103 protein-coding genes, 2 pseudogenes and 1 riboswitch (2 of these 106 cut by a window edge) are annotated in these 113,373 nt (G+C 66.5%); of the genes and pseudogenes, 65 read left to right on the forward strand and 40 right to left on the reverse strand.

Annotated elements, in window-relative coordinates:
- Positions 1-705 carry the 5' portion of an ABC transporter ATP-binding protein gene (locus tag ACTU6V_RS03370; protein ID WP_443474925.1) on the reverse strand. Its footprint begins 534 nt before the window's first position, so the window shows 705 of its 1,239 coding nt (coding positions 1-705); the start codon lies at positions 703-705; the stop codon falls past the left edge of the window.
- A gap of 108 nt (positions 706-813) precedes the next feature.
- On the opposite strand from ACTU6V_RS03370, the gene ACTU6V_RS03375 reads away from it, so the two are divergent.
- From ACTU6V_RS03375 to ACTU6V_RS03385, 3 genes are all read left to right on the forward strand, one after another.
- On the forward strand, positions 814-1,881 hold the full coding sequence (locus tag ACTU6V_RS03375; RefSeq protein WP_443474926.1) for an enoyl-CoA hydratase/isomerase family protein: 1,068 nt from the start codon (positions 814-816) through the stop codon (positions 1,879-1,881).
- A gap of 145 nt (positions 1,882-2,026) precedes the next feature.
- On the forward strand, positions 2,027-3,754 hold the full coding sequence (locus ACTU6V_RS03380; protein WP_443468560.1) for an ABC transporter ATP-binding protein: 1,728 nt from the start codon (positions 2,027-2,029) through the stop codon (positions 3,752-3,754).
- A gap of 8 nt (positions 3,755-3,762) precedes the next feature.
- Positions 3,763-5,901 carry an ABC transporter ATP-binding protein gene (locus ACTU6V_RS03385; protein WP_443468561.1) on the forward strand — a complete coding sequence of 713 codons (2,139 nt, stop codon included), beginning with the start codon at positions 3,763-3,765 and terminating at the stop codon, positions 5,899-5,901.
- A gap of 65 nt (positions 5,902-5,966) precedes the next feature.
- Here ACTU6V_RS03385 and ACTU6V_RS03390 read toward each other — a convergent pair whose 3' ends face one another.
- On the reverse strand, positions 5,967-7,550 hold the full coding sequence (locus tag ACTU6V_RS03390; protein ID WP_443474927.1) for a D-alanyl-D-alanine carboxypeptidase family protein: 1,584 nt from the start codon (positions 7,548-7,550) through the stop codon (positions 5,967-5,969).
- A gap of 70 nt (positions 7,551-7,620) precedes the next feature.
- Positions 7,621-7,731: riboswitch (TPP riboswitch) on the forward strand.
- On the opposite strand from ACTU6V_RS03390, the gene ACTU6V_RS03395 reads away from it, so the two are divergent.
- From ACTU6V_RS03395 to ACTU6V_RS03405, 3 genes are all read left to right on the forward strand, one after another.
- Positions 7,723-8,361: an ECF transporter S component gene (locus tag ACTU6V_RS03395; protein ID WP_443474928.1), complete on the forward strand. Its 639-nt coding sequence runs from the start codon at positions 7,723-7,725 to the stop codon at positions 8,359-8,361. It overlaps the preceding riboswitch by 9 nt.
- Before the next feature lies 1 nt (position 8,362).
- The gene (locus tag ACTU6V_RS03400; RefSeq protein WP_443468564.1) at positions 8,363-9,808 is read left to right on the forward strand and encodes an ABC transporter ATP-binding protein; all 1,446 of its coding nucleotides are present in this window, start codon (positions 8,363-8,365) and stop codon (positions 9,806-9,808) included.
- The gene (locus ACTU6V_RS03405; protein WP_443468565.1) at positions 9,805-10,593 is read left to right on the forward strand and encodes an energy-coupling factor transporter transmembrane component T family protein; all 789 of its coding nucleotides are present in this window, start codon (positions 9,805-9,807) and stop codon (positions 10,591-10,593) included. The genes ACTU6V_RS03400 and ACTU6V_RS03405 overlap by 4 nt, the downstream gene beginning before the upstream one ends.
- Before the next feature lie 8 nt (positions 10,594-10,601).
- Here the strand turns inward: ACTU6V_RS03405 and ACTU6V_RS03410 are convergent, their stop codons facing one another.
- Positions 10,602-10,982 carry an MmcQ/YjbR family DNA-binding protein gene (locus ACTU6V_RS03410; RefSeq protein ID WP_443474929.1) on the reverse strand — a complete coding sequence of 127 codons (381 nt, stop codon included), beginning with the start codon at positions 10,980-10,982 and terminating at the stop codon, positions 10,602-10,604.
- 50 nt (positions 10,983-11,032) lie between these two features.
- Positions 11,033-11,392, reverse strand: coding sequence for a DUF488 domain-containing protein (locus ACTU6V_RS03415; RefSeq protein ID WP_443468567.1), 360 nt, complete (start codon positions 11,390-11,392; stop codon positions 11,033-11,035).
- 97 nt (positions 11,393-11,489) lie between these two features.
- On the opposite strand from ACTU6V_RS03415, the gene ACTU6V_RS03420 reads away from it, so the two are divergent.
- Both ACTU6V_RS03420 and ACTU6V_RS03425 read left to right on the forward strand, forming a co-directional pair.
- Positions 11,490-12,251 carry an SDR family NAD(P)-dependent oxidoreductase gene (locus ACTU6V_RS03420; RefSeq protein ID WP_443474930.1) on the forward strand — a complete coding sequence of 254 codons (762 nt, stop codon included), beginning with the start codon at positions 11,490-11,492 and terminating at the stop codon, positions 12,249-12,251.
- A gap of 105 nt (positions 12,252-12,356) precedes the next feature.
- Positions 12,357-13,190, forward strand: a complete 834-nt coding sequence (locus tag ACTU6V_RS03425) for an SDR family oxidoreductase (protein ID WP_443474931.1) — start codon at positions 12,357-12,359, stop codon at positions 13,188-13,190.
- A gap of 23 nt (positions 13,191-13,213) precedes the next feature.
- On the opposite strand, the gene ACTU6V_RS03430 is transcribed toward ACTU6V_RS03425, so the two are convergent.
- Positions 13,214-13,960, reverse strand: coding sequence for a sulfite exporter TauE/SafE family protein (locus ACTU6V_RS03430; protein ID WP_443468570.1), 747 nt, complete (start codon positions 13,958-13,960; stop codon positions 13,214-13,216).
- 173 nt (positions 13,961-14,133) lie between these two features.
- On the opposite strand from ACTU6V_RS03430, the gene rlmN reads away from it, so the two are divergent.
- The 3 genes from rlmN to ACTU6V_RS03445 all read left to right on the forward strand — a co-directional run bounded on the left by rlmN (position 14,134) and on the right by ACTU6V_RS03445 (position 18,003).
- Positions 14,134-15,378: a dual-specificity RNA methyltransferase RlmN gene (rlmN, locus tag ACTU6V_RS03435; protein ID WP_443468571.1), complete on the forward strand. Its 1,245-nt coding sequence runs from the start codon at positions 14,134-14,136 to the stop codon at positions 15,376-15,378.
- A 72-nt stretch (positions 15,379-15,450) separates the two neighbouring features.
- Positions 15,451-16,965, forward strand: a complete 1,515-nt coding sequence (locus ACTU6V_RS03440) for a DUF4407 domain-containing protein (RefSeq protein WP_443468572.1) — start codon at positions 15,451-15,453, stop codon at positions 16,963-16,965.
- A 24-nt stretch (positions 16,966-16,989) separates the two neighbouring features.
- A complete protein-coding gene (locus tag ACTU6V_RS03445) occupies positions 16,990-18,003 on the forward strand; it encodes an aldo/keto reductase family protein (RefSeq protein ID WP_443468573.1) in 1,014 nt (337 codons plus the stop codon).
- Positions 18,004-18,106: 103 nt separating this feature from the next.
- On the opposite strand, the gene ACTU6V_RS03450 is transcribed toward ACTU6V_RS03445, so the two are convergent.
- The 3 genes from ACTU6V_RS03450 to ACTU6V_RS03460 are packed head-to-tail and all read right to left on the reverse strand — an operon-like array spanning position 18,107 to position 19,946.
- On the reverse strand, positions 18,107-18,613 hold the full coding sequence (locus ACTU6V_RS03450) for a glycine cleavage system transcriptional repressor (protein ID WP_443468574.1): 507 nt from the start codon (positions 18,611-18,613) through the stop codon (positions 18,107-18,109).
- Positions 18,614-18,642: 29 nt separating this feature from the next.
- The gene (gene cds1, locus ACTU6V_RS03455; RefSeq protein ID WP_443468575.1) at positions 18,643-19,698 is read right to left on the reverse strand and encodes an L-cysteine desulfhydrase Cds1; all 1,056 of its coding nucleotides are present in this window, start codon (positions 19,696-19,698) and stop codon (positions 18,643-18,645) included.
- On the reverse strand, positions 19,695-19,946 hold the full coding sequence (locus ACTU6V_RS03460; protein ID WP_443468576.1) for a hypothetical protein: 252 nt from the start codon (positions 19,944-19,946) through the stop codon (positions 19,695-19,697). The genes cds1 and ACTU6V_RS03460 overlap by 4 nt, the downstream gene beginning before the upstream one ends.
- 100 nt (positions 19,947-20,046) lie before the next feature.
- Between ACTU6V_RS03460 and ACTU6V_RS03465 the strand changes: the two genes are divergently transcribed.
- Positions 20,047-21,024, forward strand: a complete 978-nt coding sequence (locus ACTU6V_RS03465; RefSeq protein WP_443474932.1) for an EamA family transporter — start codon at positions 20,047-20,049, stop codon at positions 21,022-21,024.
- Between the two features lie 81 nt (positions 21,025-21,105).
- Here ACTU6V_RS03465 and ACTU6V_RS03470 read toward each other — a convergent pair whose 3' ends face one another.
- The gene (locus ACTU6V_RS03470) at positions 21,106-21,975 is read right to left on the reverse strand and encodes a spermidine synthase (RefSeq protein WP_443468578.1); all 870 of its coding nucleotides are present in this window, start codon (positions 21,973-21,975) and stop codon (positions 21,106-21,108) included.
- Between the two features lie 136 nt (positions 21,976-22,111).
- On the opposite strand from ACTU6V_RS03470, the gene ACTU6V_RS03475 reads away from it, so the two are divergent.
- From ACTU6V_RS03475 to ACTU6V_RS03570, 20 genes are all read left to right on the forward strand, one after another.
- Positions 22,112-23,485 carry an RDD family protein gene (locus ACTU6V_RS03475; RefSeq protein WP_443468579.1) on the forward strand — a complete coding sequence of 458 codons (1,374 nt, stop codon included), beginning with the start codon at positions 22,112-22,114 and terminating at the stop codon, positions 23,483-23,485.
- 33 nt (positions 23,486-23,518) lie between these two features.
- Positions 23,519-28,210: a type VII secretion EssC family protein gene (locus tag ACTU6V_RS03480; protein WP_443468580.1), complete on the forward strand. Its 4,692-nt coding sequence runs from the start codon at positions 23,519-23,521 to the stop codon at positions 28,208-28,210.
- Positions 28,211-28,330: 120 nt separating this feature from the next.
- The gene (locus ACTU6V_RS03485) at positions 28,331-28,651 is read left to right on the forward strand and encodes a hypothetical protein (protein WP_443468581.1); all 321 of its coding nucleotides are present in this window, start codon (positions 28,331-28,333) and stop codon (positions 28,649-28,651) included.
- A gap of 23 nt (positions 28,652-28,674) precedes the next feature.
- Positions 28,675-29,859, forward strand: a complete 1,185-nt coding sequence (locus ACTU6V_RS03490) for a hypothetical protein (RefSeq protein WP_443474933.1) — start codon at positions 28,675-28,677, stop codon at positions 29,857-29,859.
- The gene (locus ACTU6V_RS03495; protein ID WP_443468583.1) at positions 29,856-30,482 is read left to right on the forward strand and encodes a hypothetical protein; all 627 of its coding nucleotides are present in this window, start codon (positions 29,856-29,858) and stop codon (positions 30,480-30,482) included. Before ACTU6V_RS03490 ends, ACTU6V_RS03495 begins: the two co-directional genes overlap by 4 nt.
- A gap of 7 nt (positions 30,483-30,489) precedes the next feature.
- Positions 30,490-31,113: a hypothetical protein gene (locus tag ACTU6V_RS03500; RefSeq protein WP_443474934.1), complete on the forward strand. Its 624-nt coding sequence runs from the start codon at positions 30,490-30,492 to the stop codon at positions 31,111-31,113.
- A 2-nt stretch (positions 31,114-31,115) separates the two neighbouring features.
- Complete coding sequence (locus ACTU6V_RS03505) at positions 31,116-32,162, forward strand: hypothetical protein (protein ID WP_443474935.1); 1,047 nt, start codon at positions 31,116-31,118, stop codon at positions 32,160-32,162.
- 116 nt (positions 32,163-32,278) lie between these two features.
- Entirely contained in the window at positions 32,279-32,566 is a 288-nt protein-coding gene (locus ACTU6V_RS03510) for a WXG100 family type VII secretion target (protein ID WP_443468586.1), read from the forward strand.
- Between the two features lie 213 nt (positions 32,567-32,779).
- On the forward strand, positions 32,780-33,067 hold the full coding sequence (locus tag ACTU6V_RS03515; RefSeq protein ID WP_443468586.1) for a WXG100 family type VII secretion target: 288 nt from the start codon (positions 32,780-32,782) through the stop codon (positions 33,065-33,067).
- Between the two features lie 92 nt (positions 33,068-33,159).
- Positions 33,160-33,459 (forward strand): hypothetical protein, encoded by a 300-nt coding sequence (locus ACTU6V_RS03520; protein WP_417509060.1) that lies wholly within the window; start codon positions 33,160-33,162, stop codon positions 33,457-33,459.
- A gap of 9 nt (positions 33,460-33,468) precedes the next feature.
- Positions 33,469-34,662, forward strand: a complete 1,194-nt coding sequence (locus tag ACTU6V_RS03525) for a hypothetical protein (RefSeq protein ID WP_443468587.1) — start codon at positions 33,469-33,471, stop codon at positions 34,660-34,662.
- On the forward strand, positions 34,659-35,306 hold the full coding sequence (locus ACTU6V_RS03530; protein WP_443468588.1) for a hypothetical protein: 648 nt from the start codon (positions 34,659-34,661) through the stop codon (positions 35,304-35,306). Before ACTU6V_RS03525 ends, ACTU6V_RS03530 begins: the two co-directional genes overlap by 4 nt.
- Positions 35,293-36,021: a hypothetical protein gene (locus ACTU6V_RS03535; protein ID WP_443468589.1), complete on the forward strand. Its 729-nt coding sequence runs from the start codon at positions 35,293-35,295 to the stop codon at positions 36,019-36,021. The genes ACTU6V_RS03530 and ACTU6V_RS03535 overlap by 14 nt, the downstream gene beginning before the upstream one ends.
- Positions 36,018-36,647, forward strand: coding sequence for a hypothetical protein (locus ACTU6V_RS03540; RefSeq protein ID WP_443468590.1), 630 nt, complete (start codon positions 36,018-36,020; stop codon positions 36,645-36,647). Before ACTU6V_RS03535 ends, ACTU6V_RS03540 begins: the two co-directional genes overlap by 4 nt.
- Positions 36,644-38,470, forward strand: a complete 1,827-nt coding sequence (locus ACTU6V_RS03545) for a periplasmic substrate-binding domain-containing protein (protein ID WP_443474936.1) — start codon at positions 36,644-36,646, stop codon at positions 38,468-38,470. Before ACTU6V_RS03540 ends, ACTU6V_RS03545 begins: the two co-directional genes overlap by 4 nt.
- 88 nt (positions 38,471-38,558) lie before the next feature.
- Entirely contained in the window at positions 38,559-39,281 is a 723-nt protein-coding gene (locus ACTU6V_RS03550; RefSeq protein ID WP_443468592.1) for a GntR family transcriptional regulator, read from the forward strand.
- On the forward strand, positions 39,278-40,810 hold the full coding sequence (locus ACTU6V_RS03555; protein WP_443468593.1) for an MmgE/PrpD family protein: 1,533 nt from the start codon (positions 39,278-39,280) through the stop codon (positions 40,808-40,810). Before ACTU6V_RS03550 ends, ACTU6V_RS03555 begins: the two co-directional genes overlap by 4 nt.
- On the forward strand, positions 40,810-41,712 hold the full coding sequence (gene prpB, locus ACTU6V_RS03560) for a methylisocitrate lyase (RefSeq protein ID WP_443468594.1): 903 nt from the start codon (positions 40,810-40,812) through the stop codon (positions 41,710-41,712). The genes ACTU6V_RS03555 and prpB overlap by 1 nt, the downstream gene beginning before the upstream one ends.
- A 3-nt stretch (positions 41,713-41,715) precedes the next feature.
- Positions 41,716-42,906, forward strand: a complete 1,191-nt coding sequence (locus ACTU6V_RS03565; RefSeq protein WP_443468595.1) for a bifunctional 2-methylcitrate synthase/citrate synthase — start codon at positions 41,716-41,718, stop codon at positions 42,904-42,906.
- Positions 42,906-44,090, forward strand: a complete 1,185-nt coding sequence (locus ACTU6V_RS03570; RefSeq protein ID WP_443468596.1) for a thiolase family protein — start codon at positions 42,906-42,908, stop codon at positions 44,088-44,090. Before ACTU6V_RS03565 ends, ACTU6V_RS03570 begins: the two co-directional genes overlap by 1 nt.
- 43 nt (positions 44,091-44,133) lie before the next feature.
- On the opposite strand, the gene ACTU6V_RS03575 is transcribed toward ACTU6V_RS03570, so the two are convergent.
- Complete coding sequence (locus ACTU6V_RS03575; protein WP_443468628.1) at positions 44,134-44,544, reverse strand: RidA family protein; 411 nt, start codon at positions 44,542-44,544, stop codon at positions 44,134-44,136.
- Between the two features lie 82 nt (positions 44,545-44,626).
- Between ACTU6V_RS03575 and ACTU6V_RS03580 the strand changes: the two genes are divergently transcribed.
- Together ACTU6V_RS03580 and ACTU6V_RS03585 are read left to right on the forward strand one after the other, a co-directional pair.
- Positions 44,627-45,004, forward strand: a complete 378-nt coding sequence (locus tag ACTU6V_RS03580) for a winged helix-turn-helix transcriptional regulator (RefSeq protein WP_443468629.1) — start codon at positions 44,627-44,629, stop codon at positions 45,002-45,004.
- A gap of 81 nt (positions 45,005-45,085) precedes the next feature.
- Positions 45,086-46,339: a D-arabinono-1,4-lactone oxidase gene (locus ACTU6V_RS03585; protein WP_443468630.1), complete on the forward strand. Its 1,254-nt coding sequence runs from the start codon at positions 45,086-45,088 to the stop codon at positions 46,337-46,339.
- Between the two features lie 6 nt (positions 46,340-46,345).
- Here ACTU6V_RS03585 and ACTU6V_RS03590 read toward each other — a convergent pair.
- From ACTU6V_RS03590 to ACTU6V_RS03615, 6 genes and pseudogenes are all read right to left on the reverse strand, one after another.
- Positions 46,346-46,565: pseudogene (locus ACTU6V_RS03590) on the reverse strand (NAD(P)-dependent oxidoreductase); the annotation flags it as partial.
- Positions 46,566-46,611: 46 nt separating this feature from the next.
- Positions 46,612-48,135, reverse strand: coding sequence for an arabinosylfuranosidase ArfA (gene arfA / locus ACTU6V_RS03595; RefSeq protein WP_443474937.1), 1,524 nt, complete (start codon positions 48,133-48,135; stop codon positions 46,612-46,614).
- A 37-nt stretch (positions 48,136-48,172) separates the two neighbouring features.
- Positions 48,173-49,084 carry a carbohydrate ABC transporter permease gene (locus tag ACTU6V_RS03600; RefSeq protein ID WP_443474938.1) on the reverse strand — a complete coding sequence of 304 codons (912 nt, stop codon included), beginning with the start codon at positions 49,082-49,084 and terminating at the stop codon, positions 48,173-48,175.
- A pseudogene (locus ACTU6V_RS03605) lies at positions 49,084-50,053 on the reverse strand (carbohydrate ABC transporter permease). The gene ACTU6V_RS03600 and the pseudogene ACTU6V_RS03605 overlap by 1 nt, the downstream one beginning before the upstream one ends.
- Positions 50,050-51,387 (reverse strand): extracellular solute-binding protein, encoded by a 1,338-nt coding sequence (locus tag ACTU6V_RS03610; RefSeq protein ID WP_443474939.1) that lies wholly within the window; start codon positions 51,385-51,387, stop codon positions 50,050-50,052. The pseudogene ACTU6V_RS03605 and the gene ACTU6V_RS03610 overlap by 4 nt, the downstream one beginning before the upstream one ends.
- Positions 51,388-51,481: 94 nt before the next feature.
- The gene (locus ACTU6V_RS03615) at positions 51,482-52,528 is read right to left on the reverse strand and encodes a LacI family DNA-binding transcriptional regulator (RefSeq protein WP_443474940.1); all 1,047 of its coding nucleotides are present in this window, start codon (positions 52,526-52,528) and stop codon (positions 51,482-51,484) included.
- A 122-nt stretch (positions 52,529-52,650) separates the two neighbouring features.
- Between ACTU6V_RS03615 and ACTU6V_RS03620 the strand changes: the two genes are divergently transcribed.
- The 5 genes from ACTU6V_RS03620 to ACTU6V_RS03640 all read left to right on the forward strand — a co-directional run bounded on the left by ACTU6V_RS03620 (position 52,651) and on the right by ACTU6V_RS03640 (position 58,598).
- On the forward strand, positions 52,651-53,676 hold the full coding sequence (locus tag ACTU6V_RS03620; RefSeq protein WP_443475001.1) for a LacI family DNA-binding transcriptional regulator: 1,026 nt from the start codon (positions 52,651-52,653) through the stop codon (positions 53,674-53,676).
- Positions 53,677-53,716: 40 nt separating this feature from the next.
- Complete coding sequence (locus tag ACTU6V_RS03625) at positions 53,717-54,424, forward strand: L-ribulose-5-phosphate 4-epimerase (RefSeq protein ID WP_443468632.1); 708 nt, start codon at positions 53,717-53,719, stop codon at positions 54,422-54,424.
- Positions 54,421-56,046: a xylulokinase gene (locus tag ACTU6V_RS03630; protein ID WP_443474941.1), complete on the forward strand. Its 1,626-nt coding sequence runs from the start codon at positions 54,421-54,423 to the stop codon at positions 56,044-56,046. The genes ACTU6V_RS03625 and ACTU6V_RS03630 overlap by 4 nt, the downstream gene beginning before the upstream one ends.
- A gap of 81 nt (positions 56,047-56,127) precedes the next feature.
- Positions 56,128-57,651, forward strand: coding sequence for an L-arabinose isomerase (araA, locus tag ACTU6V_RS03635; protein WP_443474942.1), 1,524 nt, complete (start codon positions 56,128-56,130; stop codon positions 57,649-57,651).
- A 23-nt stretch (positions 57,652-57,674) separates the two neighbouring features.
- Positions 57,675-58,598: an aldose 1-epimerase family protein gene (locus ACTU6V_RS03640; RefSeq protein ID WP_443474943.1), complete on the forward strand. Its 924-nt coding sequence runs from the start codon at positions 57,675-57,677 to the stop codon at positions 58,596-58,598.
- Positions 58,599-58,649: 51 nt separating this feature from the next.
- Here ACTU6V_RS03640 and ACTU6V_RS03645 read toward each other — a convergent pair whose 3' ends face one another.
- The 9 genes from ACTU6V_RS03645 to ACTU6V_RS03685 form a co-directional block, all read right to left on the reverse strand.
- A complete protein-coding gene (locus ACTU6V_RS03645) occupies positions 58,650-59,228 on the reverse strand; it encodes an antibiotic biosynthesis monooxygenase (RefSeq protein ID WP_443468636.1) in 579 nt (192 codons plus the stop codon).
- Positions 59,229-59,318: 90 nt separating this feature from the next.
- Positions 59,319-59,579, reverse strand: coding sequence for a hypothetical protein (locus ACTU6V_RS03650; protein WP_443474944.1), 261 nt, complete (start codon positions 59,577-59,579; stop codon positions 59,319-59,321).
- Positions 59,580-59,664: 85 nt separating this feature from the next.
- Complete coding sequence (locus ACTU6V_RS03655; RefSeq protein WP_443468638.1) at positions 59,665-60,717, reverse strand: branched-chain amino acid ABC transporter permease; 1,053 nt, start codon at positions 60,715-60,717, stop codon at positions 59,665-59,667.
- Complete coding sequence (locus ACTU6V_RS03660) at positions 60,714-61,592, reverse strand: branched-chain amino acid ABC transporter permease (RefSeq protein WP_443474945.1); 879 nt, start codon at positions 61,590-61,592, stop codon at positions 60,714-60,716. Before ACTU6V_RS03660 ends, ACTU6V_RS03655 begins: the two co-directional genes overlap by 4 nt.
- Position 61,593: 1 nt before the next feature.
- Positions 61,594-62,301, reverse strand: a complete 708-nt coding sequence (locus ACTU6V_RS03665; RefSeq protein ID WP_443468640.1) for an ABC transporter ATP-binding protein — start codon at positions 62,299-62,301, stop codon at positions 61,594-61,596.
- Entirely contained in the window at positions 62,298-63,065 is a 768-nt protein-coding gene (locus tag ACTU6V_RS03670; RefSeq protein ID WP_443468641.1) for an ABC transporter ATP-binding protein, read from the reverse strand. Before ACTU6V_RS03670 ends, ACTU6V_RS03665 begins: the two co-directional genes overlap by 4 nt.
- 58 nt (positions 63,066-63,123) lie before the next feature.
- Complete coding sequence (locus tag ACTU6V_RS03675) at positions 63,124-64,419, reverse strand: ABC transporter substrate-binding protein (protein ID WP_443474946.1); 1,296 nt, start codon at positions 64,417-64,419, stop codon at positions 63,124-63,126.
- A gap of 29 nt (positions 64,420-64,448) precedes the next feature.
- Positions 64,449-66,038, reverse strand: a complete 1,590-nt coding sequence (locus ACTU6V_RS03680; RefSeq protein WP_443474947.1) for an alcohol dehydrogenase catalytic domain-containing protein — start codon at positions 66,036-66,038, stop codon at positions 64,449-64,451.
- Positions 66,039-66,041: 3 nt separating this feature from the next.
- Positions 66,042-67,634 carry a long-chain-fatty-acid--CoA ligase gene (locus ACTU6V_RS03685; protein ID WP_443474948.1) on the reverse strand — a complete coding sequence of 531 codons (1,593 nt, stop codon included), beginning with the start codon at positions 67,632-67,634 and terminating at the stop codon, positions 66,042-66,044.
- 186 nt (positions 67,635-67,820) lie between these two features.
- On the opposite strand from ACTU6V_RS03685, the gene ACTU6V_RS03690 reads away from it, so the two are divergent.
- On the forward strand, positions 67,821-69,032 hold the full coding sequence (locus ACTU6V_RS03690; RefSeq protein WP_443468645.1) for a TetR/AcrR family transcriptional regulator: 1,212 nt from the start codon (positions 67,821-67,823) through the stop codon (positions 69,030-69,032).
- Positions 69,033-69,147: 115 nt separating this feature from the next.
- On the opposite strand, the gene ACTU6V_RS03695 is transcribed toward ACTU6V_RS03690, so the two are convergent.
- Entirely contained in the window at positions 69,148-70,638 is a 1,491-nt protein-coding gene (locus tag ACTU6V_RS03695) for an aldehyde dehydrogenase family protein (RefSeq protein WP_443474949.1), read from the reverse strand.
- Between the two features lie 115 nt (positions 70,639-70,753).
- Here ACTU6V_RS03695 and ACTU6V_RS03700 point away from each other — a divergent pair, with 115 nt between their 5' ends.
- Positions 70,754-71,359: a TetR/AcrR family transcriptional regulator gene (locus ACTU6V_RS03700; RefSeq protein ID WP_443468647.1), complete on the forward strand. Its 606-nt coding sequence runs from the start codon at positions 70,754-70,756 to the stop codon at positions 71,357-71,359.
- A 48-nt stretch (positions 71,360-71,407) separates the two neighbouring features.
- Here ACTU6V_RS03700 and ACTU6V_RS03705 read toward each other — a convergent pair whose 3' ends face one another.
- Genes ACTU6V_RS03705 through ACTU6V_RS03720 form a run of 4 tightly spaced genes read right to left on the reverse strand, consistent with a single transcriptional unit; the run spans position 71,408 to position 77,041 of the window.
- Positions 71,408-72,400, reverse strand: a complete 993-nt coding sequence (locus ACTU6V_RS03705) for an NAD(P)H-dependent flavin oxidoreductase (protein ID WP_443474950.1) — start codon at positions 72,398-72,400, stop codon at positions 71,408-71,410.
- Positions 72,397-74,628 carry a 3-hydroxyacyl-CoA dehydrogenase NAD-binding domain-containing protein gene (locus tag ACTU6V_RS03710; RefSeq protein ID WP_443474951.1) on the reverse strand — a complete coding sequence of 744 codons (2,232 nt, stop codon included), beginning with the start codon at positions 74,626-74,628 and terminating at the stop codon, positions 72,397-72,399. Before ACTU6V_RS03710 ends, ACTU6V_RS03705 begins: the two co-directional genes overlap by 4 nt.
- Before the next feature lie 22 nt (positions 74,629-74,650).
- On the reverse strand, positions 74,651-75,859 hold the full coding sequence (locus ACTU6V_RS03715) for an acetyl-CoA C-acetyltransferase (protein WP_443468650.1): 1,209 nt from the start codon (positions 75,857-75,859) through the stop codon (positions 74,651-74,653).
- A 30-nt stretch (positions 75,860-75,889) separates the two neighbouring features.
- Positions 75,890-77,041, reverse strand: coding sequence for an acyl-CoA dehydrogenase family protein (locus ACTU6V_RS03720; protein ID WP_443468651.1), 1,152 nt, complete (start codon positions 77,039-77,041; stop codon positions 75,890-75,892).
- 156 nt (positions 77,042-77,197) lie between these two features.
- On the opposite strand from ACTU6V_RS03720, the gene ACTU6V_RS03725 reads away from it, so the two are divergent.
- The 8 genes from ACTU6V_RS03725 (at position 77,198) to ACTU6V_RS03760 (ending at position 85,499) form a co-directional block, all read left to right on the forward strand.
- On the forward strand, positions 77,198-77,965 hold the full coding sequence (locus tag ACTU6V_RS03725; protein ID WP_443474952.1) for an SDR family oxidoreductase: 768 nt from the start codon (positions 77,198-77,200) through the stop codon (positions 77,963-77,965).
- On the forward strand, positions 77,962-79,161 hold the full coding sequence (locus tag ACTU6V_RS03730; protein ID WP_443474953.1) for an acyl-CoA dehydrogenase family protein: 1,200 nt from the start codon (positions 77,962-77,964) through the stop codon (positions 79,159-79,161). Before ACTU6V_RS03725 ends, ACTU6V_RS03730 begins: the two co-directional genes overlap by 4 nt.
- A complete protein-coding gene (locus ACTU6V_RS03735; RefSeq protein ID WP_443474954.1) occupies positions 79,158-80,246 on the forward strand; it encodes a phosphotransferase family protein in 1,089 nt (362 codons plus the stop codon). The genes ACTU6V_RS03730 and ACTU6V_RS03735 overlap by 4 nt, the downstream gene beginning before the upstream one ends.
- A 301-nt stretch (positions 80,247-80,547) precedes the next feature.
- Positions 80,548-80,994: a hypothetical protein gene (locus ACTU6V_RS03740; RefSeq protein WP_443468655.1), complete on the forward strand. Its 447-nt coding sequence runs from the start codon at positions 80,548-80,550 to the stop codon at positions 80,992-80,994.
- A 94-nt stretch (positions 80,995-81,088) separates the two neighbouring features.
- On the forward strand, positions 81,089-82,591 hold the full coding sequence (locus ACTU6V_RS03745; RefSeq protein ID WP_443468656.1) for a CoA-acylating methylmalonate-semialdehyde dehydrogenase: 1,503 nt from the start codon (positions 81,089-81,091) through the stop codon (positions 82,589-82,591).
- Positions 82,592-82,600: 9 nt separating this feature from the next.
- Positions 82,601-83,788 (forward strand): acyl-CoA dehydrogenase family protein, encoded by a 1,188-nt coding sequence (locus ACTU6V_RS03750; RefSeq protein WP_443468657.1) that lies wholly within the window; start codon positions 82,601-82,603, stop codon positions 83,786-83,788.
- The gene (gene mmsB, locus ACTU6V_RS03755; protein ID WP_443468658.1) at positions 83,785-84,672 is read left to right on the forward strand and encodes a 3-hydroxyisobutyrate dehydrogenase; all 888 of its coding nucleotides are present in this window, start codon (positions 83,785-83,787) and stop codon (positions 84,670-84,672) included. Before ACTU6V_RS03750 ends, mmsB begins: the two co-directional genes overlap by 4 nt.
- Before the next feature lie 50 nt (positions 84,673-84,722).
- Positions 84,723-85,499, forward strand: coding sequence for an enoyl-CoA hydratase-related protein (locus ACTU6V_RS03760; RefSeq protein WP_443474955.1), 777 nt, complete (start codon positions 84,723-84,725; stop codon positions 85,497-85,499).
- Between the two features lie 44 nt (positions 85,500-85,543).
- Here the strand turns inward: ACTU6V_RS03760 and ACTU6V_RS03765 are convergent, their stop codons facing one another.
- Both ACTU6V_RS03765 and ACTU6V_RS03770 read right to left on the reverse strand, forming a co-directional pair.
- Complete coding sequence (locus ACTU6V_RS03765; protein WP_443474956.1) at positions 85,544-85,993, reverse strand: SRPBCC family protein; 450 nt, start codon at positions 85,991-85,993, stop codon at positions 85,544-85,546.
- 13 nt (positions 85,994-86,006) lie between these two features.
- Positions 86,007-86,543, reverse strand: a complete 537-nt coding sequence (locus ACTU6V_RS03770) for a MarR family winged helix-turn-helix transcriptional regulator (protein WP_443468661.1) — start codon at positions 86,541-86,543, stop codon at positions 86,007-86,009.
- 176 nt (positions 86,544-86,719) lie between these two features.
- Between ACTU6V_RS03770 and ACTU6V_RS03775 the strand changes: the two genes are divergently transcribed.
- From ACTU6V_RS03775 to ACTU6V_RS03785, 3 genes are read left to right on the forward strand one after another with little or no spacing between them, the layout of a single operon-like run.
- A complete protein-coding gene (locus ACTU6V_RS03775; RefSeq protein WP_443468662.1) occupies positions 86,720-87,496 on the forward strand; it encodes an electron transfer flavoprotein subunit beta/FixA family protein in 777 nt (258 codons plus the stop codon).
- A gap of 2 nt (positions 87,497-87,498) precedes the next feature.
- Positions 87,499-88,470, forward strand: a complete 972-nt coding sequence (locus ACTU6V_RS03780; protein ID WP_443468663.1) for an electron transfer flavoprotein subunit alpha/FixB family protein — start codon at positions 87,499-87,501, stop codon at positions 88,468-88,470.
- Positions 88,471-88,472: 2 nt separating this feature from the next.
- Complete coding sequence (locus ACTU6V_RS03785; RefSeq protein WP_443474957.1) at positions 88,473-90,059, forward strand: cytochrome b/b6 domain-containing protein; 1,587 nt, start codon at positions 88,473-88,475, stop codon at positions 90,057-90,059.
- 67 nt (positions 90,060-90,126) lie between these two features.
- Here ACTU6V_RS03785 and ACTU6V_RS03790 read toward each other — a convergent pair whose 3' ends face one another.
- On the reverse strand, positions 90,127-90,636 hold the full coding sequence (locus ACTU6V_RS03790; RefSeq protein WP_443468665.1) for a GNAT family N-acetyltransferase: 510 nt from the start codon (positions 90,634-90,636) through the stop codon (positions 90,127-90,129).
- Between the two features lie 130 nt (positions 90,637-90,766).
- Between ACTU6V_RS03790 and ACTU6V_RS03795 the strand changes: the two genes are divergently transcribed.
- The 6 genes from ACTU6V_RS03795 to rocD all read left to right on the forward strand — a co-directional run bounded on the left by ACTU6V_RS03795 (position 90,767) and on the right by rocD (position 100,300).
- Entirely contained in the window at positions 90,767-91,327 is a 561-nt protein-coding gene (locus tag ACTU6V_RS03795; protein WP_443474958.1) for an acyl-CoA thioesterase, read from the forward strand.
- 94 nt (positions 91,328-91,421) lie between these two features.
- On the forward strand, positions 91,422-92,549 hold the full coding sequence (locus tag ACTU6V_RS03800; RefSeq protein WP_443468667.1) for a DUF4190 domain-containing protein: 1,128 nt from the start codon (positions 91,422-91,424) through the stop codon (positions 92,547-92,549).
- Positions 92,550-92,607: 58 nt separating this feature from the next.
- Positions 92,608-96,261, forward strand: a complete 3,654-nt coding sequence (locus tag ACTU6V_RS03805; protein WP_443474959.1) for a proline dehydrogenase family protein — start codon at positions 92,608-92,610, stop codon at positions 96,259-96,261.
- Positions 96,262-96,316: 55 nt separating this feature from the next.
- Positions 96,317-98,065: an alkaline phosphatase family protein gene (locus ACTU6V_RS03810; protein ID WP_443468669.1), complete on the forward strand. Its 1,749-nt coding sequence runs from the start codon at positions 96,317-96,319 to the stop codon at positions 98,063-98,065.
- Between the two features lie 166 nt (positions 98,066-98,231).
- Entirely contained in the window at positions 98,232-99,110 is an 879-nt protein-coding gene (ddaH, locus tag ACTU6V_RS03815) for a dimethylargininase (RefSeq protein WP_443474960.1), read from the forward strand.
- A complete protein-coding gene (gene rocD, locus ACTU6V_RS03820; protein WP_443474961.1) occupies positions 99,107-100,300 on the forward strand; it encodes an ornithine--oxo-acid transaminase in 1,194 nt (397 codons plus the stop codon). Before ddaH ends, rocD begins: the two co-directional genes overlap by 4 nt.
- 139 nt (positions 100,301-100,439) lie before the next feature.
- On the opposite strand, the gene ACTU6V_RS03825 is transcribed toward rocD, so the two are convergent.
- Both ACTU6V_RS03825 and ACTU6V_RS03830 read right to left on the reverse strand, forming a co-directional pair.
- On the reverse strand, positions 100,440-101,765 hold the full coding sequence (locus ACTU6V_RS03825; RefSeq protein ID WP_443475002.1) for an MFS transporter: 1,326 nt from the start codon (positions 101,763-101,765) through the stop codon (positions 100,440-100,442).
- Between the two features lie 5 nt (positions 101,766-101,770).
- Positions 101,771-102,208: a MarR family winged helix-turn-helix transcriptional regulator gene (locus tag ACTU6V_RS03830; protein WP_443468672.1), complete on the reverse strand. Its 438-nt coding sequence runs from the start codon at positions 102,206-102,208 to the stop codon at positions 101,771-101,773.
- Positions 102,209-102,262: 54 nt separating this feature from the next.
- On the opposite strand from ACTU6V_RS03830, the gene ACTU6V_RS03835 reads away from it, so the two are divergent.
- The 5 genes from ACTU6V_RS03835 to ACTU6V_RS03855 all read left to right on the forward strand — a co-directional run bounded on the left by ACTU6V_RS03835 (position 102,263) and on the right by ACTU6V_RS03855 (position 106,487).
- On the forward strand, positions 102,263-103,018 hold the full coding sequence (locus tag ACTU6V_RS03835) for a copper homeostasis protein CutC (protein WP_443468673.1): 756 nt from the start codon (positions 102,263-102,265) through the stop codon (positions 103,016-103,018).
- Positions 103,019-103,027: 9 nt separating this feature from the next.
- Positions 103,028-103,882, forward strand: a complete 855-nt coding sequence (locus ACTU6V_RS03840) for an alpha/beta fold hydrolase (protein WP_443474962.1) — start codon at positions 103,028-103,030, stop codon at positions 103,880-103,882.
- Between the two features lie 24 nt (positions 103,883-103,906).
- On the forward strand, positions 103,907-104,956 hold the full coding sequence (lplAB, locus tag ACTU6V_RS03845; protein WP_443474963.1) for a lipoate-protein ligase LplAB: 1,050 nt from the start codon (positions 103,907-103,909) through the stop codon (positions 104,954-104,956).
- Complete coding sequence (locus ACTU6V_RS03850; RefSeq protein ID WP_443474964.1) at positions 104,935-105,972, forward strand: DNA-methyltransferase; 1,038 nt, start codon at positions 104,935-104,937, stop codon at positions 105,970-105,972. The genes lplAB and ACTU6V_RS03850 overlap by 22 nt, the downstream gene beginning before the upstream one ends.
- Positions 105,973-106,055: 83 nt before the next feature.
- Positions 106,056-106,487, forward strand: coding sequence for a hypothetical protein (locus ACTU6V_RS03855; RefSeq protein ID WP_443474965.1), 432 nt, complete (start codon positions 106,056-106,058; stop codon positions 106,485-106,487).
- A gap of 80 nt (positions 106,488-106,567) precedes the next feature.
- Here the strand turns inward: ACTU6V_RS03855 and ACTU6V_RS03860 are convergent, their stop codons facing one another.
- From ACTU6V_RS03860 to galT, 5 genes are all read right to left on the reverse strand, one after another.
- The gene (locus tag ACTU6V_RS03860) at positions 106,568-108,034 is read right to left on the reverse strand and encodes a carboxylesterase/lipase family protein (RefSeq protein ID WP_443474966.1); all 1,467 of its coding nucleotides are present in this window, start codon (positions 108,032-108,034) and stop codon (positions 106,568-106,570) included.
- Between the two features lie 47 nt (positions 108,035-108,081).
- Positions 108,082-108,594 (reverse strand): GNAT family N-acetyltransferase, encoded by a 513-nt coding sequence (locus ACTU6V_RS03865; protein WP_443468679.1) that lies wholly within the window; start codon positions 108,592-108,594, stop codon positions 108,082-108,084.
- Between the two features lie 3 nt (positions 108,595-108,597).
- The gene (gene galE, locus ACTU6V_RS03870) at positions 108,598-109,575 is read right to left on the reverse strand and encodes a UDP-glucose 4-epimerase GalE (RefSeq protein WP_443474967.1); all 978 of its coding nucleotides are present in this window, start codon (positions 109,573-109,575) and stop codon (positions 108,598-108,600) included.
- Positions 109,576-109,678: 103 nt separating this feature from the next.
- Positions 109,679-110,854 carry a galactokinase gene (galK, locus tag ACTU6V_RS03875; RefSeq protein ID WP_443474968.1) on the reverse strand — a complete coding sequence of 392 codons (1,176 nt, stop codon included), beginning with the start codon at positions 110,852-110,854 and terminating at the stop codon, positions 109,679-109,681.
- Positions 110,851-112,032, reverse strand: coding sequence for a galactose-1-phosphate uridylyltransferase (gene galT / locus ACTU6V_RS03880; RefSeq protein WP_443475003.1), 1,182 nt, complete (start codon positions 112,030-112,032; stop codon positions 110,851-110,853). The genes galK and galT overlap by 4 nt, the downstream gene beginning before the upstream one ends.
- Positions 112,033-112,185: 153 nt before the next feature.
- Here galT and ACTU6V_RS03885 point away from each other — a divergent pair, with 153 nt between their 5' ends.
- Positions 112,186-113,148 carry a LacI family DNA-binding transcriptional regulator gene (locus ACTU6V_RS03885; protein WP_443468861.1) on the forward strand — a complete coding sequence of 321 codons (963 nt, stop codon included), beginning with the start codon at positions 112,186-112,188 and terminating at the stop codon, positions 113,146-113,148.
- A 4-nt stretch (positions 113,149-113,152) separates the two neighbouring features.
- Positions 113,153-113,373 carry the beginning of a sugar phosphate isomerase/epimerase family protein gene (locus tag ACTU6V_RS03890; RefSeq protein WP_443474969.1) on the forward strand. It continues 550 nt past the right edge of the window, so only the first 221 of its 771 coding nucleotides appear in the window; it begins with the start codon at positions 113,153-113,155; its stop codon lies beyond the right edge, outside the window.

Here is a 113,373-nt window from a genome sequence, read left to right on the forward strand (position 1 = left end):
TTCGCGGTCTGCGGCATCCACCACGACCGGCCCGGTGCGCGGGTCGGCGAGGTCTTCCATGGTGCCTGCGAACTTCAGTTCGCCGCGCGAGATCACGAGGATCTCATCGGCGATCTGCTCGACCTCGCTCAGCACGTGCGACGAGACCAGAACAGTGCGCCCTTCGTCGGCGAGGCCGCGGATGAGTGTGCGCATCCAGCGGATGCCTTCGGGGTCGAGCCCGTTCGCCGGCTCGTCGAGGACGAGCACGCCCGGGTCGCCGATCAGAGCGGTTGCGGCGCTGAGGCGCTGGCGCATGCCGAGCGACAGCGCAGCAATGCGCGTGTCGACGTCGTCGCCGAGGCCGACGAAAGCGATGAGTTCACCCACGCGGGAGAGTGGGATGTCATTCGCCTTTGCCGCCTGGATGAGGTGGCGCTCGACCGTGCGGCGCTGGCGGAAGCCAGGGTCCTCGAGCATGGCGCCGATGACACGTGCGGGGCTGCGCAGTTCCGCGTAGCGGGTTCCGCCGATCGTGGCGGTTCCGCTGGTGGGGCGCTCGAGCCCGAGCAGCATGCGAAGCGTGGTCGTCTTTCCCGCGCCGTTGGGCCCGAGGAAGCCGGTCACCACTCCCGGGCGGACGCGCGCCGATAGATCCGACACTGCCGCGACAGCGCCGAAGCGCTTGGTCGCGTGGTCGAATTCGATCAGCTGTCCGTCTGGCATCTGCTGCCTTTCCTGCATAGGTCCGCCTCTATCCTGCCGGAAAATGCGCAGAATCCCGCATCGGGCGTGCGGATAAAGGCCAGAACAGGCCCATGTAACGTGGCTTCCGTGACTGACTTCGACATCGCCGCAACGGTTCTGGTTCGCACTGAGGGCTCGCTCGGGCGTCTCAGCCTCAACCGACCGAAGGCGATCAATGCCCTCGACATCGACATGATCGGTCAGATCACCGCCGCGCTGGACGCCTGGCGTGACGACACCGACATCGACATCGTCCTCATCGATGGAGAGGGCGAGCGAGGGCTCTGCGCGGGCGGTGATGTGCGCGCGCTGTACGACCAGATCACTGCAGGTCATCCTGAGCGTGCCGCGGAGTTCTTCCGCGCCGAGTACGCCCTCAACCTGATGATCGCTGAATACCCGAAGACGGTCGTCGCGATCGCCGACGGCATCACGATGGGCGGGGGCATCGGGCTGGCCGGCCACGCCCACATCCGCATCGTCACCGAACGCAGCCGGCTGGCGATGCCGGAGACCAGGATCGGCTTCACTCCCGACGTCGGGGGCACCTACCTTCTCGGCCGCGCGCCAGGGCGCCTGGGGGAGTACCTCGGTCTCACCGGCAGCACGATGTCGGCATCGGATGCTGTGTACGCAGGGTTTGCGGATCACTATGTACCTTCGCAGCGCATCGACGAACTTCGCGAGGCGCTGGGCAAGCGCGCCGACCCATCGAGCCCCTCGGAGCTGGTGCTGCTGTTCGATGAGACTCCGGAGCCCGCCGCTCTTGCGAACGAGCGCGCGTGGATCGACGAGGTCTTCTCCGCCGACACCGTGGGCGAGATCGCACAGCGCCTCGCCACTCGATCAGAGGTCTCAGCATCCGCCACTGCCGTGCTGCTATCAGAGCTCGCCCCGACCGGCCTCGCCGTCACGCTGGATGCGGTGCGCGAGGCGCGCGAAGGAAACCTGCGCGATGCGCTGATCGGGGAGTATCGCCGCGTGATGTGGTTCGCCGGTCACCACCCCGATCTCGCAGAGGGCATTCGCGCGCAACTCGTCGATAAGGATCGCTCGCCTCGTTGGCAGCCGGCGACCATCGCCGAGCTGAAACCGGATGCTGGTGCGGGAGCCCGTGCGTTCGTTCCAGAGCGGCCGCTCTTCGACCGAGGGTGATTTCTGCACCGGGGTGAAAAATCTGATCTCATCTGCGGATCGTTCGCCGTGAGCGGATTAGTCCATTCGGGGGATGTGCAATGTCGGTGGGGCGTGGCACGCTATCTGGTGGCCCACTTCGGCCCGCTCCCCAAAAGGACTCCTCATGCTTGGCAAGCTTCTCTTCCGCTATCTGTCCAGATACTGGCCGTTGCTGGTGGGCGTGCTCGTCTTCCAGTTCGCCAGTGCGCTGGCTACGCTCTACCTTCCTCGGCTGAACGCCGACATCATCAACCAGGGCGTCGCGACGGCCGACACCGGCTACATCTGGCGCACCGGCGCCTGGATGCTGGTCGTCTCGCTCGGCCAGATTGTCTGCGCGATCATCGCGACGTATTTCGCCGCGAAGGCGGCGATGAGCATCGGTCGCGATATCCGCAATGACGTATTCGCACGGGTCAGCGCCTTCTCCGAGCGCGAGGTCTCGCAGTTCGGCGCAGGCTCGCTGATCACCCGCAACACCAACGATGTGCAGCAGGTGCAGATGCTGGCGATGATGGGCGCGACGATGTTCGTCACCGCTCCGCTGCTCGCCATCGGCGGCATCATCATGGCCGTGCAGCAGGACGTCGGCCTCAGCTGGCTGATCGCCATCTCTGTTCCGATTCTGCTCATCGCCGCGGCGATCATCATCGGCCAGATGGTGCCGCTGTTCCGCCGCAACCAGGGCAAGCTCGATGCAATCAACCGCGTCATGCGAGAGCAGCTCACCGGCGTGCGCGTCGTCCGTGCGTTCGTGCGCGAGCGCGTCGAAGAAGAACGATTTCGTGAGACCAACACCGACCTCATGATTCTCGGCCGCAAGATCGGTTCGCTGTTCGTGCTGCTGTTCCCGCTGTTCATGCTGATCCTCAACGTCACCGTGGTCGGCGTGATCTGGTTCGGCGGTCTCGAAGTGCAGAACGGCAATGTCGAGGTCGGCACGCTGTTCGCGTTCATGCAGTACATCGGTCAGATCATGATGGGCGTCATCATGTCGAGCTTCATGGCGATGATGATTCCGCGTGCCGCGGTCTCCGCAGAGCGCGTCGGCGAGGTCCTCGATGCCGAATCGAGCCTGGAGCGGCCGGTCGACGGCGCGACGGACTTCCCGCTTCCCGGCACCGTGATGTTCGAGAACGTCGAGTTCACCTACCCGGGTGCGGAGTCGCCCGTGCTGCGGAACATCTCGTTCGGAGCCGAGCGCGGCGAGACGGTGGCGATCGTCGGATCGACGGGAGCCGGAAAGACGACGCTGATCTCGCTCATTCCGCGCCTGTTCGACGTGACAGGTGGCGCAGCACGCGTCGGCGGCGTCGACGTGCGCGAAGCCGACATGGATGCACTGTGGAAGACCATCGGGCTCGTGCCGCAGCGTCCGTTCCTGTTCACCGGCACGATCGCGTCGAACCTCCGATACGGTCGGTCGGACGCCACAGACGAAGAGCTCTGGCACGCCCTCGAGATCGCGCAGGGCAGAGACTTCGTCGAGGCTATGCCAGAGGGACTCGAAACCCGCATCGCGCAGGGCGGAACGAACGTCTCCGGCGGTCAGCGTCAGCGACTCGCAATTGCGCGAGCCCTGGTGCATCAGCCCGAGATCCTCATCTTCGATGACTCGTTCTCGGCACTCGACCTGACGACAGACGCGCGACTGCGGCAGGCACTCTGGCGAGAGCTGCCTGACGTGACGAAGATCGTCGTCGCTCAGCGCGTGTCCACAATCACCGATGCTGATCGCATCGTGGTCCTCGAAGGAGGAGAGATGGTCGGCGTCGGAACACATGACGAACTTCTCGCGAGCAATGAGACCTACCGAGAGATCGTCGAATCGCAGCTGGGGGTGGACGCATGAGCTCCTCGATGCCTGAACCATCGTCGTCGATCCCCGAGTCTGTCGGTGGGGCCGAGGTCGGGCCCACCGCAACGCTGACGGTCGATGAGCAGTACGAAGCCGAGCTCGCAGAGGCGGCACGCCTCGAGGGCGGCGGCTGGGATGGCCCTGCCGCCGGCAAGGCCGACAACTTCGGCAAGAGCTTCGCTCGAATGATCGGTCTGCTCAAGCCTTCGGCGCTCTGGTTCGTGCTGGTGTCGTTCTTCGGCGCGATCGGAGTCGTGCTGACCGTCGCTGCGCCGAAGGTGCTCGGCGAGGCCACCAACCTCATCTACGAGGGCTTCATCTCGAAGCAGCTCGGTGACAACGGCGTTCCTGCCGGAACCTCGCAGGAGCAGGTCGTCGAGATGCTGCGCTCGCAGGGTCAAGACGACTTCGCCAATATGGTCGCTGCCTTCGACCACTTCCAGGTCGGTGCGGGCATCGACTTCGATCGGCTGCGCTGGGTCATCATCTCGGTGCTGGTGATCTACGTGGGTGCTGCGCTCCTCAGTTGGCTGCAGGGTTACGTCATCAACGTCATCATGGTGCGCACCATGTGGCGGCTGCGTGAATCCGTCGAGGCGAAGATCAACCGCCTGCCGCTGTCGTACTTCGACAAGGTGCAGCGCGGCGAGCTCATCTCGCGCGTCACGAACGACATCGACAACATCACGCAGGCGATGCAGCAGTCGCTCTCCGGCGCGCTGACCTCTGTGCTGACCGTGATCGGCGTGCTGGTCATGATGTTCTCCATCTCCTGGCAGCTCGCTCTGGTGGCTCTGGTCGCACTGCCGCTGATGGGCATCATCTTCGGCGTGATCGGTCCGCGCTCGCAGAAGGCGTTCGGAACGCAGTGGCGCAAGGTCGGGCGCCTCAATGCACGTGTCGAGGAATCCTTCTCCGGTCACGCGCTGGTGAAGGTCTTCGGTCGTGAGCAGGAGGCCCTCGAGAGCTTCAAAGACGAGAACGAGGAGCTGTACCAGGCGAGCTTCAAGGCCCAGTTCCTGTCGGGCGTCATCATGCCCGCCATGACGTTCATCGGCAGCCTGACCTTCGTCGGGATCGCTGTGCTCGGCGGGCTCATGGTCGCCGGCGGCCAACTGCGTCTCGGCGACGTGCAGGCATTCATCCAGTACTCGCAGCAGTTCACGCAGCCGCTGTCTGAGCTCGGCGGCATGGCGGCGGTCGTGCAGTCTGGAACCGCCTCGGCTGAGCGGGTGTTCGACTTCCTCGATGCCGACGAGCAGGACGCCGACGCAGAGGACGCGCCTCCGCTGCCAGACGCTGATGCCGCCGGTCGCGGTGTCATCGAGTTCCAGGATGTGTCGTTCGCGTACACACCGGATCATCCGCTGATCAAGGACCTGTCGTTCAAGGTGCAGCCGGGGCAGACGGTCGCGATCGTCGGTCCGACGGGTGCGGGCAAGACCACCCTGGTCAACCTGGTCATGCGCTTCTACGAGCTGAGCTCTGGCCGCATCCTCATCGACGGTCAGGACATCGCCGAAGTCACCCGGGCAGAATTGCGTTCCCGCACGGGAATGGTGCTGCAGGACCCGTGGCTGTTCGCAGGCTCCATCCTCGAGAACATCCGCTACGGCCGAGCCACCGCCACCGATGAAGAGGTCATCGACGCGGCGACCGCAACCTACGTCGACAGATTCGTGCGCTCGCTGCCAGAAGGCTACGAGACCGTCCTCGACGAAGACGCCTCGAACGTGTCGGCCGGTGAACGCCAGCTCATCACGATCGCCAGGGCGTTCGTGTCGAAACCGTCGATCCTGATCCTCGATGAGGCGACGAGCGCGGTCGACACGCGTACCGAGCTGCTGCTGCAGCACGCCATGGCGGCGCTCCGACAGGGACGCACCTCGTTCGTGATCGCGCATCGGCTCTCGACGATCCGTGACGCAGACCTCATCCTCGTGATGGAGCACGGTGACATCGTCGAGAAGGGCACGCACGATGAGCTCATCGCCGCACAGGGGGCGTACTGGCGGCTGTACCAGTCCCAGTTCGAGCAGGCGGCGACCGACATCGACGCAGAAGAAGCGATGACCGACGCGGTTCCGGTGGTCGCCTCCGGTGCACCCGAGGCTGCCGACGACGCGCCGGTCGAAGGCTGACGAACTCACGGCTGACACAGGAACGGGCGGGTGGCGTTGGCCGCCCGCCCGTTCCTGTGCAGGGCTTACTTCTCGTTGATGCCGAGAAGATCCATCGGGTGAGTCAGTCGCCACCACGGGCTGGGGGCACCGATGTCGTCGGCCAGCGAGACACTTCCGGTCGCTGTGTTGATCGGGCCGTCGACGGTGAGTGTGCCCACTGTGTCGCCCTCGGCGCGCTCATCGCCCAGGTCGAGCACGACAGCGGCGTCGGCGGTTGCGCCGTTCCACAGTACGACCGCGGCATCCTCATCAGTGACGACGTCGATCTTCGTGCCCCAGAGCGTGCTCACCTCGCCCACCACGGTCCCGGCCGATACGGCCGGTGTGATGTCGGCGAGCGCGGTCTCGACCTGGGAGAACAGGGAGCGGGTGACCGCAAGACGCTCATCGTTGTCAGTCTGGTTCAGGACCGAGGCGTACAGGTGCACCGTGGTGTCGCCGATGGTGACGTCCTTGGCAGTCAGAAGACACCAACCGACCAATGTTCCGGTCTTGATGCCGACCACTCCCGGGTCGGCCAGCATTCCGTTGGTGTTCGTGACGTAACCGGCACCGGGGATCTCGGCCCCGGGCGATCCGACGATCTCCGCGAAGACGGGGTTCTGCATAGCGCGCTCGCCGAGGCGAAGGAGCGCCGCCGGCGTGGCGACATTGCCCTCATCGAATCCGGACGGGGTGACGATCGTGATGTCAGAGAGCCCGCGCTCTGCCAGCCAGACTGCCGCCGCTTCGGCGAACTGAGCGTCTGAGCCCCAGATGTCACGGGCGAGGCGGTCGATGTAGTTGTTGGCGGAGCCCAGCAGCGTTCCCTGCAGCAGCTGATACTCGGTGAGCACTCCGTCGACCGGAACATCGAGAGCCGACTGATTCGCGCGGCGGTAATCCCAGTAGTCGACGCTGTCACGGTAGGTGAAGGAGAACTCCGGCCCCTGCTCGCCGACCTGCAACGGCATGCGGTCAAGCACCATCAGAGTGCTGACGACCTTCGTGATGCTCGCGATCGATGCGGCATCCGCGGTCGATGAGCTTGCGGAGACGCCGGCGATGCTCACGCCGGCGCTGCCAGCGACCGGCCACGCGATCTCGACGGCCGGCGCGGAAACGGTCGTGAACTCGACCGCCTCCACTGTGGGAGGCACTGCGTGCAGCGGCCAGAGCAGCGTCGTCGCGCTGTAGGCGATGGCCAGCGCCGAGAGCGTTCCCAGCGGGGCCAGCCACCGTCCGCTCAGCAGCGCGGGGCGCAGTTTCGCGTCGGCGAAGATGTCGGGGCCAGGGTCGGCCATCGTTATGGCATTGAGATCCGCAGGGAGTGTGGACTCCTCCACATCGGCGGTTTCCAGCCAGGCGAGGGCCGTGGCAGGGCGCTCCTCGTCAGCCCATTCCCTGAGCGACTCGTCCACGTCGAGGTCGTCTTCGAACACGATCTCGTCAGCATCCTGGTCTGTCTCCGGCGCGTCCGAAAGGTCGAGGACGCCTGTCTGAGCAGCATCCGCGGCGTCACTGAACGGCAAGGTCGGCGTGCGCGACGAATCTGTCACACCGCCGTGCGCGCGCAGTGCGCGTCGAGTCGTCCCGCCGGTCAACGGGGCCTGGTCTTCAGAGGTCACCTGATCACGCTACCCAATAGAGCGTCCAGAGCGAGAGCGGACACAGCGGTCCTGGTGCGGGTAGGATCGTCTGCACAACCACGGGAGTCCGGGCATGCCGGGCTGAGAGGGAGCGAAAAGCGCTTCGACCGTCGAACCTGATCTGGGTCATGCCAGCGCAGGGAGGAGCAATATGAACACGTCTACACGCACGCCCGCAATCACGCGCACCGGCCTGCGACGTCCTGAGATCTGGCGTTGGCGCATCGTCGATATCGTCGTCGCCAGCGTTCTCGGAGTCGCCTGCGGTTTTCTGTTCCTTGCCTGGAACGTCGGCTACCTCGGGCCGAAGGCCCTGCTCGAGCCGCTGTTGCCGGGGATGCAGGGGCTCCTTGACGGGCCCTGGCTGATCGCCGGTGTGCTGGGCGGTTTGATCATCCGCAAGGCGGGGGTGGCGATCTACGTCGAGACCATCGCCGCCGTCGTCTCGGCGCTCGCCGGAGCGCAATGGGGCGGGTTCCTCACGATCGAGGCGGGACTCGTGCAGGGCCTCGGCGCCGAACTGATCTTCCTGCTGTTCGCGTACCGCGTCTGGAAGTTGCCTGTCGCAATGCTCGCCGGTGCGGGCTCCGCCCTCCTCGGCGGCATCAACAACCTGATTCTGTGGTTTGCTGGGGCCGACATCACCTTCACCGCCATCTACCTGATCAGCACGGTCGTCTCCGGCGCGGTGCTGGCCGGAGCTCTCGGCTGGGCGCTGGCGCGCGGTATCGCGGCGACGGGGGCCCTGGATCGTTTCGGATCCGGGCGAGAGGTACGGGCGCGCGTCTGACATGACAGACAAGAACGGTCCCGCGGCGGTCGAGGCGCGCGGCTGGGGCTGGCGGCATGCCAGCCGCGTTGCGTGGGCGCTCCGCGACGTCACGTTCCGGATCGAGCCCGGAGAGCGCGTGCTCGTCCTGGGAGCATCCGGGGCCGGCAAGTCGACCCTGCTGCACGGTCTCGCGGGGGTGCTCGGCGGAGATGAGGAGGGCGAGAGCGCGGGAGGGCTGCTCGTCGACTCGGAGCCCGCCGCCGCCACCCGCGGGCGGTCAGGGCTAGTGCTGCAGGATCCGGACTCGCAGGTCATCCTCGCTCGCGTCGGTGATGACGTTGCGTTCGGCTGCGAGAACCTCGGCATCCCACGCGAACAGATCTGGTCGCGGGCGCGAGCCGCGCTCGACGCAGTCGGGCTCGACGTGCCACTGGATCGGTCGACCAAGGCGCTGTCGGGAGGACAGAAGCAGCGGCTGGCGCTCGCCGGCATCCTCGCGATGCGGCCGGGGCTCGTGCTGCTGGATGAGCCGACAGCCAACCTTGACCCGGAGGGCGTCGTGGAGGTCCGCGATGCTGTCCGGCGGATGCTGGAGGCCCGACCGGCGACGCTTATCGTCGTCGAGCATCGACTCGATGTTTGGCTGCCGCTGATCACGCGAGTGATCGTCGTCGGAGACGGAGGAGTGGTTGCCGATGGGACACCGGATGCCGTGCTGGGCAGCCGCGGTGCGGAGCTGGCCGCCGCGGGGGTCTGGGTTCCCGGGCATCCGCCTGCCCTGCCATCTGCGCCTCGCGCCGTCGGCGAGACCTTGATGACCACAGATGATCTGGCCGTGGCCCGCGTGAAGGATCGGCCGGTGACAGCCGGCATCTCATTGCAGGTGCGCGCCGGAGCGGCCCTGGCCGTCACCGGGCCGAACGGAGCGGGAAAGTCGACGTTGGCGCTCACGCTGGCCGGTCTCCTGCCCCCGGCCGCGGGGAGTGTCGTCGCCGAGCCCGCTCTGGCGGATGGCGCAGGGCCGACGCCGATCGCCTGGTCGTCCCGCCGACTGCTGACCAGGATCGGGATGGTGTTCCAGGAGCCGGAGCATCAGCTGCTCTCGAAGACCGTGCGTGACGAGCTCGCCGTCGGTCCGCGCGCGCTCGGCCTGGGTGAGGCGGAGATAGAAGGGCGCATCGAAGAGCTCCTTTTCCGTCTGCGCCTCGATCGTCTCGCGCGCGCGAATCCATACACGCTGTCGGGTGGCGAGAAGCGGCGACTGACCGTCGCGGCGGCGCTGGCCACGAAACCTCGGATGCTCGTTCTCGACGAGCCGACCTTCGGGCAGGACGCTCGCACATGGGCCGAGCTCATGGCCATGCTGGCGGCGTTGCGTGACGATGGCACGGCAATCGTGACCGTGACCCATGACCCCGGCGTCGTCGAGGCGCTGCATGCCGAACGATTCGAGATCGGCCGATGACCCTTCTGGATAGCCCTGCGCGCAACGGAGTGGTTGCCAAGATCAACCCTGTCGCGAAACTCGGCGTCAGCGCGCTGATCGCGATCCCGCTGATCCTGACGCTGGACGTCGTCTCGGCGGCGGTGGCTCTGGGGTTGGAGTGCGTGCTCTTCCTGTTCGCCGGCGTCGGCTGGCGGGAGTTCTGGCGTCGCACCTGGCCGGTGTGGATCGCGGCACCGCTGACCGGCGTCACGATCGCGCTGTACGGAGAAGCGAGCGGTGCGATCTACTTCGAGTGGTTCGTCGTGAGAGTGAGCGAGGGGTCTCTGACGCTGGCGCTGGCGACGATGTTCCGCGTGCTCGCGATCGCGCTTCCTTCAGTCGTTCTGTTCATCACGGTCGATCCCACCGATCTTGCCGACGGACTCGCGCAGATCGTGAAGCTGCCGGCCCGGTTCGTTCTCGGCGCGCTCGCGGGACTGCGCATGGTGGGGCTGTTCATCGATGACTGGCGCGCGCTCGAGCTCGCACGACGCGCGCGCGGGGTCGCCGATCGCGGGCGCGTGCGCCGTTTCGCGGGAATGGTGTTCGCGCTGCTCGTTCTGTCGATCCGCCGAGGTGCGAAGCTCGCGACCGCGATGGAAGCCCGTGGCTTCGGAGCGCCGGTCTCGCGCACGTGGGCGCGCGAATCGAAGTTCGGCAGCAGGGAGTGGGCTCTCCTGCTCGTCGGCGCGCTGATCTCGGCGGTCGCGGTGACCTCTGCCGTGATGACCGGCTCGTGGAACTTCATCCTCGGACCGGAATAACAACCCGATCAGCCCCCGTCCAGTTCCTGCACGAGCCGGCGCGGTGCCGTCACGCGGTAGGAGGCATCGATGAGCTCGGCGATCTCCTGCCAGTCGGTATCACCGTCGAGGTCGATGCCGAGCCAACCGGAGGGGCCGAGATAAGCGGGGACCCAGAACCGGGGGTCTTGACGCAGGGCGGGTTCATCCGCAGGGTCAGGGCGCACCGTCATCGCCGCGTCGTGGGCGATCCACTCGCCGTCCCGCCGCATCGAGCCGCCGAAGTGGCAGAACACCTTCTGCGTGAAGAACGTCGGGCGTCCGTGGCTGATCTTCTCCGCGGCCTCGGGCAGCGCGAGAGCGATGGTGCGAACCCGCGCGAGTAGCGGGTCATCGTCTCTGAACATCATCGGGTGGGCCATGTGATGCTCCGTTCAGAGTTGTGCAGTGGGGGGCGAGGTCACAGCAACTCGCGGAGGGCCTCTTCGAGCACGATCGCGTGCGTGTGCTCCTCGTCATGCAAGGCGTAGATGAGCGTGACGACCGGATGCTCCTTCGCCTCTGCCGCGAGCTCTTCGAGTGCCGCGACGGATTCGCCAGCGAGTTCGGCTCGATAGCGACTGACGCAGACGTCCCATTCGTCGCCGGATGCTGCGTGCCAGGCCTTGCGCAACTCGGGGCTCGGCGCGACGCCCTTCGCCCACAGATCGATCTGGGCGCGATCCTTCGAGACGCCTCGGGGCCACAGTCGGTCGACTAGAACGCGGAAACCATCGTCGGGTTCAGCGGTGTCGTAGGCTCGCTTGCGACGCAGTTCCATAGCTCCAGCCAACACCTCGTGATCCATCTGCACCAGTGGTGGAACTGAAGCCCGCGTATGCTGAGACTGAGTTGCAGAACCGTTCGAAGGAGAACTTATGCAGATCCAAGGATCCGGCGCTCTGATCACCGGTGGCGCCTCTGGCCTCGGCCTGGCCACTGCCCGTGCACTCGCCGCGGCTGGCGCACACATCACTCTGCTCGACCTTCCGTCGTCTGCGGGCGCTGCGATGGCCGCTGAACTCGGTGGCACGTTCGCCCAGGGCGACGTCACCAGCCCCGAGGATGCTGCGGCCGCTGTCGCCGCCGCGAACGAGAGAGTGCCGCTGCGCATCGTCGTCAACTGCGCTGGCATCGCCCCGCCCGCCAAGGTCCTCGACCGCGACGGCAACCCGGCAGTGCTCGCGGACTTCGAACGCATCGTCCGCATCAACCTCGTCGGCACGTTCAACGTCATCTCCCAGGCATCCGCCATCATCGCGAAGAATGCGCAGACTGAAAGTGGCGACCGCGGTGTGATCATCAACACGGCATCCGTTGCGGCGTTCGACGGACAGATCGGGCAACCCGCGTACTCCGCGTCGAAGGGCGGCGTGCACGCCATGACCCTGCCGATCGCGCGAGAGCTTGCGCGTTACGGCATCCGGGTGTGCACGATCGCTCCAGGAATCATGGAGACCCCGATGCTCACCGGCCTCCCGGAGGCTGCGCAGGCCTCTCTCGGTCAGCAGGTGCCGTACCCCGCGCGTCTCGGCAGGCCCACCGAGTACGCCGCGCTGGTTCAGAGCATCGTCGAGAACGGCTACCTGAACGGCGAGACGATCCGCCTCGACGGCGCCATCCGCATGGCGCCGAAGTAACGGCGCGCACCGACCCGTCGTTCAGGTCGCAATCTGTGCCGCTCTGAGCGTGCAAAAGCGGCACAAATCGCGACCCGAACGCACACCACAACGCAAGGAGCACGAATGACCAACCTCGCCGGAAAGACCATCCTGATGTCGGGCGGCAGCCGCGGCATCGGCCTCGCGATCGCGCTGCGGGCCGCAGCGGACGGCGCGAACATCGCGATGCTCGCGAAGACTGACACCCCGCACCCGAAGCTCGAGGGTACGATCCACACGGCCGCGGAGCAGATCCGTGCAGCCGGTGGCCAGGCGCTGCCCATCGTCGGCGACGTGCGCGACGATGACGACATCACCGGTGCCGTCATGAAGACGCAGGGCGAGTTCGGCGGCATCGACATCGTCATCAACAACGCCAGTGTCATCGACCTGTCGCGCTCGCTCGACCTCAGCGCCAAGAAGTACGACCTCATGCAGGACGTCAACGTCCGCGGTACGTTCATGCTCTCGCGGGCGGCGATCCCGCAGCTGCGCGAGGCGGCGAACCCGCACATCCTCTCGCTCTCGCCGCCGCTGAACCCCACCCCGAAGTGGCTCGGCGCGCACACCGGATACTCGCTTGCGAAGTTCGGCATGACCATGGCCACTCTCGGCCTCGCCGCCGAGTTCGCCGCCGACGGCATCGCCGCGAACACCCTGTGGCCGCGCACGACGATCGCAACGGCTGCGGTGCAGAACCTCCTCGGCGGAGACCAGGTCATGGCAGCCAGCCGCACGCCGGATATCTACGCGGATGCTGCATACGCCGTGCTCACGAAGCAGGCGAGCGGCTACACCGGACAGACGCTCATCGTCGAGGAAGTCCTCGAGGCCGACGGCGTCACGGACTTTTCGAAGTACGCGGCAGTCCCCGGCACCCCGGATGACCGCCTGTTCCCCGACATCTTCCTCGATTAGGCCCAGGCTCGTGAAGAGTCTGGTCAGAACAGCAGGTAGATCGCACCGATGATCGTCAGCACGATCACGATGCGGTCGAACACCTGCTGCTTCATGCGTCGCGCGAGCCAGAGCCCTGCGAAGGCGCCGACGATGACGAGCGGAACGAACACGGCATCCATCAGCAGGGTCTGGGTGTCGAAGAGTCCGATTCCGGCGAGGAACGGCACCTTGGCGACGTTGACGATCGCGAAGAACCACGCGGACGTCCCGAGGAACACCTGCACCGGCGTGCGCTTGGCGAGGAAATACATCGACATGACCGGCCCCGCCGCATTGGCGACCATGGTCGTGAACCCGGCGAGAGAGCCATAGGTGGATGCCGCGATGATTCCGTGTTCTGCGGACGCGGCATCCGCTCTTCCCCGCCTCGATCTGCGCCACAGCGTCACCGCGATCATGGCCAGCAGGATGACGCCGATCGCGCGGCGCACGACCTGATCATCGCCGAGCGCGAGGAACGCGAAGCCGATGAGAAGCCCCGCCACCACCGCGGGCGCGAGTCGCAGGAGCGTCGGCCAGTGCGCGTGGCGTCGATAGGCGATTAGCGCGAAGGCATCGCCGACGATCAGCAGCAGTAGAAGCGCCGCTGTCGAGGTGCGCGCGGGCAGAACAGCGGCGAAGATCGCGACAGGCAGGATGCCACCGCCGGGGATCGCGGTCTTGGCGAGCCCGACGAACAGCGCCGCGAGGCCGAGCAGCAGCCACGCCCACGGCGCAAGATCGATCATGGATCAATCATGCCGTTGCCGCCGGCTCCATTCGTCGTGAGAGGTCAGCGGGACAAGAGGGGGACGCTCGGCCGTGGTGGTGAGGGCGATGCGCTGGTGGTGTGCGGGTCGACGGCGCCAGCGGCAGGGGGCGACCCAGCCTCTTCTCACCCGTAGACCCGTACCCTGGAAGCATGACCGAGACTTCTCCTGCGCGCCCTGCGAACACGGGTGTGCGCCAGACGCGCCCGCGCACCGAGGGCTGGACGCAGAAGAAGGATGCCGAAGGGCGCCCGCTGCTGCAGTTCGCGAGCCCGAAGCGCGGCAAGCCTCCCGTGCACCTCGCCGACATGACGCCGGCCGAGCGCATCGAGAAGGTCAAGGAGCTCGGCCTGCCCGGTTTCCGCGCGAAGCAACTGGCCACCCACTATTTCACGCACTACACGTCCGACCCCGCCGAGATGACCGACCTCCCCGCAGCTCAGCGCGACGAGCTCGTCGCCGGGATGCTCCCGCCGCTGCTCACCGAGGTGCGCAGGCTCGAGACCGACAAGGGCGACACGATCAAGTTCCTGTGGCGCCTGCACGACGGCGCGCTGGTCGAGTCGGTGCTCATGCGCTACCCGGGGCGCATCACGCTGTGCGTGTCGAGCCAGGCTGGATGCGGCATGAACTGCCCATTCTGCGCGACCGGCCAGGCGGGGCTCACCCGCAACATGTCGACGGCTGAGATCATCGAGCAGATCGTGCGTGCCAACCGGCTCATCGCCGAGGGGGGTCTCGGCGGCAAGAAGGCCGACGACCACTCGATGGAGCGCGTGAGCAACATCGTCTTCATGGGCATGGGCGAGCCGCTCGCCAACTACAAGCGCGTGATGGATGCCGTGCGCATCATGGTCGCACAGCAGCCCGATGGCCTCGGCATGAGCGCCCGCGGGATCACCGTCTCGACCGTTGGTCTGGTGCCTGCGATCCGCAAGCTCGCCGAAGAGAACATCCCGGTCACCTTCGCCCTGTCACTACACGCGCCGGATGACACCCTGCGCGACGAGCTCATTCCGGTGAACTCGCGCTGGAAGGTCGACGAGGCACTCGATGCCGCCTACAACTACTACGAGAAGACCGGCCGCCGCGTCTCGATCGAGTACGCGCTCATCAAGGACATGAACGACCACGCCTGGCGCGCCGACCTGCTGGCGGAGAAGCTCAACCAGCGCGGTCGCGGCTGGGTGCACGTGAACCCGATCCCGCTGAACCCGACGCCGGAATCGGTGTGGACGGCATCCACTCGCGAGGTCACCAACGAGTTCGTGCGTCGCTTGAACGATGCCGGTATCCCGACGACCCTGCGCGATACCCGTGGCAAGGAGATCGACGGCGCCTGCGGTCAGCTCGTGGCCACCACCGAAGACGAAGCGGCAGCCGAAGCCTTCGCCTGAGCGGACGTTCCTGTGAGCAGTTCGCAGGGATCTTCCAACCTTTCCACAGGCGCTCTTTCGTAAGTTGTTCGAATGCCTTATTCTGCTCACCGACCAGGGCGATTCGACTCGCAGGGACGGATCGTCATCGACAGCGACTCCGCGGGCGATGACGACGATCTCGACTTCCTGCGCGATTACGAGCCGACCGGGACCCCGGAGGTCACCGATCCATTCGTGGGCACGTCCTTGACCGAGGATGCTGAGGTGCCTGTCGCTGCGCCGGTGGAAGCATCTGCGCCTGTTGAGGAGAAGCGCACGCGTCGGGAACGCACCCCCGGCTCTCGCCTGCGCACCCTCGCGATCCTCGGCGGAGCCGACGGCGAGATCCTCGACCGCGTCCCCGGCGAGACGCCCCGGTTCGTGCAGATGTTCTTCGTCCTCGCCGGCACCGCGCTGGTCTCGGCGATCTCGATGCTCTTCGCGCTCACGACCGGAGTGCAGGCTGCCATCTGGCTGGCAGTGCCGCTCGCGATCGTGTGGGCGCTGGTCATCTTCAATCTTGACCGCTTCCTCACCTCGACCATGACGTCGACGCGGAGCATCCTGAAGCTGCTCGGCCTCGCGCTGCCGCGAGTGATCATGGCGATGATCATCGGCTTCGTCGTCGCCGAGCCGCTCGTGCTGCAGGTCTTCCACAACGACATCAGTCGTGAGGTCGCGGCGACCAACATCGTCCAGGCCCAGTCCGATCAGGAAGCACTCGAGAGCGGACCGGAGAGGATCGCTCTCGATGAGGCGACCGACCGGGTGTCGGCACTGGAGAACCAGGCGGCGACGGGAATCGTCGCAGGCACCGATTCATCCTCTGCGAGCGAGTCGGCGGCACAGGCGACCGTCGATGACCTCACCGCCAAGATGACGGAGCAGCAGGCCGTCATCGATCAGGCGCGTGCGCTGTACCAGTGCGAGTTGACCGGTGAGGGTGCCGGAACAGTCCCCGGCTGCACGGGAGTGAACGGCGAGGGTGCGAGTTCGGATGCCGCAGAGGCACAGCTCGGACAGGCGCAGCAGACCTACGACGCGCTCGCCGCTCAGCTGCGCGACGCCAACGCCGACCTCGAGAGCGCGGGAACCACCGCGAAGGAGAGCACGGCGAGCTCCGAGACGCGCAACCGTGAGGAGGCGACGTCGAAGCTGCCCGCAGCGCGCGACAGCTATGACCAGGCGCTCGCCGCTTACAACGCGCGAGCCGATTCGGTGGCGCAGGGCAATGCCGGTGCGGTCGGATTGCTCAGCCAGATCAGTGGGCTGAACCGGCTCTCCGAGAAGGAGCCGACGATCCTCTGGGCGCACTGGCTGATCGCCGCGCTGTTCTTCATGATCGAGCTGCTGCCGGTGCTGGTGAAGGTGCTCACGAGCTACGGTGCCCCTTCGCTGTACGAGAAGGCCCATGCGATCCGCAAGCAGGTCGATCTCGACCGGGTGACCGCTGAGGGATTCCGCGAGAGGGCATCGATCGTCACGGCCGCGGATCCCGCGGCATCCGAACCTGCGCCATCCGCACCCGCGACCCGCGCCGATCTTCGCAAATCGGTCAGTGCCTGATCCGGATGGCCGTAGCGTGTAGTCATGGTCAACTATCGCTATCTCGGAAACAGCGGCCTCAAGGTCTCAGAGATCACCTACGGCAACTGGGTCACTCACGCTTCGCAGGTTGAAGATGACGCGGCGGTGAAGACGGTGCACGCCGCCCTCGACGCCGGAATCACGACCTTCGACACCGCCGACACCTATGCCAACACGGCCGCGGAGGTCATCCTCGGCAAGGCTCTGACCGGCCAGCGCCGTGAGGGCCTGGAGATCTTCACAAAGGTCTACTTCCCGACCGGACCCATGGGCCCGAACGACACCGGCCTCAGCCGTAAGCACATCTTCGAGTCGATCAATGGTTCGCTGCAGCGCCTCGGTACCGACTACGTCGACCTGTACCAGGCGCACCGCTTCGACTACGAGACCCCGCTGGAGGAGACGTTCCAGGCGTTCGCCGACGTTGTGCGTCAGGGCAAGGCGCTCTACATCGGCGTGAGCGAGTGGACCGCAGAGCAGCTGCGCGAAGGACACGCCCTGGCCACGCAGCTCGGCGTGCAGCTCATCTCGAACCAGCCGCAGTACTCGATGTTGCACCGCGTGATCGAGGGTAAGGTCGTTCCCGCATCCGAAGAACTCGGCATCTCGCAGATCGTCTGGTCGCCGATGGCGCAGGGCGTGCTCAGCGGCAAGTACCTCCCCGGTCAGCCCGTGCCGGCCGGCTCGCGCGCGACCGACCCACACAGCGGAGCGGACTTCATCAAGCGACTGCTCGAGGACGATATTCTCACCGCCGTCCAGCGCCTGAAGCCGATCGCCGCGGACGCTGGACTCACGATGCCGCAGCTCGCGATCGCCTGGGTGCTGCAGAACCCGAATGTCGCGGCAGCTCTCGTGGGTGCATCCCGTCCTGAGCAGCTGGCAGACACGGTCAAGGCGTCCGGCGTGACGCTCGCGCCGGAGACTCTCCAGGCAATCGACACCGCTCTGGGAGATGTCGTCAACCACGATGCGGAGCACACCTACTCCGTGTCGCCGAAGTCCCGCCTGGTCTGACTCTCTTCCGCCGAGACCCCGGGCCCTCGTCGAGACCCCGGGTTTTTCACGCCTGCAACCCGGGGTCTCGGTAGCAACCGGGGGTCTCGGCGGAGTTCCGGGCTCAACCCAGCGTGATGTCGACCTGGAGCTCGGCCGTGAGCCGCTCCAGGTCGGCGCGCAGCACGGCAAGATCAGCAGACGCGGGCACTGTCGCCGCCACCGACGCCTCGAACAGGCGGCCGCCGGCCATCGCGGCATCCCGCGTCTCGGTCGTCATGTCCTGGATGCTGAGCTCATGAGCGTGCAGCACCGCTGAGACCTCGCGCACGATGCCAGGCCGGTCGTTTCCGAGGATCTGCAGCGTGATCGGCCGCTCGGCAGCATCTGAAGCATCCGCCCCTGTGTGGATGGAGACGCTCAGCAGTCCGTCCAGGCCGCGCAGCGCGCTCTGCAGTTCGCCCTCGTGCTCAGGGGCAACCTCGACCTGGATGACTCCGGCGAAGACTCCGGCGAGCTCGGCGAGCTGACTGCTCTCCCAGTTTCCGCCGTGTGCATCGACGACATCGGCGACGGCCGCGACAAGGCCAGGGCGATCGGATCCGGCGACAGTGAGGATCAGAGTGGTCATGCCTGAAGCGTAGCCCGGCGCCTTCGTGGCTACCAGGTGCCGGACTCGAGGAACCGGTCCAGCTGCGCGCGGTGCGGCTCGAGGTCCATGCCCTGATCGGCGACCCATTCATCGGAGTAGTACGTTCCCGCGTAGCGGGCGCCCCCATCGCAGATGAGCGTCACAACGCTGCCCTGCTCTCCGGAAGCGCGCATCCGCGCGATGAGCTGGAACGCGCCGACGAGATTCGTGCCGGTCGATCCGCCCGCCCAGTGCAGCGTGCGCTCCTTCAGCAGGCGGATGGCGGCGATCGACGCGGCATCCGGGATCGGAAGCATCTCGTCGATCACGCTCGGCACGAACGACGGCTCGACGCGTGGCCTGCCGATGCCCTCGATCCGGCTCGGGACGCCGGTCGTATAGTCGGATGATCCCGTCGACCAGCCGCCATAGAACGCCGACCCCTCCGGGTCGACGACGGCGACGCGGGTCGGATGCTGCCGGTAGCGCACATACCGCCCGAAGGTGGCGCTGGTGCCGCCGGTCCCGGCTCCCACGACGATCCACGCAGGAATCGGATGCTTCTCCCGCTCGAGCTGGCTGAACACGCTCTCGGCAATGTTGTTGTTGCCGCGCCAGTCCGTCGCGCGCTCCGCGTAGGTGAACTGGTCGAGGTAGTGTCCGCCGCACTCGGTCGCGAGCCGCTGGGCCTCGCTGTACATCTCCGGTCCGCTGTCGACGTAGTGGCAGCGGCCGCCGTAGAACTCGATGAGCTCGATCTTCTCAGGGCTGGTGGAGCGGGGCACGACCGTGATGAAGTCCAGTCCCAGCATCCGCGCGAAATACGCTTCTGAGACGGCGGTCGATCCGCTCGAGGCTTCAACGAGCGTCGTGTACTCGTTGATCCGCCCGTTGACCAGTCCGTACAGAACGAGCGAACGTGCGAGGCGATGCTTGAGCGAACCGGTCGGATGCACCGATTCGTCTTTCAGATACAGATCGATGCCCCACTCGGCGGGAAGCGGGAAGACATGCAGATGCGTGTCTGCACTGCGATTGGCATCGGCCTCGAGCATGGCGATCGCGGCGCTGGACCAGGAGGTCATCCGAGCCCGGTCTGCGAAAGCTGCCAGAACACGACCGCGCCACCGGCAGCGGCGAGCACGACGACGATGATGAGCGGCGCGAGCCATCTCGCGCGCCTGCGCGGAGGACGGATGACGGGCGCTGGCTTGGTGAGTGGACCGGGAGAGGGCTCCGGTCTGCTGGTCAGGTCCGCCATCGGCGGGGTCGGGCCGGTGCGTGGCTGTCTCTCGCTGCCGGGGTTCTGATCAGGAGCTGCGCCGGTGACCATCGTTGTCCTCTCCGAGGCGAGTGAATGCCTTAGACAGAGACTGTACCGTCGGCCCCGCCCTCGCCGGCGCAGACCCGGCGGATGAGCGTTACTGTCAGTGATGATGGATGCTCTCTCAGATGGCGCCAGAGCGCGCTCCGGCCTGCGGCTCGGAATGCCGCTCGCGATCGCCGCCGCGCTGTCGTTCGGCATGTCGGGGGCATGGGCGCGTGGTCTGATCGACGCGGGCTGGACCCCTGGTGCCGCCGTCACCGTACGGATCTGGGTCGCGGCCCTCGTGCTGCTTGTGCCGACGCTCATCGCACTCCGCGGCAAGTGGGTGCTGCTGCGTCGCAACATGTGGATCATCACCGCGTACGGACTGCTGGCCGTTACCGCGACGCAGCTCTTCTACTTCCAGGCCGTCGCTGTCATGGACGTCGGGCTCGCGCTGCTCATCGAGTACACCGCACCGATCGCCGTGGTGCTCTGGCTGTGGGTGCGCCGCGGGGAGAAGCCCACTGGGCGCAGCATCGTGGGGGCGGGTGTCGCGCTCGTCGGACTCGTGCTCATGCTCGATGTGCTCGCCGGCGGCAGTGCCCCGATTTCGGGCGTGCTGTGGGCATTCGGTGCGATGGTGGGAGCTGCGGCGTACTTCGTGCTGTCGGCCAAGAGCGATACCGGGCTGCCGCCCATCGCGCTCGCCGGAGCCGGCCTTCTCGTCGGCGCTGTCGGTCTCACGATCGCCGGCCTCATCGGCATTCTGCCGATGGTCTGGAACACTGACGACGTCGTCTACCGCTTCGGAACCGTGCCGTGGTTCGTTCCGGTCCTCGCGATCGGCCTCATCGCGACCGCCCTCGCCTATGTGCTCGGAATCGCGTCGACCCGTCTGCTCGGTTCACGTCTTGCGTCATTCATCGCGCTCGCCGAAGTGATCGCAGCCATGCTGTTCGGCTGGCTGCTGCTCGGGCAGCTGCCGAACCTTCTGCAGGGTCTCGGCGCGGTGCTGGTGCTCGCCGGCGTCATCGTGGTGAAGCTCGGGGAGCCGGCGGCATCCGTCTCCGGTGACCCGGCGCTGGCGCCGCCCGGCGACTAGATCTTCCGCAGAGGGCGTTCAGGTCGCACTTAACGCCGCTATGGGGCGCTCAGAACGGCAGATATTGCGACCTGGCCCGCCCTAGCCACGTTTCGGCAGGAGGCCCAGGAGTGCGTGCCGCATCCCTTCGAGCATCTCAACCGAGGACGACACATCAGGCAGCGTCGGCTCCGGAGACCATAGTCCCTCGGTTTCGCTGATCGGCGTCGCGCCATCGATGATCGAGGCGACGTCGGTCACCAGCGCGCCCTTCGACGAGTCGCCTCGCAGGTGCTCGCGGATGCTGCCGGCGTCGATCTCTGCACCGCTGGCGATGAGACAGGCGTTGCCGAAACGCAGACCTCCGAGGGACGAGCCCTGCACGATCATGACGACATGGGGGAAGACGCTCTGCAAGGTGGCGAGCTGACGGCGAGTGAATTCCAGCTCCGGTCCCGCCACGGAATTGACGACGAGCATCCCCTCATCAGTCAAGACTCGTCGCGCGCCATCAGCGAGCTCGACCGACGAGAACGCGGGGGGGACTCGTCCGTTGTGGAACACATCGATGAGGATCGCCTCCTGCGAGCCGGACGCCGCCTGAGCGAGCCAGACGCGCGCGTCGCCCTCGATCATCGTGACGCCGGCGGGTGGCGGAAAGTGTGAGCGAACGAGTGACACGAGCGCAGGCTCGGACTCGAGGACGACCTGCACAGCATCCGGCCATCGCCCCGCGATCGCGCGCGCCAGCATCAGCAGACCACCGCCGAGCTGAGCGACGCGGCGGTGATCTCGGCTGTCGAGAGCCGCCATCATCCAGCGTGCGTATGCGAGTGAGAGGGGACGACCGGGCTCGGCGATGTGCGATTGCTGCACGCCACCGACCTCGAGAAGCCATCCGTCAGCATGCGGGATGACGTGGGCGGTGCGTCCATCGGTGAGCACGATCGAGAGCGGTTCGTCGTTCGGCATCCCTCGATCCTGTCACGTCCGAGCGCACCGGCTCCGGGGAGGAGTGCCCATGCGTTCAGTTCAGACATCGAGCCAGTATCGGTAACGTTGCAGGGTACGGCAGAACGAGTCTGCCGCAGCCGGAGGAGGTGGGCACGTGACGACGATCTGGGAAGTGGATGACGCTGACGAAGAGATCGAGGGGCTGGACGCGGCCGGGCGGCCCGATCCCGCGTACGCCGCCGCGCTCGGTTTGATTCGCGCCCCTTACGGGCGACGGTTCCTCGCCGTGACGATCGACGTCGTCATCTATCTGATCGTGCAGATCCCCTACTGGGCTTTCAGCGTCCCTCTACTGCTCATGTTCGCTCGGTCGGAGATCACCCTGTACGGGCTCGTGGCGCATCCGAATTTCTTCGTCGCTGTGCTCATCGCGGGCATCACTGCACTGCTCACCCTCGCGCTGTTGATCGTGCAGGGCGTTTTCCAAGGGCGAGTGGGCGTCACGATCGGCAAAGCCATCACCGGCATACGCAGCATCAACGTGGTGCGACTTGCGAAGCCGGGGTTCTGGCGGATCGTTCTGCGCACTCTGATCGTCGGCGCTTCGAACATCGTGCCCGTGATCGGACCGACGCTGATGTTCTTCTCGGCGCTGGGCGATTCCGAGCAGCGGGGACGCGCGTGGCATGATCATGCCACCCAGGTCTGGCTGATCGACGTGAAGAAGGGGCTCGACCCCTACGACGGAAAGCGCATGCGCATCGCACGAAAGGTCGTGAAGGTCGAGATCGCACCTCAGACCCGCGATCTGCCCTCGCTCGCGACAGCCGAGAGCAGCGGAGCGGAGCCCGAGTACCGACCGGCGCACAGCGTCAGTGCCGGGGTACTGGGCGTTGCCAAGTCGAGGCGTGCTGGCCGCGATGACTCCGTCGGGATCGTCGCGAAACACCTGGGTCCTGCGAGTACGGTGACGGCGGTCGAGAAGGAAGGCGCCGCGGTCGTCGGCGGTTATCGTGCCGACAGATCGGGCCAGGCGCCGCTTCTTGCCACAGGGCTTCCGCCGCGCGCACCTGAGGATCATCGCGTCGTGCTCGGCGTGCCGCCCGAAATCGCGTCCGGCTCCGCCCCGCGAACACCTTCCGCGCCCGCCCCGGAGCCTCCCGCTCCCGCCCCGCAGACGCCTCCCGCGGCCGCCCCGGAACCTGCCGTACGACTTGCCCTCGACTCCGGCGACACGTACGTGTTCGCCGAGCCGATGATCTTCGGGCGCAATCCCGACGAGACCGGGAGCTTCGGTGCTGCGCAGCGCGTAGCCGTGTCCGATGACACCCGATCGGTCTCGAAGACACACTTCGCGATTCGCCGGTCGGCATCGGGCATCGAGGTCCAGGACCTGGGATCGACCAACGGCACGTTCATCCTGCGCGGTGGAGTCGAGACGCAGGTGCCCTCCGGCGCGGCGCTCATCGCCGCGCCGGGTGACGTGGTGCGATTCGGTGACCGCACGATGGCGATCGGCACGGTATGACGTTCACGAATGGTGAACAGAGGGAAGAGATGAATGAAGGTTAAGCTCACTCTGCATCGCCCGAGCGGCGACCCTGTGGACATCGCTGTCGTCGCTGACTCGACGGCCACGACCGGAGATGTCGCGCGGCATATCGCTGCCGCAGATCCTGCACGGTCGATCTTCGTCGATCCGAACGATGTCCTCACTCTCGCCGTCGCTCCGCCGACCGGCGAGCACCTGGAGCTTCTGCAACCTGACATTCCGATCGGCGAGGCGCCGATCGGGTCCGGCTTCGCCGCCGCCGTGCGCCCAGTGAAGCGCGACCAGGGCCAGTCCGCCGAAGACCGCAAGATCGTGGCTTTCCTGCGTGCGATCGATGGGCCGATGAAAGGGCAGGTGTTCCCCGTAGCCCAGGGCTATTCGTTCATCGGGCGCGTCGGACCCAACGACGTCGTGCTCCCCGACGCGATGGTATCGAAGAAGCACGCGCGTCTTGAGGTCTCGACCTCTCTGGAACTGGTCGACCTGAACTCCACGAACGGCGTCTACGTCGACGGTGAGCAGGTGCAACGCGTGCGCCTGGAGCCTGGGCAGCAGTTCGTCATCGGGGCTTCGACGCTGGTCGTCGCCCTCGCCGACGACTACGACCCGTTCGAAGACCACCCGGTTCTTGAACGCGGCGGTGGGTTGCGGTTCAACCGCAGCCCGCGCGTGGAGGAACGTTATCCCGGCATCCAGCACACGCCACCGCGGATGCCGACAGAGACGCTCATGCGTCTGTTCCCGTGGACGATGCTCGTCGCCCCCATCATCATGGCGCTGTCGATCTACCTCATCACAGAGCGCCCACGCGCGCTCCTGCTGATCATCATGACGCCGCTCATGGCGTTGGGTAACTTCATCAACCAGCGCGTGCAGATGAAGAACAAGCGTAATCATGAACTGCAGTTGTTCGAGCGGCAGTTCGAGCATCTGGAAGAGGTCTTCTTCCACGAGAAGCCTCGTGAGGAGAGCGCCAGGAACAAAGAGGTGCCTCCCGTCGTCGAGGTGTTCGATCATGCGATGCGTCTTGGCCCGATGCTGTGGACGCGGCGTCCTGAGCATTGGAACTTCCTCGCTCTGCGACTGGGGGTCTCGACCGCGGTGTCGCGCAACGCGATCCGCGAGTCCGAATCGCTGGACGGCCTGCCCGAGTACATCGAGCGCGTCGATCGTTTGAAGGAGCGCTACCGGCTGGTGCACGAAGTGCCCGTGCTGGAGACGCTGCCTGCGAGCGGTTCCATCGGGGTCGCGGGGCCGGATGCCGTGGCAGCGGATGCCGTGCGTGGACTCGCGGTGCAGGTATTCGGGCTGCACGCGCCGAATGACGTCGTGGCGGTGGCTTTCGCGGATTCCGATTGGGTCGAGGAGCTCGAATGGCTCAAGTGGCTGCCGCACACCTCGAGTGAGACGAGTCCCTTCAAGGATCTGCCGCTTGCCGACAGTGCTCCGACCGCGAACGCGCTGCTCAATCAGCTCGAGGACTACGTGATGCGCCTGGTCAAGGGGCCGGCGCACCGCGGGCCGTTCAAAGAGACCTGGAACCCGATGCTGTACGGCACCGACGTCCACCGGGCTGCGGAAGAGACCGATGTGAAGACACGGATCTCGGTGATCATCATGGTCACCAATGACGCACCCGTCGATCGTGCGCGACTGACGCAGATCCTCGAGCTCGGGGCTGAAGTCGGAGTGCACGCGATCTTCGTCTCGCCGACGGTGGAGTCGCTGCCGGCGGCCTGCCGGAGCTACCTTGATGTCACCGCGGGCCTGGATGATGTCACGGTGGGCCTCGTCCGCTCTGGTGAGCAGTACACCCACACACGGGTCGAGGGTGTGTCCAACGCGTATATGGACATGCTCGCCAAGCGACTCGCGTCCGTCACGGATGTGTCGACGGTGATCCATGACGAATCCGACATCCCGAGTTCAGTGGCGTTCCTCTCGCTCGTCGGCGAAGAGGTCGCCAGTGACCCGCAGGCCGTCATCGACCGTTGGCGGCAGAACAACACGATCATCGATCGTTCCGCGACCGAGCGCCCGCGCCTGCGCAAAGCGGGGAACCTGCGTGCGATCGTCGGTCAGGGCGCCAGCGACGCGATGACCCTCGACCTTCGCGCCCAGGGGCCGCACGCTCTGGTGGGCGGCACCACCGGTGCCGGAAAATCGGAGTTCCTGCAGGCATGGGTGCTCGGGATCGCGAGCGCTCACAGCGCTGATCGCGTCACATTCCTCTTCGTCGACTACAAGGGGGGATCCGCGTTCGCCGACTGCGTCGAGCTGCCGCACTGCGTCGGGCTGGTCACCGACCTCAGCCCCCATCTCGTGCGACGCGCGCTGACCAGTCTGCGCGCCGAGCTGCACTACCGGGAGCACCTCTTCAACAGGAAGAAGGTGAAGGACCTGCTCGAGCTCGAGAAGCGACAGGACCCGGAGACCCCGCCCGCGCTGGTGCTGGTGATCGACGAGTTCGCGGCGCTGGCCGGCGAAGTGCCGGAGTTCGTCGACGGCGTCGTCGATGTCGCGCAGCGAGGGCGCTCGCTCGGCATCCACCTGATCATGGCGACGCAGCGTCCCGCGGGTGTCATCAAAGACAATCTCCGCGCCAACACGAACCTTCGCGTCGCTCTGCGCATGGCGGATGAATCGGACTCTCGCGATGTCGTCGATGATGTCGTCGCCGCATCCTTCCCGCCGTCGCTTCCCGGTCGCGCCATCGCGAAGACCGGGCCTGGGCCGCTGACGCCTTTCCAGTCGGCGTACGCCGGCGGATGGACGAACACGGAGGATGCCGTCGCTGCCGCCGAGGTCAAGGTTGCGGAACTGCGGTTCGGTAGCGTCCACGAATGGGAACCCGACCGTCCGGCCGAGAGCGACTCGCATGATGCGGATCTCGGACCGAACGACCAGAAGCGCGTCGTGAAGTCGATCATCGCGGCCCACCGTCAGGCCGCGCTCGTCGCGCCGCGGCGACCCTGGCTCGATGACCTGGCCGACATGATCGATCTGGGAAAGATGCCACTCGAAGGCGACGGGCGTATCGCCCTCGGCGTCGCCGACATTCCTGAGCGGCAGCAGCAGAACCCCATCCACTTCGTTCCGGACCGCGATGGTTCGCTGCTCGCCCTCGGTACTTCCGGGGCTGGCAAATCGACGGTTCTGAAGTCGATCGCGACCGCAGCCGGCATGCGTCCGGATCTCGGTGCGGTTCAGGTGTACGGGCTCGACTTCGCGTCGGGTGCCCTGGGCGTGCTCGAAAAGCTTCCGCACGTCGGATCGATCATCGATGGCGAGGATTCCGAGCGCATCCAGCGACTGCTGCGGATGCTCGGAAGAGAGCTCGACACGCGCAGCGAGCGCTTCGCGGCGGCGCACGCCTCGAACCTCGCCGAGTACCGGGAACTCGTGGACTCGTCCATGCCACGCATCTTCCTGCTGATCGACAACTTCCCCGAGTTCAAGAAGGACTGGGAGATCACGGCGAACCGCGCACCGTTCTATCGGGAGTTCATGCGGATTCTCGGTGAAGGCCGTCCGCTCGGCGTCCACGCGGTGATCACGGCCGATCGTGGCGGTGCAGTGCCGACCGGTGTGTCATCGAATATCTCGCGTCGAATCATCCTGCGGTTGTCGGACGTGAACCAGTACACACTCGTCGGTGCGCCCAAGGACGTCCTGAGCGATCAGTCGGGCCCCGGGCGGGCGATCGTCGACAAGAGCGAGGTGCAGCTCGCTGTGCCGGGTGGAACCTCGAACACATCCGAGCAGGCCAAGTGGCTCGACCAGTTGGCCGCCGACCTGCGAGCGAAGGGGGCGCAGGAGGCGCCGTCGATCGGGTCGCTGCCGCTCCACGCTGATATCCGCGACCTGCCCAGCAGCATCGGTCGGCAGCCGGTGTTCGGCATCGCCGACGACACCTTGGAACCGCGTGGCTTCGACCCGGCAGGATCGTTCATCATCACTGGTCCGCCTGCGTCAGGCAAGACCAATGCGATGAAGTCACTCATCATCGCGATGGAACGGTTCGACCCGGAGGTGAAGCTGTTCCACTTCGGCACGCGCCGTTCCGAGCTCGCTGATTTCCGACCGTGGGTGCGCAGCGCCACCAAATCGGACGATGAGAAGGAGCTCGCCGCGGAGCTGACGGACATCGTCGCCGACGAATCGATTCCGTTCCGGATCCTAATCGTCTGCGAAGACATGCCTCACCTCGCCGATGGTGCCGCTGATCGGCCGATGCGGGCATTGCTGAAGGCCGTCAACGACAGTGATCACATGCTCATCGGCGATGCGGACGTTTCGCGAGCCGGTGGCGGCTCCGGGGTCATGGGCGAATGGAAGGCCGCGCGACAGGGCATTGCGCTGAAGCCGGACGCGTATGATGGTGACAGCCTGTTCAAAGTGCCGTTCGGGCGCGTCAAGCGCGCGGACTTCCCGGACGGGCGGGGCATGTTCGTGCAGGCAGGGCGGGCCTCTCTCGTCCAGATGCCGGTCGCGCATGACGACAGGCCCGATGTCTCGGATGCGCGATTCCGGATGCCGGAGAAGCCCAAGGATGCGGCCGCGCCTGTAGCCACGGCTGCGCCCGCGGCCGCGCCGGCTGGTCGCGGCCTGTCGAACGACGATGAGCGCAATGCGCGACGTGCGCGCAGGCAAGCGCGCCTCGAAGCACAGCGCGGTTCGTCGACCGGCGAGGCCGGCTGATGCACGGGAGCACCTCAGGATGGGGAATGCTCCCCATCGTGCGATGAGGGTGCGCCTGACTACTGTGTGGATGGGAGCTCTACCGGCTCGCCATTTTTGAGAAAGACGGGGAACTGACGCATGGCTGACGTCGTCATCAAATACACCGAGCTCAGCACTCTCCTCTTCCGACTCAACAGCATGATCGAGGAGCTCGACTCCGGCAGCAAAGGCGCGGCTCTGCGTGACGCGATCGGCGAGCCTTTCGGACGGAGCGAACTCACCGATGCGGCCGAGGAGTCCGAGGACCGCTGGGACAGCAAGCGCGAGAGCCTCGTGGAAGACCTCACGTCGATCAGGGATCTTGCACAGGGGATATACGACGGTTATCAGAAGTTCGAGGATGATGCCGCAGCGCAGTTCGAGAACGGCGCCGATGTGCCGACCAGCTCGGACTACTGAGCAGCAGTCAAGGGGGATAAGGCATGAGCAGATGCTGGAGTGAAGGTGCCTACGTCAACTGGCCGTCGACGCCAGGGGGGAACGAGATCGAGCAGGCGTCGATGTCGCCGGGTGAGGTCGTCTCGACCGCGGGAGCCATGATCACCATCGCGTCGCGCATGAAAAGTGCCGCGACGACGCTGCAGGAACTCGCCAATAGCGACGACGGCCAGCAGGGAAAGGCGGTCGAGAAGCTGCGCGACAGCGTGGGTGAGACCTGGCAGATCCTCGGCGATGCTGGCGCGTTGTACTACGACACTGCCGACGCGATCCGCACCTATGGTTGGGCGATCGGTGATGTCGGCGGGATTGCGGAAGCGCTCGCCACTGCGTACTCAGACGCCGACGAGAAGTGGTCGACGTATGCCGGAACCGACGGCGATCTCTACGGTGACGTCGCCGCTGAAGACGGCGACGATGACCCGAACGCCGAGGCCGATGCGGCCGACAACAAGGCGAAGTATGACGCGTTCCAAGCCTGGATGAATGCGGCGGACCATTGGGACCAGCAGTACGACGACTGGGAGACGGCCTGGAACCAGGCGGTCTCCGCGATCGAGAACGCCCACGAACACGGTCCGAAGGACGGCTGGAGCGAGTGGTTCGGGGATTTCCTGGAGATCGCCTACAACATTCTGGCGGTTGTCGCGATCATCGTTGCCGTCGTGTTCATTGTCTGCACGTTCGTCATCACCGGACCGGTCGCTGCGGCGATCGCCGGGATCGCAGCGACGGTGGGCGCCATCATCGGTATCGCCACCGCCGTCATTTCCATCGTTCGGTTCGCCCGGGGAGAAACCAACCTGTTGACGCTGGCCATCGACCTCGTGTGTGCAGTCCCTGGGCTGGGTCCTCTTGCCAATGCCGTCTCGGACATGGGGCCCCTCGTCACGAAGCTCGGTGTCGGCGCGTCGGGCCTCGCAGACTTCTTGCCCTCGACGGTGAGGATCGCAGCCGATGGAGGGCTCGATATCTCGAGGGTCTTCGCGGACAGCGTTTCTGATCTGATCGTTCACGGCAGCGTCGGCGCAGGCATGCTCTTCGATATCCCGAATGTCCTGCGTGTCACTGACTTCATTGCTGACACGGGGATCGACACGGTCATCTCGCAGTATTCGCCCCTGTCCTCCGTGAATACCGTTGTCAGTTGGATCAAGGGTGATGGTTGATGTGGGAACTGCGGTTCGACGGACCTCTTGATGCATGGGCCGTTGTTCCTGCGCCCGATGAGCACGAGCGGCGTCGGCAGTGGGGAGTCGTCGTCGCCGACATGGTGAGGGAGTATTGGGAGGCCGATGAGGACGCACGCTTCTCCGACGCTCTCGATCAGGTGCTCGAGATGCTCCAGCGCTCGAGGCCGGAGGGAACTCTCGCCGACCTCGTGACCTGGCCCACACACTCACCGTTGCCGGTCCGCGTGACGTTCCACGTCGCCGCCGACGACGGCGCGACCGAGTGGGAATCACTCGGCTTCGAGGCCTCGCCTTACCTGTCGAGTCCGTTCGGGGAGGGCATCCAGTACTCCCGCCGGATAGCGCCCGAGCTCACACAGGGGAGCGCATCGATCGATGCGGCGATCATCTTTGACCGTGGCGATGCGGCACTGGTCGTGCGCGTGCATGCCTGCCCGCTCGACGCGTACATGATGGCGGCACCCGCCATCGCCGAGACGATCGACTCGTGCGTTCTGACAGACTCGACGGGCAACGCTTTTGCAACGGGCAAGCGTGAGCATCTGTTGCCCGCCGATAGTGATCAGTGGCTCGAGGAAGGAACAGGCATTGGTGTCTGATGGCGGCATGTCCCTGCGTGATCTGCTGGGCGCTCGTCCGGACCCCGAGTTCGACCTGTCGCTGCCAAAAGGGTGGGAACGCCACGAACCCTCTCCGGAGAATCAGGCACTGATCGAGCAGCGGTTGCGCCGCAAGCTCATGCACGTCGGCACCGTGGATGCGCTCCAAGCGGCCGGTGTGCTGCGCAACATGCTCCGTCAGTCGATGGACGAGATGCGAAAGCAGAACGTCGTGGCATACTTCGCACCGTCGGGGCCGGATGTGTCGACGCCGTTTCCCGTGCCAGCATCGATCATCGCGACGATCCGTTCTGCACCGTCTTCCGCCGAGATGGATGGCTATATCAAGCGGATGATCCTCGAAGAACGAGCCGAGCCGCTGGGGAAGAACCGTACGCTGCTGCGGATCGAACGGGAAAGCATCCGAGGCGAGGGCGACGCGCAGATGGTGCTGAGCTCGACCCTGTACGTCACGCCGGTGCCGGGAACGCGCCGCCGGCGCGCGCTGGAACTGCTTGCCGGCTATGGGCGCCCCGCCGACATTCCGCGTGATGACGAACAGATTCAGTTCGTCCACGCATTCTTCGATCTGATGGTCGCGTCGCTGCGGTGGAAGAATGTGTCTAGGTGACCTTGACCGACTCACATGGAGAAGACGACACGATGACGGATCCCTCCGGATCGGCAGAAGCGGCGGGCGGCGACGCGCACCGCGGGACATCGAGCGCTGATGACACCGCGCAGGAGCGGTTTGCGGCGATCATGCGGTTCCCGAAGCGAGCTGCGCTGATCAGCGGCGTTCTGGTGCCGCTCACCGCGGCAGTGAATCTCTTCGTGCTCGAGGATACGTCGATGCCGCTGTTCGCCGTGACGGTGATCTCGGCACTGGTCTGCGTGCTGGCGATGGTGAACGTCATCAGGTACTCACCACGGGTGATGGCCAGGTTGAGTTCCCTGGCGCCGCACGTGGGCGGACGGTTCACGCTGTGGAAAGCGGGCACGGGTGGGTACGCAGGCGTCCCGTTCGCCTACGGTGCGGAGCACGAGCGGTTCGGCATGCTCAACTACGATGTTCGCGGCATCCCGATCGAGATCGGCCATCTGTCCTCCCAGGTGTCGGCCCGCTATCGGGCACCTACCGGCCGTCGTCATCCGTACGTCGTCATCCGCTTGCCGGAGCGCATGCCGCACATGATTCTGAGCTTCGGCCACCTCTCTCGGATTCTGGGGGTGCGGGTGGCACCGGACCAGTGGCACCGTTCGCAGCGTGTGGATGGGGGTTTTGCCCGCCGGGGACGGTTGTTCGTCGGCGATGGCGGCGAACACCTGGCGCGCGCCTTCTTCAGCCCAGAGACGGTGCAGCTGTTCCAGCGGGTCGGACGATACTTCGACATCGAGATCAAAGATCGCAACCTCTACCTCTTCCCATCCGCTCCGGTCACCGCGGGCGTTGAGCGTCGAAGGGATGAGAAACTCGAGCTCATCGAAGAACTCGCCACCTCGGTGGCAGGCTCGGCAGTGTGGGAGCTCGTGCGTCGGCAGAGCCGCGGGACCGGGCCCAGATACCAAGCGCTCCGCGCCGACATTGCTCGCAGCGTTGCCATCGTCTTCGGCATCGCGGGTGTGTTCGCCGTCGTGCTCTCGCTCATCGTGCTCAATGCTCGGGGACTGCTCGGCTGACCGCAATCGTTCACGATGGGGAATAGTCCCCATCGTGTTCCTCCGGTTCGCTTGATTAGTGTGTGTGTAGGTGGTCCGCGGTGGGCTGCCGGTCTTGACAGGAATGGGGTGAGCGCATGAGTGATTTCGGCGCAACATACGACGAGATGGATTCGGCGGCTACGAAGCTGGACGATGGCAAGATCTCGATTGACGAGCTGCTTGATGAGCTGCAGGGTCACGTGGATGACCTTGTCGAGGATGGCTTCAAGACGGAGAAGGCCTCTGGCAAGTTCCAGGAGGGCTACCAGGAGCTCACCGACGGTATGAAGCAGGCTGCTGAGGGAGTGACCGACATGGCTTCGGCGCTTCGCGACATGGCGCAGGCTATCCAGGACCTCGACGACGCACTCGCCGGCGGCTGAGCCGCTCGAGTCGTAGAACTGACGAAGCCCGCCTCAGTCGGAGGCGAGGGCTATCAGGCCAGCGGAGACATGAGCTCCGCTGGCCTGATGTCGTTGTTCGCAGGCCCGAAGCAGTGGGTATTGCTCCCCATAGTGTCGTGGGCGGGGTCTCATTAATGTGTGTGTAGGTGGTCCGCGGTGGGCTGCCGGTCTTGACAGGAATGGGGTGAGCGCATGAGTGATTTCGGCGCAACATACGACGAGATGGATTCGGCGGCTACGAAGCTGGACGATGGCAAGATCTCGATTGACGAGCTGCTTGATGAGCTGCAGGGTCACGTGGATGACCTTGTCGAGGATGGCTTCAAGACGGAGAAGGCCTCTGGCAAGTTCCAGGAGGGCTACCAGGAGCTCACCGACGGTATGAAGCAGGCTGCTGAGGGAGTGACCGACATGGCTTCGGCGCTTCGCGACATGGCGCAGGCTATCCAGGACCTCGACGACGCACTCGCCGGCGGCTGAGCCGCCATGCGATCGATGGCGGGGCCGGATGTGTGTCGCGCGGCCCCACCATCGTCGACTCGATTGCTCGGACATGATGTGAAGGAGTGGGGATGAGCGACGTCTACATCTCGTACACAGAGCTCGGTGAAGTCGAGACGAGTCTGACCAGCATCGTTGCGGAGTTCGAGGGCGCGGTGAGCGGCTCGGACGAGCTCGAGGCAGCGATCAGCGATCCGTATGGGCGTCATGAACTGCGCAATGCGGCGAGGGAGTTCGAAGAGCGCTGGGACAAGAAGCGCGACGAGCTGAAAGATGACCTCTCGAAGATACTCGAGCGCGTGACCGGGATCCTTGATGGGTTCCGTCAGGGTGATGATGAGCTCGCGATTGCTCTCGAGCCGGAGCAGTAGGGAAGCAGCATGGACAAGTCGCCTGCAGGGCGTGACATCGAGTACGTCAAGGGAACGCCGGAAACGATCTCGGCGCGAGGGGCTGCTATCGGAACGCTCGGCGAGCAGATGATCGATAGCGCGATCGTGCTCGAGCGGATCGCCACGCGCGCCACCGACCAGCAGGGAGAAGCGGTCGACAAGCTCATCGAGACGATCGGCGACGCCTACAAGCAGCTGAAGGAAGCCGGCGAGCTGTACAAGCCCATAGGTCCCGTGCTCGTCACCTACGGCGACAAGCTCGCCGAACTGAAGCCCAAGATCGACACTCGCGTCGATACATGCGATGAGCTGTGGGCCTCGTACCAGGGGCTCCCCGGCAAGGTCGACCCACGAGGTGCGGGCGGACTGTTCCAGCCAGACGAAGGCAGCCCTGAGGCTGACGCGCAGGCAGAAGAGGATGCTGCCAAGAAGGTGGCCTTCGAAGCCTGGGAAGGCGAGGCCGAGGACTTCGACGCCGACTACAACACGTGGGAGCAGGCGTTCGACGACGCCGTCAGCGGCATCACCGATGAGATGTCGGGGAAGATCGCCGACGGATGGACGCAATGGCTTGCGGCCATCAAGAACGTTCTCTCCTGGGCCGGTTTCGTGCTGGGCATCGCCGCGATCATCATCGGGGGCCCGATCATCGGGGCTCTCGCAGCGATCGTCGCAGGGCTGACGCTGATCATCGTGGTCATCCAGTTCGCGCGTGGCGAGGCGACGTGGGTCGATCTCACGCTGGCCATCATCGACGTGATCCCGATCGGAAAGATCGGCGGGATCCTCGCCGAAGGCGGCACCTGGGCGACGAAGGGCGGAAAATTCGGCTCCGAGTTCGTCTCGCAGTTCACGAACGTCACGAATAGGACCGGGTTGGACGACCTTGCGGGTCTGATCAAGAACCCCTCGTCGTTCGGCGGCGTCTCCGGCGGTCTCAGCGGCGTGATGACCCGCCTGTTTACCGGTAAAGAACCCAAGTTCTTCGAGGATCTCGGTGGGGCCGGGGGATGGCAGCTCTTCGCGGGGGTCGTCGAGATGCAACGAGGACTCGTGGGGGCGATCTTCAAGGTTGATGGGATGTTCGCGAAGGTTCTCCCTGACTATGACGGCATGAAGAAAGAGGTCGGCAAGGTCGACGTCGGCGACACCTACCTGCCGGTGCTGGACGTGATCTGGTGACACGGATTCGGGCACGTGCAGGCACGGACGCGGGCGGGTGGATCGAGATACCGATCCTCGGTGACGACGCGGAACGTGACCGCTGGGCCGGCGCGGTCGTCGATGCCGTCGCGCGCGCACACGGAGATCGCTTCGATCCTGATGCAGGGCCTGCGATCTGTCGTGTTTTGGCGGAAGCTGCCGGCGACAGGGAGAAGTCGGACCTGCTGGTGATGGCTTTCATGCCCACTGCTCGTCCGATCGTGGCGACCGTACGGGTGTTCATGATCACTCCGGCGCCGGTCGACTGGTGGCGCGGCCACGGCTTCGCGCTCTCACCGATTCACGCCGCGGGTGCAGGCCACGGCATGCTCGCAACGCGCACACTCGAGGAGGTGGTCGAGGAGCAGCGTCTCGTCGCCCACCAGACCGTGTTCATCTTCACCGACGGTGATCTGGACATTGCGGTGTTCATCGAGCCGACCGCTGCGCTGGTGTTCGATCGGATGCAGGAGGGCCTGATCGAGATCGTCGGATCGTTGACGCTCGAGTTCGAGGACGGCCGGACATTCGTGGGCGCGCGTCGCGCTGAACTGCCCGATACCGACGTCGACTCATGGGATGGCATCGACTCGTGGAATATTGGGTTGCATGTCGTTGCCTGAACTCCCCGCGAACTCGCCACCACCGTCCCGTTGGGCTCGCCAGGTATCGCGTTACGAACCGCACGGGCTGGATGTGCTCGAGGCCCATGTGCTCGCATGGACGGGCAGGGCGGATGAGATCGTGAAGACGCCGAAATGGCGCGTTGCGTGGAGCATAGCGCCGTTGCTGGCACTGCTCGCCTCGATCGGCGGGTTCGCCGCAGTTTTCGGCAGCCCCCGCGACATCGCGATCGGGCGAACGGATGCGCCGGATATGGGCAGCATTCCGTGGGCGATGCTCTCATACGGTGTCGCGGCATTCGGGGTCGTCCTCATCCTCATCCGCTGGTTCGTCGATGGCCGCCGAAGGAACGGATCGCTGCTGATCCTTCTCGGCCTGACAATCGGATTCGGTGTGCTCGGTGTGCTCATCGCCTTTCAGCTCGCGGCGGAGGGCGGCGCCGATACGGGGCTGATGATGCTTCCGGCGTACGTGATGATGGCGCTCGCGGTGGTCGTGTTCGTGGTCATTGCGGTGTCCCCTCCGCAGGCCCCTATCGTGGAGACGCAGGCGATACCGATCGACGAGCTGGACGAGAAGGCGATGCGGTACGTCATGCAGGAGCGCAACGATGCGATCGACGCCCTTGCGGAGCGTCGGCTGCTTCCCGATGTCGACATCAAGGTGCTCAAAGCGCGGCCGTTGGGGCGGTTGCACATCAAGGAGGACTCATGAACAGCGGAAGCGGTATGACCCTGCGCGAGCAGCTGGGTATGAGTGCAGAACCAGACTTCGAGATCGATCTGCCCGCTGGGTGGGAGCGCCGCAACGTCGGTGACGACGACCGTGCTGCTCTTGAAGCCGCGCTGCGCAAGAAGTTCCTCAGCGTGCAGCGCCCTGACCTCTACGCAGCCGTTCATGCGATGGTGGACGATTCTTATACCGCCATGAGCTCTGCGGGCGCGGTCGCATATTACGCGGCGACGACGGGCGACGAGAACACGCTCTGGATCCCGGGCTCGATCATCGTGTCGACGCGCACGGCGACCGCCGATGTCTCACTCGACCAGATGGTGTCGCACGCGATCCGCGAGTTCGATGCGCAGCCACTGCTCGGAGACAAGCGCTTCATCCGGTTCGAGCGCGACGAGATCGTCTCCGTCGGAGAAGCATCCATCGGCTTGACGACCGTGGAATACCTCACGCCGATTCCGACGACCCGGCGTCGCCGTGCACTCCACTTCACTGCAACGGTCGCGCGCCCGGCCGAGGCCGGCGCCGATGATGAGCAGGTGGCCGCATCGAAGCTGCTCTACGACGCCTGCATATCCACGCTGCGCTGGGTGGCCACGCAGCCATGACGGCGATCACGCGCGTACTGGGCGGGGTTGCAGCGGTCGTCATCTCGCTGTCCCTCGTCGCGTGCACAGGTAAGGGGTACCCGCCGTCAGTCATAGAAGGCAGTCAAGTCGACGTGGCGTGGGGCGATTCGCTCTCGAGCGTCAATGTCGCAAGCGTTGCAGGAGCCACCGGCGGGAATCTCGACGTCGAGCAGCTCACCCGCTCGCAGTTCGTGCGCGAACGCGCGGGGAAGATCGAGTTCAATCCGACTTTCGGAACCGTCACGATCGAAGAGGAGGCCGAGGACTCTTTCGCTCTCGCCTACGATCTCGAGCAGCCGCTGTGGTCTGATGGGATCGCTCTCGACGCGGCAGATCTGCTTCTCGCGTGGGCCGCGGGCTCCAACTTCTTCGCGCCGGACAGCGAAGCGCCAGAGGACGAGCTGCGCTTCGACTCCATCCCGACGGGGATGGCACTCAGCGACGAGATACCCACGTATGACGAGTTCGAGCGTCGCATCGACGTGCACTTCGCGCGTCCATTCAACGGGTGGGAGTCCGCGCTCGATGTCGCTGTTCCCGCGCATGTCGTGGGCCGCTATGCCCTCGGCATCGATGACCCGATGGCGGCGAAGACTGCTGTCATCGAGGCGATCACAGGTTCGGACACCGCGGCATTGGCGAAGGTCGCCGCGCTGTGGAACAGCGGATTCGCTCTCGGCGAGGACCAGCTCTCTCGCGACGACCTGATGCTCTCGAGTGGTCCGTATCGTGTCGAGACGGTGGATGGCGAGTCGGACGATCCTGCGCAGCGGGTCACGCTTGTGGTGAACGCCGCATACGTCGCTGAGAAGACCGCCAGCTACGAACGCATCGTCCTGCAGCATGACGATGGCGAAAATCTTTCGGATGCCGTCGGCGCCGAGTACGACCTGGTGCAGGTCGTACCGCGCGCAGACAACTTCGAAAGCATCCGTCAGCTCGAACGAGACGACTACGGCGTCGATGACATCGATCACGGGGTCGTGTGGGTGGCTCAGGCGAACACCGTGGCATCCCGACCCCTGAGCGATAGTGCGGTGCGGGGCGTCCTCATGCGCAGCTTCGACCGCGGCGACGTGGTGGAAGCCGGAGCAGGCCCCTGGAGCGACATCTATCCCGGTGTATCCTCCGTCGTCTTCGCACCGGGGACCGACGGCTACCAGGTGGCAGTCGAAGACACGGGCTTCACGGCGAAGTTCCGCAGCGGAGGCGATGCGGCGGATCTGCGCATTGCCGCAGGGGTGCCAGAGGGCATCCGCATCTGTGTGCTCTACGATCGCGGTTCCGCTCTCGCCGCCGGGATGTTCGCATCGTTCCAGGCGCAGGTAGGAGAGGCCGGTTGGATCGCCACGGACTGCGGCAGCGATATGCCCGAAGAAGTGGTCGCCAGCAGCGATGACTGGGACATCTATCTGGGCATGAAGGAGCTTCCCGAGACTGCTGACGAGCTCCGCGCGCAGTGGGGGACAGGTGGCGCCGAGAACTACTCGGATGCGACCGACGGTGCCCGCGATGATCTGCTCGCGCAGCTCGAGGTGGAGACCGACCAGTACCGGGCGCGTGATCTCCGTGTCGCCATCGAGAGGACGATCGTCGATCAGATGGTCATCGCCCCGCTCACGATCGATCCGATCCTCGTGATCAGCGACCGCGACGTCGAGGGTGTGGAGCCGCGTTCGTCCCGGCATGGAACGCTGCTCGATCGTGCCATCGGCTGGCGCCCCTATGACGCAGAGCAGTCGAATCAGGACGACCAGCCGACCTCGCCCGCAGATGAGGACGACGACTCCGGTCTGTTCTGACCCGGCGCCAGAGGTCGATCTGTATACGTTCCGCGCCTTCGAGTGAACTACGGCGCCCACAGCGGCGATTTATGTATACACTGCCAGTGTGAGCACCACTGCTGAGCGCACCACCCCCGTCGAGAAGACGGTGCCCGTCGAAAGGGCGCGGGCGAGTGATCGCGCCTACGCGACACTGCTCGAGGAGATCCAGTCCGGCGCCCTCGCCCCTGGCGCAGTTCTCGCCGAGGTCGAACAGGCGGCACGCCTTGGCGTCAGCCGCACGCCGCTGCGCGAAGCGCTCCACCAGTTGAGTGCGGACGGGCTCGTCGAGCAGCAGTCTCCGCGCGTCACCGTGGTCTCCGGCATCGACGCAGGCGACATCCGCTCGCTGTTCGAGATCCGCCGCGCACTGGAAGAGTCCGCGGCTCGCCTCGCCGCAGAACGCGGCGATGCCGAGCTGTTCGCGGGGCTGGCGGCCGAGTTCGCGGTGGCCGGAGCCTCCCTCGATGCCGCCACCGGACGCGACGACTACTACGCGCTCATCGCGCGCTTCGACGCGGCGGTCGATGCCGCCGTCGACAACGACTACATCGCCGCGGCCCTGCGCACCGTCCGCACGCACCTCGTGCGAGTGCGGCGGATGGCGCGGGATAACCGGGAGCGTCTCGCCGCATCCGTCGCAGAGCACCGGCTCATCGCCGAAGCGCTCGCCGAGCGTGATGGTGATCTCGCCGCGCACGCCACCCATGTGCACCTGCGGAACGCCCTCACGAGCATTTTCGACAGCATCCAGAACCCTGAAATCACCGACAGCAGAGGGCAATCATGACCGTCAATCACCACGTCCGTGTCTACAAGAGCGAAGAGGGCCTGCCCCGCGAAGAGCAGCTGGCCTGGAAGATCGCCGAAGTCGCAACCGATGCCGTCGAGGTCCCGCAGGACGTCGTCGAGATGATCATCAACCGCATCATCGACAACGCATCGGTCGCCGCGGCGTCCCTCACTCGTGGGCCGATCATCGCTGCCCGCGACCAGGCGTTCGCTCACCCGGTCTCCACCGGGGGGAAGGGAGCAACCGTCTTCGGTGCTCCGCTGGAGAAGCGCACGAGCCCCGAGTGGGCGGCATGGGCCAATGGCGTCGCCGTGCGCGAGCTCGACTACCACGACACGTTCCTCGCGGCGGACTACTCACACCCCGGTGACAACATCCCGCCGATCCTCGCGGTCGCCCAGCACGCAGGCAGCGACGGCCGTGCGCTCGTTCGCGGCATCGCGACCGGCTACGAGATCCAGGTCGACCTGGTGAAGGCGATCTGCCTGCACAAACACAAGATCGACCACGTCGCCCACCTCGGGCCCTCGGCCGCAGCCGGCATCGGCACGCTTCTCGGCCTCGACTCAGCGACCATCTACCAGGCCGTCTCTCAGGCCCTGCACACCACGACCGCCACGCGTCAGAGCCGCAAGGGTGAGATCTCCACGTGGAAGGCGCACGCCCCGGCCTTCGCCGGCAAGATGGCCGTCGAGGCTGTCGACCGCGCCATGCGCGGCCAGACCAGTCCCTCGCCCATCTACGAAGGCGAGGACGGCGTCATCGCGTGGATGCTGGATGGCCCGGATGCTGCATATGAGGTGCCGCTGCCCGCCGCCGGCGAGGCCAAGCGGGCGATCCTCGACACGTACACGAAGGAGCACTCCGCGGAGTATCAGGCGCAGGCCTGGATCGATCTGGCGCGCAAGCTGCACGCCCTTCGACAGGCTCAGGGAGCGGAAGGGTGGGACGACATCGAGTCCGTGGTTCTGCACACCAGCCACCACACCCACTACGTGATCGGTTCCGGCGCGAACGACCCGCAGAAGTACGACCCGACCGCCTCGCGCGAGACGCTCGACCACTCGATTCCGTACATCTTCACCGTTGCTCTGCAGGACGGCTCCTGGCACCACGTCGACTCGTACACCCCTTCCCGGGCATCGAGGGCCGACACCATCGAGCTGTGGAACAAGGTGACCACGCTCGAGGATGCCGAGTGGACGCGCCGCTACCACTCGAACGACATCTCGGAGAAGGCCTTCGGCGGTCGCGTGGAGATCACGTTCACCGACGGCACGACGCTCGTCGATGAGATCGCCGTCGCGGATGCTCACCCGCTGGGTGCCCGGCCGTTCGCCCGCGACAACTACATCGCCAAGTTCCGCCTGCTCGCAGAGCCCGTGCTCGCGCCCGAGGAGATCGAGCGCTTCCTGTCGCTGGTTCAGCGTCTTCCCGAGCTCACCGCGGCCGAGGTCGCAGAGCTCTCGATCATCGCGAGGCCCGGCGTCGTAGCATCCGAGCCCACCACCACGGGACTGTTCTGATGCTGTACTCCGGCACCACTCCTGTTGAGAAGCGGCGGCTGTTCCGCGAGCGGCTCGCTTCTGGCGAGCTGCTGCGGTTTCCGGGCGCGTTCAACCCGCTCTCCGCGCGCCTCATCGAGCAGAAGGGGTTCGAGGGTGTCTACATCTCGGGCGCCGTGCTCTCGGCCGACCTCGGCCTGCCCGACATCGGGCTGACCACGCTCACCGAGGTTGCTGGTCGGGGCAAGCAGATCGCACGCATGACGGAGCTGCCGGCGATCATCGATGCCGACACCGGGTTCGGCGAGCCGATGAACGTGGCCCGCACGATCCAGGAGCTCGAAGATGCCGGACTCGCCGGCGCTCACATCGAGGACCAGATCAACCCGAAGCGCTGTGGTCACCTCGATGGCAAGGCCGTTGTCGATCTCGGCACCGCGGCCAAGCGCATCCGGGCCGCGGTCGACGCGCGTCGCGATGAGAACTTCCTCGTCATGGCGCGCACCGACATCGCCGCTGTCGATGGGCTCGATGCCGCGAAGGACCGCGCGAAGGCGCTGGTGGATGCCGGGGCCGACGCGATCTTCCCGGAGGCGATGCGGTCGCTCGAGGAGTTCGCGGCGATGCGTGAGGCCGTCGATGTGCCGATCCTCGCGAACATGACCGAGTTCGGCAAGAGCGACCTCTTCAGCGTCGACCAGTTGCGGGATGTCGGTGTGAACATCGTCATCTGGCCGGTGTCGATGCTGCGCATCGCAATGGGGGCGACCGGCCGTGCACTCGATACGCTTCTGGATGAGGGGCATCTGACCTCGAAGCTCGGTGAGATGCAGCATCGCGCCGACCTCTATGACCTGATCGACTACGAGTCGTACAACCACTTCGACTCGGGCGTCTTCAACTTCACCATCACGAAGGAGTGAGCAATGGCTGACAACGACATCAAGAAGGGCCTTGCCGGAGTCATCGCGGATGAGACGGCGATCAGCAAGGTCAATCCCGAGACGAACAGTCTGCTCTACCGCGGGTACCCGGTGCAGGAGCTCGCAGCGACGCAGCCCTTCGAGGCTGTCGCGTATCTACTCTGGCACGGGGAGCTGCCGACGGCTTCCGAGTTGGCGGACTTCCGCGCGACCGAGCGCGCGAATCGTGCGCTCGCGCCCGAGGTCAAGGAAGCCATCGACCGCCTGCCGCTGGACTCGCACCCGATGGACGAGGTGCGCACCGCGGTCAGCGTGATCGGCGCGATCGAGACAGCCGGAATCAGCAATGTGCTGGACGCCGTCGGCACACCTGAGGAGAATCTTGAGCGAAGCCTCAAACTGTTCGCGGTACTGCCCGCGATCGTGGCCTACGGTCAGCGGCGCAGGCGCGGGCAGGGGATTGTCGAGTCGCGGGATGACCTCGACTACGCGGCGAACTTTCTCTGGCTGACGTTCGGTGAAGAGGCCGCGCCCGAGGTGGTGGATGCCTTCAACCGCTCGATGATTCTGTATGCGGAGCACTCCTTCAACGCATCCACCTTCACGGCGCGCGTGATCACGTCGACGCTGAGCGACCTGTACTCCGCCGTCGTCGGTGCGATCGGCGCACTGAAGGGTCCGCTGCACGGCGGTGCCAACGAGGCCGTGATGCACATCTTCGATGAGATCGGCGCGGCGTCAGAGGTCTCGTCGTGGTTGGATACCGCGCTGGCGGAGAAGCGCAAGATCATGGGCTTCGGGCACCGCGTCTACAAGCGCGGCGACTCGCGCGTGCCGACCATGAAGGCCGCGCTGGACACTCTTGTCGAGCACTATGACCGTCCGGATGTTGCGGATCTTTACAACACTCTTGAGAGCGAGTTCGTCTCTCGCAAGGGCATCTACCCGAACCTGGACTACCCGTCGGGCCCGGCGTACAACCTCATCGGCTACGACACACTGACGTTCACGCCGCTGTTCATCGCGTCGCGCATCACCGGGTGGACGGCGCACATCATCGAGCAGCAGGCGTCCAACGCACTGATCAGGCCGCTGTCGGCGTACAACGGTCCGGATGAGCGGCATATCGCCGAGTATGAGCCGGATACCGCGGCGATTGATGTGCAGGAGCGACCGGAAGAGGCGGCGGGCTGATGTCAGCGTCTCCGGACAAGATCGCGATCGTCGCCGGGGCGCGGACTCCGGTCGGACGCTTCGCGGGGGCGTTCAAGGAGACGCCCGCTCACGAACTGGGTGCCGCTGCAGCCATCGAGGCGATGCGGCGCTCCGGCATCGATCCGTCTCGCGTCGGTGAAGTCGTGATTGGCAATATCGGACAGGTCGGGGGCGATGCGTATATCTCGCGCCGGATCGCTCTGGCTGCCGGCCTCGACGACAACACCCCGGCATTCACGGTGAACCGCCTGTGCGGCTCTGGTCTGCAGGCGATCTGGTCGGCCGCGCAGGAACTGTTGTGGGGCGGGATCGATGTCGCTGTCGCTGGCGGCGCCGAGAACATGACGCGGATGCCGTTCTACGACTTCAACGCCCGGTTCAACGATCGTCTCGGGCACCGGCAGCTGCTGGACGGCACGATCTCGATGCTGACGGATCCGTTCACGAACAGGCACATGGGCACGACGGCCGAGAATGTCGCTTCGCGATTCGGTGTGACCCGTGAGGACCAGGATGCTTTCGCGCTCGAGTCGCAGCGCCGAGCGGCGACTCCGGAGGCGCAGGCCGCGTTCGCCGAAGAGATCGTCGCCGTCACCACGTCGGGGCGGAAGCCCGTCGAGGTCGCTCGCGATGAGCATCCGCGCCCGGAGTCGACGTTGGAGACTCTGGCGGGTTTGCCCGCCGCGTTCGTCGACGGCGGCACGGTGACAGCGGGTAACGCCTCCGGCATCAACGATGGCGGAGCGGCGACAGTTCTCATGCGCGAGGTGGATGCCCGTGCGGAGGGCGCGCCGGTGCTCGCGACTCTGGAAGCGGTGGCCACCGCTGCGCTCGAACCCGAGATCATGGGGTACGCGCCCACGCTCGCTCTGCGGAAGCTGTTCGCTCAGACGGGGCTCTCACCCTCGGACATCTCGACAATCGAACTCAACGAGGCCTTCGCATCGCAGGCCCTTGCCGTGATCCGCGACACCGATCTCAATCCCGCTCAGGTAAACCCCTACGGCGGCGCGATCGCGCTCGGCCACCCGGTCGGTGCGACCGGCACGATCCTCACCGTGCGCGCAGCGCTGACGCTGCAGCGGACTGGCGGAGAGTACGCGATCGTCACGATGTGCATCGGTGGGGGACAGGCGCTTGCGGCGCTGTTGAAACGCGGGTAGGGGGCGAGCCGATGGCTGGCGCCCCCGTTGCGATGACCGAAAACTAGTCCGTGACGGCGTCGGCCTCGACCTCAACGAGCACGTCGGGCTCGAAGAGGTAGTCGACGCCGATGACCGACAGCGGAGGCAGCGGCTGCGGAATGCCGAGCTCCTCGATGACGCTTTCGAGACCGGCGATGAAGTCGTCGTATCGCGACGGCTCCCAGCGGGCGACGAAGAAGCGCAGGCGCACCACATCTGCGAAGCTCGCACCGGCACCCGCCAGCCCTCGTGCGGTGTTCCGTAGCGCATGGGCGAGCTGGCCCGACAGGTCGCCCGGGAACAATCTGTTCGCGTGCTCGTCCCGGGCGATCTGACCCGCAACGCTGATCAGGCGCTGGCCGGATGCTACGGAGACGTGGTGGTAAGGAACGGGCTGGAACATGCCCTCTGGGGTGAGAAGTTCAACGGTCATATCAGGCTCGCTTTCGTGGTCTTTATCTAGGTGTACTTTTTATACCTAGTATTCAAAGGCAACTTCAACGAAACTAGGTTTCATGAACGAAACCGCGCTCACCGCTCTTCCGGCCCAGATATCTGACGAGCACCGCGAGCTGCTCGACGAGGTGATGGACAAATGGTCGCTGCTGATCCTCGACACACTCTGCGAGCAGCCGCGGCGCTTCAATGAGCTGAGGCGCGCGATCCCCGCGGTTTCGCAGAAGTCGCTGACGGCATCCCTTCGCCGGCTCGAGCGCAACGGCATGGTGGATCGCGTCATCCTCGGTACGCGTCCGCTCGCCGTCGAGTACCGGATCTCGGATCTCGGCCAGACACTGCAGGATCTGATCGACGCACTGCTGCGGTGGACATCGGCTCACATGGGGGACGTGACTCGCGCCCGTGACCGTTTCGATCTCGAGTTCGACCACTGATCTCGCTGGGGTGAGCGGGGGCGTCATCGCCTCGGAGACGCACAGCATCGATGAGGCCTCGGAACGAGGCAGGATGAGAACATGCAGAAGAACTGGGCGGGCAACCTCACATACACGGCGGCCGAGATCGCGCATCCGTCGACCATCGATGAGCTGCGCGGCCTGCTCAAGGCGGGCGGTCTGGTGGGCATCCTCGGCACGAGGCACTGCTTCAACGATATTGCCGACACCCCCGGGGTCCTCATCGCCCTCGACCGGATGCCGCGTGAGATCGAGGTGAACGAGTCTGGAGACGCCGTGCGAGTCTCCAGCGCGCTGCGCTATGGCGATATCGCCCCCGAGCTGGAGGCGCAGGGCCTCGCGCTGGCGAATCTCGCATCGCTGCCGCACATCTCCGTGGCCGGCGCCGTCGCAACAGGCACCCACGGGTCGGGCGACCGCATCGGCTCGCTCGCATCCGCTGTACGCGGACTCACGATCCTCACGGTCGACGGCGAGATCCGGCGGCTCGCGCGGGGCGACGCCGACTTCGACGGCGCCGTCGTCTCGCTCGGCGCGCTCGGAGCCGTGCTCGACGTCACCCTCGATGTCGAACCCACCTACGAGGTCGCGCAGCACGTGTTCGACGCACCCCGATGGGATGCGATCCTCGCCGACCTCGACGCGGTCACCGGCGCGGGCACGAGCGTGAGCATCTTCACGACCTGGCAGCGCACGGATGTCGCCGACATGCTCTGGATCAAGCAGCGGCTGCCGGAGCAGCGCGGCGAGGAGCGCGCCGCGCTCGCCGCACGTCTGGGGGCGGTGGCATCCGACGGCGAACGGCATCCGATCCTCGGTGTCGATCCGGTCGCCACCAGCGTCCAGCGCGGGGTGGCGGGCCCGTGGTTCCAGCGCCTGCCGCACTTCCGGCTCGAGTTCACGCCGTCCGCCGGCGCCGAGCTCCAGAGCGAGTATCTGGTTCCGCGCACCGATGCGCTCGCCGCGATCGGTGCGGTCCGCTCACTCGCCGATCGCATCGCGCCTCTGCTGCTGGTGAACGAGGTGCGAACGGTCGCGGCGGACGAGCTGTGGCTCAGTCCCGCCTACGGAGCGGATGCCGTCGCACTGCACTTCACCTGGAAGCCGGACGAAGCCGCGATCCGCGCGTTCCTTCCTGTGCTGGAAGCGGCTCTGCCCGCATCCGCGCGCCCGCACTGGGGCAAGGTCTTCACGCTCGACGGGGCCGAAGTGCGCAGCCGGTACCCGCGGTTCGACGACTTCGCGGCGCTGCGCGCAGGGTTCGATCCCGAGCGGCGGCTGGGCAACGAGTACCTCTCTCGACTGGGACTCTGACGCCGCCGTCTCGCTCGACGCGTAGGCGATGCGCCGGATGCCGAGGTGCACCGCTGCCCAGAAGACGTTGAATGTCGCGGGCATGTTGTTGTGGATCCACCTGGACGAACCCGGGCCCGCGCACCCCGGCGACGTCCATCCCGATGACCTCGTGACCCACGGCGCGGAGTTCCCTCGCGACGACGGTGCCTAGCTTGCCCGATGAACCGGTGAGTGCGATGCGCATGTCCCAAGACTGGCACGCCCAAGCCGTTCGGGCGGCGGGCCCGGCCTCAGCCGAGCTCGATCACCGACCACGACAGCGGAGGCAGCGTCGCACGCACGGACCCCTCGACGACTTCCGCGGCGGTCAGCGGCACCATGCGCACAGCATCCGGCGTGGACTCGAGGTTCGCGGTGTGGCGATCGCCCGCGTCGGGGACGGTCAGCGTCTCGGCGTTCGTGATCCGAAGATTGCCGAGACCGCGCAGGTCGATCGTGAGGTCGTTCGACTTCTCCAGCGAGCGGTTCGCGACGAACACGACCAGGCGGCCAGTCTCCTCGTCCCACGTCGCGGCGGCGTCGACGGCATCGACATCTCCATAGCGCTTCGTGCTGATCTGCGACGACGAGACGGCCAGGCGCAGGATCTGCCCGCGCGCGAGGCGCGCCATCCGCTCGAAGGGCCAGAACGTCGACTGCCGCCAGGCCGCTCCGCCCTCTTCCGAGCGGATGGGGGCGATCACGTTCACGAGCTGCGCCTGGTTGGCGATGCGCACACGGTCACCGTGGCGCAGCAGGCTGTTGAGGAAAGTGCCGACGACGACGGCATCCGTCACCGAGTAGGTGTCCTCGATGAGGCGAGGATGCGTGCGCCACGACTTCGATACCTGGTGCGGCTGGTCCTCGGTGTCGAGCCCGGACTGGTACCAGACGTTCCACTCGTCGAACGAGATGTCGACCTGCTTGGTGTGCTTGCCGGCCGCTTTCACGGCGTCGATCGTCGCGACGACGCCTTCGATGAAGGCATCCATCTCGACAGCCTCGGCGAGGAAAGACTCGGCGTCACCGTCATGCTCCTGGTAGTACGCGTGCATCGAGATGTAGTCGACCTCGTCGTAGGCGTGCGTGAGCACGGTGTGCTCCCAGGTGCCGAACGTCGGCATGCCGCGGTTGGACGATCCGACCGCGACGAGCTCGATCGAGTCATCGACCAGCTTCATCGCCTTGGCCGTCTCCTGTGCCAGACGCCCGTACTCAGCGGCGGTCTTGTGGCCGATCTGCCACGGCCCGTCGAGCTCGTTGCCCAGGCACCACAGCTTGATGTCGAACGGATCGGCCGCGCCGTTGCTGTGGCGAAGGTCCGACCAGTAGGTGCCGCCTGGGTGGTTCGCGTACTCGACGAGTGCACGCGCCTCCTCGACGCCGCGCGTGCCGAGGTTGATGGCCTCCATGATCTCGACGTCGGCCTCGCGCGCCCAGTCCACGAACTCGTGTAGGCCGAATGCGTTGGTCTCGATCGTGTGCCAGGCGCCATCGATGCGCGTCGGGCGATCTGCCGCGGGGCCGACCCCGTCCTCCCAGAGATAGCCCGAGACGAAGTTGCCGCCCGGGTAGCGGATGACCGTCGGCCCCATCTCCTTGACGAGCGAGAGCACATCCTTGCGGAACCCGCGCTCGTCGGCCAGCGGATGCCCCGGCTCGTAGATGCCGGTGTACACGCAGCGGCCCATGTGCTCGACGAACGAGCCGAAAAGCCTGCGCGGCACGTCGGCGATCGTATAGTCGCGGTCGATGGTGATACGGGCGTGGGACATTGCTCTCCTTGTTTCTGGCTGGTGCCGGGGTGATGGACTACTGACCGCCGAAGCCGCTGGTCGCGACGCCCTTGACGATCTGCTTCTGGAAGATCATGAACACGATGATCAGCGGGAGGGCCGCGAGCACCGCCTGTGCCATGACCTGCGCATACTGCACGCCGTATGCGCTGATCACGGTCTGAAGGCCTACGGGCAGCGTCATCAGTGTCGTGTCGTTGATGACCAGGAACGGCCACAGGAAGTTGTTCCACGCTCCGATGAACACGAAGATCGCCACCGATGCCAGGATCGGACGAGACAGCGGCAGCACGATCGACCAGAAGATGCGGAACCTGCTCGCGCCGTCGACGCGGGCGGCGTCTTCGAGTTCGATCGGGATCGCGTCGAAGAACCGCTTGAGGATGAACACCATCGCCGGTGCCACGACCTGCGGCAGGATCAGACCCCAGTAGGTGTCGATCATGTTGAAGGTCAGCATCTGGTAGAACAGCGGGATGATCAGCACCTGCGGCGGCACGATGATCGACGCGATGATGACGATGAACAGCCACTTGCGCCCCGTGAAGTCCATTCGGGAGAACGCGTAGGCGGCCAGCGCCGAGATTGCGAGGGTGATGAGAGTCACCGCAGCAGAGGTCCACAGGCTGTTGAACGCCCAGGTGTACACGTTGCCCTGAGACAGGATGGCGGCGAAGGCCTCGACGGTCGGGCCGGTCGCACCGATCCAAGATGGGTCTCCGGACGCGGCGTCCGTCTCGGTCTTGAAGGCGGTGGCGATCGCCCAGAGGAACGGCAGCAGCCAGCCGATCGCGAGGACGGCAAGCACCACGAAGGCGGTGACGCGCAGCGGACCGAACGGCTTCTGACCCGGGAGGTGCGGCCGGCGTCTGCGCCGCGCACCCGGCGCGGTGATCGCCTCGGTCGGGGAGAGGGTGGCAGTGGACATCACAGCTCCTTCCGGCGACGCGAGACCAGGGCCTGCGCGACACCCACGATGACGATGAGGGCGAAGAACACGTACGAGATCGCGGCCGAGTAGCCGAATCGGTAGCTGACGAAACCGGCTTCGTAGATGTACTGCACGATCGAGCGGGTCGTATCGCTCGCGACGCCGCCGAGCATCTGATAGGCCTGGTCGAACAGTTTCAGAGAGGCCAGGATCTGCAGGATCAGGATCAGCACGGTCGCCGGTCCGAGCTGCGGGAGCGTGATCGACCAGAACTGCCGCCAGGGACCCGGCGCCGTCGAGCGACGCGGCCTCGTACTGCTGCGACGGGATGTTCTGCATTGCGGCCAGATAGAGGAGGAAGTTGAATCCGACCGTCCACCACACCGTCGCGATGACGATCGAGATCATGTTCGTGTCAGGGTTCTGCAACCAGGCCAGTGGCTCGAGGCCGAAGGCCTTCAGGATGTTGTTCGCAGCGCCGATCTGCGGGTTGAAGATCCACACCCAGATCTGCGAGATCACGGTGGACGCGAGCAGATACGGCATGAAGAACGACAGTCGCCACAGCCACTGACCTGGAAGTCCGCGATCGACGAGCGCCGCCATCAGCAGCGCGATCACGACGAGCGGGACGGTGGAGAGCAGTGTGAACCAGACGGTGTTCCACATCGACTGCCACATCACCGGATCCGTGAGCGCCTCACCATAGTTGGCGAAGCCAACGAACGCGCCACCGGCACCGGTCAGGGACTGGTCGGTGAAGCTGAGGTAGATGCCGTGCACGATCGGCCACACGAGGAAGAGCGCGAAGGCGACGAGGAACGGTGCCAGGAACGCCCAGCTGATGAGCTGCTCACGATTGCGGCTTCCGGCACGTCGAATACGGATGCCGGAGGCGGATCCTGTGACGATCGTGCGCGTGGCAGCACCGGAGGCGGCGACAGGACCGGAAGCAGAGGAGGTCATGGCTTCCACGTCCCTTCGGGATCGGCCGGGTTGGGCTGGGACAGCATCGTGTTCACGCGAGCCTCGAAACGGTCGATCGCGGCGGCGGGGTCGTCTCCGCTGAGCAGGACTCCCTGCACTGCGGCACCGAACTCGCCCTGGAAGTTGGAGCCGGATCCGGTGAACCATGCGGTCGGGTCGTAGACGACGTGCTCGGCGGCTTCGGCGTAGTGCGCCTGCGGGATCAGATCGGCGTACTCCGGCGACGCGGTGACCGGCAGAAACGCGGGGATGTGCCCGGCTTCCGCCCACCCGAAGGAGCCCTTGAGCATGTCCGCCACGAACTGGTAGGTGAGCTCGCGCTTGGTCTCGTCGGCGTTCATCTGGTGGGGGAGCACGAACGAGTGGGAGTCGGCGTAGACCGCCGGGGTCCCGTACAGAGTTGGGATCATCGTCGCGTCGAACGCAATGCCCGCGTTCTGCATCGTGCGCAGTTCCCAGACACCAGTGAAGAGCATGCCGCTCTTGCCGGTGGCGAACTCGGCGATCGCGGAGCCGTAGTCGTTCTGCGCAGCGGCGATCTCACCGTCGAGCAGCGTCTGCATGAACGTGAGGGACTCGATCGCGGCATCCTTGTCGATCACGGCCTTGCCGCCGAGGGGCAGTTCGATCGCGAGGCCGTGCTGTGCGTACAGGCCGTAGAACAGGCGCCACATCTGGGCGCCGTCACCTAGGTAGCCGTACGAGAGTGCGTGGCCCTCGGCCGTGCCGCTGACCGTGCGGAGCTGGTCGAGGAACTCCTCCGGCGAGCTCGTCTGCCGCAGGCGTCCATCCGTATCGAGCGCGCCGGCTGCATCGCAGACATCGGTGTTGAACATCATGACGAACGGATGCGCGTCGAGTGCAACGCTGAACAGACGGTCTCCGACGAAGCCCTTCTCCCAGATGGGAGCGGGGAAGGTGGTCTTGTCGACGCCGAGGTCGGCGAGCCGATCCAGATCCCAGTCGTCGAGCAGCCCGCCTGGAGCCCAGCCGTTGACTCGGGTGGCGTGCATGATCGCGACGTCGGGAGCGCGGCCGCCGGCACCGGCCATCGCGAGCTTCGTGTAGTACGGCGTGCCCCAGGCGAGGACGGTGGGGCGGATCCGATACGCGTCCTGGGCATCGTTGACTCCGTCGAGCAGTGACGACATCGTGACGCCGTCACCGCCGCTCAGAAGGTGCCAGAACTGCAGTGTCTGGGTGTCGGAGCCGCTCATCGGACCGGGAGCGCACCCTGCGAGAAGGGCTGCGCCGGCGGCCAGCGAGCTGGCAGTCAGGAATTGTCTACGGGACAGATCGAGCGGGGGCATCATCGTCACTCCTTCGTGACCGTGGTTGGCGTCTAAATGATTACATCGAAGTAATCAGGAAGCAAGGGCTCGCCGAAGATCGATCGGACGGGCAGAGTCAGGGGCGGTGGCCGGCCGGCGGCCGCGCGGTGCTGGCTCGTTCCACGACCCGGTGCGGCAGAGTGTGGGACCGCGGGGCCGCCGTGCGGTCGACCATTCTCGACTCGAGCAGGTCGAGAACGGCTTCAGCGAACGCGCCGCGATCGAACGCGACCGTGGTGAGTGAGGGGGAGGTGAATTCCGAGATCTCGACATCGTCGAAGCCGGTCACCAGCACGTCCTCTGGTACGCGGATGCCGTGCTCGTGCAGTGCATGCAGCGTACCGACTGCCAGCGAATCGGTGAATGTGACGACGGCGTCGAACGCGACGCCCCTGGCCAGCAATTCGCGCGCGGCGTCGGCTCCGGATGCCATCGACCATGGCAGTAGGTTCACCTCCAGGGCCGGATCGCGGGCGATGGCGACTTCGCGCAGCGCATCGTGCACGCCCTCGAGGCGGAGCCGGCTCGTTGCGGTCGCGAACGATGCGTTGTCGTCGCCGCCGATCACGGCGATCCGCTTCGCCCCGCGTGAGATCAGGTGACGAGTGGCATCTGCGGCCGCGACCCGGCTGTCGATGCGCACATGGTCGGCCCGGTTCTGCTCCACTTCGCCGATCACGACGAGCGGAGGCAGGCGGTCCGCATAGCGGATGACGCTGTCCTCGAGCCGGATCGGGTTGAGAATCAGGCCATCGATCAGATGCGAGCGGGCACGTGCGAGCAGCTCGCGCTCTCGCTCCGGCGTCGCAGCGGTCTCCTCGATCTGTACGGCGAGCCCTCGTCCATGCGCTGCGTCGACGATCCGATGCAGCAGTTCGGCCGAGTACGCGGTGGCGAGATCGGGGAGGGCGAGGGCGATGGTGCCTGATCGTCCGCTGCGGAGCCCTCGGGCGTTGAGGTTGGGGACGAAGTCGAGCTTCAACATGGCGGCTTCGACCCGGGCCCTGGTCTCTTCGCGCACGGGTACAGCGCCCGTCACAACGTTGGACACGGTCTTCTGGGAGACATCAGCCAGCGCGGCGACATCCTTCATCGTCGCAGGGGGCGGCACCGGCGCTGTCATGCCGCAAGCTTAGTAGCGGCGGGTCAGATCCAGCGGATTACCACGATGTAATACTTGCGCCGATGACAGGTCTCAAGTCATCCCGCTTCAGCGTACGCCGTACACTCGTCGGCGTGAGCGACATGATCAGCGACCCGCGACGCCCCGTCGGCGTGCGTGACGTCGCAGCGGCCGCGGGAGTCTCCAGGCAGACCGTCTCGCGTGTGCTCAACGAGCATCCCGATGTGGCGGAGGCGACCAAAGAGCGCGTGCGTGCGGCGATGTCCGACCTCGGCTACCGCATGAACAACGCGGCACGCGCGCTCGGCACCAAGCGGACGCGGACGATCGGCGTGGTGGCATCCGATGCCCTGCAGTACGGACCGTCCCGCAGCATCGCCGCGATCGAGGCATCCGCCCGCGCGGCCGGGTTCTGGGTGTCAGCGGCGTTCGCCGATTCCGGCGATGCGGACTCGGTGCGCTCGGCGGTCGCGCACCTGCAGGCGCAGGCCGTGGACGGGCTCATCGTGTTCGCCCCGCACGCGAGCGCGCTCGACGCGCTCGACGGCCTCGACGTGGGTGTACCCGTCGCCATGCTGCACGCAGGAGGGCGAGGGGAGAGCGGGCTGTCCGTCGATCAGGTCGCCGGTGCGCGGCTGGCGGTCAGAGCGCTCGTCGGTGCAGGGCACCGGCACATCGCCCATATCTCCGGACCCGAGGAGTGGATGGAGGCCAGCGCACGCACAGCCGGTTTCGTCGCCGAGCTCGCCGCACACGGACTGGATCCGGTCGCGATCGTCCGCGGTGACTGGACGGCCGGCTCCGGGCATCGTGCCGCCGCCGCGATCGATGAATCCGGTGCGACCGCGGTATTCGCAAGCAACGATCAGATGGCGCTCGGGCTCATCGGCGGCCTCCGCGAGCGGGGGGTGCGTGTGTCGGAGGACGTCAGCATCGTGGGCTTCGACGACGCCCCGGATGCCGCGTTCTTCTGGCCACCGCTGACCACGGTACGCCAGGATTTCGAGGAGCTCGCTCGCCGCGCTGTCGCGGCGGTCACCGGCGAGGGCCTCGTGTCGCGTGAGCCGGTCGCGCCGGTGCTCGTCGAGCGTGCGTCCATCCACGCGCCGCGGCGCCGGAGCGGCATTGCGCGCCAGGGCAACCCCTGACACAATTGCCGTGACCGGTCACAGTCGCGAGAGGACCTCAATGACGAACTTCCCTGATGGCATCCAGCACGCCATCGACGCTGTGCGAGAAGACGTCGCACGTCTGCATGACGAGCTGGTGCGCAACGGCCTCGTCGTCTGGACCGGTGGCAACGTCTCCGGTCGCGTGCCGGGAGCCGAGCTGTTCGTCATCAAGCCGTCCGGCGTCTCGTACGATGACCTCGCGCCCGAGAACATGATCCTGTGCGATCTCGATGGCAACGTCATCCCCGGAAGCCCGGGCAGTGAACGCTCGCCCTCGAGTGACACCGCAGCCCACGCCTACGTGTACCGGCACATGCCCGAGGTCGGCGGCGTCGTGCACACTCACTCGACTTTCGCGGTCGCCTGGGCTGCGCGCGGCGAAGAGATCCCCTGCGTCATCACGGCCATGGCCGACGAGTTCGGCGGCCCGATTCCCATCGGCCCCTTCGCGATCATCGGCGACGACTCGATCGGCCGCGGCGTCGTCGACACGCTCACCGGACACCGCTCGCGCGCAGTGCTCATGCAGAACCACGGACCCTTCACGATCGGCACGAACGCGAAGGACGCGGTGAAGGCAGCCGTCATGGTCGAAGACGTCGCGCGCACCGTGCACTACGCACGTGAGGCCGGCCCGCTGATCCCGATTCCGCAGGACGCGATCGACAGCCTGTACGACCGGTACCAGAACGTGTACGGCCAGAGTTCGGATGCGCGCCGGTGACCCTTCGACAGAGCTCAGGGACCGGGCGGGAGAGCTCAGGGACCGGGCGGGATGACATCGCCGAGGGGCGCACGAGCCTCGGAATCGAGTTCGGTTCGACCCGCATCAAAGCGTGCCTGATCGGACCTGACGCCACTGAGGTGCTGGCTGTCGGCTCGTTCGCGTGGGAGAACAGCCTCGAGGGCGGCGTCTGGACCTATGCGCTGGATGAGGTCTGGCAGGGACTGCAGGCAGCATTCGCCGATCTCGTCGCCGACGCCGAGGAGCGCCACGGCACTCGGCCTGAAACCTTCGGGGCCATCGGCATCTCGGCGATGATGCACGGTTACCTCGCTTTCGATGCGGCAGGCGATCTGCTCGTGCCCTTCCGCACCTGGCGCAACACCAGCACAGGACGAGCTGCGCAAGAGCTCTCTGAGCTGTTCGGGATGAACATCCCGCTGCGCTGGTCGATCGCGCACGTTCACCAGGCCGCCATCGATGCCGAGGCGCACGTCCCGCAGGTCGACTTCGTCACGACGCTGGCCGGATACGTGCACTGGAGACTCACCGGAGAACGAGTGCTGGGCGTGGGAGATGCTTCTGGCGTGTTCCCGATCGACTCCGCCACGGGCGACTACGACCAGCGGATGGTGGACGCCTACGACTCCCTGGTCGGCGACCGGCTTCCCGCGCCGCTGAAGAACCTCCTCCCCGCCGTCCTTCCAGCTGGCACGGTCGCCGGGACCTTGACCGCCGAGGGGGCGGCCCTGCTGGATCCGAGTGGTGCGGTGCGCCCCGGCATCCCGCTGTGCCCGCCGGAGGGTGACGCCGGAACAGGCATGGTCGCGACGAACTCAGTGGCGCCGCGCACCGGAAACGTGAGCGCGGGCACCAGCATCTTCGCGATGGTCGTGCTCGAGGGTCCGCTCAGCGGCAGCCACCACGAACTCGACCTCGTCACCACTCCCGCCGGTGATGCGGTCGCGATGGTGCACTGCAACAACGGCGCAAGCGAACTGGCCGCCTGGGCCGGAATGTTCGCACGCTTCGCGGCCGCAGCGGGCAGCCCGCTCGACGACGACGCTGTGTTCGACGTGCTCTTCCGTGAGGCGCTCGCAGGCGATGCGGATGCCGGGGGACTTCTCGCGTACAACCACCTCGCCGGAGAGCCGATCGCGGGCCTCACCGAGGGGCGGCCGCTGTTCGTGCGCACCCCGGACAGCTCGTTCACTCTCGCCAACGCGATGCGCGCTCAGCTGTACGGCGTCTTCGGCACGCTCGCCCTCGGCATGCAGATGCTCGACGGTGAGGGCGTGCAGATCGACCGGATGTTCGCGCACGGTGGCATGTTCCGCACCGCTGGCGTCGCACAGCGCTTCCTCGCCGGGGCCCTCAACGCACCCGTCGCCGTCGGCGAACTCGCCGCCGAGGGCGGAGCGTGGGGGATCGCCGTCCTTGCGTCGTACCTCGCTCATTCCGCACAGAGTGACCTCGGTAGCTATCTCGAGGATCAGGTGTTCGCCGCGGCATCCCTCGCCACGGCCGACCCCGATCCCGCTGACGTTGTCGGCTTCACGACCTTCCTCGATCGCTACCGCGCCGGCCTCGCCATCGAGGCCGCCGCAGTCTCGTCCATCTAGCCCGCTCAGGTCGCAAAACATGCCGCAAAGCATCCGTCATACCGGCGTAAATCGCGACCTGAACTAGAAGAAAGACCGCTCATGACACGTACACCGCTGAAGACGAGCCTCGACGAGTACGAGGTCTGGTTCCTCACCGGCAGCCAGCACCTCTATGGACCTGAGACCCTCGCTCAGGTCGCCGACCAGTCGCGTGCGATCGCCGAGGCTTTGGATGCTGCATCCGAGGTTCCCGTGAAGATCGTCTGGAAGCCGGTGCTCACCGACACCGCCAGCATCAAGCGCACGGTCCTCGAGGCGAATGCCGACGACCGCGTGATCGGCCTCGTGTGCTGGATGCACACCTTCAGCCCGGCCAAGATGTGGATCACCGGGCTCGACGCTCTGCAGAAGCCCCTCGCGCACCTGCACACCCAAGCGAATGTCGAACTGCCCTGGGCTGACATCGACTTCGACTTCATGAACCTGAACCAGGCCGCCCACGGCGACCGCGAGTTCGGTTACATCCAGACGCGTCTCGGCATCCCGCGCAAGACGGTCGTTGGTCACGCCAGCGACCCGCGCGTGCGTCGGGAGCTCGGCACCTGGCAGCGTGCGGCAGCAGGACTTGCGGCATCCCGCTCGCTCAAGCTCGCCCGATTCGGCGACAACATGCGCTTCGTCGCCGTCACCGAGGGCGACAAGACCGAGGCCGAGCTGCGCTTCGGCGTGCAGGTCAACACGTGGGGCGTGAACGACCTGGCGGATGCTGTCACCGCTGCATCCTCGTCCGACATCGACGCCCTCGTCGCCGAGTACGAGGAGCTCTACGAGGTCGCCCCGGAACTGCGCAAGGGCAGCGAGCGACACCAGTCGCTGCGCGATGGGGCTGCGATCGAGATCGGTCTGCGCTCGTTCCTCGAAGAGGGCGGCTTCGGCGCCTTCACCACGTCGTTCGAAGACCTGGGATCGCTCAAGCAGCTGCCGGGCCTGGCAGTGCAGCGACTCATGGCAGAGGGCTACGGGTTCGGCGCCGAGGGCGACTGGAAGACCGCGGTGCTCGTGCGCATCGCCAACGTGATGGGTGCGGGGCTCCCGGGAGGTGCGAGCCTGATGGAGGACTACACCTACGACATGACCCCCGGCGACGAGCTGATCCTCGGGGCGCACATGCTCGAGGTGTCGCCGTCGCTGAGCACGGCGAAGCCGACACTCGAAGTGCACCCGCTCGGCATCGGCGGCAAGGAGGACCCGGTGCGCTTGGTCTTCACCGCCGACTCTGGCCCCGCCATCGTCGTCGCGCTGAGCGACATGCGCGACCGGTTCCGCCTGACGGCGAACGTCGTCGAGAACGTCGAGCCGCGGGCATCGTTGCCGAACCTTCCGGTCGGCCGCGCTGTCTGGAAGCCGCAGCCCGACTTCCACACCAGCGCTGCTGCCTGGCTGACGGCGGGCGCCGCCCACCACACGGTCATGTCGACGGCGGTGGGCCTGGAAGCGTTCCGCGACTTCGCGGAGATGGCCGAGGTCGAGCTGCTCGTCATCGACGAGGAGACCACGCTGCCCGAGTTCCAGAAGCAGGTGCGCTGGAACCAGGCGTACTACCGTCTCGCACAGGGCCTGTGAGCGGGGCAGCTATCGTCGAATACATGAACGATTCTTCCCCGGCATCCGGTCGTCAGCTACGCATCTCAGCGCACGGATACGAGGTGGTCATCGCGAGCGTCGGAGCGTCTCTCCGAGTGCTCCGTCACGACGGCCGCGACCTCGTCGTGCCCTTCGACGCCGATGAGGTGCGACCCGCGTACCGAGGCGCGACGCTCGCGCCGTGGCCGAACCGGGTCGTCGACGGCCGGTACACGTTCGGCGGCGAAGAACATCAGCTCGCGCTCACAGAGCCTGCTCGCGGGCACGCGCTGCACGGACTGCTGGCGTGGACCGAGTTCGCCGACCGCGTCGTCGAGGACGACCGGGTTGCGCTCGTGGCCACGATCGAGCCGCAGCTCGGATACCCGTTCCGCGTCGAGGTCGAGGTCGAGTACCGCCTCGGTTCAGACGGTCTGAATCAGACGGTGACCGCTCGAAACCTCGGGGCGGACGCTGCGCCCTGGGGCACCGGACCGCATCCGTACCTGGTGGGAGGTGACGGGCGCGTCAACGCCTGGACACTCACACTTCCGGCATCCGAGGTGCTCACGGTCACCCCCGATCGGCTGAGCCCGGTCGCGGTGGAGCCTGTCGAGCAGCATCCGGAATGGGACTTCCGCGAGGCGCGCGCGATCGGCGACGTTTTCATCGACCACGCCTTCACCGAGCTCTCACGCGTCGATGGTGCCGCCGAGGTGCGCGTCGTGGCAGCGGACGGGCGCGGGGTGGCGCTGAGCTGGGATGAGAGCTGCCCCTGGGTGCAGGTGCACACGGCCGATCTTCCCGCGGATGCCGCGAATCATCGGATCGGCCTCGCCGTCGAGCCGATGACCTGCCCGCCCGATGCCTTCAATTCCGGTGTGGACCTGGTTGTTCTGGAGCCCGGCGCCGAGGCTGCGGCATCCTGGCGGTTCACCGCGATCTGACCGCTGCCTCGCCGCGCCCGTTCGACAAGCGCCTGTTGAATGCCGCTGCGCTCAGCGGGCGAGCCAGCTGCGCAGACCCCGCGTGACCCAGGGGAGGACCCAGTAGGTCATGATCGGCGTCAGTACGAGCGTCGTCACGAGCACGCGCAGCCAGAGGGGGAGTTCGCCCCATCCGGGTACCGGCGTCATCGCGAGGCTGAACAGCAGATTGACCGGGAAGAAACCCAGCCAGATCGTCACAGCCTGCTTCCACCGTTCTGGCGCCGGCGAGACGCTCTCGACGGTGGTGGCATCCGGCAGATTGATCGACCCGGTCGGCGGTTCGTCGAACCAGCCCTCGATCCCGGTGCGGCGTCTCGAACGCTCACTGCGGATGAAGCCCTGACCCATCGACAGCCACCACGTCCGCTCGGGCGACTGCTCCCAGGCCTCGAGCGTCTCGGTGCTGGCGAAGCGGTAGAGCATGTGCCAGACCTGGGAATCGTCGCCGGCGCGCACCCACCCTGAGCCGAGGAAACCGGGGTACTTGTGGGCGAGGTTCACTCCGGTCTGCACCCAGGTCGTCGCCTCGGAGATGTGTGCAGGATCGACCTCGCGGCGGATCGAAACGGTGATGGGTGCGCTGGACATGGGTGGCCCCTCGGGAAGAAGTTGCTTGTGGCGACCCCGAGTGTACGTGGGCTATGTTTCGCGTCCGTTTCCGACTTGTCGAACGCCGCGTCAACGGCCGAGCGCCGCCGAAACACGACGGGCCAGGTCGGCAGGGCGCTTCAGCAGCGGTGCGGTCACCTCGATGACGGTCCAGCCCGCAGCGTGGAAGGGCCTCTCCAGATCGGTGCCGCGCAACCGCCCGCGGCCCACGCCGCGGGCCTTCGCGATGCGCACCGAGAACGCGCCGTCGAACTCGTCTGGAAGTGGCTGACGTCGTCCCATAGTGCACGCGGTGCCACAGTTCCCGTCGATGCCGTCGGAGTTGTCCACAGCCCCGGTTCGAATCGCTCACAGTGCTTTATCTCGGCGGAAATGGCGCACTTTGCGCGATTCGAACGGGGAGGGGAGGAGGTGGCTACCGGCGACCGGGCAGCCGATCCACCAGCGACGCAAGCGCGCCGCGCAGCAGACCTACGAGTCCGAACGGGATGAAGAACGCGAACAGGATCAGCACGATGCCGTAGGCGGCGCCGGTCGCGGCAGGGCTGATGCTCGAGGTGAACGTCGGCACGTACTGGATGAAGATCGCCCCCAGCACCGCGCCCGGCACGGTCGCGAGCCCGCCGACGACGATCAGCGTGATGAAGGAGATCGACATCGTGAGCCCGAAATTCTCGGGACCTACGAACTCCAGCAGCATCGCATATAGGCCGCCGGCGACACCGGCGAAGGCGGCGGATGCCGCGAACAATCGTGTCTTGGTCTGCCACACGTCCACGCCCAGGGTCTCCGCGACGAGTTCGGCATCGCGCACGGCGATGAACGAGCGGCCGAGTCGTCCGTGGCCGAGGCGACGGGTGACGAGATAGGCGCCGGCGACGATCACGAGCGCGAGGTAGTAGACCCACTGATCGTGCGCGAGAGGGATCCAGGCCGGCGCGTCTCCATCGATCGCGATGCCGCGACTGCCATGCGTGAACGGCTCGAAGGCGCGGATCGCCGCAGGCGTCGCCATTGCCATCGCCAGCGTCACAAGTCCCAGCTGCAGCCCTTTCAGTCGCAGCGCCGGCAGGCCGATGATGTAGCCGACGGTGAAGGGCAGGGCGCCAGCGATCACGAGCGTGAGCGGGTGCGCCCACCCCGCCTCGCCGGCGACGGCCACCGAATACGCACCGATCGCGAAGAACGCCGAGTGCCCGAGGGAGATCTGTCCGCCGAAGCCGACCAGCAGGTTGAGCCCCAGCCCGACGATTGTCCAGATCATCACGAGCGTGACGGTGAGGTTGATGTAGCTCGGGTTCACCAGCGGCACGATCGCGAGCGCGATGAGCAGCAGGGCCGTCAGCACGATCAGTAGCGGACGGGGCAGGTTCAGCGGCGGGCGCGGGCGGCGCAGCCACTCGCCGACCGAGGTGCGCTGCGTCTTCGCGGCCAGCAGATTGCGGATGGGGGAGGTCACCACGCTCATGCGCGCACCAGCTCTCGTCGTCCGAACATTCCCTGTGGCCGCACCAGCAGCACGACCACGATGATCAGCAGCGCCACGACCTGCTTCAGCTCTGCGCCGATGACGGGGATGTATGTTCCGGCCAGATTCTCGATCACACCGACCGTGACCCCGCCGAGGAGGGCGCCGAGCGGCGAGTCCAGACCGCCGAGGGTCGCTGCGGCGAAGGCGTAGATGAGCACCGGCGCCATCATCCCGGGATGCAGGAACAGTTCAGGCGCTATGAGCGTGCCTGCCAGTGCGCCGACCGCGCCGGCGATGGCCCAGCCGATCGACATGGTGCGCCCGGTGGAGATGCCGCTGAGCTCTGCGGATTCCGGCGCCGACACTGCCGCCCGCATCCGCAGTCCGACCCGGGTGCGGCCGAGCAGCAGCGCCAGCGCGATCGCCGCGATGCTCACGCAGACGACGATCCCGACATCCTGACGAGACAGCGAGACGGCACCGATCGAGAAGGAACCCGACCCGAACAGGGCTGGCACCTCCTTGGTTTGATAGGTCCAGGCCCAGCCGATCAGCGCGTTCAGCGCGATCATGAGTCCGAGGCTGACGATGATCAGAGCCAGGTGCTGGTGTCGTCTGACCAGCGGACGGAACATCACCCGCTCGATCCCTGCCGAGAACGCGGCGAGAGCGAGCATCGAGATGATGAGCGCGACCCAGATCGGCATCCCCCAGGCGGTGAGCTGCCAGGAGACGTAGGCACCGAGGAGGGCCATCTCGCCCTGCGCGAAGTTCAGCGTGCGCGATGCTCGGTAGACGAGCACGATCGCCAGGGCGAGCGTGCCGTAGATCGCACCGGTGGCGATGCCGTCGACGAGTTGCTGCAGAAACATCTCACACTCCCAGATACGCGCGGCGCACGTTGTCGTCGTTCTGCAGATCGGATGCCGCGCCGCGCAGCGTCACCTCACCACTCTCGATCACCAGGGCTTCCTCGGCGATCTCGAGTGCGAGCTTGGCGTTCTGCTCGACCACCAGCAGCGCCGTGCCGCGTTCGCGGGACAGCTCGTCGAGCGTGGCGAACAGCTCGGTCGTGATCTTGGGTGCCAGCCCCAGCGAAGGTTCGTCGAGGAGTACCAGTCGCGGCTCGGCCATGAAGGCGCGGGCGATCGCGAGCAGCTGCTGCTCGCCTCCGCTGAGTCCGGATGCCGGCCTCGCGCTGCGCTCGCCGAGCCGAGGGAACCTGTCCAACCAGCGGTTGGCGTCGGCCGCGGCATCCGTGGCCCTGCGCATCGTGGCGCCGGCCAGCAGGTTCTCGCGCACGGTGAGGTCGCCGAAGGTCCCTCGCCCTTGCGGAACATGCGCGATGCCTGCGGCGGCGACGCGGTACGGGGGGAGACCGGCGAGCTCGCGGCCGTCGAACCGGATCGATCCCTCCATCCGGCACATCCCGGAGAGTGTGCGCAGGGTGGTCGTCTTGCCAGCTCCGTTCGCGCCCAGGATGACGAGGCGTCCGCCATCGGGGATCTCGAAGCGGATATCGCGGAGGATCGTCACCGGACCGTACCCGGCTGCATCGAGCTCGACGCTCAGCAGGCTCATGCGACGCTCCCCAGATAGGCGGCGACGACCTCGGGGTCACGCGCAACGGTCTGCGGGTCGCCTTCGGCGATGAGGCGGCCGAAGTTCAGCACCACGACCCGGTCGCAGACGCTGGTCACCAGGCCCATGTGGTGCTCGACGAGCAGGATCGCCGTGCCGCGCTCGGTCGCCAGACGCCGGAGCGTCTCGCCCAGTTCATGTACCTCGCTGTGGATCAGACCGTTCGCCGGTTCGTCGATGAGCAGCAGTCGCGGGGCGCTCAGCAGGGCCCTCGCGAGCTCGACGCGTTTGAGCGTGCCGAACGGCAATGCTGCGACGACCCGGTCCGCGACGGCGGAGAGCCCGAGCTCATCAAGCAGCGCATCGGCCCCGGCGCGCAGCGCTCGCTCGGTTTCGGCGATGCGCGGGAGCGCGAGGCCAGTTGCCCAGAAGCCCCCGCGAGTGGTGTGGTATCCGCCGGCGAGCACGTTCTCGCGGACCGTCTGCGACGGCAGGAGCCCGAGATTCTGGAAGGTGCGACTCACACCCAAACCGCTGATGCGGTGCCGGGGCATGCGCGTCACCTCTGTGCCCGCGACTCTGATGCTGCCGCTCTGCGGGCGGTAGAGCCCGCCGATGCAGTTGAACAGGCTGGTCTTCCCAGCACCGTTGGGACCGATCAGTCCCACGACTTCGCCGTCGGAAACCTGGAAGCTCGGACCATCCAGAGCCTGCAGTCCGCCGAACGAGAGTCGGACGTCGCGCACATCGAGCAGCGCGTCCATGTCACCTCCCAGGTGGAGTCGGTGGGTCCCCGTTCCCGTTCGGGACCCACCGACATCGTTAGCCGACCGTGTAAGTGTCCTCGGTGAGATCCCAGTTGTCGCCGTTGAAGATCTGGATGCCCAGCTCGCGGAACGCGAACGGGTAGTCCGCGGTGGTCGTGATGCCTACCGGCGAGAGGTCGAGTTCGACGGCGTCGAATGAGGATGCCGATTCGAGCAGCGCTTCTCGCGTGCAGTCCTCCAGGCCCAGGAGTGCCGCCTCGAGCAGCTGCGCTGTCTGGTAACCAGCAGCAGCCGGGGCGGACAGTGCGTTGACCTCATCGGGGTGAGCGGCGGCGAACTCTGTCCAGGCATCGAAGCCGGCGTCTCCGGCGAGCGACGCATCGGTGATGTCCTTCGTGTACGCGATCGACACGACGCCATCGGCAGCTCCGGGGCCAGCGGGTTTGAGGAAGAAGGTCGCGTCGGCGGCGGGTGCGTTGATCACAGTCGTCGCATCCCAGCCGAGTTCGAGCTTCTTCTTCAGTGACTGGGTGGCGAAGGCGCCGACGGCCCAGTTCAAGAACACGTCCGCACCGGATGCTGCAAGGTTCGTGACCTGGCTGTCGACGGTCGCCGAGGTGAGCTCGTAGGGCTCTGCGGCCACGATCTCGATGTCGGTGCCTTCGAAAGCGGTCTCGAAGCCGGCCCGGATGCTCTCGCCGAAGTCGTCGTTCTGATAGAGGATCGCTGCCTTCGCTCCCGGGTGGTTCTCGATGAGGTACTCCGAGAGCGCCTTCACCTCGAAGCCGTACTGGGGCATGAAGCCGGTGGTCAGCGAGGGCTGCTCGTCGTGGAGAGTGAGGATCGCGTCGGACCCCGTTCCGGTGAACAGGTTCGGCACGCCCTGTTCCTCGACGTACGGGGCGACGCTGATCGCCGCGCCCGTGCCGAGGACGCCGGCGAGCGCGAAGACCTCGCTCTGCTCAACGAGAGTGCGCACGTTCGTCGCAGTCTTCGCCGGGTCGTAGCCGTCGTCGATGATCTCGATCGTCACCTCACGCTTGTTGCCGTCGGCGAACTCGAGACCGCCTGCGGCGTTGATGTCGTCGAAGTAGGCCTTCATCGTCTGCGCGATGGCGCCGTAGGTGGCGGCGGGACCGGAAAGCGGGATGCTGGTGCCGATCGTCACCGTGGTGTCGGTGAAGCCGGGGCTGCAAGCGGCCCAGGCTGCTGCGCCGTCGGCCGGGGCCGTGTCGGCGGTGGCGTCGTCGCCTCGTCCGGCGCATCCGGACAGGATGAGGCCCGCGGCCAGGGTGCCGACGAGAGCGATCGGTAGCGCGCGGTTTCGGGTGCTGCGCAGTGTGGACATCATTCCTCCTCGAATGATCAGGTGCTGGTGATTCAGGTGCTGCGTGGGATGTGGTCGGGGATGAGGACTTCGCGGTCGCCGACCTTCTCGAGCGCGAAGAAGTACAGGGCGCCGTCGTCATCGGCGGCGCCTCGGCCAGTCATGACGCCGAGGACGGCGTCGGGGGAGATGCGGGTGAACAGGTCGATGACCGGCATCCCGTCGTACGACATGGCGGCGGTGCGAATGCCGTCGTGCTCGACTGTTCGCAGCATCGCACCGCCGTGGGCGAGCGCGACGTTCGCAGACAAGACGCCGTCGAACCCTTCGCAGACCAGCGGGACGACATCGTCATCGGAGCGGAACAGTTTGCCGAACCAGCCGGTGCGCTGCAGCATCCGGTGCGTGCGATGGGCGGGGCTGAGGCCGACGCCCCGCCAAAGTCCGCGTAGCTCGTCCGGCGCCACCGGGGGCAGCGAGCGCCACAGCAGCGAGAGATCTTCGGCGCCCATGCGCCCCGCGCGTAGGAGCTCGATGAGCTCCACCGCCGCCACCGGCACCTCGGCGGCTGCATCCGCGTCGTCCATGATGAGCACGGGCTTGATCGCGCGCCCGGCGCAGGCGTCGTCGATGGCGGTGCCGATCTCGTCGAAGCGATAGCGGCGGATGAGCTTCTCGACAGGCAGACGACCCGCACGCCACAGGACGATGAGCAGCGCGATGTCGCGGTGAATCTGCGCGTCGCCCTCGATCACGCCGGTGAGGGTCCGGCCCCACAGCAGCTGCGACTGCGAGAGGGTGACCCGGTTGGATCCGGCGTGCAGCGCCACGGTGGCGCAGACGCCCAGCGGAGCGAGGGCCGCGAGACCCGCATCGATCGTCTCCTGGCGCCCGACGGTGTCGAGCGTGTGCGTGACGCCGAGCCGACGGGGGTTGAGCCCGTCGGGGGCGAACGCCTCGGTGGCGCCAAGTTCGAGCGCGAGCGCCCGCCGCTCGGAATCAGGGTCGCTGACGATGATCCGCCCGACGCCGCGGTGGGCGGCGGCCATGACGCCGGCGAGTCCGGTCGTGCCGGCGCCGATGATGAGAAGAGAGTCAGTGGGGCCGGGGCGCAGCACGTTGAGTACGGTGCCGGCACCGGTGAGGATGCCGCAGCCCAGGGGAGCGGCGACCTCCCACGGAACGTCGTCCGGGATCCGCACGGCGTTCGATGCCCGGGCCAGGGCGAGGGTCGTCCAGGACGACTGCGCCATCCAGCCCGTCGTGACGGACTCGTCGCTGCTCGTGGCATCCGACCGCGGGTCGTAGTTGCGCTCCGCGAAGCGCTCGCAGTACGCAGGGTGCCCCTCATCGCACCGGGCGCACCCGCCGCAGGCGTCGAAGCTGAGCGCGACCCGATCCCCGACCCGCAGGTTCTCGACGGTCGGACCCACGCGCTCGACAGTTCCTGCGCCCTCATGGCCGAAAACGGCCGGGAAGCGATCGCCGGCACCGCCGGACATACCGAACAGGTCGGTCGGGCACACCCCGGAGGCATGGATGCGGACGAGGATCTCGCCCGCGCCGGGCTCGCGCACCGAGACCTCCGAGAGCGCGACGGGTCCGCCGCGCTCCCGGACGAGCGCGGCCACAGCTGCATTCATTGTCTAGATCACAGCCTCTTCGCGGTCGGCGCTGCGCAGCGCGACCTTGTTGACCTTGCCGCCGGCGTTGCGGGGCAGAGCGTCGACGGTGACGAGCGCCTTGGGCTGCTTGAAGCGCGCGAGCTTGTCGCCGAGCCATCCCTGCAGTTCGTCGAGGTTGAGCTCCTCACCGGGACGCACCGCCACGGCCGCAACCGGGATCTCACCCCAACGCTCGTCAGCGCGGCCGTACACGGCGGCCTCGAGGATCTTCGGATGCCCTGCCAGGATATTCTCGACCTCAGCGCAGTAGATGTTCTCGCCACCCGAGATGATCATGTCCTTCTTACGGTCGACGACCCAGACGAAGCCCTCCTCGTCTTGGCGGACCAAGTCTCCGGAGTGGAACCAACCGCGCTCGAATGCCTCAGCCGTCTCGGCGGGCTTTCGCCAGTATCCCTTCATGAGGTTCGGGCCCCGGTAGAGGATCTCGCCGACCTCGCCGCGAGCGACGTCGTTGAAGTCTTCGTCGACGACGCGGTACTGGATGGTCGGGATGGGCTTGCCGACGCTGCCGAGCTTGCGCAGCGAGTCCTCGCCGCTGAGCGCACAGGTGATCGGCGTCATCTCGGTCTGGCCGAACACCGCGACATTCGTCGCCTTCGGGAAGCAGTCGGACATCTGCTTCAGCAGGGTGTCGGACGCCGGGGCCGCACCCCAGCTGATGATGCGCAGGTGCAGATCGCGGTCAGGGATGGACGGGTCGGCGCAGATAACCTGCCACTGCTGCGGGACGTTGAAGACGATCGTCGCCTTCTCCGTCTCCCAGGCGTCCAGCAGCTCCGTCGGGTTGAACGCGCCGAGCGGGTGGATGACGGTCGGGATGCCGATGACGAAGTTCGGTGCGATCGACCCGAGGCCCGCGATGTGGAACAGCGGAGCGGTCATGAACGCGATGTCGTCCTCGCCGAAGACCTGGTTCACGCGCAACAGGGTGAGCGACTGCGCGAAAAGGTTGACGTGGTCGAGCATCGCGCCCTTCGGGCGACCGGTCGTACCCGAGGTGTACATGATCAGGGCCGTGGTGTCTTCGGGGACGTCGGGGTACTCGAATCCCTCCGGGTCCTCGGCGACGAGGTCAGCCCAGGACTCAGCATCCCCGGTCTCTGAGCCTGTCGAAGGACCGCCGATCACGATGACCTTCTTGATGCGGTCCGTGACCTGGGCGACAGCGCCGACGAGCGGCGCCAGTGGCGCCTCGACGATCAGCACGTCGGCATCGGCATCATCCGCGATGTAGGCGATCTCGGGTGGGGTCAGGCGGATGTTGATCGGCACAGCGATCGCGCCGAGACGGTTGATTGCGAAGACGGAGAGCACGACCTCCGGACGGTTCAGAGTCAGCAGCAGCACGCGGTCACCGAAGCCGACTCCGCGGCGGGCGAGGGCTGCGGCGAAGGAATCCACCCGGTCGGCGGCCTGGCGCCAGGTGGTCACCTCGCCCAGGAACTTGAAGGCGGTCTCGTCTGGCTTCATCTCGGCGTGCGTTGCGACCTGGTTCATCCAGTGGTTGCGGCGCACCGCCGCGGGAATCGCGGTGGCGTTCTGCTCGGACATCGGGCTGGTCCCTTTCATACGTCTGTGTATCTTCACCGCATCGTCGCGGCGGGGCTTGCCATGAGTATGCCATCGTCCGCGCCGGTTGTCACGCGTTTTGTTAATAGACATTCACATCCGCGCGTCACTAGAAGTTAATGAGTAATCACATCAGGAGGTCGGCGGCGCCCCGGTAGGCTGTGGGACATGCCCTCATCCGCCGGCCTCCCCGCGAATCGCACGCGTCCGCGCGATCGCAAGCGCCACATTCAGGAGGCGGCGGCGTCCGCGTTCGCGCGCAACGGCTATCACGCGGTCGGGATGCAGGACATCGCGGATGCCGTCGGAATCTCGGCCCCGGCGCTGTACCGGCACTTCCCGAACAAGTACGCCCTGTTCATGCGCACCGCCTTCGCGCTCGTGCAGCAGCTGATCGAGGCGACGGACGATGCCGCCGCGCAGCCGGTGGAGACCGCGACCGACGCGCGCGCTGCACTGGATGAGCTGCTCGACGACATCATCGCTACGACTGTCGAGCTGCGCGCGATCGGCGGCATCTATCGCTGGGAGGGGCGCTACCTCGAACGAGGGGACCGGGAACAGCTCACCGGCCGGTTCCGCCTGCTGCGTGAGCGCTTCGAGGCGCCGCACCGTATCTACCGTCCCGACGTCGACGACGCCGAGCGCCGGCTGATCGTGCTCGCAGCTCTCAGCGTGGTGGCCAGCATCACCGCGCACCGCACGGTCGTCGCGGCGCGGAGCCTCCGGGCTCTGCTCAGGGAAGCGGCTTGGCGGATGCTCGACATCGACCCGGCGATCACCTCATCCGTTCCCGCCGGGGGCGACTTCGTCGAGGAGTCGGATGCCCCCACTGGGCGCCGCGAGCAGCTCGTGGACACTGCGATCCGGCTGTTCGCCGCACGCGGCTATAACGAGGTCACGATCGAGGATCTGGCCGCCGAGGTCTCCCTCACCCCCTCCGGCGTCTACCGGCACTTCGATGGCAAGCCCGCCGTCCTCCTGGCTGCCTGCGACCGTGCGGCCGTGGCGCTCGAGCGCGCGGTGCTACGCGTGCGCGAGTCATCGGTGGCACCGGATGAGGCGCTGCGCCGGCTGTGCCGGGCATATGTCGACCACTCGTTCCGCAACCTCGCGCTGATGCGCATCTACTTCTCCGAGCTCGGCAACCTCGCACCCGAGGATCAGCGCCGCCTACGCGCCATGCAGCGCGCGCACGTCGCGGATTGGACCGCGCTGCTGCAGGCCGTCCGCCCGGAGCTCGGCGGCCGCGAGGCCGCGGTGCTCGTGCATGCGGGCTTCAGTGTCATCACGGATGAGATGCCGCTGCTGTCCGCGCGCGATGAGGCCGCCGCCGCACGGCTCGCCGGGTTCATGGAGACCGTGCTCGGGATCGGCTGAGCCGCCGTCCGTTCATAACTCCTGAGATTCCGCTGCGCCTGCGCGATGGAGCCGCGCCATCTCGCACCGCGACGTGCTGAGAGCGACCATTCCTCAGGAGTTGTGAACGCGAAGCTCAGCGGCTGCGTCCGTGCAGCAGTGGGATCATCTTCGCCACGAGGTGCATGTCGCGGTCGCTGCGCTCCATCGTCAGCAGGTTGAGAGCCGCTTTACCGGTCTGGCGGGCGACCGACTTCGGCACGCTGAACTCGCGGAGGCCATCGGCGCCGTGGATGCGACCGAAGCCCGAGCCCTTCACGCCGCCGAAGGGGAGCGCGGGGATCGCGGCGAAGCCGAGGACGGAGTTGATCGTGACGACGCCGGACTTCAGCCGTGCGGCAACGGCCTCGCCGGTCTTCGCACTCTTCGTGAAGACCGCGGCTCCGAGGCCGAACTCCGTCGCGTTCGCGAGGGTGACGGCCTCATCGAGGTCGGAGACGGCGTTGATCACGACCGTCGGCCCGAAGGTCTCGCAGCGCACGGCATCAGAATCCTCCGGCACGTCGACGAGGACGATGGGGGCGACGCGGCGACCGCCGACGGACTCCGGACCTCCGAGCACCGCGCGGCCGCCCTTGGCGACGGCATCCGCCACATGATCGGCGATGATCGCGGACTGTGAGGCGAGGGTGAGTGGGCCGTAGGACGGGTCCTCTCCGTCCAGACGCAGGCGCTTGGCGCGCTCGATGACCTTCTCGACCAGCGGGTCACGGACCGAACGCACCGCGTAGACCCGCTCGACGCCGACGCAGGTCTGGCCGGCGTTGCCCAGGCCGCCGAAGACGATGAAGTCCGCGGCGGAGTCGAGGTCGGCATCTGCCGCGACGATCAGGGCATCCTTGCCGCCGCACTCCGCGACCAATGGGGTGAGCGACTCGGCGCATGCGGCCATGACGCGCTTCGCGCTCGCCGTGGATCCTGTGAAGGCGACCTTGTCGACGCCGGCGCGCACGAGTGCGGCGCCCGTGGTGCGATCGCCGGTGGTCACTTGCAGCACGGGGCGGTCGGCGACCTCGTTCCAGCGGGCTTCGATCCAGCGAGCGGTGCCCGGGGCGAGCTCGCTGGGCTTGAACACGATGGCGTTTCCCGCGGCGAGTGCGTACGAGATCGATCCCATCGGTGTGTAGAGCGGGTAGTTCCACGGGCCGATGACGCCGACGACGCCGTGCGGTTCGTAACGCAGCGTGGCCTTCTGGTTGTAGTTGATGATTCCGGCCTTGACTCGACGCGGCTTGAGTACGCGGTGGGCGTTCTTGGCGGCCCAGTCGAGGTGGCTGAGCGTGAGCATTACCTCGAGCAGGGCGTCGCCGGATGGTTTGCCGGTCTCGCGAGAGATGATCGCGGCGAGATCCTGGGCGCCGCGGGCGATCGCACCCTTCCAAGCGAGCAGTGTGCGCTTGCGACCGTCGAAGCCCTGGTGCGACCACCAGGCGGCGGCCTCGCGGGCGATGCGGACGCGCTCGACGACGCGGGTGTCGTCTTCGAGGGCGTACTCGGCGATCACACGCTCATCGCGCGGATCGCGGGTGACGAGTCCGGTGGACGTTTCTTCACGGGTGGTGGTCATGTTGGGCACCTCTTGCTCTTCATTGAGAAAAAGTTAATCAAGATTCACGTTAGCGGCGTTGTGTTCGCAGGGCAAGAGGCGGCGACACTTTTCGAATGACGGTTAGAATGATCGAATGACGATGGAGCAGACATCGAAGTCGGCGCGTACCCGCCAGCGGATTCTGGATGCCGCAGCTCAGGTGCTCAGCCGCAAAGGCTATGCCGGCACGCGGCTCACCGATGTCGCCGAGGCGGCCGGCGTCCAGGCGCCTGCGATCTACTACTACTTCTCCTCACGCGACGAGCTCGTCGAGGAGGTCATGTGGGCGGGGGCTCACCGTGTGCGCGTGCACGTCGAGGAGACGCTCGAGGCGCTCCCTGATGACGCTACTGCGTGCGACCGCATCCTTGCTGGCGTCGACGCCCACCTGCGCTACGAGCTGCAGATCTCCGACTACACGACCGCTTCAGTGCGCAACGCCGGACAGGTTCCGGAGCATCTGCGCGTGCGCCCGGCTGCGGAGGAGGGGGCGTACAGCCGCTACTGGCGCGAGCTCTTCCTCGCCGCGCAGGATGCTGGTGAGCTGCGCGACGGACTCGACATCAATGTCTTCCGGCTGCTGCTGCTCGGTTCCATGAACTGGGCGGTGGAGTGGTGGAACCCCCGGACGCGATCGCTGGACGACCTCGTCCGGAGTACGCAGGATATGGTCCGCTTCGGGACATTCGCCCAGCCGTGAGAATACCCGTCCGCAGGGCGCCGAGCACCATGCGGACGGGCGGAAGTGTCAGCCGAACATCGCCAGACGTTCGGTGAGCACCCGGTGCGCCTGTGCGACGGTGCGACGCACCACATCTCCCGCGCTCGGAATGTCCCGGATGATGCCCTGGACCTGACCGACAGTCCAGATTCCGGCATCCAGGTCTCCATCCTCGAAGACCTTGCGTCCGCGAGCGCCGGCGACGAGTGGCTGCACGTCGGGGAACTGCCCGCCATCGGCGAGGATCTGCACGACCTCGTCGGAGATGGCGTTCTTCGCGACCCGCGCGGTGTTGCGCAGGCTCCGGAAGATGAGGTTCGTGTCGAGCTCTGACGCCTCGACGATCCGCTCCTTCACGGCCTGCGCGATCGGGGACTCGATCGTGCTCATGAAGCGCGAGCCCATGTTCACACCGTGTGCGCCGAGGCTGAGAGCGGCGGCGAGACCGCGTCCGTCCGCGAAACCGCCGGAGGCGATGAACGGAATCTCCAGCGCATCGGCCGCAGCCGGGATCAGTACGAGTCCGGGGACGTCGTCCTCTCCCGGATGGCCGGCGCACTCGAAGCCGTCGATCGAGACCGCGGCCACGCCGACCGCCTGTGCCTTGAGAGCGTGGCGCACCGAGGTGCACTTGTGGATGACCTTGACGCCTGCGGCGTTGAAGATGTCCATGTGTGGTTCGGGGCTGGAGCCCGCGGTCTCCACGATCGTGATGCCCGCATCGATGATCGCTCGCCGGTACTCGTCGTAGGGCGGAGGGTTGATTGAGGGCAGGATCGTCAGATTCACCCCGAACGGCTTGTCAGTCAGCGTGCGTGCCCGCTCGATCTCCTTCACGAGATCGGCCGGCGTCGGCTGCGTGAGCGCGGTGATCATCCCGAGACCGCCGGCCTCCGAGACGGCCGCGGCGAGCTCGGCACGGCCGACCCACATCATGCCGCCCTGGACGACCGGATGCTCGATGCCGAGCGCCTCGGTGAACGGGGTGCGCAGGCTGGGCACGGTCCGTGTCTCGCTCATCGGTACTCCTCCCCGGACTCCGCGCGGGCGATGAGTGACGCGGGCGGTGCGAAGCGCTCGCCATAGGCGGCTGCCAGTTCTCGGGCGCGGGTGACGAAGCCAGCCAGCCCGCCTTCGTACTGGTTCACGTACTGCAATACACCACCGGTCCAGGCGGGGAAGCCGATGCCGTAGATCGAGCCGATGTTGGCGTCGGCGACCGAGGTGAGCACGTTGTTGTCAAGGCAGTCGATGGTGTCAAGCGCCTCGGCGAACAGCATCCGCTCCTGCAGATCCACAAGCGGCAGCACCGTGCGCCCCGAGTCGTACTTTTCGCGCAGACCGGGCCAGATGCCGCCCCGCTTGCCCTCGGGGGAGTAGTCGTAGAATCCGCCGCCGGCCCTGCGGCCCGGGCGCTTCTGTTCGTCGACAATCCAGTCCATGATCGCTTCGGAGGGGTGCTCGACCCATACACCGCCTTCGGCCTCGACGGCCGCGCGGGTCTCCTGCCGGATCTTCTGCGACAGCGAGATCGTCAGCTCGTCCAACAACTGCAGGGCGCCCGCTGGGTATCCGGCCTGGAGAGCCGCCTGCTCGACGGAAGCCGGCTCCACGCCCTCGCCGACCGCGGCGACCGCCTCGGCGATGAACTTGCCGATGACCCGCGAGGTGAAGAATCCGCGGGAGTCGTTGACGACGATCGGCGTCTTGCGGATCTGCTGCACGTAGTCGAACGTCTTCGCGAGCACCTCGTCGCCGGTGTTCTCGCCGCGCACGATCTCCACGAGCGGCATCTTGTCGACGGGGGAGAAGAAGTGGATGCCGATGAAGTCTTCGCGCCGCTTCACACCCTCGCTGAGCTCGGTGATCGGCAGCGTCGACGTGTTGGATCCGAGCACAGCATCCGGCTTCACCACATCCTCGATCTCCTGGAAGACGCCCTGCTTCACCGGCACCGACTCGAACACCGCCTCGATGACGAAGTCGACGCCGTCGAAGTCGGCGGCATCGCCGGTCGGGTGGATCCGCGCCAGCAGTGCCTCGGACTTCTCCGGCGTGGTCTTGCCGCGCGCGAGCGCCTTCTCCTCGAGCTGGCGCGAGTAGTCCTTGCCCTTCTCAGCGGCCTCGGCGGAAACATCCTTGAGCACGACCTCGATCCCGGCCTTCGCCGAGACGTAGGCGATGCCGGCGCCCATCATGCCCGCGCCGACGACGCCCACCTTCGTGGCGGTGAACTTCGGGAACGGCTCGCCGTTCGCCTCTCCGTTCCCTGCGCCTGTCGAAGGGCGGCTGCCGCCGGAGTTGATCTCCTGCAGGTCGAAGAAGAACGCCTTGATCATGTTTTTCGCGACCTGACCGTGGGTAAGGCTCACCAAGTACCGCGTTTCGACGCGGGATGCCGTGTCGAAGTCGACGTAGGCGCCCTCGACGGCCGCAGCCATCGCCGCGCGAGGCGCGGGCATCGGAGCGCCCTTGAGCTGCTTGCGCAGCAGGGCCGGCATCCCCGGGAGGAGCGCGGCGACGCCAGGGGAGGTCGGGGCGCCGCCCGGGAGGCGGAAGCCCTTCTCGTCCCAGGGCTTGACCGGTGCGGGGTTCGCGGCGATCCAGGCGCGGGCGTGGGCGTCCAGCTCCGCGAGCGGAGCGACCTCGTCGATGATCCCCACGGCGAGAGCGTCATCGGCGCTGAAGCGGGTGGCGGGGAGGATGACCTCCTGTAGGGCCTTCTGAAGTCCCAGCATCCGCACGGTGCGGGTCACACCGCCGCCGCCGGGAAGCAGGCCCAGCGAGACCTCGGGGAGGCCGAACTGGGCGCCGTGGGCGTCTGACGCCGCGATGCGGTGGTGCGCGGCGAGGGCGACCTCGAGGCCGCCGCCGAGCGCGGTCCCGTTGAGGGCGGCGACGACCGGCTTGCCCAGTTGCTCGATCCGGCGCAGCAGCGCCTTCACGTGATCGATGTGCGCGGTCTCCTCCGTTGCCTTCGCGGGATCCGCCGCGCGCAGCAGGTTCAGGTCTCCGCCGGCGAACCAGCTCTTCTTCGCTGAGGCGAGGATGACGCCGGCGATGTTCTCGCGTTCGGCCTCCAGCCGGCCGACGGTCGCCTCGAGGGATGCGACGAAATGCGGGTTCATGGTGTTGACCGCGGCGTTCGGGTCATCCATCGTGACGGTGACGATGCTGTCGGTATCCAGATCCCAGGCGTAGCCGGTGTAGACGTCAGTGGTTTCTGCGACGTTCTCTGCAATGCTCATGATTCTTCTCAGACCTTTCGTCTCAGACCCGCTCGATGATGGTGGCGATTCCCATGCCGGCGCCGACGCAGAGCGTGGCGAGGCCGCGCTTGAGGTCCCGTCGCTCGAGCTCGTCGAGCAGGGTGCCGAGGATCATCGCGCCGGTGGCGCCCAGGGGGTGGCCGAGCGCGATGGCGCCGCCGTTGACGTTGACCTTGTCGTCCGGGATGCCGAGATCCTTCTGCCATTTCATGACGACGGCCGCGAATGCCTCGTTCAGCTCGAACAGGTCGATGTCGTCCACCGTCAGTCCGGCGCGGTCCAGGGCCTTCTGTGTCACCGGGGTGGGGCCGGTGAGCATGATGGTCGGCTCGGAGCCGATGACGGCCGTGGCGACGATGCGGGCGCGGGGCTTCAGCCCTGCGGCTTCTCCGGCCTCACCCGATCCGATGAGCATGAGAGCCGCGCCATCCACGATCCCCGACGAGTTGCCGGGGCCGTGCACGTGCTCGATACGCTCGACGGCGTGGTACTTCTGCAGGGCCACGGCGTCGAAGCCGGCCTGCACGCCGGCAGTGGCGAAGCTCGCGGGCAGCTTTCCGAGCGATTCGACGGTCGACTCCGGACGGCGGTGCTCGTCGGTGTCGAGCAGCACGACGCCGTTGAAGTCCTTCACCGGCACGATCGACTTGTCAAAGCGCCCCTCCTGCCACGCGGTCTCGGCGCGCTGCTGCGAGCGGGCGGCGAAGGCATCGACGTCCTCGCGGCTGAAGCCCTCGATCGTGGCGATGAGGTCGGCGCCGATGCCCTGCGGCACGAAGTAGTTGTCGTAGGCGGTGGTCGGATCCTGCGCGTAGGCGCCGCCGTCCGATCCGATCGGCACCCGCGACATCGACTCGACGCCGCCGGCGAGCACGAGGTCCTCGTATCCTGAGGCGACCTTCTGGGCTGCGAGGTTCACGGCCTCCAGGCCTGAGGCGCAGAACCGATTGATCTGCACGCCGGCGACGGTCTCGGGCAGCTCCGCCACGAGTGCGGCGGTGCGGGCGATGTCGCCGCCCTGCTCGCCGACCGGAGAGACGACGCCGAGCACGATGTCGTCGACCCTGCTCGTGTCGAACTCCGGGTTGCGGTCGCGGATCGCGTCGATCAGCGTGACGACGAGGTCGACAGGCTTGGTGCCGTGCAAGGCGCCGCCGCGGTTCTTGCCACGGGGCGTGCGCACGGCGTCGTAGATGTACGCGTCTGTCATGTTCCTTCTCCTGCTCCTATGCGGGGATGACTAAAGGCCGAGGTCCCGACCGACGATCTCCTTCATGATCTCTGTCGTTCCTCCGTAGATGGTGGTGATTCGCGCATCGAGGTAGTCCTGGGCGATGCGGTACTCCTGCATGTAGCCGTATCCGCCGTGCAGCTGCAGGCAGCGGTTCACGATGTCGACGTACTGCTCGGTGGTCCAGAACTTCGCCGCCGAGGCATCCGCCGCCGACAGTGCACCCTCATTGTGCTGCTTGATCGCCTGGTCGACGTACGAGCGGCTGGCCTGCGTCGCGGTGACCATCTCGGCCAGTTCGAATCGGGTGTTCTGGAACGAGCCGATCGGCTTTCCGAAGGCGGTGCGGTCGCGCACGTAGTCGAGGGTGCGGGCGAGCACGCCCTCGCTGGATGCCACAGCTCCCGCAGCGATCGACAGGCGCTCCTGAGGCAGGTTCTTCATGAGGCCGAGAAAGCCCGCGCCCTCTTCGCCGAGCAGATTGGATGCCGGTACCCGCACGTCCTCGAAGATGAGCTCGCTGGTGTCCTGTGCGTGCAGGCCGACCTTGTCGAGGTTCTTGCCGCGTGAGAACCCGGCCATGCCGCGCTCGATGACGATCAGGCTGAGGCCCTTGTGCGGGTCGGGCGAGGTGCGCACGGCCGTGGCAATCAGATCGGCGTTCTGGCCGTTGGAGATGAAGATCTTCGAGCCGTTGACGATGTAGTCGTCGCCATCGCGCACGGCGGTGGTGCGGATGCCGGCGAGGTCGCTGCCGGTGCCGGGTTCAGTCATCGCGATCGCGGTGATGAGCTCGCCCGCGGCGATGCCGGGCAGCCAGTGCTGTTTCTGCTCGTCATTCGTGAGGTCGGTGAAGTAGGGGATGGTGATGTCGTTCGACAGGGCGATGCCGGCCATGCCGCTTGAGACCGGGTTGCTCGCCAGCTCCTCGGCCATGATCGCGTTGAATCGGAAGTCGTCGGTGCCGCCGCCGCCGTACGCCTCATCGATCGAGAACCCGAGAATGCCGGCTTCAGCTGCCGCGGTGAACAGTTCGCGGTCGACGACGCCCTCGGCATCCCAGCGCTCGGCATTGGGCTTGGCGTTGCGCTCGACGAACTCGCGCACGATGTTGCGGAACTCTTCGTGGTCGTCGTCGTACAGGTCTCGTGTCAGCGCCATCGCCGTCTCTCCTTCTCCGCGTCGTCGCGGTCACAGTTTTTATTATGCATTCAAAATTTTAGGAGTCAAGCCCGAGTAATCCAATCAGGAACAGCTTGCGCAAGGAGGGAAGTTTAATGAAGATTAGAGAAATCCAGTTGATCGAGGGAGATCTTCATGACGCACGTCGATGGACCGCTGACCGGGCGCACGGCGCTGGTCACCGGCGCCAGTAGGGGGATCGGGCTGGCTATTGCGCAGCGCCTGATCGCGGACGGCGCCTCGGTGTGCCTGACTGCCCGCCGCGAGGAGCAGCTGGCCGAAGCGGTCGACGGTCTCGGAGACCGCGCGATCGGCGTCGCCGGGGCTGCCGACGATCCGGTGCACCGCGCTGAGGTGTTCGAACGGATCGCGACTGAGTTCGGCCGCCTCGACATCCTCATCAACAACGCCGGGATCAATCCGGTCTACGGCCCGCTCGCCGGCCTCGACCTCGATGCCGCGCGCAAGGTGCTCGAGGTCAACGTCATCGGCACTCTCGCCTGGACGCAGGAGGCGGTGGGTGCCGGCCTCGGTGCGCAGTCGAACGCCGGCGTTGTCGTCAACCTCTCCTCCGTCACCGGTGAGGTGCCCTCTCCCGGCATCGGCTGGTACGGCGTGACCAAGGCGGCCGTCAGTCACCTCACCCGCACGCTGTCGGTCGAGCTCGCACCGCGCATCCGGGTGAACGCGGTGGCACCTGCGGTCGTGAAGACGCGGTTCGCCCGCGCGCTGTACGAGGGACGCGAGGGCGAGATCGCCGCCGACTATCCGATGGGCAGGCTCGGCACGCCGGAAGACGTGGCGGAGGCCGTCGCCTATCTCTGCGTCGACGGCTCGGGGTGGGTCACCGGGCAGGTTCTCAACCTCGACGGCGGACTGCTGAACGCCGGAGGCGCGGCATGAACGACCTGGTTGCGCGCACGCGCGCCTTCGTCCGGGGCGTCGTCATCCCCGCCGAACCCGGCTGGGGCGAGACACTGTCGGGTGCCGCGCTGCAGGGCCTGCGCGCCCAGGCGAAGGCCGCCGGGGTGCACGCGCCGCACGCGCCGCGCGAGTACGGCGGTCTCGGGCTGTCGCTGCCCGAATGGTCGCCGGTGTTCCAAGAGGCCGGATACTCGCTGATCGGACCAGCTGTTCTCAACTGCATGGCGCCCGATGAGGGCAACATGCGACTGCTCGAAGTCGTCGCCACCGACGACCAGAAAGAGCGGTACCTGCGCCCGCTGGTGGACGGCAGTGTCCGTTCGTCGTTCGCGATGACGGAGCCGCACCCCGGCGCCGGGTCCGACCCGGATGCCCTGGCCACCGTCGCCGAGCGCGTCGACGGTGGCTGGAGGATCAGCGGTGAGAAACGGTTCATCTCCGGGGCCGAGGGCGCGAGCTTCGCGATCGTGATGGCGCGCACGGCCGCGGACGGCGAGCATCCGGCCGGGGCGACGATGCTGCTGACGCCGCTCTCGGCTGACGGCGTGCGCATCGGTCCCGGCATCCGCACGATCGAGGCGGCGATCGCCGGCGGGCATCCGCATGTCGTCTTCCGTGATGTGTTCGTGCCCGACGCCGACGTGCTCGGCACACCCGGCGCGGGCTTCCGATACGCGCAGGTGAGGCTCGGGCCCGCACGTCTCACGCACTGCATGCGCTGGCTGGGGTTGGCGCGGCGGGCGTTCGACATCAGCCTCGACCGCGCCAACGGTCGCTCACTCTTCGGAGCGCAGCTCGCCGACCTCGGCGTCGCGCAGGCGATGATCGCGGACAGTGCGATTGACATCGAGACGTCCGCCGCGATCATCGACCGTGCCGCGGTGGTGCTCGACGACGAGCCGCGTGCCGGTGCCGCGCTGTCATCGATTGCGAAGGTGCACTGCTCGGAGGCGGTGTTCCGGGTGATCGATCGTGCAGTCCAGCTGTGCGGCGGCGACGGAGTGAGCTCCGGCCTGCCGCTGATCCAGTACCTCAACGAGGTGCGGCCGTTCCGGATCTACGACGGGTCGAGCGAGACGCATCGCTGGGCGATCGCGCGACGGGCCGCGAAGGCTCGGCAGCGGGCTGTGGATGCCGGGGAGCCCCGCCGTGACATCGTCGGAGGTGCACCATGAACGCCACCGACCTCGAGGTGGTGCGCACGTGGGATGAAGCGGCCCTGCTGGATCGGCCCCCGCTGCTCGTGCTCGAACCGCTCGGCGAGCGTCTCGCCTCGGTCGGGCTGGGGCTGGTCGGACTCGGTGGGGGCGAGATCCGCTGGGCCCGGATCGGCGAGGGGCACTCGAACGTGACCTTCTTGCTCGAGCTTGCCGGCCGCAGGCTCGTGCTGCGCCGGGGTCCGCGGCCCCCGCTCCCGCCGTCAACGCACGACATGCTGCGCGAGGCGCGGGTGCAGAGGTTGCTCGCCGCGGAGGGGGCGCCCGTGCCGACGATCGTCGACGTGTGCAATGACGAGAGCGTGCTGGGTGTGCCGTTCTACGTCATGGAGCATCTCGACGGAGAGGTTGTCACCGATCTGATGCCGGCGCACCTCGACACTGATGAGGGTCGTACGGCGCTTCCCTTCGCGGCCGTCGACGCACTCGCCGGGCTCCACGCGCTCGATGTCAGCGCGGGCGATCTGGCCGGGCTTGGCCGCCCGGACGGGTATCTCATCCGGCAGGTGGAGCGTTTCGCATCTCTGTGGCCGAAGGTGTCGCGGCGGACGCTTCCCGAGGTGGACCGCATCGCCGAGTGGCTGCGGGACAACCTGCCGGTCTCGGCGCGGGCATCCGTCGTGCATGGCGACTACCGCATCGGGAACCTGATGTTCCGGGGCTCGGGGCCGGCGGAGGTGCAGGCGATCCTGGACTGGGAGATGGCGACGCTCGGCGACCCGCTCGCCGACCTCGGCTATCTCGTTGCGACGTATGCCAGCCCGGATGCCGCGCCCACGCCGCTCGAGCTGACGACCGTGACCCGCGGGGAGGGGTATCCGCGACGAGCGGAGCTGGTCGAGCGGTACGTCGCCCGCACCGGCGCGGACGTCTCGGCGCTGTCTTGGTACGAGGTGCTCGCGCTGTGGAAGGCCGCCGTGTTCTGCGAGGCCATCTACACGCGCTGGCTGGACGGCGAGCGCCCCGGTGACGCCTTCGGCCCGACGCTGGAGGTCGGGGTGCCGGCGCTGTTGGCTGCTGCTGCTGCGGCAGCAGCCCGGTAGTCGGGGCTGCACCCGCCGAAAGAGGAAGACCCCCACCGACCCGATTCGGCGGGGGTCCTTTCGCGGTCTGATGACCGCGGGGGGAGCTGTGCTCACCGTTGTGCGGGACGTGTACGACTACCCGATCCGGTCTGAACCTTCCGCACATCTGCAGTTGTAATCGGCGCACATGTCCGGATGGTGAACAGCACTCAACGAAAGGACGGCGACTTGCTATGCACAATCGTCGGATGGTGGCGATCTGTGCACAGGCCGCGGAATTCCGGGCTCGTCCTCGGTGCAGAACAGTCATCATCGGGGCATGACAAATACAACCCCGCACCTCAAAGACCGAGTCCTCGACAGTGACGACGACCTGCGCGATGTTCTGGAGCGCCTGCTGCAGCGCGCGAATCAGAGGCAGATGTGGTTGATGTTCATGGATGATCGCGGATGCCTCGGCGATCCGTTCGTGCCGATGAGCGACTACCCCGTAGACCCGAACGCCGTCGTCGAACTCGCCGACCTCGGCACTGTCACCAACGCCTATCTGCTCATGAATCGGGCAGGGCTCATGCTGGAAGCGACCGGGAACGCTAGCGTGATCCTCGCCTGGGAGCGTCGCGGTCCCAGCGCGGTGGTCGACGTTGATCGCTCCTGGGCGCGAGCGATGGCAGAAGCAGCGGCCGAGATGGAGATCCCCCTGCGCGCCCAGTTCGTCGTGCACTCGCGCGGTGTGCGCCAACTGCACCCCGATGACTACCTGTGACGCCGGCGACATATACAAGGGCGCCCTAGTAAATCTCAGGAGATCCGCGTAATGTGAACATCGTGCCAATGAAGGCACGAAGGGACATCACACAATGATTCGTACCATTCCACATTTTGTTGGCGGATCGCTCCTCACCCCGGATGCTGGCCGCTTCAACGAGGTCTACGACCCAAGCTCGGGCGAGGTGCAGGCACAGGTGCCGCTGGCCTCGGCCGACGAGGTGCGCGAGGTGATCGCGAACGCCGAAGCCGCGCAGCCGGCGTGGGCAGCGACCAATCCGCAGAAGCGCGCTCGCGTGCTGTTGCGCTTCCTCGAACTCGTCCACCGCGATATGGATGAGCTGGCGCGGCTGTTGTCCAGTGAACACGGCAAGACCCTCGACGATGCTCGTGGAGACATCCAGCGCGGCCTTGAAGTGATCGAGTTCTCCGCCGGCGCGCCGCATCTGCTCAAAGGGGAGTACTCCACGGCCGCCGGTACCGGGATCGACGTATATTCCATGCGCCAGCCGCTCGGTGTCGTGGCGGGCATCACGCCGTTCAACTTCCCCGCGATGATTCCACTGTGGAAGATCGGCCCGGCGATCGCGGCGGGCAACGCCTTCGTGCTCAAGCCCAGCGAGCGCGATCCCTCTGTTCCTGTCCGGCTCGCCGAGCTGTTCCTCGAGGCGGGGCTGCCCGCAGGCATCCTCAATGTCGTCCACGGCGACAAAGAAGCCGTCGACGCCCTGCTCACCGATGACCGGATCAAGGCCGTCGGCTTCGTGGGCTCCACGCCCATCGCCGAGTACATCTATACGACGGCGATCGCGAACGGCAAGCGCGCCCAGTGCTTCGGTGGGGCCAAGAACCACATGGTCGTCATGCCCGATGCTGACCTCGACCAGGTCGCCGACGCACTGATCGGCGCGGGCTACGGCTCAGCGGGCGAGCGCTGCATGGCAATCTCGGTCGCTGTTCCCGTCGGCGAAGAGACCGCCGATGCGCTCGCCGCGAAGCTCACCGAACGCGTCGCCCAGCTCAGGGTCGGCCCAGCGCTCGCGGACGGCTTCGACTATGGCCCCCTCGTCAGCGCCGCGGCGGTCGAGCGGGTCAGCGACTATATCCAGCAGGGCGTCGATGCCGGGGCGACGCTTCTCGCCGACGGGCGAGGCTTCTCAGTCGAAGACCATGAAGAAGGCTTCTACCTCGGCCCGACCCTGTTCGACCACGTCACCACCGACATGTCGATCTACCGCGAAGAGGTCTTCGGGCCGGTGCTCGTCATCGCCCGCGCTGCGGATTACGAAGAGGCTCTTGCGATGGCGTCCGATCACGAGTTCGGCAACGGCGTTGCCATCTTCACCCGTGACGGCGACGCGGCCCGCGACTTCACCGCACGTGTGAATGTCGGGATGGTCGGCGTCAATGTGCCCATCCCCGTGCCGATCGCGTACTTCACGTTCGGCGGCTGGAAGAAGTCGGGCTTCGGCGATCTCAACCAGCACGGCACCGACGCGTTCCGCTTCTACACGAAGACCAAGACAGTGACCAGCCGCTGGCCGGCGCATGGGGTGCGCGACGGCGCCAGCTTCGTCATCCCGACCATGCACTAGGAGGCCGACATGACCATGACATCGACTTTCACCACTGCAGAAGAGCGCGAAGCGATCCTGGACGCCGTCCGCGACTACGCCGAAACCGCCCTCGCACCCTTCGCGATCGAGCGCGACGAGAAGCATCTGTTCCCCAGGGAGGCGCTGCACCGCGGCGGCGAACTCGGACTCGGTGGCATCTACGTGCGCGAGGAGTCCGGAGGGACGGGGCTCAGCCGCACTGACACCGTCGCGATCTTCGAGGAACTCGCCAAAGCGGACCCGACCATCGCGTCGTACATCTCGATCCACAACATGGTCGCCTGGATGATCGACATCTACGGCGACGACGCGCAGCGGAGCGAGTGGCTCCCGAAGCTGACGGTCATGAGCGAGTTCGGCAGCTACTGCCTGACCGAGCCAGGGGCCGGATCCGATGCAGCCGCGATCGCCACCAGTGCGGTCCGTGAGGGCGACGACTACGTGCTCACCGGCGTCAAGCAGTTCATCTCCGGCGCGGGCGAATCGGGCATCTACGTCGTGATGGCCAGGACGGGCGCCGCGGACTCGGGAGCTCGCGGTATCAGCGCCTTCCTCGTTCCGGCAGGAGCGGAGGGCCTCAGCTTCGGTGCGCTCGAGAAGAAGATGGGCTGGCGCGCTCAGCCCACCCGTCAGGTCAGCTTCGATGGGGTTCGGGTTGCAGCATCCGCCATGCTCGGCGACGAGGGCAGGGGCTTCGCGATCGCGATGTCGGCGCTCAACGGCGGCCGACTCAACATCGCCGCCTGTTCGCTCGGCGGCGCGCAGTGGGCCCTTGACCGTGCCGTGGCATATGTGCACGAGCGCGTCGCCTTCGGCGAGCCGCTCGCCGAGAAGCAGTCGATCCTGTTCACGATCGCCGACATGCGCACGGATCTGCACGCGGCGCGGCTGATGGTGCGAGATGGCGCGCTCGCCGTGGACGAGCAGGCGCCGGATGCCACAATGCGCTGCGCGATGGCCAAGCGCTTCGCGACGGATGCGGGATTCGACGTCGCCAATCGCGCCCTTCAACTGCACGGGGGTTATGGCTACCTTCAGGACTACGGAATCGAGAAGGTCGTGCGCGACTTGCGCGTGCACCAGATCCTCGAGGGGACCAACGAGATCATGCGTCTGATCGTCGGCCGCGAGATGCTGCGACCGGCGGGATCCGTTTCGATGAGGAGTACATCATGACCCGAATCGCGTTCCTGGGCCTGGGGCACATGGGCCTGCCGATGGCCGTGAACCTGACGAAGGCCGGGCACGAGGTGCACGGCTTCGATCTGATGCCCGCGGCAGTCGAGGCGGCCCGTGCCGCTGGTATCCCTATCGCCGATAGCGGTGCGGATGCCGCGAAAGATGCGGATGTCGTGATCACGATGTTCCCGGCCGGAAAGCATGTTCTCGACGCCTACGAGGGCGGGCTGCTCGCGGCTGCCGCCCCTGGGACGCTGTTCATCGAATCGTCGACGATCGCCGTGGACGAAGCGCAGGCCGCGCATGCGCTGGCGATCGCGGCGGGGCATAGGAGTGTGGATGCTCCGGTCTCGGGCGGTGTCGTCGGGGCAGAGAACGGCACCCTGGCATTCATGGTCGGTGGGTCGGATGACGACTTCGCGGCGGCGCTGCCGCTGCTCGAAGCGATGGGCAAGCGGATCGTGCACTGCGGTGGTCCAGGACTCGGGCAGGCGGCGAAGGTCTGCAACAACATGATCCTGGCGGTATCCCAGATCGCGGTCGGTGAGGCGTTCGTGCTGGGGGAGCGGCTGGGGCTCTCGCACGAGGCGCTGTTCGACGTGGTCTCGCAGGCGTCCGGGCAGTGCTGGTCGATCACGACGAACTGTCCGGTTCCAGGCCCCGTGCCGACGAGTCCGGCCAATCGCGACTATCAGCCGGGATTCGCTGGCGCCCTGATGGCCAAGGACCTGGGGCTCGCGCTGCAGGCGATCGAGCAGACCGCAACCGATGCGAAGATGGGGCGGCTCGCGCAGCAGCTCTATGCGGACTTCGCCGCGGGCGACGGCGCGGGGCGGGATTTCTCCGGCATCATCACCGATATCCGCGACGGGAGCGTCTGACGCACCCTGGCCTCAGGCAGACTGAACTCACACCTACTGAGAGGATTCCGATGACCGAGTACGAGACGATCCTGGTCGAGCAGCGCGGACGGGTGGGATGGATCACTCTGAACCGGCCACAGGCGCTCAACGCCCTCAACTCGCAGGTGGCCGAAGAAGTCACCGCAGCCGCGGTCGCCTTCGACAATGACGAACGCGTCGGCGCCATCGTCGTCACCGGCTCTGAGAAGGCGTTCGCCGCGGGGGCTGACATCAAAGAGATGGCAGGGATGTCGGCCGCGGAAATGCGTGCGACCGATCACTTCGGCGCGTGGAACGACTTCGCCGCCGTCCGAACGCCTGTCATCGCGGCGGTCAGCGGCTTCGCCCTCGGCGGTGGGTGCGAGCTGGCGATGATGTGCGACATCATCCTCGCCGCCGACACTGCGAAGTTCGGTCAGCCGGAGATCAATCTCGGAGTGATTCCCGGAATGGGCGGCACGCAGCGACTCATCCGCGCCGTCGGCTATTACAAGGCCGCCGAGCTCATCCTGTCGGGGCGCGTGATGGGGGCGGACGAAGCAGAGCGTGCGGGTCTCGTGTCGCGGGTGGTGACGGCAGCCGATCTTCAGGGTGAAGCGACGAAGCTCGCCGAGGCGATCGCGTCCAAGTCGCTGCCGAGCATCTACGCCGCTAAGGCTGCGCTGGATGCCGCGATGGAGACGACCCTCGCCGAAGGACTCGCGCACGAGAAGCAGGCTTTCGCCGCACTCTTCGACACCGAAGACCAGAAAGAGGGCATGGCGGCGTTCCGAGAGAAGCGCGCGCCAAATTTCACGAATCGCTAGGCCGCAGCCTCGAACGGATGACTATGCCGATCAGGCTGCGCGCGTCAGGGCTGGAGCGAAACGGCAATAACGTCGTTGCGCTCGGCGACCAGTCGCCGCAGGTATTCGAGCATGAAGAACCGGTCCACGAGCGCGCCGATGGGCCCGAATGGCGAGCGGAAGGTGATGGTGTCGCGTATGAGCGTGCCATCGGGATGCTCGAGAAACACATGCTCGTGATGGAAGGCGCCGAACGGCCCCTTGATCTGCCTGTCGCAGAAGCGATGCGGCTCCTCGATGTCGAAGACCATGGTCGTCAGATGAAATGGGATGCCGAAGTGCCGCGCTCGCCAGGTCACGGTTGAGCCCTCGGTGAATGATCCTCCCGCGGGACCCTTGACCATCGTCTCGCCATAGCGGGCCATTGACTCGACGTGCAGCTCGGGATCGAGGGATGCCGCGAACACTGCCGCTGGGGTTGCGGGGATCACTCGTTCGAGGATGAATTCCGCCATCAGAATTCCGCCATCAGAGCGGGTCCGGCTGGGGACGCGGCTCGGTGAAGTCGCCGGCATCCCGGCGCAGCCGCGCGACGATTCCGACGAGGCCTGCGGTGTCCTCGCTGCTCATCCCCGGTGCGCTGAAGACCTGGCTGTTGAGTGCGGCCGTTGCGCGCTCGACGAGATCGCGCCCCGTCTCGGTGAGCACGAGCATCGCTGCACGACCGTCGTGAGGATGCGGCTCGCGCGCGATCAGCCCGTCGCGCACCAGGCGCTCTGCCGTGCTCGTCACCGTCGTGGCGTGCACCTGCAGGCGGGCGACCACGCTGGAGAGCGGCAGGCTTCCGGATCGGCTGAAAGCGAGCAGTCGTAGCATCTCGTAGCGTGCGAACGAGAGCCCGAAGGGTTTCAGTGCAGCATCCACGCGGGCGAGGAGGAGCTGCTGGGCCCGCATGACGGAGATGACCGCGGTCATGCCGTCTGCGGCATCCGTCCAGCCATGCGCGATCCACTGCCGCTTCGCCTCGGCGAGCGGATCGATCGGGAGCGGACGGGGGCGGGCCACGTCTCTACGGTATCGGGTGCGGAGGAACCTGCTCGGGCACCGTTCCGCATCGTCGCGGATAGTGCAGTATGTATACATTGCGGCTCATTCAGTGCGCCTGCATTGGTGTGAAACCCAATTGATTAGTGACACTGTCCACAACGTAGATAGACTCGCCCTGTCGTGAGGAGCATTCGATGAAGATCTTCGTCCTTGTCAAAGAGGTGCCTGATACCTATGGCGATCGCAAACTAAATCTGGAGACCGGTCTAGCCGATCGTGCCGCCGGTGATGTGGTCCTGGACGAGATCGCCGAGCGCGCTCTCGAGGTTGCGCTCTCGTATGCCGACAAGGCTGGTGACGTCGAGGTGGTTGCTCTCTCGATGGCTCCCGAGACCTCGACGGCATCAATCCGTCGGGCCCTCGCGATCGGTGCGGGCTCGGCGGTGCACGTGGTGGATGAGCAGCTCGCCGGCGCGGACCTGGGTCTGACCGCTGAGGTGCTGGCTGCGGCGATTCGCCGCGGTGAGCCGGATCTGGTGATCACCGGCAACCTCTCGACAGACGGCTCGGGCGGAATGATCCCGGCGATGCTCGCCGAACACCTCGGATACGCACAGGCGACGGCGTTGAGTGCGCTGGAGATCACCGCTGACGGTGTCTCTGGCACGCGTGCCGCTGATGACGGCTCGCAGCCCGTCTCGGTGTCGTTCCCTGCGGTGATCTCGATCACCGAGGCGCTTCCCGACGCGCGCTTCCCGAACTTCAAGGGCATTATGGCGGCGAAGAAGAAGCCGCTCGAGGTGCTCTCGCTGACTGATCTCGGCGTCTCTGCGGATCCTGCCGCAGCACCCCGCACGATCATGACGACTGTGTCCGAGAAGCCCCCGCGCGCGGCGGGCGTGAAGATCACCGATGAGGGCGATGCCGGCGCGAAGCTGGTCGAGTTCCTCGTGCAGAACAGGTTGGTGTGACGATGAGCTACCCCGCAGATTCCATCCTCGTCCTCGTTGACGTGACTCCGTCAGGCGACGCTGCCAGCTCGACGGCAGCACTGATCGGCGCGGCTGCGCAGATCGGCTCCCCGGTCGCGCTCGTTCCCGGCGGCTCGATGAGCGCCGTGGATGCCGCGGCCGCCGCTGGCGCTGGCGTCGTGCTGACGGCGGATGCTGATGCTGAAGCGCTCACGGTTCCGCTGGTCGATGCGCTCCAGGCCGCGTACAAGAAGGTGCAGCCGGGCGCCGTGCTCGTCTCGAACTCGATCGCTGGTCGTGACGTCGCTGGTCGTTTCGCGGTGCGCGAGAAGCTCGCGCTTTCGGTCGACGCGGTCGGCGTCGCCCGTGACGACGAGGGTGTCATCGCGCATCACTCTGTATACGGTGGCGCGTTCCTCACCGACTCCGCGCCGACGTTCGGCGCGCCGGTCATCACGGTTCGCCAGGGTGCAGTCGATGAGCGGGCTGAGGCTGTCGCCTCTCCTTCGGTTGAAGCTCTCGAGGTCGCCGCATCAGGGGCGGCAGCGGCAAAGGGCGGGGCCATCGAGGTCGTCGAGGTCGAATCTTCTCGTCCGGAGCTGCGCGGTGCGGCGAAGGTCGTCGCAGGTGGTCGCGGTCTCGGCTCGAAGGAGCAGTTCGTGCTCGTAGAGCAGCTTGCCGACGCGCTCGGCGCCGCCATCGGCGCGTCGCGCGCCGCCGTCGACGCCGGCTACATCCCCTACGCCCATCAGGTCGGTCAGACCGGTGTCTCGGTCTCGCCGCAGCTGTATGTCGCGGTGGGGATCTCGGGTGCGATCCAGCACCGTGCGGGTATGCAGACGGCGAAGAACATCGTCGCGATCAACAAGGACGCTGACGCGCCGATCTTCGACGTCGCCGACTTCGGCATCGTCGGTGACCTGTTCACGATCGTGCCGCAGGTCGTCGAAGCTCTCGACGCACGGAAGAAGTAGCCATGGGTGCCCTTCGACAGGCTCAGGGACCGATGCTCAGGCGAGGCCTGCCGCGCGTGGCCGGCGGTGACCCCTGGCCCCCTGCAGGCGAGGTCGAAGTGGGGGATGCTGCGACATCTACTGTGGTTGAGAGCTCGGTCGCTGAGGCGGCTCCGGCGGCTGAACCCGCACCGACGGTTGCGACCGCTGAGCCTGTCGAAGCGCCCCACGCGGCCGAAGTGGCACCGAGCCCTTCGACGGGCTCCGCGGCCGGTGTGACGCTGCGTCGCGGTCTGCCGCGCACTCCCGGTGGCGGGCCCTGGCCCCCGGCCGATGCTGCGCAGGCTGCGCCTGTCGCAACCTCCGGAGCGCCTGTCGCCGCAACCGCGCCTGTCGCCGCCGCAGCAACCGCAACCGGCGTAGCCCTGCGCCGTGGTCTCCCGCGCAGGCCGGGCGGCGAGCCCTGGCCTCCCGCGGGCGCAGCCGCTGCCGTCGCGATCGAGCCCGTCGGCCCTTCGACAGGCTCAGGCGTCGACTCTGCGGCTCTCGATCTCATCGACGCATCCGACATCCCGGCATCCGCTGCTGTCTCGACGATCGATGTGAGCATACCGCTGCCGTTCCCGCGCACGGTCTTCCCGGGCAAGTACGCCTTCGTCCCCCAGTCACCCGCGCCAGAGCCGAAGCGGTACGGTCCGTTCACGAAGGGCCAGTGGGCCGGCACCGTGATCGTCGGCGGCATCGCGCTACTGGGCGCTGCCGCGATGGCCGTGCTGTTCGTGCGCTGGCTGCTGAGCCTCTCGGGAATGCAGGACTTCCTCACCACCTACCCGGGCGAGTACCACCTGCCCGAAGGGGCACCGGTCGGGTTCCCCGCATGGCTCGGCTGGCAGCACTTCTTCAACGTGTTCCTGATGGTGCTGATCATCCGGTCCGGTCTCCGGATCCGGGGTGAAAAGCGCCCGACCGCGTTCTGGACGCCACGGAACGACCCGAAGGGCAAGGTCAGCCTGACGATCTGGTTCCACCAGGCCCTCGATATCCTGTGGCTCGTCAACGGCGTCGTCTTCATCGTGCTGCTGTTCGTGACCGGCCAGTGGATGCGGGTGATCCCCACCAGCTGGGAGGTCATCCCGAACGCCTTCACCGCAGTCCTGCAGTACATCTCGCTGGACTGGCCGACCGAGAACGGCTGGGTCAACTACAACTCGATCCAGCAGATCGCGTACTTCGTGACGATCTTCATCGCAGCCCCTCTCGCCGCTGTCACCGGATACCGGATGAGCGGCATGTGGCCCAAGAACGCCGAGAAGCTCAACAAGGCGTACCCGATCGAGTGGGCGCGCGCGCTGCACTTCCCGGTGATGCTGTACTTCGTCGCATTCATCGCGGTGCACGTGTTCCTCGTCTTCGCGACGGGTGCACTGCGCAACCTCAACCACATGTACGCAGCCCAGGGCTCGGTCGACCCGAACGCCTACGCCGACAACTGGACGGGGTTCTGGTTCCTCGTCGCATCCCTCGTCGTCATCATCGCAGCGTGGGTCGCCGCCAGGCCCCTCGTGCTCGCACCGATCGCGAAGCTCTTCGGCACCGTCAGCAGTCGCTGACCCCAGCACGAGACCCCTGGCCGCGATAAGCAGCCAGGGGTCTCAGCGTGAAATGGGTTCGCTTCGATCAGGGGCGCACGAAACGTACTTCGGTGAGCGTCTCGCCGAGGAACGGCTCGGTGTGGCTGGTGCCATCGAGGCGGAAGCCGTTGCGGTCGTAGAAGCGGTGCGCGCGAGGATTGTCCTCTGCGACCCAGAGGTACAGCGGCTCGTCCTTCTCGACAGCGGCATCGAACAGCTTCTGGCCGAGTCCAGTGGAGTGGTACTCGCCGAGCAGATAGATGAAGTACAGCTCGCGGAAGGCCGGAGCATCCTTGTCGCGGGCAGGACCCGAACCGACGAAGCCGACGATCTCACCGTCGATGAGCGCTGCGCTCATCTTGAAATCATCACCCTGCGCGGCCCAGTTCGTCCACAGCTCTGCCATGCGACGAGGTGAGACCCGCTCGAGTGCGGCCTTGCTGATCAGGTGGTCATAGGTCTGGTGCCAGCACTGTGCGTGCACGCGACCCAAGGCCTCCGCATCCACATCGCGGACCGGACGGACGATGACTTCAGGCTGGGCTTCGGCGCTCATGCCGCGACTCTACGCGCGCACTCCGATTACCGGAAATCGAGCGATGCCGAGGCGATGGCCAGGCTGCACAGATGTGAGGTTCCTACAATCGACTGCGCGGATCATAAGGCGGTGGCTACCATCGAATCTCGTGAATGTGATCTGGCGAACTCTCTTCGTGATGTGGCGTGCGCGCCGCCGTCTGCGCCGTGACGGACTCATCGCCCCGACGGGGCTCAGCTGTATCCGTGTGACGACGCTGCCGACGGATATCGATGTGCTCCGCCACATGAACAACGGCCGCTACCTGTCACTGTTCGACCTCGGACGGTGGGATCTGCTGACCCGCACCGGAATGGCCGGGGCCATGAAGAGTCACGGCTGGTACGGGGTGGTCGTCGCCGAGACCATCACCTTCCGCAAGTCCCTCGAGCTGTGGCAGCGCTTCGATATCGAATCACGCCTGATCGGTCATGACGACAAGGCGATCTATCTCGAGCATCGCGCCGTCATCGATGGTGAGATCTACGCTCGCGCCATCATCCGCAGTCGCATGCTGAAGCGTTCGGGTGGCACTCTCTCCCATGAGGAGCTGTTCGCTGCGATCGGGCGCCCCGACGGGCTTCCCGAAGTCGACGAATGGGTGCGCGACTGGGCCGCGGCCTCCGCGCTGCCTTCGACGCGAGCACACGCGCCAAGCGTCTGGAAGTGAACGCGGTGAGGACGCGGGGTCGAGCCCGAGGGCGATAGGCTCGAAGACCGATAGACGCCGGGGGGCGCAGCGTCACAACGCTGGAGGAGAGCACATGTCGAACGAATCTCAGAACTCTGATCCGACGCAGGGGGCAGCACCCCCGCAGCCGCCGTATCAGCCGCCTGCGCAGCCTCCGTATGGCGGTCACCCAGGTCAACCCCCGTATGGCGGTCACCCAGGTCACCCGGCGCAGCCTCCGTATGGGGCGCAGCCCCAGTACCCGGCTCAGCAGTACCCCGGGCAACCTCAGTATCCTGGGCAGCCCGCTCCCGGGCAGTACCCCGGCTATGGCGGTCCGACAGGCTACCCGCCGGCACCGAACCCGGGCGTGGGCGGCCTCGCGATCGCCGCGCTGATTGTCAGCATCGTCGCATTCCTGAGCGGCTGGGTGCCGTTCGTCGGACTCATCCTGGCCATCGTCGGCCTCGTGCTCGGCATCTTGGCGCTGCGGGCGCCCCGCGGCAAGGGCCTCGGAATCACGGCCATCGTACTGTCTGCCCTTGCCGCTCTCACCGGGATCATCATGCTCCTGGTGACGTTCTGGGTCGTCCCCGCCGCGATCGAGAGCGAAGTCCAGCGGTACGACGAGAGCACCGAGCTGTGGGCGGAAGAAGACGAGTCGGATCTCGGGGAGAGCATCTTCGACGAAGCATTATTCGCCGCTGTCTCCGGACAGTTCATCGAGACACCATGCTGGTCCTATGACGGTCCGCTGTACTTCACGAACAACATCTCGTCCGGCGATGCCGACGCGTGTGCGGGCAATCTCGAGCTCTGGGGCGAGTACGACGACGAGGGCAACTTCTACCCCACCGGTGTCGGAATGATCGCCGGCCAGATCGGTGTCATGCCGCTGAACCTCGACGCCTCCAATGCCTACGGCCCCGTGGGTGACCTCGATGCCGCTGTCGAGGGGCTGCAGGGACCGTTCTTCAGCCAGCAGGGCGGCGAAGCCATCGGTGAAGAGACGGTGACCCTCGACGGGGCCGAGGCGCGTCTCATCCGCTACGACAGCGATGCGGCTGACACCAAGACCAAGGCCTTCCTCACGGTCTTCTCACCGGAGCCGTATCCGATCGCCGGCACCCAGGCGCAGCTGTTCGTGATCAGCCTCGTCACGCCGTACTCGAACGGTGAAGACCAGCTGCAGCAGATTATCGACAGCTGGGAGTGGAAGTAGTCGCCTCCCTCCGCTGTGTCACCGCCTGAGAAGCACTCCGCGCTCTTAGGCTGAATGCATGTCTGAGTCGCCCGTTTCGGGTTCCCTTCCGCTCGCCGAGCAATCGGTAGAGCTCGCGCGGCGCTGGGTCGCCGAAGCATCCGAGATCGAAGTGGATCCTGCTGCTGCCCGCCTTGCCGACGTGCTGCAGGACAAGAACGGGTTGCCGTTCACTCTCGGATTCGTCGACTCAGTGATGCGTCCGGAGAGCCTGTCGGCTGCGGCATCCGGACTGCACCGGATCGCCCCGATCGTGCCGGACTTCCTGCCCTGGTATCTGCGCGGCGCTGTGCGCCTCGGCGGCGGAGTTGCGCAGGTTCTGCCATCACCGGTTGTGCCGATCGCTCGCCGCGTGCTGCGCGAGATGGTCGGGCACCTCGTCGTCGACGCGAGACCTGCGAAACTCGGCGAGGCGATCGAGAAGCTGCGCGCGTCGGGAAGCGCACGCCTGAACCTCAATCTGCTCGGCGAGGCAGTGCTCGGTGACGACGAGGCGAAGCGGCGCCTGGAGGGCATCCACGAACTCATCCGACGCGACGATGTCGACTACGTCTCGGTCAAGGTCTCGTCCGTGATGAGTCACCTGTCGATGTGGGCGTTCGACGAGGTCGTCGAGTCCGTCGTCGAGCGCCTCACCCCGCTCTACCTCACCGCGGCGAGGACGGGCACCTTCATCAATCTCGATATGGAGGAGTACCGCGATCTTGACCTGACGATCGCGGTCTTCACCCGCATTCTCGAAGATGACCGCCTGCCCCTGCTCGAAGCAGGCATCGTCCTCCAGGCGTACCTCCCCGATGCGCTCGGCGCGCTGCGCGAACTGACCGCGTGGGCGAAGGATCGTGTCGAGCACGGCGGCGCGGCGATCAAGATCCGCCTCGTCAAGGGCGCGAACCTGCCGATGGAACGCGTGGATGCCGCGATTCACGGGTGGCCGCTGGCCACCTACGACAGCAAACTCGATACCGACGCGAACTATCTTCGCCTGCTGGATGAAGCACTGCGTCCTGAGAACGCGGCCGCCGTCCGAATCGGCATCGCCGGGCACAACCTGTTCGGCATCGCCTACGCCTGGCTGCTGGCGGGCGAGCGCGGGGTGCGCGACGACATCGAGTTCGAGATGCTGCTCGGGATGGCTCAGGGGCAGGTGCAGGCCGTCTCTCGGGAGGTCGGTCCGGTGCGGCTGTACGTTCCGGTCGTGAAACCCGCCGAGTTCGACGTTGCCATCAGCTACCTCGTGCGCCGTCTCGAAGAGAATGCGGAGCACGACAACTTCCTCTCTGCGGCGTTCCATCTGCACGACGATGAATCCCTGTTCATCCGCGAGCGCGACCGGTTCCTGCGTGCCCTCGAGCGTGCAGATGATCCGACGCTCCGCTCGGTGTCGTTCCGCATGCAGGATAGGCAGCAGCCGGTGCACGAATCGCTGCGCCCTGCACAGCACGCCGAGGCGGACGACGGCGACCTCACCCAGATGGTGCTCGGCATCGCTCGAGGCTCGAGCGCCGAGAGCCGCACCGACGCGTTCGTCGAGACCGCCGTGTACTCGCGACGTGAGCTCGATGTCGATTCCGCTGGCGCTCCCGGCTTCCGCAACACCGCAGACAGCGACCCCGCTCTGCCGGCGAACCGGGAATGGGCGCGCGAGATCCGCTCCCGCATCGCGACCTCGACAGCGGGCGACGAGACACTGCGCGCTGCGCTCATCGATGATGCGGCGCTGCTGGATGAGGCCATCGACCGCGTCGTTGCTGCCGCCCCCGGTTGGGGAGCTCGCCCGGCAGCAGAACGCGCCGAGGTGCTGCTGCGTGCCGCCGCCGCCCTCGAGTCGAGGCGCGCTGAGCTGATCGAGGCGGCTGCATCCGAAACCGGCAAGGTGCTCGCCGAAGCAGACATCGAGGTCAGCGAGGCGGTCGACTTCGCGCGCTACTACGGTGCGAAGGCACGCGAGCTGGATGCCGTGACCGGTGCCGCTTTCGAACCCGCAGTCCTCACGGTGGTCACGCCCCCGTGGAACTTCCCGCTGGCGATCCCCGCCGGGGGAGTACTCGCCGCGCTCGCTGCAGGGTCGGGCGTCATCTTCAAACCCGCGCCGCAGGCACGCCGCTGCGCAGCCGTGATCGCCGAGGCGCTGTGGGAGGCCGGCATCCCGCGCGATGTCCTGGCGCTCGTCGACCTCGAAGAGGGTGAACTCGGTCAGCAGCTCATCTCGCACGAGGCGGTTGACCGCGTCATCCTCACCGGTTCGTGGGACACGGCGGCGCTCTTCCGATCGTGGCGCCCCGACCTGCCGCTCCTGGCCGAAACCAGCGGCAAGAACGCGATAGTCATCACGCCCTCGGCCGACCTCGACCTCGCTGTCGCCGATCTCGTCAAGAGCGCATTCGGGCACGCAGGGCAGAAGTGCTCTGCGGCGTCGCTGGCGATCCTCGTCGGTCCGATCGCGCGATCCAAGCGCTTCGCCCGGCAGCTCGTCGACGCCACGCGCTCGCTGCACGTGGACTGGCCGACCGATGCGCTTGCCGACCTCGGTCCGGTGATCGAGAAGCCGCAGGGCAAGCTCGCCTGGGCGCTGAACGATCTGGAAGGCGATGAGCGGTGGCTGATCGCGCCTTCACCCGTGGCGGGCGATGAGACGGGGCGCCTCTGGCACCCCGGCATCCGCGTCGGTGTGCAGTCTGGTTCGCGCTTCCACCTGGAGGAATTCTTCGGTCCGGTGCTCGGCATCATGTACGCGCCGACGCTCGAGCGTGCGATCGAGATGCAGAATGCGGTGCCCTATGGGCTGACGGCGGGCCTGCACACGCAGGACCCCGACGAGCTTGGCGCCTGGATCGACCGGGTCCAGGCCGGAAACCTCTATGTGAACCGCGGCATCACCGGCGCCATCGTGCAGCGCCAGCCGTTCGGCGGCTGGAAGCGCTCCTCGGTCGGACCCGGCACGAAGGCCGGCGGCCCGAACTACCTCATCGGCCTCGGCAGCTGGCGTGCCCGCGCGGGCAGCCCTGCTTCCAGCACACTGCACCTGCGCGGGCTCGACTCGCGCATCACCGACCTCATCGAATCGGCCCAGCCCTCTCTCGACTTCGAGAGCTTCGAATGGCTGCGCCGTTCCGCGCTCTCGGATGCCATCGCATGGGACCGCGAGTTCGGCCAGGTGCGCGACGTCTCGCAGTTGGGCATCGAGCGGAACCTCTTCCGGTACCGACCGGTGCCTGTGATGATCCGCGCGGTGCGGGACGCCGGATGGCACGAGCTGCTCCGCGTGGTGATCGCCGGCATCCGCACCGGATCGAAGTTCTTCCTGTCGACGCCGACGGGGCTGCCTGCCGAGGTGCGCCGGGCGTTGTCGGAGCTGCGAGTGGGTGTCGCAGTGGAGAGTGATGACGAGTGGAACGCGCGGATGGCGCGCGTCGACGACGCCGACGCGGTCCTGGCCGGAGCTGCCCCTCGCGCCTCGCGAGTGAGGCTGGTGGGGCCTCGGGATGCCGTGGCGGCTGCGCACCGTGCGCTCGCCGAAGCCACCGGCGGAGACCCCGATCTGTCGGTCTACGACGGCGAAGTGACCTCAGCAGGCCGTATCGAGCTGCTGCCGTTCGTGCATGAGCAGGCGATCGCGATCACCGCGCACCGCTTCGGCAATCGCGATGACTGGAGCGCCGAAGTCATCTGACCCGGCGCTCATGCGCGGAAGGAGCGCCCGCTGGGCGCGCCAGTAGTATTTGAGTGTGGCAGACGGTGCAGAACAGGCAGATTCCAAAAGCTCGCGGCGAGACTTCTTCCGCCTGGGTGGAGTAGCAGCCGCTGGCGCGCTGATCGGCGGCGGAGCGGGCGTTGCCGCAGGCTTCGCCCTCGGAAAGCAGGAGGGCTTCGCCGAAGCCGCTGACGACTACGGCGCACTCTCGCCGCGCCACGCACCCGGCTTCGATCACATCGTCGTGGTGATGGGCGAGAACCGCTCCTTCGACAATCTGCTCGGCTACCTGTACACGAAAGAGAATCTGCCCGAGGGGCAGGATTTCGACGGTCTCGATTTCGGCGACTACGAGAACACCGCATCCGACGGCACGACCGTCGCCGCGCACGTGTATGACGGCCCGACCGACCGCATCATGACCTATCCCGACCCGGATCCCGGTGAAGAGTACCCGCACGTCAACACGCAGATCTTCGGAACCATCGAGCCGGCCAGCAACTTCGGCATCCCGACGGGGGCGATGCAGCATCCGTACAACATGCCTCAGCATGGTGAGCAGCCCACGATGGGCGGGTTCCTCGAGGACTACATCAGCAACTACAGCGAGCTGAAGAAGGGCGAGCGGCCAACGGCCGACCAGGCGAAGCACATCATGGGCTCGTTCTCGCCCGAGATGCTGCCGACGCTGTCGATGCTCGCGCGAGAGTTCGCGGTATTCGACAACTGGTTCGCGGCAGTTCCCTCGCAGACTTTCTGCAACCGGTCGTTCTTCCACGCATCCACCTCGCACGGGTTCGTCACCAACAAGCACGGCGGTGGTTACGACAAGTGGCTGGATGCACCGGAGTCACCGACGATCTTCAACCGGCTCGAAGACGCCGGGCTCAGCTGGAAGGTCTACTTCGACGAGCTGCAGATGGTCTCGTTCACCGGCGTTCTGCACGCACCGGTTCTCGAGAAGTTCTGGCGCACCGAGCACTTCGGCACGATGGACGACTTCTATGCGGACGTGGAGCACGGCGAGCTTCCCGCCTATGCGTTCATCGAGCCGCGCATGATTTACAACCACAACGACTTCCACCCGCCGTTCGGGCAACGGCGCGTCAGCGACGTCGAGGGCTCGGAGGTGTTCGACAGTGCGTATTCCGACGTGCGTGCCGGTGACGAGCTCGTCCACGACATCTACTCCGCGGTCCGCACGAGTAAGAGCACCAAGGGATCGAACGCCGTCAACACGCTTCTGCTGATCACTTTCGATGAGCACGGCGGATGCTACGACCACGTCGCGCCCCCGGCCGCCACGCCGCCGGACAGGACCGGGGCAGGCGAGATGGGGTTCGAATTCGATCGGCTCGGATGCCGAGTGCCCGCGATCGCAGTATCGGCCTACACGCGGTCCGGAACCGTCATCAATGACGAGATGCATCACGGTGCTGTCATCTCGACGCTGAATCGTCTGCACGGGTTGAAGCCGCTCACGCAACGGGACGCGACGGCGAATGACCTGTTCAGCATCATCAACCTCGACAAGCCGCGGCATCCGTCGGACTGGCCGAAGACATTCCCGACGTTCACTCCGCTCAATCCCGAGAAGACCGACGCGCACCCCGCTCACGCGCACAAAGACAAGCCGCTGACGCCGCCTGCGCAGGGCCTGTTGGGGTTGCTGCTCGCGCGCGCCGGCATGCCCGAGTCGGAGTTGCCGCAGACATTCCTTGACGCATACAACCTGCTGCACTCGCAGGGGCAGGGGTTGTTCGGCTCGCCCGACGAAGGCTGATGGTTCCGGGCGGAGCGCTGGCGAAGATCCAGGAACGGATGCGAGAATAAGAGCTGGCGTGCCTGTGTCGCATCTTCTTCGCCGTAGCCCCTGAGCCTCGGGCACGGTGGGTCGAACTTCCGCCGGGCCTCTGGACAGCGTCCGCCCGACCCTCTCAAGGAGAATGATGTCGACGCCTGAAACCATCACCGCCCCCTCGAACACCCGCACCGCGCACGACCGGCGCTACCTGATGTGCCGTCCAGAGCACTTCACCGTCAGCTACAAAATCAATCCGTGGATGGAGCCGGCACGGCCCACCGACACCGCCAATGCGGTCGCTCAGTGGCAGAAGCTCTACGACCTGTATCTCGAACTCGGCCACGAGGTCGAGCTGATCGAACCGCTCGCCGGCTATCCCGACATGGTCTACACCGCCAACGGCGGTTTCGTCATCGACGGCCGCGCGTACGTTCCGGAGTTCCGCTTCGTCGAGCGACAGGGAGAATCACCGGCCTTCGCCGAGTGGTTCCGCGCGAACGGCTTCGACACCGTCATGCCCGAAGAGGTCAACGAGGGCGAGGGCGACTTCCTGCTCGTCGGAGACACGATCCTCGCCGGAACCGGCTTCCGCTCCACAGGCGACAGCCACCGCGAGGTCGGTGAGGTCTTCGGCCGTGAGATCGTCTCTCTCAACCTCATCGACCCCCGCTTCTACCACCTCGACACCGCGATCGCAGTGCTTGATCCAGTCGAGGGTGTGGCTGATGGCGGACCCGAGCGTGCGAACATCGCCTACCTCCCCGGTGCTTTCGATGAGGCCAGCCGCGCCATTCTCGAAGAGCGCTACCCTGACGCGATCCTCGTCTCGGACGAGGACGGCTCGGTGTTCGGGCTGAACTCCGCCAGTGACGGGTACAACGTCATCATCTCGCCGCGCGCCAAGGGCTTCGAAGCGCAGCTGCGCGAGCGCGGGTACAACCCGATCATGGTCGACCTCTCCGAGCTGCTGCTCGGCGGTGGCGGCATCAAGTGCTGCACCCTCGAGCTGCGCGGCGCGAAATGACAGCAGCTCGCGACCGTGCGCAGGCGCACGTCGCAGAGAACTACCACCCGCTCCCGGTGACGATCGCCACCGGTGAGGGGGTGTGGGTCACTGACGTCGAGGGCAAGCGCTATCTCGATCTGCTCGCGGCCTATTCGGCCGTGAACTTCGGACACCGGCATCCGGACCTCGTGGGCGCGGCGACGCGCCAGCTGGGGCGCGTGACGCTCACGAGCCGCGCGTTCATCAACGATCAGCTCGAACCGTTCGCCGAGGCGCTCGCGCGCCTGTGCGGCAAGGAACTCGTGCTGCCGATGAACACCGGAGCCGAGGCCGTCGAGACCGGCATCAAGGTCGCCCGCGCCTGGGGATACCGGGTCAAGGGCGTTGCCGAGGGCAAGGCGCGGATCGTCGTTGCGGCCGGGAACTTCCACGGCCGCACCACGACGATCGTCAGCTTCAGTGATGACGACACGGCGCGCGACGGTTTCGGCCCGTTCGCACCCGGTTTCGATGTCGTGCCCTACGGCGATGCAGATGCGATCGCCGCGGCCATCAAGGAAGAGACCGTAGCCGTCCTGGTGGAGCCGATCCAGGGCGAGGCCGGGGTCATCATCCCGCCGGACGGCTACCTGAAGCGGATTCGCGAGATCTGCGATGAGAAGAACGTGCTGTTCATCGCCGATGAGATCCAAGCGGGTCTCGGCCGGGTCGGTGAGACCTTTGCGTGCGACCGTGAGGGTGTCGTTCCTGACCTCTACCTGCTCGGAAAGGCTCTCGGCGGCGGCATCCTGCCTGTCTCCGCAGTGGTCGGAGACCGCGACGTTCTCGGGGTCATCCGTCCCGGCGAGCACGGTTCGACCTTCGGCGGCAATCCGCTCGCTGCGGCCGTCGGGCTGCGCGTGGTCGAGATGCTCGAGACCGGCGCGTTCCAGGAGCGCGCGCGTCTGCTCGGCGCGCACCTCGCCGAAGGGCTCGAGAAGCTCGTCGGTCACGGCGTCACCGGCATCCGGGTTGCCGGGCTCTGGGCCGGCGTCGATATCGACCCGGCCCGCGGCACCGGCCGCGAGATCAGCGAAAAGCTCATGGACCGCGGAGTGCTCGTGAAGGACACGCACGGTCAGACGATCCGCATCGCACCGCCGCTGGTGATCCGCGCGACCGAGATCGACTGGGCGCTCGAGCAGCTCCGGCTCGTCCTGGAGGGCTAGCCTCGCGCTCGTGTCATTCCGGGGGTCGACACGTCAGATGTAGGACTTATTCGACAGAAGAGTCCGACAAGTGGCGTGTCGGCCCCCGTTGTGTCGGCCCTGCGGTCGCGGCGGGGTGGAGGCGGGTGGCCGCGCGCGGTCACCGCCGCTTCGGCAGGCGGATCGGTGTCGTTGCAGCGGCGACTTCGTCGCTGAACTCCACAGGGTCAGGACGCACGACCGAGATCGGCAGGGTCTCGTCGAGCGTGAGACGGAACTTGCTGCTCTCGTGGCGACGCAGTCGACCGGATGCGATGATCCAGGTGAGTCCGACCGCCATTGCGAGCAGGCCGGCGATGCCGCCGACCATGATCGCGGTGCGCGGGCCCGCGATATCGGTGATCCATCCAGCGATCGGCGCACCGATCGGCGTCGAGCCCATCACGACGGCCATGTAGAGAGCCAGCACCCGACCGCGCAGAGCGGGGTCGGTGGTGGTCTGCACGTAGCCGTTGGCCGTGGTGAGCATGGTCACCGTCGAGAACCCGACGAAGATGAGCACGACCGCATACGACCAGTAGCTCGGCATCCCCGCAGACACGACGGATGCGACGCCGAACAGCCCTGCGGCAACGATGAGCACGCGCACTCTGGCGCGGTCGCGCCGGGCGGCCAGCAGTGCGCCGGCGAGTGAGCCGATCGCGAGCACCGAGCTCAGCACCCCGTAGCCGTCGGCGCCCCGGCCGAATTCCAGAGCCATCGTGGAGGCGAAGATCGGGAAGTTCATGCCGAACGCCCCGAGCAGGAACACCATGACGAAGACGACCTTGAGATCGCTGCGAGCCCACACGTAGCGGAAGCCCTCGGCAAGGCCGTTGCGTCCCTTGCTCGAGACGCGCGGGAGCAGCTCGCCCGTGCGCATGACGGCCAGAGCGATGAGCATCGCCAGGAACGTGACCGCATTGATCACGAACACCCAGCCGGTGCCGACCGCGACGATGAGCAGTCCTGCCACGGCGGGCCCGATCAGGCGCGCCATGTTGAACGATGCCGAGTTGAGCGCGACGGCGTTCGAGGCGTCTTCCACCGCCACCATGTCGGAGACGAACGCCTGTCGGGCGGGAGCGTCGAAGGCGTTGGTCACACCGAAAGCGAGAGCGAAGCAGAACATCAGCGGCAGCGTCATCACACCGGTCAGCAGGAGAGCTGCGACGGCGAGTGCGAGCATCATGAGCGTGATCTGCGTGACCAGCAGGATCTTACGCCGATCGAACCGGTCAGCGACCCATCCGGTCACGCTCACCAACGCCAGCGGCGGCCCGAACTGAAGCGCCATCGTGACACCCATCGCGGTGGCGTCGTTATCGGTGAGCTCGGTGAGAACGACCCAGTCCTGGGCGGTGGCCTGCATCCACGTGCCGACGTTTGAGACGACTGCGCCGATGAACCAGGTGCGGTAGTTGAACGTCGCAAAGGAGCGGAACATTGCTGTCATCGCTCGGCCACCTTCCGCATCAGAGCCGCCGCTTCCTGGAGTGTGCGCAGTTCCTTCTCGCTGAAGTCGAACTCGGCAAGAGCGGCGGCGAGGGCGGCATCGTGCTTCTGCACGGTGGCGCTGACGATGGCGGTCCCGGCAGCCGTGATCTCGATGTACACGCGTCGTCGGTCGTCTTCAGCGGGCACGCGCAGCACGAGGCCGGCTTGGGCGAGGGCATCCACCGAGCTCGACATCGTGGGTGCGCTCACTCGTTCGCGCTGTGCGAGTTCGCCGATCGCGAGGCGTCCATGCGCGCGCAGGGAGGCGAGGACAGCGAACTGCGCATCGCTGATGTTGTCGCTTGCGCGTTCGCGACGGAGTCTGCGTGCGAGTCGGAAGGTCGCCAGGCGCAGATCGGTGGCGGTGGTGTGCAGAAGATCAGGTTCAGTCATTACTTAGGTAGTCTAACTAAGTTTGCTGAAGAGCGGCTCAGAACGAGGAGCAGAATGGATCCTGTGACTATCGCGCTCGAACTCGCCGTTCAGGATTCCGCCGGAGTGCGCATCGCACGGGAAGTCGGTGCCGCACGCGTCGAGCTGACCCAGGCGCTCGCGCTCGGCGGACTCACGCCGTCTCCCGCAACCCTCGAGCTGGCGCTGGATGCCGCAGGGGATGGCGGTCCGGAGATCCACGTACTGATCCGGCCGCGCGCGGGTGGCTTCCACTACGACAGCGACGAGATCGCCATCGCTGTGCGCGACGTCGAACTCGCGGCGCGTGCGGGTGCCGCCGGCGTCGTCGTGGGGGCACTGGATGCGTCCGGCGCTCTGGACCTCGACGACGTGGCGCGCCTTCGGGATGCGGCCGGCGGAGCATGCGTCACGCTGCACCGCGCGATCGACGTCACTGCCGATCCCGTCGCAACTCTGGAGATGGCGATCGAGCTCGGCCTTCGTCGCGTGCTGACTTCGGGCGGAGCATCCGCCGCGATCGACGGAATCGACACTCTTCGTGCGATGGTCTCCGCGGCCGCAGGCCGAATCGAGGTCATGGCGGGCAGCGGCGTGAATGCGGCATCCGCCCCGGCTCTCGCCGCCACCGGTGTCGACGCCGTGCACTTCTCGGCGAAGCGAATGATGACAGCCGACAGCGGTGTGCGGATGGGATCTGCGGACGACGGCGTCGGGGGGTATGAGGTCACTGATCGGGATGCTGCGCACGCAGTTCGGGAAGCGCTGGGGCTGCGACCAGTACGACCGTAGACTCATCCCATGCCCCAGACTTCTGAGCTCACTGACGCATACGGCGTCACGATCGTCTATGACGTTCATGCGGCAGAGGGAACTCCGCGGGCGGTCGTGCAGCTGCTCCACGGCGTCGGCGAGCACGCCGGCCGCTATGGCAAGCTGATCGCCGCTCTCACCAGAGCGGGGTACATCGTGTACGCGGACGACCACCGCGGTCACGGGCGCACAGGCCTTCGTCAGCACGGCGGGCCCGCGAAACTAGGCAGGCTCGGCAAGGGCGGTCTGCGTGCAGCGGTCGACGCCGTCTGGCAGCTGACCGGCATCATCCGCGAGGAGCACCCGGATCTTCCGCTGGTGCTGCTCGGACACTCGTGGGGGTCTTTCCTCGCGCAGAAGCTGGTGAACGCGCATCCGGAGGCGTGGGATGCCGTGATTCTCTCCGGCTCTGCGCATCTGACGCCGCGCGGGCTGAACGCCGCGCCGCTCAACGCGCGCTGGGAGAGCAAGGACGCGACCGGTTACGAGTGGCTCAGCCGTGATCCCGCGGTGTGGAAGGCATTCGACGAAGATCCGCTCACCACGAACGTCCCCCTGCTCAAGCTGTTCGGACCGATCGAAGCGCTCAAGCTCTACGGGCGGCCGGCGAAGAACCTCGGCAGAGACATCCCGCTGCTGCTCATCGTCGGACGCGACGATCCGGTCGGCGGGGCCATCAGCGTGCACAAGCTCGCCGATGACTACCGCAGCCGTTCCGGTCTCACCGACGTCACGACCCTGGTGTACCCCGACGCCCGCCATGAGGTGTTCAACGAGCTGCAGCAGCGTGAGGTGCGCGCCGATGTGCTCACCTGGCTCGACAAGCACATCCCCGCCAGCTGACCGTGCGGGCCGTAGGCTGGAGGGGTGCATGGTGAGTATAAGGTTCCCGGTGGAAAGCTCGTCGTCGTCGATGTCGAGGTCGCTGACGGTCGGCTGACCGACTTCCGTCTCGCTGGCGACTTCTTCCTCGAGCCAGACTCGGCTCTCGAGGACATCAATGCGGCGGTGAACGGGCTGCCGGCTGAATCGGATGCCACGGTGATCGCCGATGCCGTGCGCGCGGCTCTTCCTGCTGGCGCACAACTGCTCGGGTTCAACCCGGAATCCGTCGGCACCGCGGTGCGCCGCGCTCTCGTGACCGCGCCGGGATGGCGTGACTTCGACTGGGAGATCGTGCACGAGAAGGCCGTATCTCCGCGCATGAACCTCGCGCTCGACGAGGTGCTGACCTCGCGCGTCGGTGAGGGGCGTCGCCGGCCGACGCTGCGCATCTGGGAGTGGGAGGAATCCGCTGTCGTCATCGGCTCCTTCCAGTCGTATCGCAACGAGGTCGACCCCGAGGGGGCAGCCAAGCACGGCTTCGATGTCGTCCGGCGGATCTCCGGTGGCGGTGCGATGCTCATGGCCGCCGGGCAGATCATCACATATTCGCTGTACGTGCCGGCATCCCTCGTGCAGGGTCTCACCTTCGCCGACTCTTACGCGTTCCTCGACGATTGGGTGCTGCAGGCGCTGCGCTCGGTCGGAATCGATGCGACCTATCAGCCGCTCAATGACATCGCGAGTCCGACCGGCAAGATCGGCGGGGCAGCGCAGAAGCGTCTCGCCAACGGCGGAGTGCTGCACCACGCGACCATCTCGTACGACATCGACGGTCAGGTCATGACCGAGGTGCTGCGCATCGGCAAGGAGAAGCTCAGCGACAAGGGCACGGCGTCGGCCGCCAAGCGCGTCGACCCGCTGCGCACGCAGACCGGCCTCAGCCGCGCCGAGATCATCGAGAGCTTCAAGGCGACGTTCCGTTCGCTGACGGATGCCGAGGATGGCGCGGTCACCGCTGACGAATACGCTGACGCTGAAGCCCTCGTGGAGTCGAAGTTCGCCACCGATGCGTGGCTGCATCGCGTGCCGTGAGCGAGGTTTCACCAGAGTCGCCCCAGATCGGGGCGGTGTCGATCATCCAGGGCGACAATCTCGACGTCGCGCGAACGCTGCCATCGGCCTCGTTCACGCTCGTGTATCTGGACCCGCCGTTCAACACCGGCAGGGCACAGGAGCGGCAGATCGTCACCGCCCGGCGTACGCAGCCCGACGCGGATCAGCCTGCTTCCGCGCACACAACTCCTGAAGAATCGGCCGATTCGGCTGATTCGGGGCCGGAAGCAAGCGGAACTGGAGAAAAGCTCAGGAGTTATGCAACGAGTGGCGAGGGCGAGGCCGCCGCGAAGCCCGCGGATCGGCCTATCCGCGAGATCCGGCACGGGTTCCACGGACACGAATACGAGCGTGTCCGGGGGATGCTGCGAACCTACGACGACCGCTTCGACGACTATGGCGCCTTCCTCATGCCGCGGCTCGAGGAGGCCTGGCGCCTGCTCGCCGCCGACGGCACCCTGTACCTGCACCTGGACTACCGCGAGGCGCACTATGCCAAGGTGATGCTCGATGCCGTGTTCGGCCGCGACTGCTTCCTCAACGAGCTGATCTGGGCCTACGACTACGGCGCGAAGTCGCGCAGGCGCTGGCCGACCAAGCACGACACGATCCTGGTCTACGTGAAGACCCCTGGCGGTCACGTGTTCAATGCCGACGATATCGACCGTGAGCCGTACATGGCGCCCGGCCTCGTCACGGCCGAGAAGGCGGCGCGCGGCAAGCTCCCCACCGATGTCTGGTGGCACACGATCGTGCCGACGACCGGGCGGGAGAAGACCGGCTACCCGACGCAGAAGCCCGAGGGCATTCTTCGGCGGATCGTGCAGGCCTCCAGCCGCCCGGGCAACCGGGTTCTTGATCTTTTCGCGGGTTCGGGAACGACAGGGGCGGTGGCATCGGCGCTCGGCCGCGACGCCGTCCTCGTCGACGAGAGCTCAGAGGCCGTGCGGGTCATGCGCAAGCGGATGCCGCACGCTGAGGTTACGGCTCTCTGATCGCGCGGCCGTTCTGACGGCAAGCTGCACGTGATCGATCCGGCGACCGGTGCGATCACGGCATCCTACGACGCGATCGACGCATGGAGGGCCCGAGCGGGTGGCAGCAGCCGCACCCGGCGATCGCCGCTCATGGCGACGTGGTCTACGTGACCGATGCTGCGAACAGCACCATGGTCACAATCGGTGCCGCCACCGGAGAGGTCCTCGTGACCGGGGAGCTCCCGCACTCCAGCCCTGTCGACCACGGCTCTATCTCACCGACTCCATCGGCGGGCGCATCCTCTCGGCCGAGCCGGAGTTCACGAAATAGAAATCGACGGCAGCGCAACGCTGCCGGACTGTCGTCGCGCGCGGAGGCACGGACGGATCACTTCATGCCGGCGACTCTCCTCGGCTCGCAGCTGGAGACACTCGAGGACCTGGGCGAGGATGAGGCCGGGTTCGACGTGACCGTCGATCGCGCGCCCGAAGCGTTGGTCGCTGAGATCGTCGAGCGGCTCGAACACTCGTGACCCGGTGATGGCAGAAGGTTTTCCCGGCTTCAGGTCGACCTGGAGTCGGGAAAACCTTCTCCCGTACCCCGCAGAGAAGCTCACACCAGCGCAAGGACGCTGTCGTAAGCATCCTCTGCGACCTCGGCTCCATCGCCGCCGAACACCCGGGCGATGCCGGGGGCAGTCGCCCAGGCGGGCCACCCCGGGTCGCCGTCCACGATGAAATGCACAGCCGCGCCGTGCATATCGTCCGCGAGCGACTGCGGCGGATGCGGCCCCGCGAGATTCGTGACCTTCTCCCTGTCGAGCCCATCGAACCAGAACGGCACGTCGAGGCAGTGACATGCCCAGCCTTTCACCGGAGACACCCACGAGAATCGGTACGCCCAGGTGGCGGCACCCGCCTCACGTCGTGCTTCGGCGACGCGGGGGATGAGCACGCGGAACACGTGATCACTGATGAACCGCCCGACGAGCGCCACTCCACCCTTCTTGCGCTGAGCGGCGTTGGCAGCGAGGTAGGCGCGCCTGACCGTGCGCTTGCGCAAGAACGGCATCAGCAGAACGCCCGCGGGCACACGCCGGAGCTTTCCGCCTTCTCTCTCGGCGACCATCGTGAACTCGTCGTCGGTAGCGCCGAGCAGCAGGGGCTTGTCGGCGCCGACGCCTGCTGCGAGTGAATCGACCGTCGGGCGTGTGATCAGCTCCCCGTCGACCATCGGCCCCCACGGAAGTCCATCGGTCAGTAGATCTCGCACCATCCCGATGCCTTTGCGAGGCGTTGCGGCCTTCGGCTGCAGCTGCCGGATCCGACGCTCGGTGAGACGGCGGAATCCGTCGACGTCGGGCGCGACATCACCGAGCTCGGCGATGCGCTCGGCGCGTGCACGGGCTGTCGGCAGCGGCACATCGGCGAGGGCACCCGAGAGCGAGATCGCCTGATGGAAGAGGTGCTGCGTCTGCGGCATCCCGAGCAGTGTCAGGACACCACCACCACCTGCGGACTGCCCGCCGATCGTGACGCGCGACGGGTCGCCGCCGAAGGAGGCGATGTTCTGCTGCACCCACTCGAGGGTGGCGATCCAGTCGCGCACCCCGCGGTTCGCGGGTGCGCCCTCGATGTACCCGAAGCCGTCGAAACCGAGCCGGTACGAGATCGTTACGGTGACGACGCCGTCGCGATTGAACCGTGCTCCGTCGTACCAGGGGCTCGCGGGGGATCCCTCGGTGTAGCCGCCGCCGTGGATCCAGACGAGCACAGGCAGCGAGCAACCGAGCGCCGGAGTGAACACGTTCACGTTCAGCGTGCTCTTGCCCGGGACCGCGGGTTCGGGGATCAGATTGTCGACGCCCGAGATGCGCAGCGCGGTCGCGCCGTAGGCGGTGGCGTCCAGCGGTTGTGTCCAGGGCTCCGGCGGCGTGGGTGCTTCGAAACGCAGGTCGCCGACGGGCGGTTTCGCGAACGGGATGCCGAGAAAGGCAGCGGAGGCTTCGGGCGTTCCGTGATCGCGCCAGAAACCTCGCACGGGTCCGGAAGCGGTCTGCACGATGGGGGAGTCGGTCACGCGTGCTCCTTAGTCTCTGTCAGAGTAGCCTCGCGTCCGGTTCGGCATCAGTGCAGCGGCTTGATGCGCCGATGCTCGCGCAGAGTCAGCTCCGGACGCTCCTCGATCTTGGTCGCGCCATCTGTCGTCCAGCCCTGGCGCTCGTAGAAAGAGTCTGCCCGCTCATTGCCATCGAGCACCCAGAGAAACGCTGTGCGATATCCAGCCTCGATGAGCGCCCTTTCAGCGGCGGCGAGAAGTGCGTGCCCGACTCCGGCCGACCAGGAGCGGGGGTCACTGTAGATTCCGTACACCTCGCCGTCGGCATCCGCGCCCTCATCGCGTCCCGCGCCGAACGATACCCAGCCGAGGATCTCACCGTCGCTTTCGGCAACCAACGTGCCGAGTGTCAGCGGGTGTGGGTCAGTGAGGATTCCACGCCAGCGCTCTGCGCGATCCTCGACGACGAGTGCGTTGAGTACGTGCTGCGGCATGAGACCGCGATATGCAGACTGCCAGGAGCGAACGTGCACGGCGGCAATGCCGCGGGCATCCGCGAGTGCGGCAGGCCGGATGAGCATCGCTCAGCCGGCGTTGCGGCGGGCGTCCCAGCCCGTGCGCACCATCTCGTCGACCGAATAGCGCATCTTCCAGTCGAGATCGCGGGCTGCGAGCTCTCCTGTGGCGACGATGCGGTCGGGGTCGCCGGCGCGGCGGGGCCCGATCTCGGGCGTGAAATCGATGCCGGTGACGCGGACCATGGCATCCATGATCTGCTTCACCGAGAGGCCATCACCGGAGCCGAGGTTGTAGGCGGCCTCGATGGATGCTCCGGACGCGAGGCGCTTCGCAGCCTCGACGTGGGCGGCTGCGATGTCGCCGACGTGCACGTAGTCGCGCACATTCGTGCCGTCTTCGGTGTCGTAGTCGTCGCCGAAGATCGCGGGAGTCTCGCCCGCGAGGAGCTTCTCGAACACGATCGGGAAGAGGTTGTGCGGGCTGACGTCGTAGACCGTCGGGTCTGCGGAGCCGACGACGTTGAAGTAGCGCAGCGAGGTGTGGCGCAGCGGCGCCCCACTGTCGGCCGTCGCGATCGCCTGGTCGCGCAGCATCCACTCGCCGATCAGCTTGGACTCGCCATACGGGCTCGCCGGCTTCTTCGCGGTCTCTTCGACGACGAGCGCGACGTCAGGCGTGCCGAAGACCGCGGCGGACGAGGAGAACACGATGTTCTGGACGCCTGCGGCATCCATCGCCTCGAGGATCACGCGGGTGCCCTCGACGTTCTGTGCGTAGGTGTGGAGCGGACGCTGCACGGAAACACCGGCGTACTTGAAACCGGCGACGTGGATGACGCCCTCGGCGTTGTGGTCGCGCAGCGTCTTTTCGACGAGTTCGCGGTCGAGGATGCTGCCGTCGACGAACGGCACGCCCTCGGGAATGAAGGACGTCTGTCCGCTGGAGAGATCGTCGATGATGACGGGGGTGAGCCCGGCTGTCGCGAGGGCACGAACGACGTGTGCTCCGATGTAGCCGGCACCGCCGGTGACGATCCAGGACATATGTTCCTCCACTAGGTCCGTTATATTCTCCCCGAAACTGCAACACCACGCCGAACCGGCGGCGAATCGTGTGAGTCTCGGCGTGGTGTTGCGGGTTCGCAGATCACACGTCGCGGTGGGCACCGGCGGCCGGAGCCACCGAGAAGATGTGCGGTGCAGTGAATCCGGATGCTGAGAAGGCTGCGATCACGGCGCTCGACACGCGCTCGACGGCCGAGTGCTCGACCAATGCGATCGCCGCACCGCCGAAGCCGCCGCCCGTCATTCGTGCACCGATAGCGCCCTCTGACAGCGCCGTCGCGACCGCGAGATCGAGCTCGGGCGTCGAGATCTCGAAATCATCGCGCATCGACTCGTGGGAAGCGACGAGCAGATCGCCGATCGCGCGCGCTCCGCTCTCACCCAGCAGGCGAACCGTGTCGAGCACACGCTGGTTCTCGGTGACGATGTGGCGCACACGCCGGAAGGTGACGTCGTCCATGATCTCTTCCGCGCGAGCCAGGTCGTCGATCGAGACGTCGCGCAGAGAGGTGGTGCCCATGAGGGCTGCGCCCCGCTCGCAGGACGCCCGGCGCTCGCCGTAGCCGCCGGTGGCGTGTGCGTGCTTCACCTGCGTGTCCATCACGAGGATCTCAAGGCCCGCATCAGCCATCCCGAGCGTGACGAGATTCGTCTCGAGCGTGCGGCAGTCCAGGAACAGTGCGCGATCGCGCTCGCCGAGCATGGAGGCCATCTGATCCATGATTCCGGTTGGTGCGCCCACTGCCTCGTTCTCGGCGCGGCGGCCGATGCGGGCCAGGGCCGTCCGGTCGAGGCCGGCGTTCCACAGATCGTTCAGCGCGCCCGCGGCAGCACCCTCGATCGCGGCCGAGGATGACAGTCCGGCACCGACGGGGACCTCAGAGGCGATCGCGATGTCGACGCCTGCGCCCGTGGCACCGGCCAGCTGCAGCGCCCAAGCGACGCCGAGCGGATATGCGGCCCACTCCGGGACGGCGGGCTCAGCGCCGGATGCTGTCGGGAACAGCGCGTTCAGCTCATCAAGGGCGACTTCGACGGGTGCTTCGGCGAAGGTGGATGCGACGCGAATGCGTGCGTCATCACGGATGCCGACAGCGGCATATGTGCGATGCGGGATGGCGAACGGCAGCACGAAACCATCGTTGTAGTCGGTGTGCTCACCGATCAGGTTCACGCGCCCCGGCGCCGACCAGACGCCGGCGGGAGCACTGTCGGTGAGCTCGGCGAACAGAGCGAGAGCGGCTTCTTGAGTGGTCATGCGTTACCTGATTCTGCGCGTGCGATGGCTTCGCGGATCCGCTCCGCGCCCTGCTCGGGGGTGACTTCAGCGGCCCAGGCCCACATGGCGGCCTCGGATCCAGCGAGGAACTTGAGCTTGTCGGCAGCGCGGCGAGGGCTCGTCAGCTGCAGGTGCAGACGGACCGTGTCGCGGCCGATGTTCACCGGCGCCTGGTGCCACGCAGCGATGTACGGGGTGGGGGTGTCATAGAGCGCATCGACGCCCTTGAGCAGCTTCAGGTACAGCGGAGCCAGCTCATCGCGCTCAGCGACGGTGGTCTCAGCGAAATCGGGCACCTGCCTGTTCGGCATGAGGTGCACTTCGAGGGGCCAGCGTGCGGCGAAGGGCACGAAGGCGGTCCAGTGCTCGCCCCGGAACACGACGCGCTCGGAGTCCCGTTCCGACTCGAGAATGCGCTGGAACAGATCCGGCGAGGTGCGGTCGATGCTCTCGAGTGCGCGGGTCGTGCGCGGCGTGACGTAGGGGTACGCGTAGATCTGTCCGTGGGGGTGGGGAAGGGTGACGCCGATCGCTTCGCCGCGGTTCTCGAACGGGAAGATCTGCTCGATGCCAGGAAGTTTCGACAGCGCGGCCGTGCGATCAGCCCAGGCCTCGATGACGGTGCGGGCGCGCGTGACCGACTGGGTTCCGAAAGATCCGGAGTGGTCAGGGCTGAAGCACACGACCTCGCAGCGGCCGACGGAAGTGCGGGTGCGGCCGAGGCTGAGCGCGGCGAGATCGTCGAGGCCGCGGGGCGGGTTCGATGCGGCGGGGGCGGTGCCCAGAGCCTCGGCCAGAGCGGGTCCGAAGGCGGGGGAGCGGTTCTCGAACACCGCGACGTCGTAGAGCGAAGGAACCTCGGACGGGTTCGTCGGCGACTGCGGTGCGAGGGGATCGGAGTCGGCCGAGGGCATCATGACGCGGTTCTGGCGGTTCGCGGCGACGGTGATCCAATCGCCGGTGAGCACATCGAGGCGCATGTTCGCGCTGTCCGGGCGCGGGTCGAGGGCGCGGGCGTCGATGGCGCGCTCGGCGCCGAGCGAGGTGCCCGGATCGTCGTAGTAAAACAGTTCTCGGCCGTCAGCGAGGCGGGTGGAGCGCTTGATGACGCCGGCGCTGAGCTCGGTCGGCGTGCACAACTCCGGAGATTCTTCGATGTTCACGTAAACACGTTACCCGGCGAGCGGTGGTAACGTCAACATTCAGGAGTTGTGCGAGCAGATCGTGAGCGGAGGATGCCGGTGACCGACGACCTACTCGGCCAGAAACCGCCCCGAAAGCGCCGCAGTGCTGTGCCCGGGCGCGTTTCGATGGCGATGGTGGCCAGCCGAGCCGGAGTCTCGGGGCAGACCGTGTCGCGCGTCGTCAACGACAGCCCCCGAGTCGACCCTGCCACCCGTGCGCGGGTCGAGAAGGCGATGGCCGAGCTCGGTTACCGACCCCATCGCGCCGCCCGCGCGCTGCGTACAGGGCGCACCCACACGATCGGACTGGTCGTGACGACGCTCGCGACGGTCGGCAACTCCCGGATGCTGCAGGCCACAGCCGAAGCGGCTGAACGCCGTGGCTACGCACTGTTGGTCGTGACCGCCGCGGGCAGCATCGCCGAGGCCTTCGACAGGCTGCAGGATCAGGGCGTTGATGGCGCGATCGTTCTGAACGAGGCGTCGGCTCTCACTCGGGCGGCGGACTCTCCGGCAGGGCTCCGGCTCGTGGTCGTCGACGGTGCGTCAGACGCCTCGGAGCCTGCTTTCGTCAGCACGGTGAGCAGCGATCATGCCGGCGGCGCCGCCCAGGCGACGCGTCATCTGCTGCAGGGAGAGCACGCGACCGTGCATCACCTGGCGGGCCCGGCGGACTCCTTCGCCGCGGCCGAGCGTGAGCGTGGCTGGCGCGAGACGTTGCAGGATGCCGGGATCGATGCGCCAGCGATCGTTCGCGGTGACTGGTCGGCGGAGTCGGGCTATACCGCAGCGGCCGCTCTCGAGAGCGCGACTGCGGTGTTCTGCGCGAACGACCAGATGGCGCTCGGGCTCATGCGCGCTCTTGCTGAACACGGCAGCCGCGTACCTGAAGACGTCAGCGTGATCGGTTTCGATGATGTTCCGGATGCCGCGAACTACCGTCCGCCCCTTACGACGATCCGGCAGGACTTTCCCGCGCTCGCCGAGGCCGCGGTGGCCGCGCTGATCGCGGGTATCGAGCACGCAGAATCGACGCCCTCGATACTGATCCCGACGCGCCTGGTAGAGCGCGCGAGCACGAGAAGATGAGCTCATGACGATCCGGCTCGGACTGTGCTCGGTGACTTTTCGCCACCTCGCGCCAGAGCAGATCGTGCCGCTCGCCGCAGAAGCTGGACTCGAGGTCATCGAGTGGGGCGGCGACGTGCACGTGCCGCCGGGAGATCCGGAGCGCGCAACGCAGGTCGCTGCGCGGACGAGGGATGCGGGACTCGACGTCTGCTCCTACGGTTCATACTTCCGGGCGGGTGCGGA

The organism is Microbacterium zouquanmingi (assembly GCF_052266675.1).
Lineage (GTDB): Bacteria > Actinomycetota > Actinomycetes > Actinomycetales > Microbacteriaceae > Microbacterium.

Bases quoted from the DNA above. Each gene is read 5' to 3' on its own strand.
- ACTU6V_RS03380 (WP_443468560.1), top strand. From the start codon at position 2,027: ATGCTTGGCAAGCTTCTCTTCCGCTATCTGTCCAGATACTGGCCGTTG.
- ACTU6V_RS03385 (WP_443468561.1), top strand. From the start codon at position 3,763: ATGCCTGAACCATCGTCGTCGATCCCCGAGTCTGTCGGTGGGGCCGAG.
- ACTU6V_RS03395 (WP_443474928.1), top strand. From the start codon at position 7,723: ATGAACACGTCTACACGCACGCCCGCAATCACGCGCACCGGCCTGCGA.
- ACTU6V_RS03400 (WP_443468564.1), top strand. From the start codon at position 8,363: ATGACAGACAAGAACGGTCCCGCGGCGGTCGAGGCGCGCGGCTGGGGC.
- ACTU6V_RS03405 (WP_443468565.1), top strand. From the start codon at position 9,805: ATGACCCTTCTGGATAGCCCTGCGCGCAACGGAGTGGTTGCCAAGATC.
- ACTU6V_RS03410 (WP_443474929.1), bottom strand. From the start codon at position 10,982: ATGATGTTCAGAGACGATGACCCGCTACTCGCGCGGGTTCGCACCATC.
- ACTU6V_RS03415 (WP_443468567.1), bottom strand. From the start codon at position 11,392: ATGGAACTGCGTCGCAAGCGAGCCTACGACACCGCTGAACCCGACGAT.
- ACTU6V_RS03420 (WP_443474930.1), top strand. From the start codon at position 11,490: ATGCAGATCCAAGGATCCGGCGCTCTGATCACCGGTGGCGCCTCTGGC.
- ACTU6V_RS03425 (WP_443474931.1), top strand. From the start codon at position 12,357: ATGACCAACCTCGCCGGAAAGACCATCCTGATGTCGGGCGGCAGCCGC.
- ACTU6V_RS03430 (WP_443468570.1), bottom strand. From the start codon at position 13,960: ATGATCGATCTTGCGCCGTGGGCGTGGCTGCTGCTCGGCCTCGCGGCG.
- rlmN (WP_443468571.1), top strand. From the start codon at position 14,134: ATGACCGAGACTTCTCCTGCGCGCCCTGCGAACACGGGTGTGCGCCAG.
- ACTU6V_RS03440 (WP_443468572.1), top strand. From the start codon at position 15,451: ATGCCTTATTCTGCTCACCGACCAGGGCGATTCGACTCGCAGGGACGG.
- ACTU6V_RS03445 (WP_443468573.1), top strand. From the start codon at position 16,990: ATGGTCAACTATCGCTATCTCGGAAACAGCGGCCTCAAGGTCTCAGAG.
- ACTU6V_RS03450 (WP_443468574.1), bottom strand. From the start codon at position 18,613: ATGACCACTCTGATCCTCACTGTCGCCGGATCCGATCGCCCTGGCCTT.
- cds1 (WP_443468575.1), bottom strand. From the start codon at position 19,698: ATGACCTCCTGGTCCAGCGCCGCGATCGCCATGCTCGAGGCCGATGCC.
- ACTU6V_RS03460 (WP_443468576.1), bottom strand. From the start codon at position 19,946: ATGGTCACCGGCGCAGCTCCTGATCAGAACCCCGGCAGCGAGAGACAG.
- ACTU6V_RS03465 (WP_443474932.1), top strand. From the start codon at position 20,047: ATGATGGATGCTCTCTCAGATGGCGCCAGAGCGCGCTCCGGCCTGCGG.
- ACTU6V_RS03470 (WP_443468578.1), bottom strand. From the start codon at position 21,975: ATGCCGAACGACGAACCGCTCTCGATCGTGCTCACCGATGGACGCACC.
- ACTU6V_RS03480 (WP_443468580.1), top strand. From the start codon at position 23,519: ATGAAGGTTAAGCTCACTCTGCATCGCCCGAGCGGCGACCCTGTGGAC.
- ACTU6V_RS03485 (WP_443468581.1), top strand. From the start codon at position 28,331: ATGGCTGACGTCGTCATCAAATACACCGAGCTCAGCACTCTCCTCTTC.
- ACTU6V_RS03490 (WP_443474933.1), top strand. From the start codon at position 28,675: ATGAGCAGATGCTGGAGTGAAGGTGCCTACGTCAACTGGCCGTCGACG.
- ACTU6V_RS03500 (WP_443474934.1), top strand. From the start codon at position 30,490: ATGTCCCTGCGTGATCTGCTGGGCGCTCGTCCGGACCCCGAGTTCGAC.
- ACTU6V_RS03510 (WP_443468586.1), top strand. From the start codon at position 32,279: ATGAGTGATTTCGGCGCAACATACGACGAGATGGATTCGGCGGCTACG.
- ACTU6V_RS03515 (WP_443468586.1), top strand. From the start codon at position 32,780: ATGAGTGATTTCGGCGCAACATACGACGAGATGGATTCGGCGGCTACG.
- ACTU6V_RS03520 (WP_417509060.1), top strand. From the start codon at position 33,160: ATGAGCGACGTCTACATCTCGTACACAGAGCTCGGTGAAGTCGAGACG.
- ACTU6V_RS03525 (WP_443468587.1), top strand. From the start codon at position 33,469: ATGGACAAGTCGCCTGCAGGGCGTGACATCGAGTACGTCAAGGGAACG.
- ACTU6V_RS03535 (WP_443468589.1), top strand. From the start codon at position 35,293: ATGTCGTTGCCTGAACTCCCCGCGAACTCGCCACCACCGTCCCGTTGG.
- ACTU6V_RS03540 (WP_443468590.1), top strand. From the start codon at position 36,018: ATGAACAGCGGAAGCGGTATGACCCTGCGCGAGCAGCTGGGTATGAGT.
- ACTU6V_RS03545 (WP_443474936.1), top strand. From the start codon at position 36,644: ATGACGGCGATCACGCGCGTACTGGGCGGGGTTGCAGCGGTCGTCATC.
- ACTU6V_RS03555 (WP_443468593.1), top strand. From the start codon at position 39,278: ATGACCGTCAATCACCACGTCCGTGTCTACAAGAGCGAAGAGGGCCTG.
- prpB (WP_443468594.1), top strand. From the start codon at position 40,810: ATGCTGTACTCCGGCACCACTCCTGTTGAGAAGCGGCGGCTGTTCCGC.
- ACTU6V_RS03565 (WP_443468595.1), top strand. From the start codon at position 41,716: ATGGCTGACAACGACATCAAGAAGGGCCTTGCCGGAGTCATCGCGGAT.
- ACTU6V_RS03570 (WP_443468596.1), top strand. From the start codon at position 42,906: ATGTCAGCGTCTCCGGACAAGATCGCGATCGTCGCCGGGGCGCGGACT.
- ACTU6V_RS03575 (WP_443468628.1), bottom strand. From the start codon at position 44,544: ATGACCGTTGAACTTCTCACCCCAGAGGGCATGTTCCAGCCCGTTCCT.
- ACTU6V_RS03580 (WP_443468629.1), top strand. From the start codon at position 44,627: ATGAACGAAACCGCGCTCACCGCTCTTCCGGCCCAGATATCTGACGAG.
- ACTU6V_RS03585 (WP_443468630.1), top strand. From the start codon at position 45,086: ATGCAGAAGAACTGGGCGGGCAACCTCACATACACGGCGGCCGAGATC.
- arfA (WP_443474937.1), bottom strand. From the start codon at position 48,135: ATGTCCCACGCCCGTATCACCATCGACCGCGACTATACGATCGCCGAC.
- ACTU6V_RS03600 (WP_443474938.1), bottom strand. From the start codon at position 49,084: ATGTCCACTGCCACCCTCTCCCCGACCGAGGCGATCACCGCGCCGGGT.
- ACTU6V_RS03610 (WP_443474939.1), bottom strand. From the start codon at position 51,387: ATGATGCCCCCGCTCGATCTGTCCCGTAGACAATTCCTGACTGCCAGC.
- ACTU6V_RS03615 (WP_443474940.1), bottom strand. From the start codon at position 52,528: ATGACAGCGCCGGTGCCGCCCCCTGCGACGATGAAGGATGTCGCCGCG.
- ACTU6V_RS03620 (WP_443475001.1), top strand. From the start codon at position 52,651: ATGATCAGCGACCCGCGACGCCCCGTCGGCGTGCGTGACGTCGCAGCG.
- ACTU6V_RS03625 (WP_443468632.1), top strand. From the start codon at position 53,717: ATGACGAACTTCCCTGATGGCATCCAGCACGCCATCGACGCTGTGCGA.
- araA (WP_443474942.1), top strand. From the start codon at position 56,128: ATGACACGTACACCGCTGAAGACGAGCCTCGACGAGTACGAGGTCTGG.
- ACTU6V_RS03640 (WP_443474943.1), top strand. From the start codon at position 57,675: ATGAACGATTCTTCCCCGGCATCCGGTCGTCAGCTACGCATCTCAGCG.
- ACTU6V_RS03645 (WP_443468636.1), bottom strand. From the start codon at position 59,228: ATGTCCAGCGCACCCATCACCGTTTCGATCCGCCGCGAGGTCGATCCT.
- ACTU6V_RS03655 (WP_443468638.1), bottom strand. From the start codon at position 60,717: ATGAGCGTGGTGACCTCCCCCATCCGCAATCTGCTGGCCGCGAAGACG.
- ACTU6V_RS03660 (WP_443474945.1), bottom strand. From the start codon at position 61,592: ATGTTTCTGCAGCAACTCGTCGACGGCATCGCCACCGGTGCGATCTAC.
- ACTU6V_RS03665 (WP_443468640.1), bottom strand. From the start codon at position 62,301: ATGAGCCTGCTGAGCGTCGAGCTCGATGCAGCCGGGTACGGTCCGGTG.
- ACTU6V_RS03670 (WP_443468641.1), bottom strand. From the start codon at position 63,065: ATGGACGCGCTGCTCGATGTGCGCGACGTCCGACTCTCGTTCGGCGGA.
- ACTU6V_RS03675 (WP_443474946.1), bottom strand. From the start codon at position 64,419: ATGATGTCCACACTGCGCAGCACCCGAAACCGCGCGCTACCGATCGCT.
- ACTU6V_RS03680 (WP_443474947.1), bottom strand. From the start codon at position 66,038: ATGAATGCAGCTGTGGCCGCGCTCGTCCGGGAGCGCGGCGGACCCGTC.
- ACTU6V_RS03685 (WP_443474948.1), bottom strand. From the start codon at position 67,634: ATGTCCGAGCAGAACGCCACCGCGATTCCCGCGGCGGTGCGCCGCAAC.
- ACTU6V_RS03690 (WP_443468645.1), top strand. From the start codon at position 67,821: ATGCCCTCATCCGCCGGCCTCCCCGCGAATCGCACGCGTCCGCGCGAT.
- ACTU6V_RS03695 (WP_443474949.1), bottom strand. From the start codon at position 70,638: ATGACCACCACCCGTGAAGAAACGTCCACCGGACTCGTCACCCGCGAT.
- ACTU6V_RS03700 (WP_443468647.1), top strand. From the start codon at position 70,754: ATGACGATGGAGCAGACATCGAAGTCGGCGCGTACCCGCCAGCGGATT.
- ACTU6V_RS03705 (WP_443474950.1), bottom strand. From the start codon at position 72,400: ATGAGCGAGACACGGACCGTGCCCAGCCTGCGCACCCCGTTCACCGAG.
- ACTU6V_RS03710 (WP_443474951.1), bottom strand. From the start codon at position 74,628: ATGAGCATTGCAGAGAACGTCGCAGAAACCACTGACGTCTACACCGGC.
- ACTU6V_RS03715 (WP_443468650.1), bottom strand. From the start codon at position 75,859: ATGACAGACGCGTACATCTACGACGCCGTGCGCACGCCCCGTGGCAAG.
- ACTU6V_RS03720 (WP_443468651.1), bottom strand. From the start codon at position 77,041: ATGGCGCTGACACGAGACCTGTACGACGACGACCACGAAGAGTTCCGC.
- ACTU6V_RS03725 (WP_443474952.1), top strand. From the start codon at position 77,198: ATGACGCACGTCGATGGACCGCTGACCGGGCGCACGGCGCTGGTCACC.
- ACTU6V_RS03730 (WP_443474953.1), top strand. From the start codon at position 77,962: ATGAACGACCTGGTTGCGCGCACGCGCGCCTTCGTCCGGGGCGTCGTC.
- ACTU6V_RS03735 (WP_443474954.1), top strand. From the start codon at position 79,158: ATGAACGCCACCGACCTCGAGGTGGTGCGCACGTGGGATGAAGCGGCC.
- ACTU6V_RS03740 (WP_443468655.1), top strand. From the start codon at position 80,548: ATGACAAATACAACCCCGCACCTCAAAGACCGAGTCCTCGACAGTGAC.
- ACTU6V_RS03745 (WP_443468656.1), top strand. From the start codon at position 81,089: ATGATTCGTACCATTCCACATTTTGTTGGCGGATCGCTCCTCACCCCG.
- ACTU6V_RS03750 (WP_443468657.1), top strand. From the start codon at position 82,601: ATGACCATGACATCGACTTTCACCACTGCAGAAGAGCGCGAAGCGATC.
- mmsB (WP_443468658.1), top strand. From the start codon at position 83,785: ATGACCCGAATCGCGTTCCTGGGCCTGGGGCACATGGGCCTGCCGATG.
- ACTU6V_RS03760 (WP_443474955.1), top strand. From the start codon at position 84,723: ATGACCGAGTACGAGACGATCCTGGTCGAGCAGCGCGGACGGGTGGGA.
- ACTU6V_RS03765 (WP_443474956.1), bottom strand. From the start codon at position 85,993: ATGGCGGAATTCATCCTCGAACGAGTGATCCCCGCAACCCCAGCGGCA.
- ACTU6V_RS03775 (WP_443468662.1), top strand. From the start codon at position 86,720: ATGAAGATCTTCGTCCTTGTCAAAGAGGTGCCTGATACCTATGGCGAT.
- ACTU6V_RS03780 (WP_443468663.1), top strand. From the start codon at position 87,499: ATGAGCTACCCCGCAGATTCCATCCTCGTCCTCGTTGACGTGACTCCG.
- ACTU6V_RS03785 (WP_443474957.1), top strand. From the start codon at position 88,473: ATGGGTGCCCTTCGACAGGCTCAGGGACCGATGCTCAGGCGAGGCCTG.
- ACTU6V_RS03790 (WP_443468665.1), bottom strand. From the start codon at position 90,636: ATGAGCGCCGAAGCCCAGCCTGAAGTCATCGTCCGTCCGGTCCGCGAT.
- ACTU6V_RS03800 (WP_443468667.1), top strand. From the start codon at position 91,422: ATGTCGAACGAATCTCAGAACTCTGATCCGACGCAGGGGGCAGCACCC.
- ACTU6V_RS03805 (WP_443474959.1), top strand. From the start codon at position 92,608: ATGTCTGAGTCGCCCGTTTCGGGTTCCCTTCCGCTCGCCGAGCAATCG.
- ddaH (WP_443474960.1), top strand. From the start codon at position 98,232: ATGTCGACGCCTGAAACCATCACCGCCCCCTCGAACACCCGCACCGCG.
- rocD (WP_443474961.1), top strand. From the start codon at position 99,107: ATGACAGCAGCTCGCGACCGTGCGCAGGCGCACGTCGCAGAGAACTAC.
- ACTU6V_RS03825 (WP_443475002.1), bottom strand. From the start codon at position 101,765: ATGTTCCGCTCCTTTGCGACGTTCAACTACCGCACCTGGTTCATCGGC.
- ACTU6V_RS03830 (WP_443468672.1), bottom strand. From the start codon at position 102,208: ATGACTGAACCTGATCTTCTGCACACCACCGCCACCGATCTGCGCCTG.
- ACTU6V_RS03835 (WP_443468673.1), top strand. From the start codon at position 102,263: ATGGATCCTGTGACTATCGCGCTCGAACTCGCCGTTCAGGATTCCGCC.
- ACTU6V_RS03840 (WP_443474962.1), top strand. From the start codon at position 103,028: ATGCCCCAGACTTCTGAGCTCACTGACGCATACGGCGTCACGATCGTC.
- ACTU6V_RS03855 (WP_443474965.1), top strand. From the start codon at position 106,056: ATGGAGGGCCCGAGCGGGTGGCAGCAGCCGCACCCGGCGATCGCCGCT.
- ACTU6V_RS03865 (WP_443468679.1), bottom strand. From the start codon at position 108,594: ATGCTCATCCGGCCTGCCGCACTCGCGGATGCCCGCGGCATTGCCGCC.
- galE (WP_443474967.1), bottom strand. From the start codon at position 109,575: ATGTCCTGGATCGTCACCGGCGGTGCCGGCTACATCGGAGCACACGTC.
- galK (WP_443474968.1), bottom strand. From the start codon at position 110,854: ATGACCACTCAAGAAGCCGCTCTCGCTCTGTTCGCCGAGCTCACCGAC.
- ACTU6V_RS03885 (WP_443468861.1), top strand. From the start codon at position 112,186: ATGGCGATGGTGGCCAGCCGAGCCGGAGTCTCGGGGCAGACCGTGTCG.